We start from the raw sequence: 115343 nt of genomic DNA, 5'->3' as shown, positions 1-115343 counted from the left end.
TTGCGTTACCTATACCGTCACCTCTTAGATAATGGCTTTATTACCAGCATTGAATCCAGCGACATCAATCTGTTTAGCTATTTCTCACGAGAAATCTTAAAGCAGATAGCCAAAGGCTCAGACGAATGGCAGCAAGCCTTGCCTCAGCCTGTTATAGATGAAATCATCAGTAAAAAACTGTTTGGTTATCGTGGTTAATACCACGAATTAACAAAGTAACAAGGTAACAAGAGGGTATAAAAAAACCAGTAGCTTTAGGCTACTGGTTTTTTTTACATCGAATTATTCGCTGCAATTTTTTGCTGCAACTTTTGTTTCAATTATGCCTTAAGGATGACACACATTGTGCAATTCAAGGTTAGTGCCAATATCTTTGCTACGGCCTAACTTGGCATCATCATTACGCAATTGCGTCAGGTGATCCAAATAGCTTTGGTCGACATCGTTGGTAATGTAGTGGCCATCGAATACCGAAGTATCGAACTGCTTAATTTCAGGGTTCTCCATCCGCACTGCTTCGACTAAGTCAGTCAGGTTTTGGAAGATTATCCCATCTGCACCGATAATATTCGCGATTTCATCGGCGTCACGGCCATAAGCTATCAGCTCATTGGAGGTCGGCATATCGATTCCATAGACGTTCGGGAAGCGAACTTCTGGGGCTGCCGAGGCGAAATACACTTTATTGGCACCGGCTTCACGCGCCATTTCGATGATCTGCTCAGAGGTGGTACCGCGTACGATAGAGTCATCCACTAATAATACGTTTTTACCCTTAAACTCAGTGTTTATCGCATTGAGTTTACGGCGCACCGATTTAATCCGCTCTTCTTGCCCCGGCATAATAAAGGTACGGCCAATATAGCGGTTTTTCACAAACCCTTGGCGGTAAGGTAAATTCATGCAGCGGGCAATTTCTAAAGCGATATCGCAAGAGGTTTCAGGAATAGGAATAACCACATCTATGTCATGATCTTCCCACTCTTTCTTGATTTTTTCACCTAGCTTTGCCCCCATGTTCACCCGGCTGGCATACACAGACACTTTATCTATGGTGGAATCTGGGCGCGCAAAATACACGAATTCAAATATGCAAGGCGCATAATTAGGATCTATGGCGCACTGACGGGTAAACAACTGGCCATCTAAGGTGACAAAAATCGCCTCGCCAGGCGCTACATCACGCATCACTTCAAAGCCAACCGCATCCAGTGCCACACTTTCAGAGGCTACCATGTACTCAGTACCGGTGGCACTCTCGTGCTTGCCTAAGATTAACGGACGAATACCGAAAGGATCGCGAAATGCCACTAGGCCTTGGCCTATAATCATCGCCACAACCGCATAAGCGCCGCGAGTTTGCCCATGGACTTTAGCCACAGCATCAAACACCTCATCGGCGCTTAAGGTCAAGCTGCGAGTCTCTTGCAGCTCATCGGCTAATAGGTTGAGCAATACTTCTGAGTCGGACGTGGTATTCACATGACGGCGCTTTTTTACTAAGCCTTCAGCAAGTTCTACTGTGTTAGTGAGATTGCCGTTATGGGCCAATGAAATCCCAAAGGGGGAGTTAACATAAAAAGGTTGGGCTTCAGAGGCACTGGAGCTGCCTGCTGTGGGATAACGTACATGGCCTATGCCAGCATTACCTTGCAGTCGCTGCATATGCTTAGGTTCAAATACGTCCTTCACTAGGCCATTGGCTTTACGTAAACGAAATGCTTGATGATCCACTGTAACTATACCTGCAGCATCTTGACCACGATGTTGAAGTACTGTGAGTGCATCATAAATCGTTTGATTAACCGATGTCTTGCCTACTATTCCGACGATACCACACATGGGTAAGCTTCCTCATTGTAAGATGTTCTATTTTATCATTATATTTTGGGGTACAAAGCTGGAGGTGTTTTCCAAATAGGTAAAAAACCATTGAATAACCACACCAAATTCAGGCACTAACACAGATTGCTTCCACCAATTTGAATTGGGGAAAGCGGTAAAAGCATCCATAAAAAACAGTAACGCACTCACGATAAGCGCGCCGCGAATGGCGCCGAAACACACACCTAATACCCTGTCAGTACCGGAAAGGCCCGTTTTGGCCACCAGTTGACCTAAGAGGTAATTAATTAATGCGCCTAGAATTAGGGTGGTGATAAATAAAATAGCGATAGCAACGCCGTTACGGAACAATTCATCTGACATCTGAGTCAGGTGCACCGCAAGATCGAGATAAAACTGGCTGGCAATAAAGAAGGCTGCAAACCAAACAACAAGAGACATGGCCTCTTTGGCAAATCCACGTATAAGGCTTATCAGGGTTGATAGGCCGATCAGGATGATAATTGCGTAATCAATCCATACCATTGAGCTTGAAATCCACTATCTAGATGAAGACGGCGCGATTCTACCAGAGACAGGAGGGTTTCTCACCCTCTTGTCGAATAAATAAATCACGCTATTTAACAGAGCCAATAAAACACTTATCTTTCAAGGGGATTGTAAGGAACAATCTTTCCCTTAAGCCCGGTTAGCTTTTCTATCTGAACTTGCCTTATTTTCAGCTTAGCTTCAGAAACATCGGGACCAACAAACACTTTGGTCAAACGGCCATCAACAGGATTACGAGGCAAGGTATAGGCTGTAAAGCCAGCTTTACGCAGTTGCGCCACTAAAGCCACCACATTATCGGCACTGTTAAACCCGCCCAGTTGCAGCGTCACACTCGCCTGAGGCTGGCTTGTTGGCTGACTGGCTTCGGGACGACTCACAGTTTTCACTGCTGTTTTTGCTTTTTCAGTCGATTTAACCGCTGCTGGAGCCAATTTTTTGCTGTCGGCGGCACTGACCGTTAAGCTATCGACCATTTTAATGGGCTTGAGGCTAGAGATCGGTGGTGAGGCGCCTTCCAATTGTTGCTGGGCAGGCGTGCTCTCGGCACTCAGAGCTTGAAACTTCTCTTGCTCCGCAGCGACGGTGGAGTGCTCGCCTCGACTCGGCTCAGCTTGCGGGTCTGACTCTGCTTGCGTATTTCTTGCCAGACTTTGGCTACGCAGTGGAATTTCGGTAAACACTTCTTCCACTTTACGTTGCTTTCCGTCGAGTAAATCAGGTAAAAAAATTACCCCTAACGCCACTAAGACTATGGTGCCCACTAATCTATTTTGAAATTGACTGGTCACTTGCTAATTCCTTGCATCTTTAAGAAAAAATGTTTCATTTTCATCACGGTTATCTTATTACTGTATCCCAGCTTTCATCAAAGGGGGTTTACAGGGAATTGACCTAGCTTATGCTAGGGGTTCAAGTAAGGCTTTGATGCCTGCAACTGTATAGAAAGAACCAAAAACGATGATAATATCATCCTCTTGCGCCTCAAGCGTTAGCGCTTTCCACCCTTGACTCAAGGATTCAAACTCCAACACTTGTGTCAAAGCAAGATTGACTTCAAGTGCTTGAGCTTGAGTTTGCTCTAAGGCCGCGGACAATTGGCTGGCACTGGCACCTCGTTCATTCTGTAAACTGGCAAAATACCACGCATCCACCACATCAGTGAGTTCACTCAATACGCCAGCCATGTCTTTGTCTTTTAACATGGCGCACAGGGCCAATATTCGCTTGCCGTTAAATACAGACAGTTGCTTAGCCAAGTAGGCCGCAGCATGGGGATTATGGGCCACATCAACAATCACCAATGGTGAAGTTGATAGGGTTTCAAAACGACCCGCAAGACGCGCTTGGCCTATGCCTAAACTGAGCTGTTCATCACTAATCTCTGGCCAACGCTGAGTCAACAATGCCACCACACTCGCGGCGTTGGCTAAAGGTAACACAGGTAAGGCTAAGGCGGCTATCTGCCGATTTGGACTGTTAAAAGACCAAGTGTTTCCCTGGGCCTCATAGCTAAACTCATGACCGACACGACAGACTGGTGTGCCAATTTGCTCAGCATAGTCAGTGACTGTTATGGGCAGTGCTGGCTCACCTATCACGGCTAAGCGATTAGCCCTAAACACCCCAGCTTTCTCACGACCTACCGCTTCACGAGTATCACCTAAGTATTCTTGATGATCTAACGCAATAGAGGTGAGCAAGCAGATATCGGCATCAATCATATTGGTGGCATCTAACCGACCACCTAAGCCAACTTCAAGAATGATCACATCAAGCTTCGCCGCCTTAAATAGCCAAAGCCCAGCTAAGGTCGCGTACTCGAAAAAGGTTAATGATATCGCTCCCCGCGCCGCTTCAATGGCAGAGAATGCCGCGATCAGAGCCTCATCGCTCGCATCCACACCTTGAATACGTACCCGCTCATTGTAATGAATAAGGTGCGGTGAGCTGTAAACGCCCACCCGCTTGCCCGCAAAGCTCAGCACTGACTCTAACATGGCGCAGCTGGTGCCTTTGCCATTAGTGCCCGCCACAGTAATCACTTGTGCTGGGGCTAAATCCAATAGTTGTAATTGTTTAGCAACCTGGCTCACTCGGCTCAGGCCCATGTCGATTTCTGCTGGGTGAATTGACAATAAATAGTCGAGCCAATCCTGAAGGGTGGCTCCTTGCTTTGGCCTGCCGCCATGGGCGACTGACGCCGCTTTTTTGTTCACATCATCTTGCTGGGTATTTAAAGACATAAATAAAAGCCAACCTAGTCAAATTCACACATTATTGAATATCCGTATTCACACTTATTAACGACCCACTAATCCAACATAAACAAAGGCCCTAGGGCGAGTTTAGGAATAGCGAACTCTTCTGGATAAGTAACATCAACCAAATACAAACCATTGGGTTTAGCCGTTGCTGCCGCTTGCCTTCTGTCTTTAACTGCAATTAACTTAGAGATCCAATTAAGCGGCTGATTACCAAGGCCAATTTCTAGCAAACTACCCACAATATTGCGCACCATATGATGCAAAAAGGCATTAGCCTTAATGTCCACCATAATATACATGCCTTGGCGGGTTACATTCACTTCATGAACGCTGCGAAATGGGCTTTTAGACTGGCACTGCATCGCCCTAAAACTGGTAAAATCATGCTCACCTAGCAGCTGCTGCGCCGCTTGATGCATTAAGGTTTCATCGATATCTCCATGGTAATGACTCAGGCCATGGCGCAACAATCCTGGGCGAAACTTATGGTTATAAATCACATAACGGTAGCGTCTCGCGGTTGCCGAAAAGCGCGCATGAAAGCTGTCATCGACAAGCTTAACCCAGCGAACCGCAATGGTGTCAGGTAAATTAGCATTAACCCCTAGTGTCCATGCTGAGTCTGGTCTGATAACTGTGGTATCAAAATGCACCACTTGACCCGTGCCATGTACACCTGCGTCGGTGCGCCCTGCACACACAACCTCGATAGGCTCATTGGCTATTAAAGAAAGGGCTTTTTCAAGCTGAGCTTGTACCGAATCCACTTCTACTTGGCGCTGCCAACCACAATAACTACTGCCATCATATTCGATACCTAACGCAACCCGCATTGATTCATCCTCACATGTTAAGAGCGCGCATTTTATCACAAAAAAAACGGCGCATGCAGTGCGCCGTTTTAGTTTATCTTGCTGAGATAACAGGCTCAGCGAATGTCGCTAGCCCTGGCTAACATTCAACCTTGGCTACCGCTTAGGTTACCTCAAGCCCTTAATCAAACTGGCAGCCTCAGATTTTTGTCTGTCGTTGCCATCTAACTGCACCTCTTTTAATAGCGCCTTGGCACTATCGGCATCTTCAATTTCGATATAGGCCCTTGCTAAATCAAGTTTAGCATTGACCGAATTCTCTTCATCATCCACATCTATCATTGAAGTGTTACCAATCAAGGAGCTTATTTCATCATCATCCATGCTCACGTCAATATCTTTATATTGATCGCTGCTGTCACCGCCTTCATCGGCATCATTGAGTAACTTATTAATATCAATATAGCCATTTTCCACTTCGAACGTGGCCAATGAATCCTCATTTAATAAGTCTACATGCTCATCCGCATCCAACGCCGCCAATGCTTCTTCGACGGTTAAATTTTCATCTGTGATTTCAAAGTCGTCTTCAACACTGAAGATTTCTTCCTCACCGCTCGATGCCACATTCTCAGCGAAGGCTGCCAGCAGGTTATCATCATTAAAATCTGGGTCGTCAGCTTGATTGTCTTCAACTTCAGGCTTTGATGAACTTGAGTCGGCCGTAGTGCCAAGATCCCACTCTAAAGGGGCCGGTTCAGGTTTCTTATTGGCTTTTAAATCATTAAAAAAGCTATTTTCCTTGGCTTTCTCCGCCGCTGATGCCTGTGGTGAACTCTGCTGTTTTGGCTCAGCACTAACATCAAGATCGGTTGGTTCATCATCTTCAAAGATAAAGTCCTCATCCTGAGTATCATTCATACTGGCCAATAGGGCTGCGAGCTCTGCATCGGCTTTAGCTTCATCAAACACAGCAGCAGGCTTAGCGTCACTTACGTCAAGGTCTTCATCCTCATCATCGAGTAACGAGAAATCTATATCTTCTACTTCATCGTTATTTTCAGTGCTAAAAAGGTCGTCATCATCCAGTGTTAATGACGACTCATCTTCTGTACTGGGGGCTTCTGGTGTTTGCTCTACCTCAGGTTCCAGTTGTAACTCAGGCGCTTCTGTCCTAGGTTCTGGCTCTGACTCAATCTCAGGTTCTGGTTCAATCTCAGGTTCCTGCTCAGGTACCATGGCGAGATCTTCTGCCATAGGTTCAAGCTGTGATTCTGGTTCTAGTTCTAGTTCTAGTTCAGTGGCAGCTTCGGATTCTAGTTCGATTGGCTCAAGTGCATCTTGCTCAAGCTCTGTATCGGCGGTTTCAACCAGTTCTGGCTCAAGCTCGTTTGTTCCAAGTGCAGCGTCACCTTCAGCTTCAACTTCAGTTTCAACCGCGCCGGCATCCGCCAAGGTTTGAGCATGATTTAACTGTCCTAATAGGGCATCAAGCTCGTCGGTATCGATATCAAGACTTTCTTCATCATCGTCTGTATCAAAGTCGCTGTCACTGAGGGTACTCGTTTCTGAAGCTGCTAACGCATCTTCATCAGTCGTTGCTGCGACTTGCTCTGGCTCACTGGATTGAAACTCCTCAAGCGCTAACTCATCGGTTTCAAGCTCTAGGTCGGCTTCTATTTCGGGAGACATCTCTGAATCAAGATCTGCAATAGCTTCCGATTCTATTTCAGCTTCAGTTTCGACGTCTAAGCCAGCTTCAGTGTCAGCTTCAGTGTCAGCTTCAGTCTCGACTTCTGCTTCGGCTTCTGCTTCGGCTTGAGTTTCACCTTCAGGTTCAATCTCTGCTTCAGTTTCTGCTTCTACTTCTGCTTCTACTTCAGCTTCTACTTCAGCTTCTACTTCTACTTCTGCTTCTACTTCTGCTTCTACTTCAGCTTCCACTTCAGTTTCTACTTCAGTTTCTACTTCAGTTTCTACTTCAGCTTCTACTTCTGCTTCTGCTTCGGCTTCTGCTTCGGCTTGAGTTTCACCTTCAGGTTCAATCTCTGCTTCAGTTTCAGTTTCTGCTTCTACTTCTGCTTCTACTTCTGCTTCTACTTCTGCTTCTACTTCAGCTTCTACTTCTGCTTCTACTTCAGCTTCTACTTCAGCTTCTACTTCAGTTTCTACTTCAGCTTCTACTTCTGCTTCGGCTTCAGTTTCGACTTCGGCTTCGCCTTCAGACTCGGGTCCAGCGAATGAGGTATCGAAATCGTCTTCTCTTGCGGCTGGGCTATCAGTCACTTCAGCAGTTTGATCTGTGTCAGGCTCTGCACTGATGGCATCGGTGAGTTCACCCTGCTCATCCTCTGCTAACGCTTGGGTATCGATAGTTGGGGCATCAGATTCAAACTCAGCTAGCAATGAATCCAGATCCCCATCCGCGGGCTCATTTTGCTGCTCTGCACTTGTGTCTGGCGCAGACTCGGGTTCCAAGTTGAGTTCTGGTTCAAGCTCTGGTTCTTGTTCTAATTCTGGTTCAAGTTCTGTGGCTATGGCTTCGGCTGCTATTTCCTCTGGGGTCTTCTCAAGCTCAGATAACAATGAATCGATATTCGTATCCAATATCTCATCGTCCGCATCAGTGTCAGCGCTAAGGGACAGCTCTTCATCCAACTCTGCTGCTATGGCATCGGCTTCCAGCTCTTCTGGGGTCGTTTCAATCTCGGCCAGTAATGAATTTATCTCATCATCCGATGGCTCGCTTTGCGGCTCTGCGCTCGCGTCTTGTACTATTTCTGAGTCAGTGTTTTCATTTGTGTTTAACCCTAAGCTCAGATCTGAGTCAGATTCAAGTTCGGCGGCAAGCTCTGCGGCTACGGCTTCGGCTTCTATTTCCTCAGGGGTCTTCTCGAGCTCAGATAATAATGAATTTATATCATCATCCGATGGCTCGCTTTGCGGCTCTGCGCTCGCGTCTTGTGCTATTTCTGAGTCAGTGTTTTCATTTGTGTTTAACCCTAAGCCCAGATCTGAGTCAGACTCAAGTTCGGCGGCAAGCTCTGCGGCTATGGCTTCGGCTTCGATTTCTTCAGGGGTCTTCTCGAGCTCAGATAACAATGAATCGATATCTGTATCCGATGCCTCAGTGTCCGCTCCAGTGTCAGCGCTAAGAGCCAGCTCTTCATCTAGCTCAGCTGCTATAGCATCGGCTTCCAGTTCTTCTGGGGTCGTTTCAATTTCAGCTAACAATGAATCTATCTCATCGACAGCTTTCTCATTGAGTGGTGCTTCGCTGACAGCGTTCACTTCACTGTCTGTGACTTCTGCATCATCATCTTTTTTTGAATCGAAAGCCACCAACATGGCATCTATGTCATCATCGGCAGGTTCGGCTTGAGGTTCAGCTGCAAGCTCTTCATCAAGCTCAGCTGCTATAGCATCGGCTTCCAATTCTTCTGGGGTCGTTTCAATTTCGGCTAATAATGAATCTATCTCATCGACAGCGAGTTCATTTTCTGGCGCATCGTTAACAGCTTCTAGGTCACTGTCTGTTTCTGCATCCTCTTTTTTCGCATCGAACGCGGCCAACATGGCATCGATGTCATCATCGGCAGGCTCGGCTTGTGGTTCTGCTGCTATATCTTCAGCTGCTGTCTCTTCAGTTGAGATGCTGTCTGCTTTGCCCGTATTAAACTCGGCCAGCATGGCATCAATATCATCATCGGCAGGCTCGGCTTGTGGTTCTGCTGCAGTATCTTCAGCTGCTATATCTTCAGCTGCTATATCTTCAGCTGCTATATCTTCAGCTGCAGTCTCTTCAGTGGAAAGACTGTCTGATTTGCCCGTATTAAACTCGGCCAGCATGGCATCTATGTCATCAACTGACTCAGATTCTTCTTCGACCGCAGTCACTTCAGTAGAGACGCTGTCTTCTTTGCCTATGTTAAACTCGGCAAGCATGGCATCTATATCGTCATCTGCAGCTTCTACCTGAGCATCATCTTGGCTGGAGGGTTTGTCATCTCCAGTGCCAAAGGCTGCCAACATGGCATCTATGTCGTCATCGTCTGACTCCAGTTGAGGTGGTTCTACTTCATCGGCGGCAAATTCAGATAATACGGCATCGATATCATCGAGATCACTTGCACTTTCGGCCACGTCAGCCTCAGCAGGTGTTTCTTCCTCTAAATTAGCAAAGAAGCTATCAAGATCGTCATCATCAGGTTTGAGCGGTTCAAGCTCATCTTCTTGCTCTTCCATTGCTTCAGCCCAAAGATCGTCCAAAGAAGTGCCTTCCTCTTCTTTGGCGCTGTCTTCGGCGATGAACATTTCGGACGCCATATCCATTTCAGCGTCACTGCCCATTTCCACTTCAGGCTGAAGATCGATACTGCTTAGATCCAGTAAGTCATCCAGAGAATCGGCCTCTTCCACATCCAAGTGCACGGCTTGATCTCCTTCGTCCCCTTCAATGTCATGTTCGTCTTCAGCCAGCATATCCGCCATCGCAGCAGCACTGGCTCCTGCGGCAATCGCAGCGGCCGCTGCCACCTCGGTTTGCATTTTCTTCTTGCTGCTGCGACGCATTAGCAAGAACAGAATAAGGAATATCAATAATAATGGCAGCGCAGCCATTAGCACTAGCATTAGGGTGCTGTCTGTTAAATTGCGCCAAAAATCATCCGGTGCTTCTTCCACCACTGGGGCTTCCACTTCAGTAGTGTCTTCAATCAATTGTTGATAACTTGCCTTTAGTGTTTGATTTTTTTCATTAAGCTGATAAAAGTCTTCTTCTAGACTTGACACTTGTAAGGACAACTCTTCAAGTTTTGTTGTCAATGCCTTGCTGTCGCCTGCCTTGACGACAAGCTCATCTTGGGCACGGCCAAGCTCTTCGGTGAGCATCAATATTTTGTGCTCAGCTGCTTCTAGCTTGATTTTAAGTTCATCGGCAATGCGTTTTTCAACCATGTCCACACTTGGCTTGGCAGCAACAACCGCAGGCTTGCTATCTGGGACAATTTGCAATGTTCTAGAAGGGGTGACTGGCGCTCGAACCACAGCTTTGGCAGGAGTCTGAAAACGTTGATCGTCCCGGTCGGCACGTTCTTTCGCTAAACGCTGAGGGATCCCTGCCATCACTTGTTCCGATGGCACTAATAAGATCATTCCACGTTCTAAGGTGTTGTAATTATTGCCGCTAAAGGCATGGGGATTGGCATCATATAGCGCTGCCATCACTTGATAAACGCTGATGTTTTCATTGGGACGCAACTTCTGGGCTATGCTCCAGAAGGTATCGGCGGAAGTTGTTGGGCCATACTGACGCTTAGGTGATTGTTTTACTTCACCATTTGGGCCTGTAATTTTCAATGTCTCAGCGTGAACTGGTACGCTTATGTTGGCCGCAGATAAGGTAACAAGGGCGCAAGCTATGGCGCCCAGCAAATATGAAGTACGAAAAATCATCAATCTTTCCCTTTTAGCGCTATAAGGTTGTCTTCAGACAACTGGCTTTAGGCAATTGTATTTATTAGGTTTGGTTTATACGCGTCGTTAACATGATTGCAACTAGACTATAAACCAGAATCCCTTGCCAAGCTACTGCTGCCAATTGTAAAACAAAAAAAGCCTGCTGACAGCAGGCTTTAGAGCTAAATGGCTAAAATCATTAAAAGATTAATACTGATTTAGTAGTAATCTCTGATTAATATTTCAGCTATTTGTACGCTATTTAATGCCGCACCCTTACGAATGTTATCGGCCGTAACCCATAAATTTATACCATTGCTATGGGAAATATCTTTACGCACTCGGCCAACATAGACAGGATCGTTACCCGCAGCCTCTGTCACAGCCGTTGGATAATCCTCGTCAGTGTCGAATAGTACTACCCCAGGTGCATCACGAAGTACGGCTTTAATCTCTTCAGCATCAACGGCTTGACGAGTTTCAATATTGATGGCTTCTGAATGTCCATAAAAGACTGGCACTCGAACGGCTGTCGCATTAACCAGGATTTCATCATCGCCAAAAATCTTTTGCGTTTCCCACACCATCTTCATTTCTTCTTTGGTGTAGCCGTTTTCCATAAACTTGTCGATTTGTGGTAAGGCATTGAAAGCAATCTGTTTTGGATAAACTTTATTTTCGGCGGGTAAGCCTTGAAGTAATTTAGCGCACTGCTGGGCCAGTTCTTCAATGGCCTGCTTACCTGTGCCAGAAACTGATTGATAGGTCGCCACATTGATACGGCTAATGCCAAAGGCATCATAAATAGGCTTGAGTGCTACCAGCATCTGAATGGTTGAACAATTTGGATTGGCTATGATGTTACGGTTGCGAAAATCTGCAATAGCATGAGGATTCACCTCTGGGATAACTAAGGGCACATCTATGTCATAGCGAAAATGTGAGGTGTTATCGATAACCACACAACCGAACTCTGCGGCAATAGGGGCCCACTTGGCAGACACATCACCACCAGCAGAGAAGAAACCTAGCTGTGCTTGGCTCCAATCGAAGGTCTCAACATCCAGTATGGTCACTTGTTTACCATGAAAACTCACGGTTTCACCGGCACTGCGGCTACTGGCCAAAGGGTACAAATTCGCTATTGGGAAATTACGCTCTTCGAGAATTTCTATCATGGTTTGACCCACTGCGCCCGATGCACCCAACACTACTACATTAAATTCTTGCGCCATAATTAACGTCCAACTCCTGAAAACCCTAGTTTTGTGAGCCAATTTACCTCACAACCGCCGCTAGATGCTAGGGTCAATGCACTAAATTCGCGTCTATGGGTATGATTTTTTCTCAATTGGTCAAAACCATTCGTTTTATCGAACGCTTGTCTGAAATTTTTATCATCATCTCGAAGATCGTACACTAGCCTTGCAAGGCTTAGCAGTTGCCCTTGGGTCAGCTCAGTTTGGCTAGCTAAACCCAATTGGTTCACAAAGTGACTGGGCAATAGTGATTGCAAAGACGCCTTAACAGGCAAATTTAAACTCGTGGCCAACGCCTGATACAGCATAAAAGTGCCTCTGGCCTTACCCTCTAAGCTGTAACCGGCAATGTGCGGGGTAGCAAACTCAGTTAAGGGCACAAGTTCTGCCATAGGATGAGGCTCACCCTGCCACACATCGAGCACCAGCTTTATATCATCACGGCGCCGCTTAAATTCAATTAATGCGCGATTATCTATCACCTCACCACGACAGCAGTTAAACAGCCAGGTATTGGGCGTTAATGACTCGAGGCGGGCTTCATCAAATAAATACCAGGTTTTATAGGGCCCATTGTCACTCAATGGCACATGCAGACTGATGATATCGGCTTGTTGAATGAGCTCATCCAGGCCAACAAGGGGGAAATAGAGCATGTCTTGGGTTTTAAATGGATCGCAAACCAACACCTTATTACCAAAGGCGGCAAAACACTTGGCCGCGGCCATGCCAGTATTCCCCGCGCCGACTATGCCAATGACCTTGTCTTTAAGGTTAACCTGTTCCCGTTGCGCCAACTCCAAGGCGGCAATAAAGGCGTATTCACCCACACCTGTGGCGTTGCAACCTGGGGCATTGGCAAAGGGGATCCCTCGATGCTTAAGGTATGCTTGGTCGATATGATCTGTGCCTATGGTGGCGCTGCCAACAAACTTAAGAGACTGGCAGTCTTGCAACAAGGTTTGATTGACCTTAGTCACAGAGCGGACCAAGAGCACATCGGCATCCTTTAAATCTTTGGCGCTTAAGCTGCGGCCATTGACTCTGACCACGTCCCCAAGCCCGCCAAATAAGGCTTCAACGAAAGGCATATTCTCATCGGCAACTATTTTCATCTGACTTCCCCCATCAATTTGCCAGCATTGTACACCAATAACTTAACCTCAACTCGGGTTAAGAGATGAATAAATGGCATAAAAAAAGCCAAGCACACTAGGCGCTTGGCTTTTTATTACGGCATGTTTCCCAGTGTCAGGGCATACCAGTGGGACTATATATGCTTACTTATATTTACGCATCACTAGTGTGGCGTTAGTGCCACCAAAACCGAAGCTGTTACTCATTACTGTGGTTAATTCCGCGGCGCGCATTTGTTGCACCACAGGAATGCCAGCTGCTTTCTCATCTAAGTTATCAATATTGATACTGGGGGCGATAAAGCTATTTTCCATCATTAACAAGCTGTAAATGGCTTCGTGCACACCGGCTGCGCCTAAGGCGTGGCCAGTCAAAGACTTAGTGGACGCCACTGGCGGTACCTTGTCTTTAAACACTTGAGTCAAGGCTTCAAGTTCGCGCACATCACCCACAGGCGTAGAGGTCCCATGGGTATTGATATAATCAATAGGGGTATCCACATCGGCTAGGGCCATCTGCATACAACGTACAGCACCTTCACCGGATGGGGCAACCATGTCATAGCCGTCTGATGATGCGCCATAACCTATGATTTCTGCATAGATTTTTGCACCGCGAGCTAAGGCATGCTCAAGCTCTTCAACTACCACGATACCGCCGCCGCCAGAAATGACGAAACCATCACGGTCTGAATCATAGGTGCGTGACGCTTTCTCTGGGGTGTCATTGTATTTGGTCGACAAGGCGCCCATGGCATCAAAACCCATGGTCAATGTCCAATCCACTTCTTCAGCGCCACCGGCAAACACCATGTCTTGCTTACCCATCTGGATAAGTTCAGCCGCATGGCCGATACAGTGAGCAGAGGTTGCACAAGCTGAACTGATTGAGTAGTTCACGCCTTTGATTTTAAATGGGGTCGCAAGACATGCGCTAGCCGTGCTAGACATAATGCGCGGCACAATATAAGGCCCGACGCGTTTTACGCCCTTTTCGCGAAGTGTATCGGCAGACTCCACCTGATTCTTCGATGAAGCGCCGCCAGAACCTACCACTAAACCCACTCTGAAATCTGAATACTGTTCTTCAGTTAAGTTGGCATCTTCGATGGCTTCTTTCATGGCGATGTAGGCATAAGCCGCTGCATCACCCATGAAGCGTAAGGCTTTTCTATCGATATGTTCAGCTGGGTTTAATTTGATATCACCCCAGACATGACTGCGTAATTTCATTTCTTCAAATTGAGCAGAATGAGTAATACCACTGCGGCCAGCTTTGAGCGACTCAGTCACTTCTTGCTTGTTATTACCTATGCTTGAAACTACACCCATTCCGGTGATCACGACTCTTTTCATTGTTTGCTATCCATTCCGTACATGTCAGTACCTAATTTTGCTGCGGCAATCATATCCGCTTTGGCGCAATTAAGTGGTCAGCTTTCCATAAACACAGGTAAAATAGTGCCAATATATGGACTTTGAGTAAACTATTTTGCCTTCTTGTTATGAACATTCAGCCCAATCGCCCCGTCCGCTGTCGGTATTGGCCGAGTACTTCCCTAAGGGTTACTCTGTTTTTTATAAAGCCAATACAGAGACTTGCCCTGAGGCTAACCAGTATAGCAAGGCTTTAGTGGATTTTTATACTCAAGAATTAAATCAAGCTGAAGACACTAACCTCACCTTAGGTCAAATGGGTCTAGGGGATGGCGTATCCCTGCTCTTGTTATGGCAAAGTTTGCTCCAATGCCGTAAAAATAACCCTGAACTATCTAGATTAAAGGTTCATCTATTGATATTCGAGCCACATGCCATTAGCGCCTTGGAGCTTAAGCAATTATGGCAAGCCTTAGGTTTATTTGACGCAAACTCCCCTGTTGCCCCTCAAGCCGAGCAATTTATTGCGGGGAAAATGGCACAGATCAATGGCGCTCAGCGGTTCATCTTAGAGCAAGGTCAGCTGCGCATCGATGTGCATTTTGGCGATCTGCATTCAAACTTAACGGAACTCATGACCCCAGAGCACAGAGTGACTCACTGGCACTGCCTGCCCCATATTGCCCATACTCAAACCGAGTTTGCCGAGACGCAAGCTAGTCAGCTTCAATTTAACCAAGTGCAGTCTAATGCTAATCAATTAAATCAAGCCATTTTGTGGCAGATGGGCCGCTTAAGCCAAGATAACGCCAGCTTGTATCTTGATGGCGAAAATTTTAAGCCATCGGCTAGTGATAATAACGCCTTAACTGACTGCACGCTTATCAAGATGGCGACACAGGCAGGTTTTTCACGTTATTCACCCAATCTCTTTCAGGCATCATCAGATAGCTGTAATGCCATCCCCCTTGGGGAGCGCCGCGCCCTGCGTCAACAACAAGAAAATCGGCAGGCTCACTGCCCTGTGCCCAATTCCCTGGGGGAGCGCCGCCAAGCGGTTAACAACTCAGACAGTATCGCCATTATTGGTGGCGGTATTGCCGGGGCATGCCTCGCCCTGTCCCTTGCCGAGCGCGGTAAAGCCGTGACTCTCTATTGCAAAGACGACAAGCTTGGCGATGGCGCCACTGGTAACCGTCAAGGGGCGATTTATCCGCTACTGACCCCAGAAAATAGCCATTTAAGTCAATTTTTTCAACAAGCGTTTCTGTTTAGTCGCCGCCGCTTATTAGCCCTGTTACATGAAGTCTACCCTATTGGCCATCAGCTCTGCGGTGTGTTGCAAACGGGTTTTGATGAGCGCAGTGAAGCTCGGCTTGAAAAAATCATTCAAGGTCAACACTGGCCTGAGGAAATTGCTTATGCCGTCAGCCCAGAACAAGCCAGTGCACTGGCAGGTGTCAGCATAGATAAACCAGGATTCTACTACCCTAACGGCGGCTGGATCTGCCCGTTCGAGTTCGCCCGTGCTTGCCTTGAAAAGGCCAAATCCTTAGCCAATGTCGAGGTGAAGTTAAACAGCACTATCAGTTGCATCAAGCCGCTAGCCGCAAACGTTGACTCAAAGGACGCGAGTGGATGCACTTCACAAGCCTCTGGCACGCTATGGGGCTTATATCATCAAGGTGAGATTGTGGGTTCGCATCAACAAGTCGTGCTGGCAAGTGGCGCCAGCATTACCGCCTTTGAGCAGACCCAAGCATTACAAATGAGCGGTTTTCGCGGCCAGGTGAGTCATGTCCCCAGCAAAGGCGAACTGGCTAAGCTCAATACCGTTATTTGCGCCAATGGCTACTTAACCCCTGCATTTAACTCAACTCACTGCGTCGGCGCCAGTTATGTTAAAGATCCTGAGCATCTGGACTTCTGCTCCGATGAACAGGCAGAAAACGGCCAAAAAATGCAGCAAAGTTTTCCAAACCTTGAGTGGCCACAGGATATCGATGTCTCTGACAGGAATGCCAGAGTGGGCGTACGCATGGTCACTCGCGATCATTTTCCCATGATGGGCTGCGCCCCGGATATTGAAGAAATCATCAGTCGCTATCAAACCCTGAATGCTAGCCCACAGGCGAGCCAAAACAATTACGCTAAGCAATGTCAGCAGTACTGGCAACAGACTCCCGCACCGGTACACCACAACTTATTTGTCTTGGGAGGCTTGGGCTCACGGGGCTTAAGTTCAGCCCCCCTTGCGGCCGAGTGTTTAGCGGCGCAATTATGTGGTGAGATTGCCCCTATTAGTGCTACCACCTTAGCGCTGCTCAACCCTAATCGTATGTGGATGAGAAAGCTGCTAAAAGGTAAGGCATTGTGTTAGGTGAGGCACTGTGATAGGTAAGGCATTGTGATAGGTGAGGCACTGAAATCGATAAGGCTCTGAGATCGGTGAGGCACTGTGAGTTAAAAACCTTGGCAGGCATTTTCAAAAAACGGCAACAATCAAGACTGGCGATAGGCAAGCCTAGTGTCATATTGACCCTAGGCTTTTGTTGACACAAATCGAAGGTAAAGTAGGCCAAGAATAGCAGTCAAGACTGAGGCTAGCAGAATCGAGGTTTTAGCAACATGCAATGCGGTATCTTGATCGCCAAACCCTAACGTGGCGATGAAGGTCGACATGGTAAAACCAATTCCCGCGATGAGTGATGCGCCAATCACATGATTCAAATCAACTTTATCGGGTAAGCAGCCAATATTAAATTTAAGTGCAAACCAGCAAGCGCCTGATATCCCGATTAATTTCCCCAAGATGAGGCCTGAAATAATCCCTAAGCCCACGGGATGCTGCACGCTCTCGATAAATGAGCTTAAATTGATGACGACACCCGCATTGGCAAGCGCAAATAAAGGTAAGATAAACAGCACCACAGGCAAGTCCAGTGCATCTTCCCAACGGCGCAAAGGCGTGCTGGCTCGCTCTGCAAAGTCCCGCACCTTCAGCACTTGTTCATGATGGCCCTTGTTGCCGAGTACATCCATGTTTTTTGATTTATTCTGAATTGCACTGATTATTGATTTAGCTTTTTCTAACCATTTGCCTGACGCCAACTTAGGTTGTGCTGGGATAGTCAAGGCTATGGTAACTCCAGCAACTGTGGGATGAACCCCAGATTTGAGCATGGCCCACCAAGCTGCGACGCCAATGATAAAATAGAACAGTGGTTGGCGAACCCCTGCATAATTAGCCACGCCTAAAAAGCCAATGAGCGCGCATGCACTTAATAGGTGCATGAGAGAGATTTCCTGAGTGTAAAATATCGCGATAACCAATATAGCGCCAACATCGTCAACGATGGCGAGGCCGACAATAAACGCCACTAGGCTCGAAGGAATGTGTTTTCTCACCATGGTAAGGACACCCAATGCAAATGCTGTGTCTGTGGCCATGGGAATGCCCCAACCAATCTGCGAATCGAGTGACCAATTAAACCCAGAGTAAATCAGCGCTGGGCACACCATTCCACCCATAGCGCAAATAATTAGCATACGCCGATTTTTCGCTTGAGCTAGCTCACCGGCAATCACTTCTCGTTTTATTTCAAGCCCGAGCAAGAAGAAAAATATCACCATTAACCCATCATTGATGATGTGCTTAAGGGAGGCCTTCAACTCAAAATCGCCTATAAAGAATCCCAGCTGAGTGTGGATTAATGCTTGATAGCTTTGCGCATAATCAGAGTTGGCCCACCAGAGGGCGATAATGGTCGCAAACAGCAGAAACAAACTCGACGTTGTTTGGGCACGTATAAAATTAGAAACAGGGTGATGGATATTCTCCAGCCCTCGCTGCAACACATTTTTAGTCTCTTTAGTCATCTTATTGCTCTGCATAAGCCATTAAGATACTGCTACCAGGGCAATCATTCCAAGGGATAACAAACATTTCTCCTATCAAGTGTGGCGTGTCATTTCTGCTAGTCATTCGCTGATAAGCCTTGGCATTATTATAAGATGTGTCGTAACAATTGTTCATTACATCGCCTTATACACGGGTTTTACTTTACTAAGCAGGTGCCCAACTTAGCGAGTGCCGATACCAGTGACAAAGCGTCACTACAGGGCGTAAGTAGAGGGCAAGGATCTCGATTGAGCAAACAAGTCAGCTAGAAGGCTACTGACCCTAGTCGTTAGTTAGGACTATCATTAGGACTATATAGTATAAGCTTGGCAGCATTACTATTTTTGTGCCTGAATAATTACCACAGATTGCCGCTAGCCTTCGTCATTGTCCTTGTTGAGCATTCGCCTACAGTAAAAAAATGCGGCCTAGACTCTGAGTTTTGCCACCTTAGCGCCGACGCTCACCTTGCCCGGCTGGACGACTTTTGCATTTACCCCACGCAGATTAAGGGATTTGCCTATTCCAGAGTTAACGAACATGGCAGCTTCTTTACCAAAACGTTCAATAAATTTTTTACAGCCTAAGTGAGGTTCTGCGGTGATCTCAATGACCGCAGTGCCAATGGACAGCTGAGTGCCTGGGGGAAGATTTTCTGGGCTCAAATCTAAATCTACAAAAAATTGATCTCCCGCTAATTGCCAGCGTGACTTTGTCTTAGCAATTAACCCAATCACGCGAGCGTTCATTAAATTAAGCTGCATGTCTGGATGGGCTAAACCTTCAGGGGTTTTCCTGTTGCCTCTGGCTTGCCAATTATCTCCCACTAAACCCAGCTCGAGATCCAGTGTGGCTTCAGTTAACACTTGTCTCTTTCCAATATCGGGGCGACAAACTATGTGTTCCACCTGGCCAACCTCTGTTGGCGAGGCTTTAATCAAATCGAGTCCATTGTGTAATGCTGCTTTTGATACAAACATAGACATTTAGCTCCTATTTCGACTCGCTATCTGCAGTATGATTAACACCGTCATAGGTCGGTACATTGGGTATTTTTAATGGATTAATACCTGCCAAACAAGCCACATTTATGCCGTATTGACTGGGATTGGAGCGGCGTTGATGGTGAGTGTAAATGCCGCAATGACGGCAGAAGTAATGCTTGGCGGTGCGGGTATTAAACTGATACAAGCTCAATTCTTGTTCACCTTGGATAAATGTAATGTCATTCAATGACACAGATGCAGCAATAGCGCCGCGCCTTCGGCACAAGGAACAATCGCAGCGACGTACATCCATCAGCCCCTTAGGCAGAGAAATCGTCATAACAACGGCGCCGCAATGGCAATTTGAGCGGTGCTCAGCTTGAATCGCCACCCCATCCACTTGGGTTAGATTTATCGACATATTTACTCCACGTCTTGTGACCAAAAGCTCGCTACAGACGAAACATAGCTCAGGTAGTCCCTTAAGCTGGACTTGTTAGTAGGTAGCAATTATGATTTTTCAAATCACTAACTAAGAAGCTAATTATATAAGCTGAACTTCTTAGTGAATTCACTTAACACACTTGTGTCACCGAACACACAGATCCCCAAATAGGTTAACTCTGCTTCAGGTGTTGCGGCTGTCGTTTCTAGCTGAATACTAGAGCCACCCTCGATCATGGTATGAGTGAAATCGGTGAACTTGATGCCCCTAGACACAGCGTCTTCTCTCACTTTTCTAATTTTGTTCGAGTTATCAGCCTTTAATACAATGAAGGGATAATGAGATAAATTAGGATGTAACTCACCATCCATATCGAGGTAATCCACATAATGGGCTTCCCCCGCGGGCAACAAATCTGCTAAGCCAACACTTATATGCCCAAGGACATTTAAGGTGCGACCGCTGTCCATTTTTTTATTCAAAATAGCAATGAAGCGTTTTTCAGTTTCATCCGGTAAATCTTTCATCAGGCTTCCTTGTTGATGATGCCGTTTAAGACATAAATTAGGTCATCCGTTATTAAACAATAACATAAGGCAATTTTAGTTTGTGTGCAAGCAAGGTTAAGTGACTTGTGCGCTGCTGGGCGCCCCCTGTGTCAGGATAGTTGTCACCCCTTAAAAATCACTATTGTATAAAGACAGGGGGCGGTAACAGAGAACGATATGGCTCGGTATTCACAAGAACGTAAGGACTCGATCCTTAAAAAGTTATTACCCCCGCACAATTTAACCGTTGCAGAGGTTGCACGAGAAGAAGGCATGGCAGTGCAAACCTTGTATCATTGGCGAGATAATGCCAGAAAAGAAGGTCGTCCAGTGCCAGGTAAAACATTAACAACCGATGATTGGTCAGCAGAAGCCAAGCTTGCCGTCATTATCGAAACTGCACCGATGTCAGAAGCTGAAGTGAGTCAATACTGCCGAGAAAAAGGCTTGTTCCGCGAACAAGTTCAGCAGTGGAAACTCGATTGTTTGGCTGGTTTTCAAACCAGTGAAGTGCAAGCTAAAACGATTAAACAACAGGCTAAAGCCGACAAAGCAGAAATCAAATCCCTGAAGCATGAATTACGCTACAAGGAGAAGGCGCTAGCTGAAGCTGCTGCTTTACTGGTGCTCATAAAAAAGCTCAATGCGCTCTGGGAGGGCGACAACGAGGAGAGTTAACGTCCTTACCTGAGCGCACAAAATTAATGATATTAATACAAGAAGCTTATGCCAATGGTGCGCGCCTTTACAAGGCTTGTATTGAAGCTGAGCTCAGTAAGCGTACCTATCGACGTTGGTATCGAGCGGGTGTGGTGCAGGCTGATTTAAGGCCAACAGCGTTTCGGCCAGAGCCCGCCAACAAGCTAAAAGAGCATGAACGAGAGCAGATATTAGCGGTATGCAATGAGCCTGAATATGCCAGCTTACCTCCCTCACAAATAGTGCCAACACTATTGGATAAGGGGATTTATATTGCATCAGAGGCCAGTTTCTACAGGGTATTAGATGCCAATGACCAGCTTAACCATAGAGGTCGCAGCCAAGTTGCAGTTAACCGCAGTAAGCCACTTAGTTACACGGCCGATGGCCCAAACCAAGTGTGGTCCTGGGACATCACGTATCTGGCCTCAGTAGTTAAAGGTCAGTTTTACTACCTGTACATGTTTGAGGATATTTACAGCCGAAAAATCGTCGGTTATGAAGTCCATGAACAAGAATGTGGCGAGCGTGCCGCTGAGCTAATCCAACGCAGCATGCTACGGGAACAATGCTTTAAAAAGCCACTGGTGTTGCACTCTGACAATGGTGCGCCAATGAAGTCTCTGACGATGAAGGCCAAGCTTGAAGAGCTGGGTGTTACCGCTTCACTGAGCCGGCCTAGAGTGAGTAACGACAACCCCTATTCAGAGTCATTATTTAAGACCTTAAAATACCGTCCGCAATGGCCAAAATCAGGTTTTAGCAGTTTAGCCGCAGCAAGGGAATGGGTTGAGAAGTTTGTGAAGTGGTACAACGATGAGCATAAACATAGCAAGCTTAACTTTGTCTCACCAGGGCAACGTCATGCGTTGCAAGATAGCGCTATCTTAGACAAGCGAAAGAAAGTTCTCGAAGCGGCTAAGGCAAGAAACCCCAAGCGTTGGTCCAAGGACGTTAGAAATTGTGAGGCGGTTGGCCCAGTAATGCTAAACCCAGATAAGGCACCCGCAGACGATGTAATAAATGCAGCTTAATATTTAAGCAAAGAGTGACAACTACCTTGAAAAACACCGGGCGGATGAAACTGACGGGTTAGGCAGGCGTTAACTGCACACGCTTGATGCAAACCACTCATTGTTAACCTGATATTTAGTGAATTGTTTAGCCCAATAGGGTTTGTTAGGCTCAAAATCAGTTAAATCGATTGAGCAACCAGCAAAGACAAAACCACTTGCGAAGATCACAAACGAAACTTCCATTTTATGGTTTTCTTGTCTTAGCATAGAGACACGTTTTGAGGGAATACTCTTTAACAATCTAAAGTAAGTTCGTTCTTGTGAAATAAGGTTAATATCTCGGCTTTAGTCGGCGGTGGCGTTTCAGGCTCTGGCGAACAAGCGGCTAAAAACAACAGCCACAGCATAATCATCATTTTTATCAACTGCATGCCTAACTTCCTAGAATTCGCGCCGCTTCTGGGCGCTACTCTTGCAGGGATTGCTGTTTAAATCATTACCTCGGCCTAAGGTCTTCGATAATCTGCGCATCCACCCACATTATATCGATATCAGCTAGGGATCATCCAAAGTTGAGGCAACAACTCTAACAAAATAAAACTCACTCATATTGGGGAATGTAAGTAACCATCAATATCGAGGTGAACGACATATTTTGCTTCACCCGCGAGTAATACATAATTCCCATCAAATTCACAGTAAGACACTGACTTTAAGCTCTGATTCTTGAGTTCAAATGTAAGATACGTAGGAGTCAACCATCCCCAAATAAGTTAACTTGGATGTTGAGTCATGTTTAGACTCATAAAGCAGCTATTGGGATCTGGCTGGTAATCAGCAAAAGGGCCGCAATCAATAAACCCCTGCTTTTGATACAATCGCCTCGCTGGCGCAAAGAAATCCATTGAACCTGTTTCTAAGTACAGGGTGTCGTATTGTCTCGATTGTGCCACTTCAAGCACATGAGCTAATAATTTAGAGGCGACCCCACGGTTTCTCACCTCTGCTGCGGTGCGCATGGATTTAATTTCCCCACTTCTTTCATCCAATTCTTTAAGCGCCACGCAGCCAAGCACTTTATCGCCTTCTCTTGCACACCAAAAGGTTATCGAGTCATGTTTTAATGCGCCAATATCGAGTGCATGTACACTGTCAGCGGGGGATGTCGCGTACATATCAGCTAGATGTTCAGTTAATAACTGTATTACGGCATCATCTTTCAATTTATCGAGTGTTATTTCCATCTTGTGTCATATTCTTATGCTTTATTATTGCTCAGCGTATTGACGAGCAAGTTAACAATAAGGACTTGATGTACAAGCCCATGGAGTTAGCGACTTAATCTCTTTTCTATTAATCTAGATAAGAGCAGCAATAGTCGACAACAGTACTGGCTTTCACTCGAAACCTAGCATTTGCGGGGACTTCAAAGCCTGGCGGATCCCCTCATAATTTAGGTCTGCCAGCGGTATGAACCAGTTTGATATATTCGTTTAATGCCCAGTAAATTATCGATGCTTTTAGTGTGTATTTTGGCCTTCGCCGCACTTCTTTTCCTAATCTTACAACGGATAATACAGCGCGATATTTGATGCTGTTAGCTTGGAAATCCTTCTGCCAGCCAAGATGCCTCGCGGCTATGCCTATACACCACAACAGTATTTCTGCCAGCATAGCGATAAGCAACAATACATCATATCGCTTTGGACACCGACTGCGACTTTGCCTCAATCCCATGCCATATTGTGGGCTTTTTAAATCCCGAAAGGTTTCTTCAATTTGCATGCGTTTAGCATATAGCTCAACCACTTTTGCTGGATTGAAGTATTCAGGCGGTAAGTTGGTCGCCAGCAGCCACGGCTCCTTACTGCCTAAGCGATAACTCTTTTGTGCGGTGTGGTTTCGGCCCGTTTTTGAAGAGCGCTTATCTTTACGTAATTTGGACTTAGCCTTAAATAGATGTAAATGGCAGCTTAGCGGTGATTTACGTGCAAGCTGAACATTACCTATGTATTTAGCGGTTGAGTTTGCTTTTGAGTAGAGTGATTTATTTGAATGCCAAGTGGTTTGCCCGTGGTGCATAAAGCTTACATCGCCTCGCACTCTGCCAAGCCAGAACCAGCCATAGCGCTCAACTTCCCTAAACCAGGTATTGCGATAGCCTGCATCGGTGACAATCAGAGGACAACAACCTTGAGGTAAAACGTTGGCAAGTTCAGCGAGAAAAGCATTATGGCTGCGAGGTGCGTTGTAGTCCTCAAACAAGAAAGTCCGTTCATACAGAGTCACAGAGCGACCTTGAACGCTGATGGATGCGCGTAGCGTCATTATTCGAAGCTGTTCACGGACATCAGACCAATCGACGAGAATAATAGGCATAGGGTTTGCGCCACAAAGATAGCGAGCATGCCACTGATATATTGTTATTTTATCTTGAGCTAAGTGATAATTACCTAAGAGTCGGTCAATACGTTTAATGTTGTGTTTAGCTGCCACGGAGCCCGTAATATTACGACCAAGCTGAGTAAGTGATAGTTGATTACCATCGAGGAGTGACTCAGTGGCAACCATCAGAGAATTAAGTCGTTTTTGGTGTATTTGAGGGCATTGTTTTTTGATTAAATCGTGTAAGATATGGATATCACGCATGGTGTTAGATCTAGTAGGTTTTTGGCGAAATTGATTAGATCAGATAGCACCATGCGTGTCTACTAAATTGAAAATAAAAGCAATTATCAGGGGATTCCCTAGCTTCAAAGCTTTGTGGTCCCACTATGCTTTGCCAAGTGTGACTTTCCGGCAGCATAATTTGCAACTCACCTGACATTATTTCCATTAACTCCTTGGCCTGAGTTCCAAATTCATATTCACCCGGTAACATTAATCCTAAGGTTTTGTGACTTCCATCATTAAACTGCACAGTGCGGCTACTCACCTTGCCATCGAAATACACATTGGCGGCCTTTACCAAGGTAACATTATTAAATTGCGACATTTTCTCTCCTATCACTTTATATTAGTTATATTATTTTATTGAGATTACAGGGATTAAATTGGATTAACAATCCATTGGTTTGACCATCTGCCAAGTTCGAATGAGTTTATCGAAAACAAGCGGGTATATGGAGAGATTGCTAAACATCAAATAAAAATGCATCAGTATCTAGCTTTAAATTAAAAAGCGGAAAACCGTTTTTAAAGCTACACTCGAAATCATTTCACTGAAGCAAGATAGCGATAAGCTTGACTCCTCAACACGATGACCACAGCTTGTAGTTACCCATCTTAACCCTAGGAGTCATCAAATGAAAAAATTAGCACCACTGTTCATATCAGCCACGATATTATTTATGTCAGGCTGCGCCGTCTATCCACAAGCCCATTCCCAAAAAACCTACGGCCCACCTGCACATGCACCGGCCCATGGCTACAAACATAAGCATCATGGGCATCAACTCGTCTATGACACGAGTTTGGGTGTCTATCTTGTGTTGGGGCAGCCAAATATCTACTTCTACAACAATCATTATTACAAACACAGCAATGATCGCTGGTATTACAGCATTGAGCCCAATAATTGGCAGCACTATCAAGACAATAAATTACCCCCAGGACTTTCGAAGAAATATCACCATGGGAAAAAAGATCATCACAAAGGAAAAAACAAAGGCAAGAATAAGCACAAAAACAAAAACAAACACGATCACTAAAACTTGGGTTGGCACGCCTCCATTTAACATCCACTGTTATTAAGCCGAGTCAAATTTGAACAAACTGACTCTTGCGCACTCGAGAGACCCCGTGGCAATAACACCAGTTATTGCCACGAAGAATTGCCAGGGACTATTGCCACGGGCTATAGCTTCAAAACATGGGGCTAGCTGCCCTGAAAAAGTGAAGTCTAAAGGATTAACTTTCTAACTGGTATTGGCGACGCACTTCATTAATTAAACGCTGGCGAGAACTTTTTAACCTTTCATGGGGGGCAAACAATGAACTTGCCGAGTCCAACAGGTTTACCGCTAACCTCAGCTGACTAATTTGAGCCTGAGTTAGCTGCCCTTCCCCTAGCAATTCATTAATTTCTAGGATGGCCAACTCTTTCGCGGCGATATCCTCTGGTAATCCAGATTGAGTACACAAACCGTATATCCCCGCTAAAAAATGGCCCCATTCTTGTTTGATGTGCTCATCAAGTTCAGAGTTCACCTTTGGATTGCTGGTCCTGTGCCCTAGCTCTTTTAAGTGTTCAAGGGCCATTTTGTAACGTGTAGCAAACACCTCAAAAACCGTGTCTGCAGAGTCGGATGATTGAATAACCCCAAGCCAAGAGGCGTAACCTTTAGCATAATATTCAATGATTTGTTCTTCATGATGTGGGCCGAAGAAAGAGTGGCTTTGCAGTTGCAGGCTTAATTGATAAGCGCATTTAGGCATCAAGCCCTGCTGTTGATAACTCAGTAAATCTTGCTGACTGACCTTTGAAATATCAAGCAGCTGCTCTTGAGTAAAAAAATGCTCATTTAAATAGTTAATTAATTCCATTGATATAACACTCCCTATAAAAAACTTAATTCGACTCCAAAGTGAGACACGCCCAGTGAAGCAGTTAACTTGTCCTTAGTGAAAAGCAAGTTCCAGCCTAGCTCATCACTCGGGTTTTAACAGGTATGGTGATAAAAATGCACTGGCTTGTGCCTCACATATCCCAAGTTCGACATTAATGCCCGCATGTTGAAGCATGGCTAAACCCTTACCATTATTTCTTGAGTCTGGATCAAGCATGGCAAGCACCAGATGTTTGAGACCCGAATGAGCAAGTCTAGCCGCACAAGCTGGCGTTCTCCCAACAAAGGAGCAAGGCTCCAAAGTCACGTATGCGGTCACACCGGCCAGATCACCCGTATATGAGTTTAACGCTTCAACTTCAGCATGATTTCCGCCAATGACTTGGGTAAATCCTTGGCCGACAACCTGACCATCCTTCACCAATACGCATCCCACCGGTGGATTTGGCAAGCAATGTGGCAGCGCCTTTTTAGACAACTCAAGCGCTATTAACATGTATTCTTCAGCCATAGTTAATCCAATCGATTCTCCCCCAATTCACAGTCTATATTCAGCAAGCTGAGTCATCTAAACAAGCTTAGCTTGGCATAGCACAAGCGAACTTGAAGGCGGCGTCACACTGAATGGCCATGGGGTCGACAATCTCGAGTTGAGTTATTGTTGGGGTAATGACTAAAGGGAGTTCAGTACAGGCAGTGATCACGGCATCACAATCTAGGTAATTCGCTAATATCTTCTCGAACGCTGCAGTAAATTGTTCTGTGGCATGCCCCTTAGCGATACTCTGCTGCATAGATTGGATGTGTATACGCTCCTCGAGCGCGGGCACTATTACCTCTATGCCATGAGCGGCAATTTTATTGCTGTAATAACCACTTTCCATAGTGTATTGAGTGCCTGTTAATAACACTTTTTTATGGCCTTTTTGGTACACATGCTGCGCCGTTAAATCCGCCATATGGAACACAGGTACAGATAAATTCAGTTTATCTTTAATGGCATCAAACGCTTGATGCAAAGTATTATTACAGATCAAAATGCAGCTTGGGCATAAATCATTGAGATACTGCAACTCTCTTTGTAAAATGGGATATATTTTATCCCACCCATTTGGGTAGTGCTGACGAATGTCAAAATAATCCATGCTGGATAATAATAATCGCGCCGAATGTCCCTCGCCTAAATGTGCCTGAGCCTTCTCATTGAGCAAACGATAATACTCTATCGTCGATGGCCAACTCATTCCGCCTAATAATCCAATTCTTTCCATGATGGGTATACCTAAGTCCGAGCGTTTCGAGAAAGGCAATAAGTTGACCTTTTCGACTTCTAAAGTCAATATCAAACAGATAATCTTGCCTGAGTCGATTCAAAGCCCTTGTGGCGTAATAGTGCCCTGAGTTATAAGAGATTAAATGTTCAATTAAAAAAGCATTCATAAATTATTGGTTAGCATAATTTACGCATTCTAGCTTTTGTTGCTAAGACTATGGCGTGATACACTCAGTTCATCGTTCATTCAGCACTTTAGATTATGAAACAACTGCTCGATTTTCTGCCATTAATCATCTTTTTCACTGTATATAAATTAGTCGATATTTACACTGCTACTGGCGCTTTGATTGCCGCCACTGCAGTGCAAATTGCCATCCTTTACTTTGTCTATAAGAAAGTCGAAAAAATGCACTTAGTCACCTTTGCTATGGTGACAGTCTTTGGCACACTGACGTTAGCGTTTCATGATGATGCCTTTATCAAATGGAAAGTCACCATCATCTATAGCTTGTTTGCTATTGCATTAGCCGTCAGTCAAATAATGAATAAATCCATTATTAAAGCTATGCTGGGCAAAGAGTTAAAGGCCGATGACAACATCTGGGCCAGAGTCACTTGGTATTGGGCGCTGTTCTTTATTGGTTGTGGTGTGCTCAATGTGTATGTTGCCTTTAGCTTACCCTTAGAGACTTGGGTTAATTTTAAAGTCTTTGGCTTAACCGCACTGACCTTACTCAATACGGTTATCAGCGTTTTCTATATATACAAGCATGCCCAGCCTGAACAGGATGATACGGCGAACTAAATAAGATGCCACTCTAGTGGCCATTCAAGGAGCATTAAACATGTGGTATATGATTTCTTCGCAAGATGTTGAAAATAGTTTAGAAAAGCGCTTATCAGTCCGCTCGTTTCACTTAGCCAGACTGCAAGAATTATCTGATGAAGGCCGCCTATTAGTCGCAGGTCCTCATCCGGCAATTGATAATGAAAATCCAGGGGATGCAGGCTTTACCGGCTCCTTGGTTATCGCAGACTTTGCCAGCCTTGAGATAGCTCAAGCTTGGGCCGATGCTGACCCCTATATTGAGGCTGGCGTTTATGCCAGCGTGATAGTGAAACCCTTTAAGCGAGTATTGCCTTAATGAAAATTATCTCTTTTAATATTAATGGCCTGCGAGCGAGGCTGCATCAATTACAAGCCCTTATCGACAGTCATCAGCCCGATATTATTGGTCTGCAAGAAACTAAGGTTCATGATGAGGCGTTTCCAGTTGCTGACGTAGAAGCCATGGGCTACAAGGTGCACTACCATGGCGGCAAGGCCCATTATGGCGTGGCTATGCTATCAAAGCTTGAACCGATTGAAGTGCAAAAAGGCTTTAGTACCGATGAAGAGGATGCCCAGCGCCGTCTTATCATAGGCAAATTTAATCAAGCCAATGGCCGCGTACTGACGGTTATTAATGGCTATTTCCCTCAGGGTGACAGCATACATCACGAGACTAAATACCCAGCCAAGCGCAAGTTCTACCAAGACTTAATGGCTCACTTAGATGCAAACCACAGTCCAGATGAAGACATTGCCATCATAGGTGATATTAATATTTCCCCGCAGGATTTAGACATAGGCATAGGCGAGGTTAACGCTAAACGCTGGCTTAAGACAGGTAAATGCAGCTTTCAACCTGAAGAGCGTGAATGGTTAGCCTGTTTACTGGATTGGGGTTTTATCGACAGTTTCCGCCTGCTGCACCCGACTCGTGAGCAGCGTTATTCTTGGTTTGATTATCGCAGCAAAGGCTTTGATGATAACCGAGGCCTGCGCATAGACGTGATTTTAATCACTGCTTCCATGACGGCAAATCTTGTGGAGTCTGATGTGGATTATGATCTCAGAGGCATAGAAAAACCCTCAGATCATGCGCCTATCTGGAGCACATTTTCCGTATAAGCCTACTTGGCTCTCAACAGAATAAACATTAGCTTCAACACTAAAAAGCACAGTTACTTGATGTTAACTGTGCTTTTTTTATCCCGCTAATTCGCTGTGTAATGCGCTATTAGCGGCTGTCACCATAGGATCCGAAAGCCTATTTAAGGCCTGCGTAGTAGGCAGAGATATTAGTGATATCTTCATCGCTTAATGGCATTGCCATCGCACCCATTACAGGATCTTTACGGGTACCGCTTTTAAAGTCTTTAAGTTGCTTCTCAAGGTAAGCCGCCTTTTGTCCTTTAAGATTCGGATACATAGGCGCGAAGGAAACACCATCTGCGCCATGGCAGGCAGCGCACATACCAGACTTGGCTTTACCCGCATCCACGTCGGCGGCCATAGCTGACATGGACAATAAGCTGGATAATACTAATATGGCTAAGTTTCTCATCTTCAATCCTTAATTTTGGTTTCACGACACGGGTTTCACAACACGGTTTTATCGGCTCAATTTATTATTTAATGACTTAACTTAATTGAGTTAAATCCCCACCTAAGTGTAATTACTGAGCGCAGTGGAATTCTTATTCATTCCATTAACTAGCATCGTAAATGCATCTTCATCGATAAGGAAACACCATAGCGTCAGTTTGTGATCCCATCGACACTTTCTGTTTATTATTTTAATCAAGGTCAAATCTAAGCCAAAAAAACCGCCTAAACAGGCGGTTACTTTTTATCTAGCACAGACAGTTGTCTTTGGAAAATTAGCCTTCGCTGACCATATTGATGGTGTACTTAGGAATATCCACCACCATATCACCATTAACCACCTTGGCCTGACAAGAAAGACGGCTTTCAGGCTCTAATCCCCAGGCTTTATCTAGCATGTCGTCTTCTAATTCATCACTGGGTTCTAAATCATTAAACCCTTCACGCACCACCACATGGCAAGTAGTACAAGCACATGATTTTTCACATGCATGCTCTATGTGAATGCCATTTCTTAGGGCAACATTTAAAATGGTCTCACCCACTTGGGCTTCAACAACAGCGCCATCTGGGCACAGCTCTGCGTGTGGCAAAAATACTAATTGTGGCATCATATCACCTATATATTATCGATAGACTGACCCTTTAGGGCCGCCTTAATAGAGTTGTCCATCCGCAGTGACGCGAAATCTTGAGTCTTATCATCCAGTGCCTTAATAGCCTGCTCGATTGCGTCTCTATCATTACCTTTGGCTATTTCGCCAAGGTTTGCTAAAGCCGCTTGCAGGGATTCACGCTCGCTAAGCTCAAGTAAATCACCGTCATTATTGAGCGCGGCTTGCAGGGATTCAATCACCCGCATGGCTTCGACTTTCTGCTCGGTAAGCATACGCAGGCTGATATCATCTTTAGCATGCTTCATGGAATCTTTAAGCATGGTCGCAATCTCAAGATCTGATAAACCAAAGGAAGGCTTCACCTGAATACTGGTATTAACCCCAGTTGATTTCTCCATGGCAGTAACGCTTAATAAGCCATCGGCATCCACTTGGAAGGTCACCCGAATGTGAGCAGCCCCTGCCGCAAGTGCAGGGATATCCGTTAAGGTAAAGCGCGCTAGTGAACGGCAATCATCCACCAGCTCACGCTCACCTTGCACCACATGGAAGGCCATGGCAGTTTGACCATCTTTAAAGGTGGTAAATTCCTGAGCGCGGGCAACCGGAATAGTGGTATTGCGGGGAATAACTTTCTCCACTAAACCGCCCATGGTTTCTATGCCAAGGGAAAGTGGAATAACGTCAAGTAGCAGCAGATCTGAATCTGGCTTATTGCCCACTAAAATATCCGCTTGAATAGCAGCCCCTATGGCAACCACGCGATCGGGATCGATGGAAGTTAACGGCGTCTTGTTAAAAAACTGCTCAACTTGCTGACGCACTAACGGTACTCGAGTCGAACCGCCGACCATTACCGTTTCAATGACTTCATCTGTGCTTATGCCAGCATCACGAAGAGTACGGCGACAACTGCTGATGGTTTTCTTCACTAACGTCGCAATCAAGGCTTCAAAATCCGCTTTGCTTATCTCAAGACTTAAGTCTGAGCCATCAAGGCTGACATGGGCAGTGACTGTGTCGTTATCGGTCAAGGCTTCTTTAACACGGCGGGCTTCGATAAGCAGTTGGCGGGATAACTGCGCCGACGCTGAGGTTAACCCCCAAGCCGCTTGCAGATGTTGCTGTAATAAATGGTCAAAATCATCGCCACCTAGGGCTGAGTTGCCACCTGTGGCCAAGACTTCGAATACGCCGCCACTTAAACGTAGCACTGAAATATCAAAGGTGCCGCCACCTAAATCATAAACAGCGATAACGCCTTCTTGTTTGCTATCAAGTCCGTAAGCAATGGCCGCCGCCGTTGGCTCGTTAAGTAAACGCAGTACTTTGACACCCAGTAACTCGGCCGCATCTTTAGTGCCTTGGCGCTGGGCATCATCGAAATAGGCTGGCACAGTAATTACCACACCCTGCAATTGACCACCTAAGGTCTTTTCAGCGCGTTCAATTAATGGACGCAATATGTCAGCCGAGGCTTGAATAGGGTTAACTGCGCCTTGGGGCATCACAAATAATGGCAGCCCTTGCTCACTAACGGAAAATTCATAGGGAAATTCTTGCATGCCCGCTTGAATGTCACTGAGGCTCTTACCCATAAAGCGCTTCACTGACACTAATGTTTGAGCAGGGAAAAGTGCCGACAAGGCTTCGGCATCGTGGCCGACTAAGGTTGAGTCAACGCCGTAATGCACCACAGATGGCAGAGAATGACGCCCTTCACTATCGGCTAAGGTCAGTGCTTCACCGCTTCGTACCGCGGCGACTAATGAATTTGTGGTGCCAAGGTCTATGCCGACGGCGAGTCTATGTTCGTGGGGAGCGGCACTTTGGCCAGGCTCAGCAATCTGCAACAGTGCCATAATTTACCATTTTGTTATTGGTCAAATTAACTTTAACCATGGGTGATCCAATAAGAGTTTACCCGATGCGGTTAGTCAAGCAAGGCATCTTCTATGTTGGTTAACTCTTGCTGTAATTTTGCCATAAATTTAAGCTTACGCACTTGATCTGCCGCCTTTAGGTAGGCGACCTCATCTTGGGTTTGCAATAGATGGCTTAACTGAGAGAACAACAGTTTTTCATGAGCTGAGAATGAATCGTAGAGTTCATCAATTTGCTCTTGGGGCTGCTTACTGTGTTTAATGTCTTCCAAGGCTTCACGCCAATCCATCTGCTGCATTAAAAACACAGTATCTTTGATCGTGGTAGTTTCATGACTTAAATCGACGCCACCTAGGCTAAGTAAGTGCTCAGCGCGGCGCAGTGGCTGTTTTAGGGTATGGTAACCGTCATTAACTTGAGCTGTGCGCTGTACGGCGAGTAGCTTTTGCTGCTCGCTGTCGTTGGCAAACTTATCGGGATGTACCGCCTTTTGCAGCTCGCGGTAGCGTTCTGCAAGTAAGCCAGTATCGATATCGAAGGAAGGTGTAAAATTAAACAGGTTAAAATAGTTCATCGGCAAACATCATGCTTTCTTGTATTTGATAAGCAAAAGCTGAGAGCTTATACAGTAAAGCTCTCACCACAACCGCACTCACCTTTTGCATTCGGGTTATTAAACTGGAAACCTTCATTGAGGCCTTCTTTCACGAAATCCAATTCAATCCCTTGCAGATAGATGAAACTCTTAGCATCGATGATGATGTTAACATCGTCTATGGTGTAGATTTCATCATCATCATTGAGTGTGTCAACAAACTCAATCACGTATGCCATGCCTGAGCAACCAGAAGTACGTAACCCAAGACGAAGACCTAATCCTTTGCCGCGATTGACGAGAAATGATTTTACTCTGTCAGCCGCCGCTGGGGTCATTGTAATTGCCATGTTAACTCCAGGTATTACTTAACTTGTCTAGACTTATACTCATCAAGCGCGGCTTTAATCGCGTCTTCAGCTAAAATCGAGCAATGGATTTTCACTGGAGGTAACGCCAGCTCTTGCGCGATATCGGCATTCTTGATGCTGCCTGCTTGTTCAACACTCTTGCCTTTTACCCATTCAGTCACTAATGAGCTAGATGCAATGGCGCTGCCACAACCATAAGTCTTGAATTTTGCATCTTCGATAATGCCATCGGCACTGATCTTAAGTTGCAACTTCATTACGTCACCACATGCGGGTGCGCCAACCATGCCAGTGACAACACTGGGATCATTTTTATCGAATGAACCAACGTTACGTGGGTTTTCGTAGTGATCTATTACTTTTTCGCTATACGCCATGATACTGCTCCAAATACCCTAAGGTATTATCAAAAATTAGTGATGTGCCCATTGGACTTGATCCAAATCGATACCGTCTTTAAACATTTCCCATAGCGGCGACATTTCACGCAGCTTATCTATTGATTGGGTAATGACTTTGATCGCATGATCTATATCTTCATCTGTGGTGAAACGGCCAATTGAGAAGCGGATTGAGCTGTGAGCCATTTCATCATTTAAGCCTAAAGCACGTAACACATAGCTTGGCTCTAAACTCGCTGAGGTACAGGCTGAACCCGAAGATACCGCTAAGTCTTTCAATGCCATCATCAAGGACTCACCTTCAACAAAGTTGAAGCTGACATTTAAGCTGCCGCAAAAGCGCTGCTCCATGTCGCCATTGATATAAGTTTCTTCGATGTGCTTAACGCCATTCCATAACTTGTCACGTAGGGTGCGGATACGGGCATTGTCACTTTCCATATCTTGTTTGGCAATCGCTGCGGCTTCACCTAAACCCACCAACTGGTGAGTCGCAAGGGTACCACTGCGCATACCACGCTCATGACCACCACCGTGCATTTGTGATTCTAAACGAATGCGTGGCTTACGACGAACATAAAGGGCACCAACCCCTTTAGGGCCGTACATTTTATGGCCTGAGATAGAAATCAAATCGACTTTTAGTTGCTGGACGTCGATTGGCAGTTTACCTGCGCTTTGAGCAGCATCCATATGGAAGATAATGCCTTTTGAGCGACATAACTCACCGATAGCCATCACATCTTGAATAACACCGATTTCGTTATTCACATGCATTATGCTCACTAACAATGTGTCATCACGCATGGCGTCTTCGATACGCGCCAAAGGAATTAAGCCATTTGCTTCTGGCTCAAGGTAAGTCACCTCATAACCTTCACGCTCTAATTGGCGACAGGTATCTAGCACAGCTTTATGTTCTGTCTTACTGGTGATGATGTGCTTGCCTTTCTTGTGATAGAAATGCGCAATGCCTTTGATCGCCAAGTTGATTGATTCAGTCGCGCCAGAAGTAAACACGATTTCTCTGTGGTCGGCGTTAATCAAATCAGCCACTTGATTGCGGGCAATATCCACCGCTTCTTCGGCTTGCCAACCATACTTGTGTGAACGGGATGCTGGATTTCCAAACACACCATCCATCGTCATGTGTTGCATCATTTTTTCAGCAACGCGAGGATCCACTGGGGTTGTTGCGGCATAATCTAAATAGATAGGAAGCTTCATAACACACTCCGTACTCAGCTATTGAATCCAAACACAGTTCAAATCAACACTAAGTACTATAATAATTGTATTTAAATCAACACAGTAGAGTTAAAGACTCAATCTATGCTCGTTCTGAATTTTGTCTTGCTTTAACGAAATAAATTGCACATCTCGCTTTTGCATCAAGCCAGCAAGCGAAATACCATCCAAAAAATCGGCAATTTGCTTACTGAGATCTCCCCATAAAGAATGGGTTAAGCAACGTGTGCCACTCTGGCAATTTCCTTTGCCTTGACAGCGAGTCACATCCACAGATTCATCTACTGCATGCACGACCATGCTAATAGAGATATCTTTTGCTTCTAGGCCTAAATGATAACCGCCACCTGGTCCACGGACACTGGCGACTAGACCTTCTTTACGTAACTTAGCAAAAAGTTGTTCTAGATAAGAAAGCGATATTCCCTGTCTTTCGGAGATATCGGCTAAGGGAACCGGCCCTGTTGTTGAATGAATCGCTACATCCAACATGGCTGTTACTGCGTAGCGACCTTTTGATGTAAGTTTCATAATGACTACGACTCCCAAAAGTATGCTGTAATTTCATCATACCCGAGTAATTTAGTCAAGTATTAAACCTAGTGTTTTACTCAAGTATTATCTAACAAAAATGCATTTTCAGGAGAAAAACAGCCGCGGTATTTAACCTTTTTATGGCTCAAAATTCAATCTTAAAGGCTGAAATTACTTAAATCTGTCAAGTTTTACCCATGAGTTAGCTTTTTATCACCACAACAGTTACATAAGGTTAACAATTAAGCCTTGATGAAGGAGTCGATGAACAAGTAAAGGCCGCACTTAATGTGACGGCCTAATACATTTAACTCGATGTGCTACAGAGCAGCTGTGCTAAATAATCGGGTCGAACTCATCCAAATCAAACTTACGTTTCTTTGCTGCAGCTTTTTCGGCTTCATCAAATTCGCCCACATTCAGTTCGGGCAGTTTATCGGTACAGACATTGCCGCCCATGCTCTGAATGGCTTGACACAAATCTTGCACCTTGGAGTCCATCAAATGCATATGATCTAACATCTGCCCAATGGCATTGGCAACAGGATCAGGATTGTCTGGAGAAACGGCGTAAGCATCAAATCCGTATTTTTCTGCCATCGCGCTACGACGCTGGGTTTTCTCACTAGACTGCCCAGTTTGCGTGGCGACGACTCTCCCGGGGATCCCAACTACAGTGGTGTCCTTGGGAACATCTTTGACCACCACAGAATTGGAGCCCACACGGGCACCATCATGCATAGTGATAGGCCCCAAAATTTTAGCCCCCGCACCCACAACCACATTATTTGCTAATGTGGGGTGACGCTTGCCTGCGCGCCAAGTGGTGCCGCCTAACGTGACCCCATGATACAAGGTGCAGTCATCGCCAATTTCAGCGGTTTCGCCAATGACAATACCCATGCCATGGTCAATAAAAAATCGTCTACCTATGGTGGCACCAGGGTGAATTTCGACCCCGGTGAGCCAGCGTGAAAAAGTCGACAAACATCGGGCGCTTAGCTTCCAATTTGCGTGCCACAATTTATGGCTCGCTCTATGGATCCAGATGGCCTGCATACCTGGATAATTGAATAGTATTTCAAAGGCATTGCGCGCCGCTGGATCGCGATGATAAATGGAGGCTATGTCTTCTTTTATTCTGGCTATCATGCCCATAGATTTTCCTTGGCCCTTTACTCTTTTGGCGGTATTTTTTTATCAATAGAAGTTAAGATCCCGCGAAGGATATTCATCTCTTGCTCTTCAACCCGAGCTCGACTAAACAGACGTCTCAATTTCATCATGATTTGGCCTGGGTGGTTTTTAATCACAAAACCTGTGGCTAACAACGTCGACTCTAGATGTGTGTAGAAGCGCTCAAGATCTGCCGATAATGGATAAGCTTGTGGCTCTTCAGGGGCAGTTTCTGCTTCTACGATTGCAGCCGCTTGTGGCGCAGCTTCAGAGTCATCCATTTTCGCTAATTGAGCCAAGTGCGCGACACGGGCTTCATAACAGATAATCTGCACCGCTTGAGCTAAATTCAATGAACTGTATTCTGGATTGGCAGGGATCGCCACATGAAATTGACAGCTTTGTAACTCTTCATTGCTCAAGCCATTATTTTCACGGCCAAACACGATAGCAACAGGGCCATTTAGTGCTTCGGCAGTTAATTTAATGCCCGCTTCTCTTGGATCAAGCATAGGCCAATCTAAGGTGCGACTGCGCGCGCTAGTGGCAATCACTAAGCTACAATCTGCAATGGCTTCGGCTAGGGAGTCTACCCGAGTTAAATGTTTTAAAATGTCGCTCGCACCCGCCGATAACGCAATGGATTGACCATCGGGTTCAACCTTAGGCTCAGCAAGGTATAAGTTTGATAACCCCATTGTTTTCATCGCTCTGGCAGTAGAGCCTATGTTTCCAGGGTGAGATGTTCCAACTAAAACGACACGTATATTACTGAGCATGATGGTTTACTAAGCTAATCGACAAATGAAGGCTGGCATACTATCACATGCTGCTGCTTGTGGTAATAAACTGCTTATATGAAAATCTTCATTTGATATAATCGATTATTTACGTATAATACGGCCGCTATTTATCGTTCTTTAACATCCAGGGGATTGCTATGCATCCGATGCTGACTATCGCTACGCGCGCTGCACGCGCCGCGGGCCAAACTATTATGCGCGCCTATACTGAACTCGACCGTGTCGAAGTTTCTGCCAAAGGACTAAACGACTTTGTGACCAGTGTAGACAAGGAAGCTGAAGCCACTATTCTGTATCAGATCCGTAAATCTTACCCAGACCACACTGTGGTGGGCGAAGAAAGCGGTGAACATCGCGGTGACAATAAAGACTACGTCTGGATAGTCGATCCTCTTGATGGCACGAACAACTTCGTTCGTGGTATTCCTCATTTTGCCGTCTCCATTGCCCTTCAATATAAAGGCAAGGTTGAAGTGGCTGTGATTTATGATCCTGTCCGTGAAGAACTCTTCTCAGCCGTACGTGGTAAAGGCGCAAAGCTTAACGATTTCCGCTTACGCGTGACCAACGTGACTGAGTTAAACAATACCTTAATTGGTACTGGTTTCCCTTTCAAAGCACGTCAACACACTGAAAGTTACATGAAAATTCTGACCACACTGTTCCCTGTGTGTGCAGACCTTCGTCGTGCGGGTTCAGCGGCGTTAGATTTAGCTTATGTTGCTGCTGGTCGTTTAGACGGTTTCTTTGAAATCGGTCTTAAGCCATGGGATATCGCAGCGGGCGATCTTATCTGCCGCGAAGCTGGCGGTACTGTGACTGACTTTACAGGTAATCATAATTATATGGCTTCTGGCAATATTGTTGCTGGTTCTCCTAAAGTGACCACTGAACTTGTTAAATTAATGCGCCCATTATTAAATGATGGCTTAAAACGTTAATTATCAAACAATAGCTCAATCCGCTATTGGTATAAAAACAACCGCCGAGTACCATACTTAGGCGGTTTTTTTATGATTATATTTTATGCCGTTCACTCATCAGGATAAACACCATGTCGTTAACCCGTAGAGTAAGCCTGTCCTTACTGAAGAAAGTTGAATACTTAGTATTATTTATCATCGCAATAGCAACCTTGGTCTCTATTGGCGAAGAGATTTACAACATGATAAATTTACGCACCGTTGCTTTGGCAGATTTATTACTGTTATTTATCTATCTCGAAGTGCTCGCCATGGTGGTCAATTATATAGAATCGGGCAAACTGCCGATCCGCATGCCACTTTATATCGCCATTGTCGCGCTGGCTCGCTATTTAATTCTGGACATGAAAGCCATGGATGATTGGCGTATTCTGGCCATTTCACTCTCAACCATATTACTTGCAGTGACAGTCATAGTCATCCGTTGGGGCCAACTTACGATGCCCTACCCAAAGAATCAGGACTATGATAACTAGCCGATTAAGCTTGTCATCAGGTGCATAAAAGATTCGAGCAGATGTTTTTTAGTGGCTTGATTGGTATAAATGAAAAAAGTGATTATGCTATTTCAATAGCATCACATTCCTTCATGGAGCCAATATGAGTACAGATCCTAATGAAATGGCAGAAAAGCGCGACTCCATTCGCTTAGATTTAGAAGCGGAGCGTGTGCTTATCCATTGGAAAGATAGCACTGGTGCCGAGCAGCAAGACTATGCCATCTGTATGGACCTTGCTCGTAACGGACTGCTATTCGATTACAGTTTACCCTTCGATATCGGCGAGTTGATTGCAGTAACCTTTAATCCTAATACCGATAAACAGCATCAAGTCTTCGGCCAAGTATGTAGATGTAATACTCGCTCCGCAGACAGTTTCTATGTCGCCTTACAGCTATTGAAATAATCATTGTATTAAATGCAATTGCTGCAGTTTAGCTAAGCTGTCCTATACTGAATAAAAAAGTGCTCAACTGGGTATATTATATGGGACTGATATTGTTAGTAGGTGGTGAGAAAGGCGGTAGCGGCAAGAGCTGTATGGCACAGAATCTCGCCGTCCACATCACACAAAAATACCAAGCCAACGTACTAATGGTGGATTGCGATCCCCAGCGCACCACTTCAGATTGGATCCAAGCCAGAAACAATGACCCCAACCTGCCCTTGATCAATTGCATCCAACTCTACGGCAAAATTCGTAACGATCTATTAAGTCTGTCCGAACGCTTTGACTATGTCATCGTCGATTGTGGCGGCCAGGATAACCTTGCCATGCGTGCCGCCATGTCAGTCGCCACTTATGTGGTGCTACCTTTGCGTCCCAAACGCCGTGATTTAAAAACCTTGCCCCATATGGAAGATATGCTCAGTACCTGTAAAATGGTCAATCCTAAAATGGTAGCCACCATAGTGCTCACTCAATGCCCCGCGCTACCGACTCAATATAAGCGCATCCTTGAAGCCAAGGAAGTGATCGAGTCCTTTGGATTACGGGTATTAAACGCTATCACTTTCTGTCGTAATATTTATGATGACAGTGAGGAAAGTGGTTCATCTGTACTTGAAATTGAACCTGATGGTAAGGCCGCGGATGAAATTCGTGCCATAGCCGATGAATTATTCGCAATCCCTCCAGAAAATAGCTATGAGCTTAACTGATCTTAAACGCAAGAAACTCAAATCTAAACCTAAGTCGATTTCGGCAGATGAGTTTATTTCTGATGCCGACAACTATGCGGCAGGCAGAAATGAGCAACTTGCTCAACAACGAGCAAAAGCTGGGCTAAATAAGAAAACCAGTTCTCTATATCGTCATGCCACTTTTACCCTGACTGAGCGCAGCATCAGTCAACTGGACAAATTGGCTCAGAACAACCAGCTGGCAAAATCCAAAATTCTGCGCCTACTTATTGACGAGTTCTACCATAGGCAATTACTCGACCCTAGCACCAGCCTAATCGATGATAATACTGACTAAGCCAATGCAGTTTTCTGCCCATTCAGATGGTACAATGACCAAAATCAGTCAATTTAAAGCATCCTATGAACCAGCAAAATAATCCTTTACATGGCCTAAAACTGGAGGCCATCTTAATATTTTTGGTGGATAAATACGGTTGGGAAGAGTTAGGTCTTAGGATTAACATTCGCTGCTTCACGCACGATCCTAGCATCAAATCCAGCTTGGCCTTTTTACGAAAAACCCAATGGGCCAGAGATAAGGTTGAATACCTATATTTAAAAGCCAATAAACTGCCATTGCCTACCCCTAAGGTTGACTCTGGCGGAACCAACAAATTTGACGACAAGCCTAAAAAAGCCCAGCACTCCTCGGGTTCTCTAGCGGGGCAAGCTAAGCCACAAACCAAGCAGACAGCAAATCATACTGACGCCTTGCCTCAGGCAAATAAAGCCATATGGGGTAATGCCAGCCCTAAGGGTGATTAAGATAAAAACGGCTTTTATGTGTCCTAGAAGGCCTGTGCTGACAGGTAAGCTTTAAGGTGCTATAAAGGGAAATCGAGATGAAACTTGATGACCCTTAAGCCTTCACCGACCTGATAACTGAGGCCAGCTCTTTTGATGTTCAGGTATTCCCAGCCTACAGGCTGAGTAAACAACAAGCTAAAACCTAGCTCTACACTGTAATTGGTAAAGGTATCGGCTTTAGTCACTGAACTGAATTTAAGTTTGTCAAAATACCAATTAGCCCCCAGAAACAATCTAGGTTCAAACGCGACATCTCCCCACAGCCATTGCTGATTAAGCCCTGATTCGATACCACTGCTTAAAGCGGAAAAACTCTCAGTATTGTGATCGAGTTTATTGCGATACCCAGCATAATAAAGCCGGTTAACCCAAGTGGGTGAATAATCTGGCCAATCCATATCGTAGAGCGCGGAGATCCCCATTGAAAAAATAGCCACTTGGTTTTCATTGCTAAAGTTGTAACCAAAACCTAAATCAACATAAGATTCATAACGCCAACGATTTTGACCTTTCCAGTGATATTCAACCCCAGGTGTCATTACCATGGTACCCACACCCGTGGGAATATCGCCGCTGGGAAAATCTTTAAAATCATAATTAAAGAAACCGAGTGAAATGGGTAAACGCAGCATAAGTTTGCTGTCTGACCAGTCAGCTAATTCATGCTTAAGGGGAATGTTGAGAACCGCAGCACTCTGCTCTGAGGTGCGATAAACGCCACTGCCTAAATAATTAGCAAAGGCGTAATGGGAGGCATCTTTAGTGGTGACTTCTGTGGCAGCCTCCGCAGTCCAAGCCCAGCCAGTAATGAATGCTAAAAAACTGATCTTATTGGTATTTGACTGAATGAAGGCTAACAATGAGGTCATTCACTTAACTCTAGAGCCAACACAATTAGTTGCCTTTATCATCATTAAAGTGATGTTCAGACATCATATGTCCAAGCTCAGTGGATTTGGTCTTTAGGTAAGCTTCATTGTAGCGGTTTTTACCCACCTGCAAAGGCACCCTTTCAGCAACGACAATACCTAAGTCTTGCATCGCTTTGACTTTACGGGGGTTATTCGTCATTAGCTTAACTTGAGTCACGGCAATTTTTTCAAGCATTGGCGCTATCATGTCGTACTTACGCATATCGGCATCAAAACCTAAACGTTCATTGGCTTCAACCGTGTTCGCCCCCGCATCTTGCAACTCATAGGCGCGAATTTTATTGAGTAAGCCAATACCGCGGCCTTCTTGGCGTAAGTAAAGAATAAATCCTTGCCCCGCTTCGGCAATGTTCTGCATCGCCGTCTGTAATTGAAAACCACAGTCGCAGCGTAAGCTAAATAAGGCATCACCGGTTAAACATTCAGAATGAATACGACCTAAGATAGCGTGGCTTGGCTGCCACTCACCAAAGGTCAGTGCAACATGCTCTTTACCCGTTTGAGTATCTTCAAAACCGTGCATGGAAAACACGCCCCAAGGCGTAGGTAATTTAGAAGTAGCGATATAGTTTATCGACATGGGCCAACCTTACAACTGCACTCAATCCGTGAGATTTAAATCTTCCTAATCAAACACATGACTGCCTTAGCAGTCATCATTAGCGGCAAACTAAAACGCTTGAGGAGCAAAACCTGTAACGTCTTTGATGCCCATTTCCCGACCAAGAGCCGTCATCGGATGCACCACAACTAAGCCTTTAACTGACTTTTTAAGCTTGCCCATATCCGCCTGTTCGGCTTTGGTCAAAGTACGCTTAAATGGCAAGGTTTTTACGTCTGTGCCTTCTTTTTTAAGCTCACGGGTCTGCTGACCTTTAACACTGCTAATACGCTTAGACACTGTGGTTATTTCTTTCTTAAACTGCAGAATAATAGTGGCATCACCACGCTGCTCTGCGGCTGCAAGCTTACGGCGAAACTTTTCTAATTTATCATTCAAATCTTGCAGTTCTTGCTTTAAATTCATTATTTTACCTTAATATCTTAATCATGCTTTCAGCATTTCTCAGGTCATCAATACTGGTATAAATTGACTACAGCACAGTGACTTGGGCGAAGTATAACAGCAAGTTTACTGAAACACATTAACAAGCTAGCACCTAAGATGGACAATCTTGACTAAGCAATAGTGATACCTCTGGCTGATTTATCAAGTTATTGATGAATTTAGCCAGTTTATACAATTATACTTGCAACAACTATGATAATCATTATCATTCGCGACTTCATTTATAAAGGTATCAGTTATGAAGTCGTTACGTTTATCTCTACTTGCTCTTGCTTGCCATAGCGCACTGTTTGCCGTTACTGCCAGTGCTCACACTACTATCCTCGCCTCACAAACGTCAGCCACGTCTGAGGCACAGACTAATAAGGCCCGTGATAACAAGGATGTTGAGCGTATAACCGTCTATGGAAGACAAAACCAAGTGGTGATGAATTCAGGCCTTGCCACCAAGTCTGATATGTCATTGATGGAAACCCCAGCGGCAGTTGTGATTGTCGATGAGGCGCTTTTCGATGCACAAGGCTTAAGCAATATGCAAGACTTGGTACGTAATATCAGCGGCGTAACTCAAGCTGGCAACAACTATGGCATAGGCGATAACCTAGTGGTACGCGGCCTAGGCGCTAACTATACCTATGACGGCATGTATGGCGGCGCAGGCTTAGGCAACACCTTTAACCCGACACGCTCACTGGCAAACGTGAGCTCGGTTGAAGTGTTAAAAGGCCCAGCAACCGGCCTTTATGGCATGGGTAGCGCCGGTGGCGTTATTAACCTCATTGAGAAAAAACCAGAATTTACTAGCCAACATGAGTTTGAGCTGGAGCTAGGTCAGTGGGACAGCTATTCAATGCTTGCCGACAGTACTGGCGCTATTAGCGATGATTTAGCCTATCGTGTTGTCGCTAAAAGCGCCCGCAGTGACGGTTACCGTGACATGGGCACCGACAGAGATGAAGTTTACGGCTCATTAAAGTTTTTGATTAATGATGACCAAAACATCATGTTATCAGCCGCCTACATTAAAGATGCTATCCCAGTAGACTCTATCGGCCACCCCATCCGTATTTATAATGCTGAGTCAGTCAATGGCAAAACTGCGGGAGAAGCCACCTGGCAAGACCTAGTCAATGACCCCGGTAGCAAAGGCATACAGCTTACAGATCTTCAGCGTCAAGAATTGGCAAACTCCTTAAGTTCAAGCGATGGCCTAACTCCTTATACTTTCGGACACAAGGGCTTAATCTCCCCAATGGCCAAAGCCAACGAAGGCGAGGAGCTGCGTCTTAAGCTGACTCACAATATCTACTTAAGCGACAATCTGCATTTAAATCAGCAGCTGCAATACCGTAACTATGACACCGGCTTTGCTCGCCAAACGGGTGCCTATAACTATGTGTACTGGGAACAAAGCGAGGGTATCAATGTTGCTCCTCGTGCGCCGCTGCTAGAAGATGGCAAGTTATACCCCTTTGCCGCTCGCCGTCAGGAATACCGTAAAGCCAGCGCAGATGAAAAATCATGGCAGTACTTTGCTGATTTACGCTACGACTTCGAACTTGCAGGCATAGACAATGAACTGTTAATGAATGCAAATTTTGAAGACAGAAGCATACGCTCACAGCAATATTCAATCTGGGATAAAGACTACATAATCAAAGATAAAAAAGGCCAGCTGCTGTATCAAGGCAGCCTACCCTACATCTATGATATCCGTAACCCTAACTGGGGCACGGGACAATTTGAGGATTACGATCCGCTGCGTACTAGTAACTACGACAAAGCCATCAGTGCTTGGGGCTTAGGCGTTCAACACGTAGGTTACTTAGGCAATGGTTTTACCAGCCGTATCGGAGTCGCGTTTAATGAAATCAAGCAAGCTTACGAGCATTTAGGTGTCGATGCCCGCTACAGCGCAAGTCGCGCAGAGCCAACGCAACTGGCTGATACCACAGATAACGGCATGACCTATAACTTAGGCTTAACCTATATGCCAACCGATGATTTATCTTTCTTCATCAACCATGCAAAAGGCCGTACGGCCTACAGTGTGCTTGGTGATATTAAGGGCGATCAAAGCGACAGAGAAGATTCTGAGTCAGTCAGCAAAGATTTTGGCATAAGAGCCAAAGGGTTTGACGATCAATTACTGGCCTCATTAATTTTCTTTAAAACGTCACGTACTAACTTGCAATACGGCAATCCACTCTATAATTCTGACGTGTCTGGCCCTGAAGTACCACAGTATTTCAATAACGGCAGTGAAGACACTGAAGGTGTAGAGCTTGATATCAACGCCACTCTTAACCAGCAATGGACAATCAATGTCAATGCTGTCTACCAAGACGCCAGAGATAACCAAGACCCAAGCCGAAGTGATGCAAATCAACGTCAAAAAGGCGTGCCATACGTCACCGCTGGCATGTGGGCAAGCTACGCCGCTGACTTTGGCTTACGTGAGCCTATTTCCCTTAGTTTAGGCGGAAAGTACGTCGGCGAGCGCAGCACACACTCAAGCCGATTCGGTATTCCAGACGGCCATGTGCCAAGTTATGCCGTTATGGACTCAGCCATCAGCTATGATGCCCAAGACTATAAGATCCAGTTAAACATTAACAACTTGTTTAATAAGGTCTATTATGAGAAAGCTATGTTCCTGGGCGGCATGCCAGGGGAAGAGCGTAACGCTAAGCTAACCTTAACTTACCGTCTGTAAAGACTGAATAATGAAAAGCACAGCCCTAGGGCTGTGCTTTTTTATCGCTCCCCCCCTGGGGTTTGAGGCAGTTGGTTTCATTTTACCATCGGCTTTATCGCTGTATTTTCAGTCAGAGGCAATACTTCTGGGCCAACCGCCTAAGCCAAGCCATGGGAACGATATGAAAACGGAGAAAAATTGATCAACAGAGTTGATTCTGGGCCGGATTTTCTATTTCTCAGCTTCATACTTAAGATACCTGTTTAACCGACTGATAAGAGCAGGAATTGCCTTAGGATGCGACAAATATTCTTGAATTGGCATTAGCTTCCAATATTGCCCTCATCACTAAATCAGATATTACTAATTTCTGCATCTTTTCCCTAAGCCACAAAAAGAATGTGCACCCATTACCGCTCTGATTGATAATTTTTTCTTATACAAAAATCTAGTCGCAGGGAATGAAGTTGAAAATGCTTCCTTGAGCTCTCGAAGCACACTCTTCTGGAGAATTATGGCCTTCTCTACCCCCTTCAGGAAAATCCCACAGTACAGGAAATGGTAGGTCTGGGATTTCGTCTCGCTTATAAACCAGCAGCGAATCATTTAAAATGTAGGCGAGCTTGCATCCTGTAAAATTTTCACTCATTGGGATTATTTAAGTTAAGATCGATTATTAGCGATCATGTGGCTCACAGGGATTAGATTTGTGCACTTAATCGTTGCGATAAGTGGCCATATTCGTAGCTGGTAATTTCAAATGGATTACCATCTGGATCACAAAAGTAAATAGACCAAGATAAATCGTGGTCGACGAGTTCAAAATCGACAGATTTACTGTTCAAATGTCTTATCCAATGGATAAAATTATTACAATTTACCCCAAAAGCGACTGTGGTTTTTTGAGGCTGAGTAGACTCAAATAATGCAAGATGAACCTTGCCACTGGCAATCGTTAATGGTCCATGTTCAACCCACGGCTCGAATTGTTGCATCCGGTTAAACCCCATAAACTCAGAGTACCATTTCTCAGCTGCCGCTCTGTCGCTGACGTATAAATGAACGTGATCTATGACTTCGAGTTCAGGAACCATATTTGTCCTTTAAATATTCATTAGCTGTACAAAAATCAGCTATCTTTGACTGATTTTTTTCTCTTAAAAAGGCATCATCACAGGCACAATACAGCATGCCTAAGTAGCCCAAACCTAAATATTCAAAGGTACAGCGAAATACCTGTTCGAAACAATCTTTAGGCATAATGTCACTGCCCGTAGATAACACCCCGGCAACTTTCCCACGCAACTGCCTTCCAAGTGGCTTATTAATTTCAATAAGTCTGACAAGCGATCCATAAAAACTTTCATCTGTGCACTAGGTGAGTACCAGTAAATGGGTGAGGCAAAAATGATGATATCGTGTTTAATCACTTGATTAATTAACAGTAGAAAATCATCTGATGTATTTTTAAACTCATAATCGAACGGTAAAATTGAGAAATCCGATAATGGAAAGACATTCGCCCCCGTTGCCTGTGCAAATTCGTTTGCTAATGCCGACGTATTCCCATCACTACGACTTGTCCCTAACACTATCGCTATGCTCATATTGCTCCTTGAGGTTAATTTTAGTTTACAGGTAGACCCGATAAACGCCTTAAGCCAATCCCTTGGCGAGGACAGTGACTTGAATTGTCATTTATTTTAGTAACTTATCATCTGGTATAGGCTTTATCAATCTTTGATACTGAACAAAAGGATGCGTATTTAGCTAAGACCATTGCTATAAATAAAGCCAAATATATGCTCGAGTATTTGTTGCTGTATTGCCTTGCGATCGACACCTTGTCGATCCTTACACAAAGCGACGCCTTTTACTTGCCTGTCTGAGTCGCATTTATCAATGTAAATAAAGTGACCCGCACCTTGTTCAATACCGACTAATTTCGCAGCTTGAATATGGTCTGCATAATAGTTGGCGTGTGCGCTAAATGGCAGGAAATCATTGTCTACCGAGCCCAGAATTAGCGCTGGGATTTTTATGTTTTCTAAGCTCTGCTCACTAACCGCATATCCCAAGGCCGGATCTAGCGCAATAACCACGGCAACTCGCTCGTCTCGCATTTGCGCTTGCAGTAAGCCCATTTTCTGCAACGTGTCTTCACTCATTGGCTCACGCGTACTTTGCTTGCCATAATCGCAGCCTTTATCATTTGTTGCCTTTGCTGACGCGCAATAGGTCTGCGACTTACCCGCAGCTAAACTCGCGCCCGCCATGGCTAAAGAGGTAAATCCACCAGAAGAATGACCAAGCATAATTACCTTGTCCGTGTTAAGTGAGATATTAAATAACCCCGCTTTGGATAAACTATCGATAGCAAAGCTGACATCTTGTGGGCGCTGCCAGAAGCGCATGGCGGTAGTCGGATCTATAGTTTCAGGCCCATAAACCCAGGACTCACCAAAATGAGCGCCCCCAGCAACAAGCCAGCCCTGGGAGGCCAATGCATAGCCAAGCCAGTTCATTTCACGGGGTGAGCCAAAGGCCCCATGAGAGATAATCGCAACACGGTGACGACTTTGCTTAGGGGATAAACACATCGTCGCATCACAAGGCACTGCATCCGCTTGATACCAAAACTTGATTTTAGCTGGTCGATTCATTTGCTGATTTAATAAGTCGACTTCCGTTGTCTTCAATGCCACTGCAGCGCTAGAAAAGGCTTCTGCACTGCAAAAAACGGCTTTCAGTTTGCTCTATCGACCAGGGGTTATCAACAGAAACACCAATAGGCTGCAACTCAGCGTAACGTAACGGCTCAGCCATAGCGGCTAGACGGCCGTATAATTCACCTGCCACTTGGGAGAAAGATTGCTCATTAAAACCTTTGCCATACAAGCCGTACACTTGTCGCTCAGGCAAGGTTTTCCAAACAGGTTGCAATTTCTGCTCAGTTAATCGTTTTCTAGGTGTTAAGCTGCCAACCCGCACATTGTTCGGCAAATTACCTTGAACTACTTCGCTTGGGGTAACAGAGAAGTTCTTTTTAAACGCCCTAGAAAAAGAGGAAGGGGAATCATAGCCGACGCTAATAGCAACATCGATAATATTGTGGTTTCCCTGTTTGATTAACTGCAGTGCCTTATCCAATTTATGCCGCTGAATAAACTCACCTAATTGGTACCCCGTCGCCGCAAAAAATATGCGATTAAAGTGGTACTTAGAAAAGCCGCTATAACTTGCCAGGGCATCTAAGCTGATAGTTTGATCGCTATGGTCATAAATATACTGCCCGACTTGGCTAATAATTTTAGCCTTCCTGCTGTTTAAGCTATCTACCATGGTTGGTTAACCTACGTCGACAATGTCTTTTTTCTCCAGTCATATTACTTAGCGGTAAATTGTAATGCGTGAGCCTCTATATTTATGATTCTACTAAAATTACAGCCAATTTCCTTACGCCTAGTAGCACTCCACCGAATGAAACAGGAAAGAAAATCAATACACCTATCAGCGTGTATGAATCTGATATATCTATACTCGGACTTCCGATTACAGCAAGCGTATTGATTAACAGTAAAACTAAGGCCGATTGAATAAAGCCCTTATAACCCATGAACCCCGCGAACAATAGCATTATAAAAGAGATACCTACAGCAGGAGTAAATGGCGCAGCAGCTAACATCATACAAAGTAAAGAAATCATTACCGAAGATCCGATCACCAATTTTGACACTGAAATCTCCTTGAAACGTACGCCTAAACAGCGAGTAACTTGTAACGACTGCGGCGGACACAGCCCCGTTGTTTAAGGCGATTGTTAGCATATTACTCGGCACTGGAGAATGTAGAACGATACTTAACAAAACCCCGCTTGAGTGCCCCTTTAAAACCCTGTTTTTCAAAAAATGCATGGGAATCAGTCCGCTGGCTAGCACTAAGAAGCATGATCTTAGAGCAGTTAGTATTCACGCAAAAAATGTCAATTTCCTTAAACAAGGCCGAACCCACACCCAGCCCCCGAGCAGCAACATCAACAATTACGTTTTCTACGATAGCAAACGGCTGTTTACGAAACATAACATCAGAACACAATGAAACTAGCGCACTCCCGACAACATCACCTTGGTAATCACAGACAAATAGCATTGAGCGCTCATCGTCATACACAGCTTGTATTTGTTCTGGTTCCACCTTTACCCCAGGGTTATTAACCAACTGGTGATACAATTCAAACAATCTTAAAGCATCTTCGGGCTTTGCTTCACGCACTCTCAAATGAACACCTACCTTCCTGTAATGCTAACGTCTTAGTATTTATGCCTTGTGCTATTGCAAGGCATAAATCTCGGGGGAGACTTGGCCACTGCCAAGGTAAATGGGTAACTCTTTACTTATGTAAGATGCTATAGGAATTTGCTTTTGCGGGGTAGTCGCTTTTTATACTATCTACAGCTAATAACTTGATATCGCTTTAACTTTATATGAAAACTGTTTAGCTAACATCGATAGACATCACTAAGAAGCAGTAATTGTGTGCCACTCTCCCCCCCCCCATTGATTGATTGATTAGGAATATGGAAAAATGGAAAATTAACGGTGGCACCCACTGCTAAATTTTGAGGAACCAATCGATTGCAAAGATAGCTTGTAATCTTTACGGCTAACAGATACAAAAAAGCCCCAACTTTCGTTGAGGCTTAAATGTACCATTCTCTATTGCTAGAGTTAATAATGGTACCCGAGGCCAGACTTGCACTGACACGCCTTACTTTCAACAAAGAGCGCGAGGGATTTTTGCTTTTATCGCTGAATTACAGATACAAAAAAGCCCCAACTTTCGTTGAGGCTTAAATGTACCATTCTCTATTGCTAGAGTTAATAATGGTACCCGAGGCCAGACTTGAACTGGCACGCTTATTCAGCGAGGGATTTTAAATCCCTTGTGTCTACCGATTCCACCACTCGGGCAAAAGTGTCGTTAATTAGCTAATACATCTAACAAATCAACAAAATTGTGGAGGCGCGACCCGGAGTCGAACCGAGATCGACGGATTTGCAATCCGCAGCATAGCCATTCTGCCATCGCGCCATTGTGTAAACGGCGATTTGGAGCGACATATCGGGTTCGAACCGATGACCTATACCTTGGCAAGGTATCGCTCTACCAACTGAGCTAATGTCGCAAAATCATTCGATGTTTTGCTAACTAATTAGTGTTTATACCAAACATGCTAACCAAGTTATTGTGCGCTGCATCTCGTGTCTACGGGGGTGCATTCTACCGATTTACGCCTTAGTGTCAATTACTGTTTTTAGTAAATATGACTGTTTGGATACTAAATAAACTTATTGCGCTTTTCTTAGGCGCCAGTGTGCAAGTATTGGCCTATTCTGCGACCAAATCTTTCCAAGCTGCTGATATGTAACTTATCATAGACCAGAATGTCAGCACGGCCGCCACGTAGAAGCAGACATAAGCCAGATCGGTCAACAATGGAGTAGGTTTCCAAATTAGCCCCACTATGGCCACCATTTGTGCCGCTGTCTTGTATTTACCTATCCAAGACACAGCCACCACCCCCCGTTTGCCAATTTCCGCCATCCACTCTCTCAGGGCTGAAATGACGATCTCACGGCCGATCATAAACAAGGCCGCCAAAGTGAGATAAATATTATCATTTTGCTGCACCAGCAAGACTAAGGCTGTAGTCACCATCACTTTGTCGGCAACTGGATCTAAAAATGCGCCAAAGCGAGTTGACTGCTTAAGTTTGCGAGCCGCATAACCATCCAGTGCATCTGTGACGGCGGCGAGCCAAAATATAAAGGCTGAGGCAAAAGGTGCCCAAGAATGGGGTAAGTAAAAGAAGAAAATGAACACGGGCAACAAGGCAATACGAAATAATGTCAGTGCTATGGGTATATTAAACGGCATGAATGAAACCAAATAGTCAGAAGCAGCGCCAATCTTGCCTTAAATTTATCCGCCTCGCAATGCGTCATGTATTGTTTGTGCCATTTCTAAGCTAATTCCCGGCACTTTTGTTAATTCAGCGACGCTGGCTCCCTTAACTTCCTGCAAGCCGCCTAAATGCTGCAGTAAGGCTTTACGTCTTTTAGGGCCAACACCAGCAATAGACTCAAGACTTGATGTGTTGCGCGTCTTTTGCCTTTTATTACGATGACCTGTAATCGCAAATCGATGTGACTCATCACGAATGTGTAAAATAAGGTGGAATGCCCCGCTATCACTTGGCAAATTAAACTGCTGCTCAGAGCCGCCAAAGACAAAGGTCTCTAAACCTGCTTTTCGACCTTCCCCTTTGGTCACCCCAATAAGTAGCGGCGGCCTGTCTAAGTGAGCACATTTTTCATCTACTATGCCTTGGGCTATGCGTAACTGGCCTAGGCCACCGTCAATAAACACAATGTCCGGCACCTTACCGTTAGTGTCTATCTTGTCGAAGCGGCGATTAATCGCCTGCTCCATGGCGGCATAATCATCCCCGCCGGTAATGCCAGAGATGTTGTAACGCCGATAATCTGCCTTATGGGGGCCTTCTCGATTAAACACCACGCAAGAGGCAACCGTGCTCTCCCCCATGGTATGACTGATATCAAAACACTCCATTCGCCCAATACTGTGACCTAGCTCTAACGCTTCTTCCAGTAAACTAAAGCGCTGCTCTTGGGTGTTTTTATCTGCAAGGCGAGTCGTCACAGCGTTGGTAGCATTAGTCAGTGCTAAACGCAAAAAACTTGCCCTTTCGCCGCGCACTTGAGTCTTGATAATGAACTTTTTCTCTAGTGCCTCGGCGATGGCACTTTCGAGTTCCGCTTTATCACTAAAAGACTGACTTAAGATGACTTCATTAGGTAAGGTTCGCTGCACATCGGCATTAAGATAGAATTGACTAATAAAGGCACTGAGCACTTCATCTATGTCAGTCTGCGCCGGCACGCTGGGGTAATAACTGCGACTACCAAATATTTTTCCCGAACGAATAAACAGCATATGAAAGCAGGCGATGGCTTTTTCATAGTGCACACCGATGACATCCATATCCCCTTTATCTAACGAGACTTCTTGCTGCTCGGCAACCTTACGTAAGGCAGTAATTTGATCACGATACGCCGCGGCCTGTTCATAATGAAATTCTTCGGCGGCTTGTTCCATCTTAGTCACCAAGTTGGTGACCACTTGCTGATCTTTACCTTGTAAAAATAAGCTCGCCAGCTGAACTTGCTCGGCATAATCTTCATCGGTGACTTTATTCACGCATGGGGCGCTGCAGCGGCCCAATTGGTATTGCAAACAAGGTCGCGTGCGCGCCTTGTAATAGAGATCATCACACTGGCGTATGGGAAATAACTTTTGTAATAGATTTAAGCTTTCACGCACCGCGCCGCCATTGGGATAGGGGCCAAAATAGCGGCCTTTTTCCCGTTGCGGTCCTCTGTGATAGGCAAGCCTTGGATGTTTGTGACCACTTAAAAATAAATAGGGGTAAGATTTATCATCGCGAAGCAATACATTGTATTTAGGCATGTATTGCTTGATGTAATCATTTTCAAGTAGCAGAGCATCGGTTTCGCTATGGGTTAATGTCACATCAATATTGGTAATGTGAGACACCAAAGCCTGAGTTTTGATATTGCCAAGGTTAGCGCGAAAATAAGAGGACAAACGCTTTTTTAGATCTTTTGCCTTACCCACATAAATCACCTCCCCTTTGGCGTCATACATACGGTAGACGCCGGCAGAGGAGGACAAGTTTTTTAGGAATTCTGTGGCGTTAAAACTAGCCATACACGTCTCGGGCAAGGAAATACTGAAGCTTAGCAGCGCTTAAAAAGTGCCGGTATCTAGCATCTTGTAACGTATTGCTAAACGGGTAAGCTCAACATCACCACCAATACCCAGTTTGGCAAACAGACGATAGCGATAGCTGTTGACGGTTTTCGGACTCAGATTAAGTTTCTCTGAAATATCGTTCACCTTCTCACCGCTGGTGATCATCATCATGATCTGCAATTCACGCTCAGACAGATTAACAAAGGGGTTATCGTCCGTGTGACTGAATTGGCTGAGAGCCATCTGCTGGGCAATTTCTGGGGATAAATAGCGCTGGCCTCGTGCGACCTGTTGAATGGCGCGCAATACTTCTGGGGAGGTCGAACCTTTGGTTAAATAGCCTGAGGCACCGGCTTGCATCACTTTGGTTGGGAAAGGATCTTCAGTTTGAACGGTCAGCACAATAATTTTCGCATCTGGTTGATAACGAAGGATTTTTCTTGTAGCTTCTAACCCCCCCATGCCGGGCATGTTCATGTCCATCAAGATGACATCGGCTTCATTATGACGCGACCACTGCACCGCAGTTTCACCATCGGGGGCTTCGCCTACGACTTTAATACCACGCTCATCTTCTAAGATGCGCCTAATGCCGGTTCTAACCAGCTCATGGTCGTCGACTAAATATACAGAAATCAAGGGTCACCTACCTCTTTACACTTGTGCCGATTTCACTGGCAATACTAGTTACCAATCTAGCCCAAAAACCGCCAATATAAAAGCACAATCTTTAATTTATCCAGCGGACTGATTAGGATTAACTCAATAAAAATAAACAATAAATCCGCATAATACTACCTCTGTAAAGAGGCTAAGTCATGGTTCTCTCGCAATAATTCTTCAGGCTGATTAAATTACCCGCGCCCCAGTAATCTAAAATTTGTGGTAATGTCATGCACATTGAGCAAAATAGAGCAAAGCACTTGAGCTAACAAGCCAAGGAGGTTATCTTTAAATAACAATAATAATAAGGCGTTATATTTTTGACTTTTCCAATGCCGCAAGCTTTCACCAATGAGTTCAATTATCGCCACTTAGGCTTTGCCGTATTTATGGGTGTTATTGGCTTACTCATTAACCTTTTTCCAATTCCCTTATTTGCCAATGTTGCACTAGTGCTAGGTAATACCTTTACTGTGATTGTGGCTATTTTACTCGGCCCTTGGCATGCATTACTCACTGCCATTATCGCTGTGACGGGATTAATGTTGGTATGGGACAGCCCCCATGTGTATTTAATTTTTACCCTTGAAGCGGTATTTTTAGGCTTAGCCAGACGCCGTGATATTTATGCACTCTACGCCAGTGGCGCTTATTGGTTGCTATTAGGGGGGCCCCTGCTTTATCTTTATTTGCACGCTTTTGTCGAAAGCCCTAATGGCCATATGCCGTTTGCCATCATGAAGCAAGTGATCAATGGTCTTATTTGTTCAAGTTTAGCTTCCATCTGCATCATATTAATCCCAGCGTTGTGGAATTTTGACGGTAAGATAAAAGACAAACATAGGCGCCATTTTAGCTCACAATTAACCTACAGCGTGACTTTGCTAATCACCCTAAGTTTACTTTTTTCATCTCTGGTGTATAACTACTTCTCCCTTGATAAACAGCAAACTCTCATCAGTGAAAACCTTGAAGAAACCGCTGAACACATAGCCAAGGCCACTGAAAAATATCTGAATAACCACATTAACGTCGTTAAGAATGCCGCCTATCTCATTAGTGTGTCAGAAACAAATGCAAGTGAATGGCAAACATGGCTTAGCAGTATCCACAATAATTACCCAAGCTTCTCCACCATGTTGATTGCCGATCCGAAGGCAATAGTGGTCGCTGCCACCCCAAAGGCATTATTCACTGAACTCAACAAGAATAAGCAACTGGCCTCCATCGAGGACAGGGAATACTTCATTCAAGCTTTTCACCATCAACAAACTTACTTGTCAGCAGCCTTCATGGGACGAGGTTTTGGTAATGATCCCATAGTTGCCATCAGTGCGCCCTTTTACGCCAAGGAATATTCAGATAAAAGCGAACAGACGCCAATAGGCATCATCGAAGGTTCATTAGATCTCCGAAATTTCGATTCCATAGACAGCCACAATCGATTCAGAGAAAAACAGGGACTTATCATCATTGATAGCAACAACAAACTGGTCTATTCATCTAGCAGTTTAAAGCTTAAGCTCATGAGTGATTTTCGCTATTCCGATGATCATCAGCGCTTCAATACTCAGCTTAATTTAATCAATATTAATGAGCTTAACGCCTTTACCCCTGAATACATCTTTGCTCAAAGACGCCTGCCCAATGGCTGGCAAGTCTTTGTTGTCGACCCTTTCTCCCCTTTGATGGAAGTCGCCCAAGAGCAGTTATTTAATAGCTTCTTATTACTGTTAATATCCGTATTCTTTAGTTTTATCATTTCGAAAAAAATAAGCCAACTACTGACTGAGCCCCTTAAGCTGATTGCCCACAGATTTAGCCAGCTTAACGATAAAGAGCTCAAAGAGCAGTTGCTCGATGAAGGGACCCCTATAGAAATAAATAGCCTGTATCATCAGTTAACTATGAGTAAAAATCAGCTGATCACTCATCAGCTTGAACTCGAAGAAGTGGTAGCCCAGCGCACTCAAGAGCTAGAAGAGGCCAATAAAAAACTGCTTATATTAGTGGATAGAGATCCCTTAACCGACCTTTATAATCGCCGTTATGCTGAGAATAAATTTGCCGAGTTGAGGGATTATTGCCATCGTAGCGGTCAAGCCATCACCATAGCAATTCTAGACTTAGATCACTTTAAACAAGTCAATGATACCTATGGTCATCAGGCCGGAGATGAGTGTCTTCAGATGGTGGCTAACTGCTTACAAGAGTACTTTACTCGTGACACTGACATTATTGCCCGCTTCGGTGGGGAAGAGTTTATTTTAATTTTACCTATGAGTAATGCCTTACACATTCAGCAGCACCTCAATGGATTTAGAGAAGCTTTAGCAGCTATGGTGATCTGTTCACCACAAGATGAAATCACCTTTACTGTGAGTGCCAGTATTGGTGCTATCACTGCCAATGCTGATTTTGACAAGTCTTTGGATAAATGGCTTAAAATTGCCGATGACAATCTATACCTCGCCAAAGATCAAGGTCGAAATCGAGTGATCGTCAGTGTGATCGCTGAAGACCCACTAGAATAGGCGTGGTAATAGATAATAATGTTAGTATCTAAGGCGCACTTGAGTCATTGCAAGCTCAGTGCGCCCTCAACAAGCGAATCCTTCCCACTGAGATTTACCAAGCCAATTAAGGTTATTGTGCAACCAGCTCATCAATACGACTTAACATATAGTCGTAAAATGGGTTCCATTTTTGCCTCAACATATCTTCTGCTGGAATACTGAAAATACCCCTTTCTCCCAAATGAATGTGGCCGCCTATGTTAATTTCAGCGCTATCAATGAGATCTTCATCGCTAAATTTTTTGACACCATAAACAGCGTCATCGGCAGGATAAGGCAGCGACACATGAGACAAGGAGTGCACACCTCTTGGCCAAGATAAGTCAAGCGTTTGCACCTTATCGACCTTAGGGTTTAGGGTGCTAACTTGCCTTGCCTGCACTTTACTGTAAAACACCCTAGGATTTTCAAGGTTACGGGTATTCTCAACTATGGTTAACTGGAAATTTAACGGTGCTTGCAGCGCGACATTTAATCCTTCGACTTGGCCATACATCAAGGAATTAAGAGTGGTGAGTGGATCGTACAGTAACCATTGCTGATATCCCCGAGCCCGATTAACATCAAATAACACTAATTCATGCTGAATTTGGGTTGCCCCTTCCCCCTGAATATTATTGTTAGCGTTACTTAATTCCAGGTACAAATGCTCAATCACAGCTTGGGTTGATACTGTATCATCCACCACAGACTGAAAGGCCAATGTCTGAGGTAGCGCCGCTTTTTGATCTGCAGAAAACCCCTTAAGTAACTGTTGATTTCGCAATGAAAGTTGATATACCACATCGCCCGCATTAACCGCAAATGACTGATACTTATAAGGATCGTATTCATTCTCTATGCTATTCCACATTAACTTATCTTGGCCTAATACTTGGCCTAAGCTTGCTTGCCATTTAGCAAATGCGGCGATAGGTTTAAGGCCTATGGCAGGGGATAGCATCACCATAGCTTGATAGTCAGTGTCCTTACCTTGATCAATATTCTCAAGTTCATGATTCAGTGCCAGGGCCGCTCCAGTGGAAAAGCCAATCACATACAAAGGTTTTCCGTTAAGTTGCTGTTTCATGTGCTTGGTGGCTAAATTTACTGCACTGGCAAGATCTGGCCAAGTAATGCTAGTTAATCCCGAGGGCAAGGTGCCATGACCGGGTAATCTTAAGCCCAAAACATGAGCCTTAGGCTTAAGGTGCTCGGCAAAGTGAGATAAGGCATAAGGCGAGTCTGACATACCATGCACTAAAATGACCCCAAACTCGGCGTGCTCATTTTTCCATTCATAACTGCGATTCCAGTTAATGCTTGCACGATCTGGGGATGAAAGACTTTGACTGTCGTAACGATTAATGGCGCTGTTAAAATGAGTCTGTTCAAAAGTCCAAGCTTGAGTCAAACTGTTAAGTTCACTAAAAAGGCGTTGTTCTAGATGCAAATACTCATCAAAGCCAATAAAGCCCAGTTGTTGGTGATATTCATTGTTAAGCTTTGTCGTATGCCAAGGCTCAAGCTCCGGTCTGTCATTGAGCGTCCAAACGGCGCCAAACAGAGCCGCAGCCAAAATCCCCAATAAGCCGTAACCTAAGGCAAATAAAAAATGTTTTGTCGAACCTATCACTATTGCACGCATGAGTTGCCTTGAATGTCTTGGATGAGTTTATTGATAAATTTGAACAAACCTATGATTAACTGACATAATCCATCTATTATGAGCAAGTGTTCCTGCTCGATTTCACTAACTCTAGTTAACAATAACACTTGAGCTCACCGCCTTTATGACTGACGTGCCCCCATTAAACTCATTGTACTTTGAAAGCCACCCAGGCCCCGTCGAGGTAGCGTTTTATTTACCCAACCCGCCTATACTGCCTAACGGCGTGTCTAGCCCTTGGCAAGTAAACACAGAGACAGCAATCGATGAATTAATTGCAATTAACGGCAACCATTGGCGCAAAATTTTTACCATCATGGCCAAACTTTGTGCCAGCCACTCGCCCAGCACCCAAGCTTGGCGTGCGCTGAGAGCTAAACTGTTTGTCGATACCACGACAGATGCACTCTCTGTAAGTGAATTCTCTACAAGTGCACTATCTACAAGTGCACTATCTATAAATGCACTCTCAAGACGATTGCACTTTTTATCTGACGCTTATAAGTCTTGTGACCAGTTAGCTCACATCAAGCGCGCGCCTAAACTCGACCCCGAGGCCCATTGGCACATAGTCTGTGGCCTTGAGGCACAAACCCTACTCGGCATAACCCACACAAACCAGAATCGTAACTTGGATGAACAAGGTAAAATTAGGCTGTTGCCAGTCGCAGATAATAAGCGCTGGCAAGACCATGGCGCTCGACTGCTAACGCCCTATCTCGATTATCGGCAATTCCCCAATCATTTGATTGAGCAAGTCCATACTCTGCTACACCTATCTAATGAATAGCGGTATTAGTCATAAATCGTCGCAATAGGCTGGCGCTTATGTTGGGTGCGAAGATAAATCGCCACTAATTTGTCTTCTACGGCTTGGCTCACAGGTTTGCCTTCTAAAAAGTCATCGATTGCATCGTAACTCAGTCCTAAGGCGACTTCATCTTCAAGCTGAGGCTTATTTTCTTCCAGATCCGCCGTCGGTGCTTTAACCACTAACACTTGTGGTGCGCCCAAGAAAGCCGCCAGCTGGCGTACTTGACGCTTATTAAGGCCAAATAACGGCGCTAAATCACAAGCACCATCACCCCATTTAGTATAAAAGCCAGTGATGTTTTCGGCGCTGTGATCTGTGCCCACCACAAGTCCGCCCACCAGACCCGCGATATCATATTGAGCTATCATGCGCATCCTAGCTTTGACATTGCCCTTAATGAAATCCGCCTTAGTGCTATCGTGCGTCAAGCCTGCCGCGTCTAGGCCTGCAAGGGTGGCATTGTGTACCCCTACGACACCATCATGAATATTGACTGTCACCAATTTGCTGGGCTGAATAAATTGACAGGCAAGCTGAGCTTCATGCTCATCTTTTTGCACATGGTAAGGCAGGCGCACCGCGATAAACTGGTAGCTGTCGGTGCTCTTTTCTTGATTAAGGCTGTTCACTGCCAGCTGGCATAAACGCCCAGCTAAAGAGGAGTCCACCCCGCCACTAATACCCAATACTAACGTCTTGCTGTGAGCTTCTATCAATTTGGCTTTAATAAACGCGACTCTGCGCGCTATCTCAAACTCAGGCTCTATGGCCTTAAGTACTTTCATTTCTCGTAAAATTTGCCCTTTCACCCTCAAGCTCCTTATTTAAGTCTCTGACGCTATTCTATAAAAAATTGCTTAAAAAAAAACGATAATGAGCCGTCATTATCGTTTTTATTTCAATCATTCACTAAAGGATTAATTATCTTTCCCAGTATGACTCTTCTAAGCTGTCTTCGCGCTCCGGCAAGCCGCGAGATAAACGAGGGCTGTGCTGGGCTAATACTTCGTAGGCAACGCGATTTGCATACTTACAGACTTGAGAAAATGATGAATAACACAGACCATCACGTTTATGTTTGCTCGAACCTGGCACATTGGCTTTATGGAAAGTATTGGCCGATAAATCATGCAGCAACGCCGATAACGCGCCATCGCCAGCACCATTAGTGTTGCGAATAAGCTCAGGGCCGCCCATGTAAGGTGAAATGTGAGCATAGACCTTGATGGGGGTTTCACAGTCGGCTTTCAATTTCGGCCGCGAGAACTCAAAGCGGTTAAATTCGGGAATAGCACCTGGCAATAAAGTATGGCTGGTCTCACGTTTTTCTTCATCTTCGGTGTAACCCGCAGTATAAAGCCCGATAGCACCTGCTGTCGTGAGCACCATGTCACACCATTCAAGGGCGGCTTCACTGGCAAGCAGTGGATCTTTAAATCCGGTCAACGCTTCGCCTTCATCTTCATTCATGGCCAAAATGGTCACATGCTCTTTGATAAAGTTCTGCCACCATTGTGGATCTTCTTGAATTAAAAAGCGCGTGCCTAAGGTGAGTACCACAGGGACTTCAGCTTCTTTTGCATATTCAATAGCCTGCATTGCGGCCGAAGTAATACCATCGCCATCACTGGCACGCATTAAATACGCGGTAAGCACTAAGGCTGAACTGCCTTGTACCACGTCTTTATCTATGTATTCTGGGGTCAACTTATCCATCGCCCCTTTACTGATAGCAAAGGTGCGCTCGCCGCAATCTGAAATCAAGGTAAAGCAGCGACCTATGGGGCCATCCACAGGTTGCAGGTAGTTAAGGTCAACTTTCGATGAGGTGTTACATAAATAGCGGTAAGCGTAACTGCCCACCATGACGTTACGGCTCATCACCCCAAACAGTACAGAGCGGTCGTCGGCTAAAATGGAATAATTGTGCACCGTATTGCCGATAGTGCCACCAGCAAATTCGTCACTTATCATCTCATTGGACTTAAGCTCATTATATAAATCATGAGCTTGCTCATCATTTATCAAGGTGGAATTACCCTTAGGTAATCCATAACGAGTGAGTAGCTCGTCTTCGACTTTAGCTTCTATGTCCACTAAGGTCTGATCTATGCCACACACATAGGTGGAGAATGGCTGAGGTTGCTGAGTCAGCTGGGCTAATAAAGGATCGCGACTATTTACAGGAAAATAATGCTTAGACTTACGCTGACCGGGAAACTTCATATTGGGCTCTCATAGGTTGGCGTCCATGCAACTTAACTGGCGTGAATAATAATCAAATATAGCAACAAAACTAATAGCGCAAACAGGGCGTCAAAGTTAAACCGATAAAGGTTAAATTGAGCTGTATTGGCCTAGCCTCGCGAATGGCGGCAGATTCTACCACAAAAAATAAAATGAGCCAGTTAACAAAGCCAAAAGTATGCCAATAATACTTGGGCTAATAACAAAAAAGCCTGCAATTGCAGGCTTTTGTTCAATAAGGCATGAGTTTAGCCCATTTTTAACGAATAAATGCGCCAGTACTATTAGCCAATTGCATTAGCCAATTGCATTAGCCAATCACTTTAGCAAGCTGCTCACTGACCGCAGCGACAGACTGAGTACCATCAAACTTGTTGTACTGAGTCTTACCTTGTGCGGCTACGTTACCGTAGTACTCCACTAATGGCTTAGTTTGCTCATGATAAATGTCTAAACGTTTACGCACAGTTGACTCTTCATCATCTGGGCGAATAGACAAGTCTTCACCGGTCACATCGTCTTTGCCTTCCACTTTAGGTGGATTAAACACCACATGGTAAACACGGCCAGAGCCTGAGTGAACCCGGCGACCGCTCATGCGCTTAACGATTTCTTCATCTGGCACATCAATTTCAATCACGTGATCGATTTCAATACCATTAGCCGCCATAGCGTCAGCTTGAGGAATAGTGCGTGGGAAGCCGTCTAATAAGAAGCCTTTAACGCAATCATCTTGGGCGATACGCTCTTTAACTAGGCCTATGATCAGCTCATCAGACACAAGTTGGCCTGCGTCCATGACTTTCTTCGCTTCTAAGCCTAATGGCGTGCCCGCTTTCACGGCAGCACGTAGCATATCGCCAGTTGAAATTTGGGGGATGCCATATTGCTGCATAATAAACTGAGCTTGAGTGCCTTTACCGGCACCAGGGGCGCCCAATAGGATAATGCGCATGTCGAAAGTCCTCTTTGGTATGATGTTCTTTTTAGGGCGGCGATCTTCGCACATCCGCCGACTTTTTAGAAGGGAAAAAAGTACCGAGATTGACGCTAAATCCAATCTCGGCATAATCGAGTGTTTAATACAGTAAGGTATAAAGTTTGCGGCGATACTGATTGGCAATGGCATTGCCTTGGCCTATGGCGGTGAGCATTTCCATAAAGACTTGTTTAACTTGGCCATCTAAGGCGGTTAAGTCTTTTTGAAGAATAACGAATAAGGCATCTAGGGCCTCTTCGTCACGCTTAGTCTTGTGTAATGCTTTAGCCAGTGCTAACACGGCTTGCAAATCATCAGGCGCGGCAGCAACCGTTTCTTGCAGCTGCCTAATTTCTGGGGTGTCGGTGGCATCTAATGCCAAGGCAAGCTTAGCCATCAAGCTGTGATAATAACTGTCTTGATCTGCAAGACCAATCACATCCAAGCTCACTTTAGCCTCGGTTAACTCGCCAAGTTGTAACTGAACATCGGCCATTAACAGTGCTATTTCAGCTTGTTTTCCTGAGTCTTCATAAGCCTGTTTTAATCGCTTTAAGATTGCTGTGAGATCCGCATCCGTTAACTCACCTTGAGCCAAGAGGGTTTTGACTTCATCCACATCGTCCTTCCACTGGGGCGGAAGATGCTTATCTAGCATAGCCATGACTTGCTCTGCGTCTTGTACGCCGGAAAAGCCATCAAGAGGACGACCATTTTCCAGCAGCATGGTGGTTGGCAATGCCTGAATTTGAAAATAGTTGGCAATTTCCATCTCAGTTTCACAATCAACACTGGCGAGAATAAAACGCCCTTGCTGGCTGTTGGCTATCTGCTCTAACGTGTTAAGCATTTGCACGCTTTCAGCTTGCTGCTGAGCCCAAAAAGTAAGCATCACCAGCCTAGTGGCAGATTGGTCCACCACAGCTTGAATGTTTTCTTTAGTGAGACGAATAATAGGTTCCATGATATTTCCTCAGCCTCAATGGGAGACGGGTATAAACGCAAAAGCGGACCTTAGCCTACATGTCTAAGATCCGCTTATCACAGGCGTAATTATTTAGCGTTAGCCAATAACATCTGATTCATCAACTTGATGAAGGCCGATGGGTCGGCGAGGCTGCCCTTTTCAGACAACTGCGCCTGTTGCAGTAACAAACTGGCCCAATCGGCAAATAACTGCTCGTCGGCTTCATCATTTAAGCGTGCCACTAAAGGATGGTTTGGATTAATTTCAAATGTTGGCTTAGATTCAGGCACAGCCTGACCCGCAGCTTGCATCAATTTAATCATTTGCGTCGACATTTCACCTTCACCGGCGACCACACAGGCTGGGGTATCGGTTAAGCGAGTCGTCACTTTAACCTCTGACACTTTAGCGCCAAGGGCCGCTTTCATGCGCTCAACTAAGCCTTTAGCCTCTTCGGTGATTTTATCTTTAGCTTCTTTATCGGCTGCATCTTCAAGTTCACCCAGTTCTAGGTCACCGCGAGTGACTGAATGCAGTTTCTTGCCCTTGAACTCAGTTAAATGATTGATTAACCATTCATCGATGCGCTCAGACATCAATAATACTTCGATGCCTTTCTTGCGCAGTAGCTCAAGGTGCGGGCTATTGGCCGCCGCTTCGTGGCTGTCGGCAACGATATAGTAAATCTTGTCTTGGCCTTCTTTCATGCGGCTGATGTAATCTTCTAACGACACTGTGGTCGCCGCAGAGCCTTCATGGGTCGAAGCAAAACGTAATAAACCAGCAATGCGTTCTTTGTTAGCAAAATCTTCCGCAGGGCCTTCTTTTAACACTTGGCCAAACTCAGCCCAGAATGATTGATACTGCCCAGGCTCATCTTTGGCTAACTTTTCAAGCATGCCCAATACGCGCTTAGTTACGCCGACACGCATTGCGGTAGTGACTTGATTATCTTGTAATATTTCACGAGATACGTTTAACGGTAAATCGTTTGAATCCAGCAATCCACGCACGAAACGCAAGTAGTTTGGCAAAAACTGCTCGGCTTCATCCATGATGAAGACGCGCTGTACAAACAGTTTTAAGCCGTGTTTGTGATCGCGATTCCACATGTCCCATGGGGCTTTGGCTGGGATATACAACAGACTGGTGTATTCTTGCTTGCCTTCAACTCGATTATGCGACCACTTTAATGCATCGGTATAATCGTGAGAGATATGCTTATAAAACTCTTGGTATTCTTCATCGCTAATGTCTGACTTGTTACGCGTCCACAAGGCAGTGGCCTTGTTCATCGGCTTCCATTGGCCTTCAACCGCAGCAATGGTTTCGCCATCTTCGCCTTCTTGTGCGTCTTTGCCCGCTTCAAACATTTCGACAGGTACTGAGATATGATCTGAGTACTTAGTGATGATAGAGCGCAGGCGCCAATCATCGGCAAACTCTTTCTCTTCATCGCGAAGGTGCAATACAATTTCAGTACCGCGAGAGTTCTTAGTGATGGTTTCTACATTGAATGAACCTTCACCTTCTGACTCCCACAGCACGCCTTCATTGGCGGGATGGCCAGCAGCGCGAGTACGCACTGTGACTTTTTTAGCCACGATAAAGGCAGAGTAGAAACCCACACCAAATTGACCAATAAGCTGCGAATCTTTGTTAGCTTCACCGGATAGATTGTTAAAGAATTCTTTTGTGCCCGATTTGGCAATAGTGCCTAAATGCTCAATTACGCTGTCACGGGTCATGCCTATGCCATTATCAGAAATGGTCACAGTGCCCTTTTCTTTATCTGTGCTTACGCGCACACGTAACTCGCCGTCACCTTCATATAAGGCATCGTCAGTTAGGGCTAGATAACGCAATTTATCAGCCGCATCGGCCGCATTAGAGACCAACTCCCGTAAGAAAATTTCTTTGTTCGAATACAGAGAGTGGATCATCAATTGCAGAAGTTGTTTTACTTCAGTTTGAAAGCCATGAGTTTCTTGCTGTGACATGATAGTTCCTCTGATATTAGCTATTTACTATTAACTATTCGGTTTAACCATTAAGCCGCCCGCGGGCAACCTAATAAAATACCTTGATATCCAAGAGATGGGGCTTAGGGGAGTGATTTCAAGGGCCGCGGTGTTTTTATGGTCAAATATTATTCAAACGATAACTAAATTCCCAATTTAAACGAAAAATCCCAGCCTTGGCTGGGATTTTTACACACTAAGCAGCGTTAGACTTATGCTAGATCAGAGGGCAATACGGCCATTAAATGATAAGGCTAAGGTGGTGCTGTCCACATACTCAAGTTCACCGCCCACAGGAACGCCGTGGGCGATACGGCTAATGATCACCTTGTGACGACGGGCCATATCGGCAATAAAATGCGCCGTGGCATCGCCTTCTACCGTAGGGTTAGTGGCTAAAATCAGTTCAGTCACGTCTAGGGTCTGTAAATGCTGCTCCAGTAAACTTAAGCCCAGCTCTTCAGGACCCACACCATCTAACGGTGACAAGTGGCCCAAGAGCACAAAGTAACGGCCATTAAAATGCCCGCCCGCTTCTATTGCCAATACATCGGCAGGGGTTTCTACCACACAAATCACCCCTGAGGCGCCGCGCTTATGGCTAGCACAAATGGGGCATAAGCTTTGCTCGGTAAAGGTGCGGCAAGATTGGCAATGACCCACGTCTGTCATGGCATTCTTTAAGGACTCGGCTAACTTAAGCCCGACTTTTCGGTCCCGCTCTAGTAGATTGAATGCCATACGCTGGGCAGATTTGGGGCCAACACCAGGTAAACCCTTCAGGGCTTGGATTAACTCATCGACGAGGGGACTGAATTTCATAACACTCTCTAACGCTTAACGTATGGATTGAAGCCTAAGATCAATACCTAGACACTTTTGTGTACTAGACACAATGAGCGGCAACACAAATTGGGTTAATTATGTGTGCTAATAAAAGTTTGGCTCAAATTGAGCTGGGATTATTATCTGTCACAGCTAAGATTGTAAAGGATTGTGTTAACTTATCAGCTTAACGCCTTTAACTCGGGCCCATGCAAACTTAAGAGGCGAGCATAAGGGATTAACACAAATGACAATAATGAAGCTTATCCGCTGCAAGGTGGCAACCGACAAACGCGCCGCCTTTTGTGCCGCTCAACAAGCCTGGCAGCCCATGGCGGACTGCGACGGTTTTATCGCGCAACTTGGCGGCTGGGTAATAGCCGCGGATAACCCTAACGCTGACAATATTGATTCAGCGGCCCCGAGCTTAGAGGCACCAGACATAAATGAAGAGAGTCCAGCCCTAGACGCCATCATAGTGGGGATATGGCAGTCAGAGGCAGACTTACGCCAATTTATGGCCCGTGAACATGACCGCATTCTGGAGCAGAGCCAACAGCAAGCAAGCTACATAAGCTGCAAGGTCAAGCGTTTCAACATCATCGACATTGACACAAGCAATGGCACTCAACCAAATAGCAGTGGTCCCCTGCTAAGTGATAGTGACAGTCAATTATTACAGATCATCCAATTCGATGGAGTGACTGAGATTGATATGTTTATCAACAAGTTGGCTGCAATCAAGCACACCGCTTTGCAACAAGAAATGCTGCCAACGGAGAATCTTCAACAGGGAAAGCCTACTTCACGCTCGCCTGCGGCACTGAGTCATCCCCCTTTAAGCGTCAATCTTTGGCAAGGCGTCGATGATGACGGGTGTTTGTTGCTCAGCACCCTGTGGAGTTCGCCACTGGATTATCAGCAATACTGCCACAGTGCGGCCTATGAACGGCTGCAATCTCAGCTGAGTGCACGTTGTGACTCGATGCAAGTGTCAGCCATTAAGGTAGAAGCCCTATGGGATATTTAGTCCTCTGCGACATATTGAAACACTTGTTCTAAGGGTAAATGAAAAACAGCGGCAATCTTAAAGGCGACTTCTAAGGAGGGCGAGTACTTGCTCGCCTCTATCGCCATCACAGTTTGCCGAGTGACCCCTATGACATCGGCTAATTGCTTCTGAGTCATCTCCCCCTGCAAAAAACGTAAGGTGCGGACATTGTTGGTTATGGGCATAGAGTTCACTGCTTCAGGTTAAGGGGCGTGACGAACAAAGCGTGGTTTATCATTACGCTCATTAAGTTATTAATGTAGTTATTCATTTAGTTATCCAAGAGGTTACTCATAGATCTCTCCTGAGCGGCCTTTGACTATTTGTGCGCCATAATTGGCAAGCTCGGCCAATAAAAAAGCCACCACCATCACATGTAACGGCAGATGAGGCATTAAGTCCCTCACCCCTTCAATGCTTTGAGCCGCCATATTGTATTGAAAAATGGCCATCACCACCCCAACTTGCAAGATAATCGCGCTGTACTTATAGCCCACCAAACTGATTTGTTTCTCACGCACATCCAAAGGTTTTGATAACTCATCATCACTGATAAAAGTGAGTGATAAATAACTCACAATTGAGAGTACGATGGAGTAAATAATCACTTCCAATAGCAGGCCTGACAGCCAAGTGGCCGACTCAAGTTGCTCCGCAGTCCCATAATATAAGCTCTTCACGTAGAAGTATAAAATGCACCCGCTAATGAAAAAATCGACCGCTAAAGTGAATTCTCGAAAACTCACTCCGCGCAAAAACTCGAACAATTTATCTTTATTACTCATGTTAACTACCCTTTTCTTGATGTTAAGTATTTTTAACTTCACTTGAGTGTAATCTTTATTCGAGCAATGTCAAACACAGTTAACACCAAGTATAAATAACCTAACTCAACCATGGCCATTATGCTGAGCAAACAAATCAGCAACCCATGCCCGCCATGTCATTTTTTACAAAGATGTATGGTTTTACATAGTCCATCAGACTTATCTATCCTAGGCGGAAAATAATTAAGGAAGATTCAACCAAATGATCAGATTAGGGATAATTGGCCTTGGCACCATGGGCAAACATATTCTTGCGGGCGCCCTAGCCCACCCAAGCTTTGACGTATTGAGTATCTTTGATACACGAATTCAACATCTCACTGCAGCCCACTTAAGCGGTGAGCAATATCAGGCTATCCAGCTGGCAGCTAGCCAGTGGTTAGATTCCCCCGAGCAAGGGGGATTCCTGCGAGAAGTGTTCTCCCACTTTGTGTTTATCCATCAACGTATGTTTGGCCCGCAATCTTTGCTCAGCAGTGAAGTCGATTACAGCAAGCCACTAAAAAGTGAGACCTCAGTAAAAGCCCATTACGTCAGTGCAGCCCCCACGAAACTACCGATGAGCCTAACTGGTCGAGTCGACTCAAGCCTTGAAGAAGGCGTGCAATGGACACTTTATCTTAAGCCAGAGTCGAATAAGCCAGAGCAGCAGCATTCCGATAGCCAGCGCAATCTGCGCGCCATTCGGTTTCAGAATTGGGACAGTTTATTAATCGGTGATGACAATGGCCAGTGGCAGTCTATATCAGTTCACAACCAAGGCTCAGTAGAGACCCAGCTTAATGAAGTAGAAAAAATGTTCCGTGGGGAGTCCCACAGACTAGCAAGCTTTGCAGAGGCACTCGCGGTGCAGCAAGTGGTGGAAGCTACCCTAGGTCACAAGATTAATTAAAGTTCGAGAAGATTACTATTTTCTATAACGGTCTATCGGTATTATATTTGAAGATTTAGGGGGCTCAGCTTCAGATTCGTAGAGTTTTTGTGCTTTAGCGTTGACGCCACTCTCCTTAATAATTTCATTCCTCAGATCTTTTTTGAACTCTTCATAGCCATTTTTTGCTAGCTTGTATGCTGCAAAAAAAGCTGCTGTTGTGGTAACCCCTACCGTTGCTATTTTACCAGCAGCAATCCATGTTGATGGTTCAAGAACAACATAACCTAAGTAAATCAATAAACTTCCACGTTTCCAGCTAATATTGACATCAAAATATTTAGACAACCCATGTTTTTTCATAAGTCGCTCTACAGTCACTGCATACGCAATGGCTATTTTCTCAAGATCCTTATCGGGAAGCTCTTTACCAAATAGATGTGTATGTAGGGTCAGTGTAAAAGCATGCATTTTCTTCCCTTCCATGTTAATGACTTTTATGCTTCCTTCAGTGCACACCGCCTAGTGTGATCTTGTAATAATGCGCATGTGCAGCCAACTGTTCCTATCAACAAGATAATACAACTAAGCAAATAATTTTTAGGAAGTGTAGTTTAAGCATACGGTATCTCACAAGGTGCTCGATACTCTTTTTATCTAGCAAACTTTTTAACGATATGGGCAACACGTTGCCCCAAGTAATGTGCAGTGTTCAAATCTATCTCATTTAAAATTCCATCCTTTGAATGGGCAATTAAACCAGATTGAGCACCGAGTCTGTTGCGCTTCTGTGGATCGCAATTGCCAGGAATATCTAAACTTGCCCACAACATGCCATGCTGATTGGCAAAAATCTGTAGGTACTGAAGGGTATGCAACTGATCGCCACTCAAATTCGAGCCAATAGTAAAACCTGCTGCGACTTTATCGGACCAGGCTTTTTCAGCCCATAACTCACCGGTTGCATCAGCAAACGCTTTAAACTGTGCCGATACACTGCCCATAAAAGTCGGTGAACCAAAAATCATCGCATCGACGTCTTTGAGTTGTTCAAGTAATGCTAAATTTTTAAAGCGGCCTTCAATAATATCAGCCCCCAAAATTTCAACCTCTATGACCTCTATACCTTCAACTGAAGAAGCCCCTGCCGTCACTGAGTTTGCTAGTTGTTTAGTCGTCCCTGTTACCGAATGATAAATTACCGCAATTTTTACCACTTAACTGTCCTTAAAAAACATCTAAAAATTAGTCTATCTATTATAAAACAATAACATAATGCACTTTAAGTTTGTGTTCAAGCATTAACAATTTAACGTGACACATACTATTAAACACATTTCCATAACTGAAACCATTCACTCCTTTTTTAATCTTGATGGGAAAATCTGTGCACAATTTGATTGCTGCTGCCGCGCCAAATAAGTGATGGGTCTGCCAAGGCTTGAACAAACTTTCCGTCCACCAGCACATCGATAAAGTGAAGTAATGCCTGCTGGGACTCATTGAGCTCAGCAAGGCGATAACCTGTCCACAGCCAGATATTTTTAGTGGGACACTCAGCTTTCACTCGTTTAACTAACTTAAGCACCGCCGATAAGTTTTGCGGATGCAATGGGTCGCCACCGCTTAAACTCAACCCTTGTCTGATAATACGTTCATCCTGCAAATCACTGATGATGTTATCTTCCAAGCCTTGGCTATAGGAGTGACCGGCATCCAGTCGCCAAGTGGCTTGGTTATAACAGCCCTTGCAGGCATGTTCGCAGCCACTAACAAATAGCGTGCAACGGGTCCCTTCCCCATTGACCACATCGACACTGTGGTAGGCGCTGTAATGCATATCCCCTCCTTTTTTGTCACAGGCTCAATCACAAATGCTTGACGCGGCGCTTCACTTCTTCTTGCTTACCCGCATTAAAGGGCCGGGCATCAGGGCTGCCTAAATAACCACAGACCCTTCGAGTCACACTCACGCGGCTAGGCTCATGATTGCCGCATTTTGGGCAGACAAAGCCCTTGCTGGTACAGTTAAATTCACCTAAAAAGCCGCAGTCATAACACTCATCAATTGGGGTATTGGTGCCGTAATAGGGCACCCGACTAAAACTGTAATCCCACACTTGCTCCAGTGCCGATAAGTTATGCTGCATATTGGGGTATTCACCGTAACAAATAAAGCCGCCATTGGTGATAGCGGGATAGGCCATTTCAAAATCCAGTTTATCGAAGGGGTTAACTTTCTTCTCAACGTCTAAATGAAAACTATTGGTGTAATAGCCTTTGTCTGTCACGCCTTTAATGAGTCCAAACTCACTGCTATCGAGCTCGCAAAAGCGGCTGCAGAGGTTCTCACTTGGGGTGCTGTATAAACTAAAGCCGTAACCCGTTTCTGCCTTCCATGCATCTGTTGTTTGTTTTAGATAGCGAATAATTTCAAGGGCTTTTTCTCGCAAAATAGCACTATCAAAGACATGTTCTTGGCCAAAAAGTGCCTGAATGGTTTCATGTAAGCCAATAAAGCCTAATGAAATGGATGCGCGACCATGTTTAAAGATACTGCTTATCTCATCATCAGCCTTTAAGCGCACGCCACAAGCCCCTTCCATATAGAGGATCGGCGCAACCCGAGCTTTTACACCATCGAGACGGCTGATGCGGCTATCTAAGGCTTTTTTAGCGACAAGTAAACGAGCATCTAGCAATTGATAAAAGGCAGCTTCATCACCTTTAGCCTCAATAGCTATTCGCGGTAAGTTCAAACTCACCACCCCCAAGTTATTGCGACCTTCATGGATAAGCTCGCCATTTGCTTCATAGGCGCCAAGGAACGAGCGGCAACCCATGGGGGTTTTAAAGGAACCTGTGACCTTAACCACTTGATCAAAATTAAGAATATCGGGATACATTCTCAGGCTTGCACACTTAAGCGCCAGCTGTTTGATGTCATAGTGGTTGTCACCCAGCTTATGATTCAGTCCCGCTTTAATGGCAAACACAAGCTTTGGGAATACCGGTGTCTTGCGGTTTTTACCTAGGCCTTCGAGGCGCACATTGAGCATGGAGCGTTGGATGAGTTTTGACTCCCAAGAGGTGCCTAAACCAAAACCAAAGGTCACAAACGGGGTTTGCCCGTTAGCCGTGTGCAAGGTATTTACTTCATATTCAAGGGATTGAAAAGCATCGTGACACTCTTTTTCTGTTAGGGATAGCGCGTACTTTGCTGCGTCTGCCACTTGCCACTCTATGCCTGTCGCTAAATGTTTTTGGTAGCTCTTAGTGACAAATTCTGCCAATACTTCATCGATACGGTTAATGGTGGTGCCGCCATAAATGTGGCTGGCAACCTGAGCGATAATTTGCGCTGTAACGGCTGTCGCCGTAGCTATGGATTTAGGCGGCTCAATTTCGGCATTACCCATCTTAAAGCCCTTGGTGAGCATGCCGCCTAAGTCGATAAGCATGCAGTTAAACATGGGGAAAAACGGCGCATAATCTAAGTCGTGATAATGCAGCTCACCGCGCTCATGAGCTTGAACCACGTCTTTTGGCAATAAATGGCTTTTGGCATAATGCTTGGCGACAATGCCCGCTAACAAATCACGTTGAGTTGGGATGACTTTGGCATCTTTATTGGCATTTTCATTCAAAAGTGCTGCATCACTTTGCTCTACTAAGCCTAAAATCTGCTGGTTGAGCTTGCTCTTGGCTTCACGGCATAAGTCTCTGTCATGGCGATATTCAATATAATGGCGGGCCACGGCTTTATAAGGGCCCGCCATGAGTAAGTTTTCAACGGCATCTTGCAGCTCGTGTATGTCGACTTCTCGCTTGCCTTGCATTTGTTGCCTAACCTGCTCTGCCAAGGTGCAGGCATAATCCACATCTTGTTTGTTCGCCGATGCCATGGCCGCGATAACGGCCTCTTGAATACGCTCGGCATTAAATACTGTACGACATCCATCTCTTTTTATGACTACAAGCATGACTCACTCCAGTAATTATCTCGGATTCCTGTCCTTATCTAGGATTACAGCGACGTCAATGAGGCTTAGTACGTCAAAATCTACATATAGACTTAAAATCGATTTAAAACACAATATGCTGTGCATTAAGCGCCAGATAATCCAGTAATGCTTTGATCTAGATCATGATATTGAACACTGAAGAAAGGATGGATCATTCGAGCGAAGGCTGGAGGTAAGTAGCGGACAATAAACAGCGCAGCGAACCTATCTCTTTAATAGGAAATCTAAAAAAATGTAAATTGGGCCCTGAAATTGGCCCATGAATGTCGAGGATAAGTCAGCGATGGGTTAATTATCTTTGCGGCGCCGAATCAAAATCACCTATGCTCGCCTTGAGTAAATGGCTGATGTTCTCAACCGCTTGCTCTCCTGCCGCTATGGCTTCTGCTGCACGGTGAAACTCCATAGTGCCGATATCGAACACTTGGGGAACGATGCAAATGTCCGGCGGATCGCCCATTAAGCGCGCCCGTTTGTGGCGCTGCTCTAATATGTCCATGGATTGAGACATCACTGCCAACATGCCAGGATGGGAATTAACCCCTAGAGAAAACTTTTCAGTCAGGCCGCTTAAGTATTCTTTACTCTTGCCCCAAAGATCCATGAAGCCGGACTCTAGCTGAGGCTTTTCAGTCACAGTTTGAGACTTTTCAGCTTGGTGGCTGACCACTTGTTCTGGCAACATCATCATCTGACCACGGCGGTGACCATTAAGATCAACGGCTATCACTAAGTCCACTCCCATGGCCCGGCACAAGGACACAGGTACCGGGTTCACCACAGCGCCGTCCACCAGCCAGCGATCATCTTGTTGCACTGGAGGTAAAAAGCCTGGCATAGAACAAGACGCCCTTACCGCATGGCGCAAGTCCCCTTCTCGAAACCAAATTTCTTGCCCCGAATAGAGATCCGTAGCCACAGCAGCAAATGCACGCTTTAGTTGCTCAATTTTTAAAGCACCAACTCGGCTTGATAGCACTTCAAAGACTTTTTCACCATTGATGATACCGCCCTTACGCCAACGTATATCCATCAAACCCAGCACGTCCCAACTGGAAAACCCGCGCACCCACTTCTCAATTTCATCGAGATTGTCATTGGCATAAGCCGCCCCCACGAGCGCCCCCACAGAGCAACCTGCCACCTTGTCAGGAAAAATACCGAGTTTGGCTAGGCCATTAAGCACACCGATATGTGCCCAGCCTTTAGCCGCCCCACTGCCTAAAGCGAGGCCAATAACAGGTTTTTTAGGCTTAGGGAGATCTGCGGCCTTTTTAGTAATAATCAGTGCCATAGTTAGCTTATACTCCTTAAATAACCTTCAACAGCAGAATTAAAAAGTCAAAGACTCGAGCCTGATGACGCTGTGAAAAATAGTATAAGTAAAGCAGGTGTTGTTGGCTATACCTCAGTGAACCCGCTATAATGCTTGGCTATTATTTTTTAGGGGAACAACCTTTGCAATTTTCCGACTTTTCATTAGATAAGCGCCTGTTAGACAGCTTGAAACATCTAGGCATTACCACGCCAACACCCATCCAAGAACAAGCGCTGCCCATTGCATTAACGGGCAAAGATCTAATGGCGTCTTCAAAAACGGGCTCAGGCAAGACGTTAGCTTTCTTGCTACCCGCTATGCAAAGGATTATCTCCACTAAAGCCTTATCTAAGCGTGACCCTAGGGTATTGATCTTGCTGCCCACTCGCGAGCTTGCTCAGCAAGTTTACGGCCAACTCAGGTTGCTTGTGGCTAACACTCAATACAAGGCAGTGAGCATACTGGGTGGTGAGAATTTTAACGACCAAGCCAAAGCCTTAAGCCGTGAGCCCCACTTTATTGTGGCAACCCCTGGGCGCATTGCCGATCACTTGCAGCAGCGTCACTTGCACTTAAATGGCCTTGAATTACTGATTTTAGATGAAGCTGACCGCATGTTGGACTTGGGCTTTGCCCCTCAACTTGCCGCCATTAATGCCGCCGCCGATCATAAGCGTCGTCAGACATTGATGTTCTCAGCCACTTTAGAGCATGATGAAATTAACGAAATTGCGGCCACCTTACTTAAGAGCCCCAACCACATTGCCATTGGTGCGGCTTACACTGAGCACGCCGATATTACACAGCGCATTATCTTGGTCGATCACTTAGATCATAAACAAGCCTTGCTTGAGCATGTGTTAACTAATGAAACCAACAAACAGATCATCATCTTTACCGCCACCCGTGTCGATACTGAGCGCTTAGCAAGTTTGTTGGCGGATAAAGGCTTTGCCACTGCGGCATTAAGTGGCAATCTCAATCAAGGCGCGCGCAATCAGATCATGGATCAATTTGCTCGCGGTCAAAAACAAATTCTGGTCACTACTGATGTCGCCTCTCGCGGCCTTGATCTTATCAATGTGTCATTAGTGATTAACTTTGATATGCCAAAATTTGCCGAAGAATACGTTCACCGTATTGGCCGTACTGGTCGTGCTGGCGCTAAAGGAGATGCGGTCTCCTTAGTGGGCCCAAAAGATTGGGATAGCTTTATCAAGGTGCAAGCCTTCTTACGCAAGACCTTTGAGTTCACTGTCATCGACGGCCTAAAAGCCAAGTTCAGCGGCCTAAAAGCGAAAGCCAAAACAGATAAGGTCAATTCCACTAAACGTGTGGCAAAGGCGGCATCTAAAGCAAAATCACCCCATGCCAAGCCGGCGCCAAAGCGTGATAAGCGCTTTAGCACAGGTGTCGATGTGGGAGATGCGCCGATGCGCCGTAAAGTTAAGCCAAGCCTGATTATCGAAACGGATGCTAGCATTCAGTCCGATATCGATAATGATGACGAATAAATAGTAAAGGTCATGCTAAGCGTGGCCGTTCAACAGTTAAATGAGTAGGAATATCATGAAAATTTGTGGTGTAGAGTTAAAAGGTGGCGAAGCCATCATCAGTTTATTGACCTATGAAGGTGAAACCTTCAACGTCCCAGCCTGCCGTAAGGTGTCATTCAGTATTTCTCAGTCTGCCAGCACTGAGTCCATACGTGAGTTTCACTTTACCTTTCATAAGTTAATGGAAGATTACAAGGTTGATGAAATCGCCATTATAGAGCGTGAGCAGAAAGGCAAGTTGGCCGGTAGCGCCACTAGCTTCAAATTAGAAGCGGCAATTCAGTTAACTGAACTGCCTGTGCATTTGATTTCACCTGTGACCATTAAAGAGCAGCTAAAACGCAATCCACCTTTGGTTGATTTTGAATCGTTAGATCTTAAACGCGTCCAACAAAGTGCGTTTGATGTCGCCTATGTGCAGCACAATCGTCACATCTTCGGCAAAATCTAACTTTCACTGATAAGCACTTTAGTGCTTTATCAGGTGTAAAAAGAAGGACTACTGTGATGCACTGTGGTCCTTTTTGTATCTCAATGGCTGATAAAACAGTTCAGCTAGCTCAGTTAATAAAATAAAAACCAAAAAACTAAAGACCAAGACCAAGACTATGACTATGACCAAGAAACCCACAGCGCCGCCCGTCATGCCCAAAAAAGCCTCGAGCCAAGGGTTAAAACCAGCGACAGATATCGCCAGTCTAATGACCAGCGAGCAAGTCACAGCGGTTAAATCACAACAAGGTGTGATGCGCTTACTCAATGGCTATAGCGCCAGCGTTATCGAGCAAGTTCAACGGCATATCGAAGACAACAGCTTGGCTAGTTTGTTGTTGTCACGTCACCCCGTCATTCACGACGTTCGCACCGACAAGGCCCTGTATGACTATACACTCGGCTTTAAAAATCAGTTTATGCGCCAGTCAGATCCTTTGGCCAAGGTGATATATGATGAAAAAATCACCTTAACTCACCAAGCCTTAGGTCTACATTCTTTTGTTAACCGTGTACAAGGCAATAAGGTCAAAGCCAAGAATGAAATTCGTATTTCATCAAGGCTTAAACGCATTCCAGAACCATTATTGCGTATGGTCGTCATTCACGAATTGGCGCATTTGCGAGAAAAAGAGCACAACAAAGCCTTCTACAAGCTGTGCGAGTTTATGCTCAGTGATTACCATCAATTGGAATTTGATCTTAGGCTACTGCTTATCTGTGAACAACTCGGGCAATCGCCTTATGAAGCTTGAGTGATGATTTATAGCTGAACCTGCATTTGAAATCTGTGATTGTTAGGAATAATTACCCAACAAAACTAGACTCCATTATAGCCATTGCTGATTTTTCGCTCACCGAGTTTCTTTGTTTGTAGACACGAGTGCCATAGTGGATGTATCTGAGGATTAAATTGATGTTTTATGGTGCGGAGGTCAAATTTTGCAGGCTAGAAAGCTGAATTAAAGCCATTTTCTCATTTCAAAATAGGAATGCGTATTTAAATGTAAATATTCTCCCCCAAGCTCTGATATTTAACGCTTGCCATATCATTTTCACCCATGCTCACTACCCAAGATTAACACATTGTTATATATCACATTTACATCATAAAGCTATTAGTAACTCCTGAATATAGAACAAAGATACCCCACAATTAACTTAATAATAACAAATAGATGCAACTGGTCGGAGTTGTTAGCCTATGCTCTCATCCTTAAGATGCCCTCGAACAAATTAGTGTTAGCGCTCTAAGGCTATGCCGCAAAAGCAGTCTTCAGCCAAAGAGGTCGTCACTCACACAATAGAGATAAGTATAATAATGAATAAATTTAACAAGACACTCCTCGCTACTGCCATCACATTAGCCAGCACTCAAGCAATGTCAGCCGGCTTTCAGTTAAACAGTCAATCTGCCACCGGTATCGGCCGTGCTATGGCCGGTGACGCTATCATTGCTGACAACGCTTCAGTACTTTCACGTAACCCTGCTGCTATGGCATTGTTTGACAAAAAAGCACTATCTGTAGGGTTAACCTTTGCTGATATCGACGTTAATGTCGATGATGTTACCAAGACAGTTCCCGGCCTTGGGACAGTAAACTTTGGTGATGTGCACGGCGCCGCTGACAGCAAGATCATTCCAAACTTTTACTACATCAATCCTATCGACGACAAGTTTGCCATTGGCTTCGCCGCTTTTAGTAATTATGGCACTGGCACTGACTTAACCCCGTTAGCCAATGCTGGCGTCAACACGCCTGTAGGTTTTATGCCTGCTCCTGTGGATCTACTGGGTAACACTGAAGTGCTTACTGTTAATTTCAACACCAGTATGAGCTATCGTGTTAATGAAGAATTCAGCTTTGGCTTTGGCATAGATGCCATTTACGCCGAAGGCACCTTAACCCGTAAAGGCAGCGTACCTGTGGCTAATGTGGGTGTAGTGCCTGTGACCCTTGTGGATGTTGATGCCGATGGTTGGGCCTTTGGTGCTATTTTAGGTATGAGCTATGAAGTTAATGCGGATCACAGATTTGGTTTAAGCTATCGCTTTAGCCCAACCTTAAGCGCAAAAGGTGATATCAGTTTTAATCGTCAAGACTACGCTAAGATTGATATCCCTATGGCTGATATTGCTCAGTTCGCCGGTTTCCATCAGTTGACCGACACCTTCGCGGTGCACTACACGGCTCAGTGGACTAGCTGGAGCGACTTTGACCATATCACAGTCAAAAATAACCCCGTTCAGCAACACCTAAAAACATACCACTGGCAGGATTCTTGGTTCTTGAGCTTAGGGGCAACTTATAATATCAGCCAAGACTTAACGGCTCGTGTGGGTGTGGCTAGCGATCAAGGCGTCGTTGATCAATTGTCTTCATTGTCTATTCCTGATTCTGACCGTCACTGGTACACCACTGGACTGAGCTATCAGTTAAATGAACAATCGAGTGTCGACTTGGGCGTGGCTTATGTACGCGGCGAGAATGTCACTGTGAAAGAAAACAGTGCGATCTTAGGCGAGATTACAGCGCACACCCGCTCTAACGGTACTTACTACTCAGTGCAGTACAACTACAGTTTCTAAGCTGTTCTTGGGGTGAGTGTAAATAACTATCGTTAACCCATACAGTAAATAGAGTCTCATCATTAAAAACCGCAGCCTTTTGGTTGCGGTTTTTTTATGGCCCCGTCCTTGTGATTAGCAGCAATCACTTCTAGGATTTGTTACCCACACTCCACTTCATGAAGTTTTTCTAATATAATGATTGCAGTCGTCCAGCTATTCCATTAGAATTTTCTTATGGAAGATTGTTTTGTCACTATCAACACAGACTCGAACTGATTTAGGAACCTGTTCCTACAAAATAAAAAGCCAGTAAATCGAACCCAAAAAGAGAATACTTGCCCATGCAAACGCAAACAAGCTCAACACTTAAGGTCACATTGTCACGAACAAAGACTATGAGTGCCCTGTCACTGCTTGGCATTGCAATGCTAGCCCTATTAATATTCAGCATACCGCTCACTGTGCTGGCACAATCCCCTGAGACAAAACTTGCCAGTGTCGAGGTTAAGACCAGCCGCATTCCACAATACATAGAGCTCGATGCCAGAGTTGAAGCCGGCCAGGCTGCCACAGTCGCAGCCCAGACCTCAGGTCGGATTTTAACCTTATATTATGATGTGAATGATTTAGTTTCAGTAGGGTCACCTTTGCTGGAAATCACCAGTAAAGCCCAAAGCGCAGAGCTTGCAGGCGCCGAGGCCGAACTTGCCAAGGCCATGGCCATTAATCAGCAAGCCCAAGCCCAATATCAGCGGGTAAGTACGCTTTTCCCTCAAGGGGCGATTGCTCAAGGGGCGATGGATGAAGCCCGCGCCACGGCCAAAACCAGTGAACAAGCCATTAGCGCAGCCAAGGCAAATCTCATCAAAGCCAAGCAAACCTTAGATTACACCGTAGTCAGCGCCCCCTTCAGTGGCCGCGTCAGTGAGAGGCATGTGCAGCAAGGGGAAACTGTCTCCTTGGGACAAGCCTTATTTTCAGGCTACGATCCAACGTCGCTGCGACTGGTAACCCATTTATCCCAGCGCCTGTATTCAAGGCTCATTCCCGATGCCAAGGGCCAGTTCAGCACATATTTCAATCAAACCAACTTTACATTTGAGCAAGTCACAGTGATGGCATTTTCCGAGCCATCCAGTCACAGTCACCAAGTCAGAATAAGCTTAGAGAACCAGCCTCAATTGATGGAGCAACTCGTTCCAGGTCAATGGCTTAAAGTACGTTTCATGGACGAGTACACTGAAGGCTTGTTGATCCCTAAGAGCGCTTTAGTCAAGCAAGGTGAGTTTACTGGCGTCTACCGGCTCCAAGGCGCAGATATTCACTTGACTCAAGTGCGTGTCACTAAGGAATACGGTGAGCAATTGCAGGTTGTTTCGGGTCTAATTTCAGGCGATACCATAGCGCTAGATGCTCAATTGGCCCATGCCGCTTTGATTAAACCGAACCATGGGGCAAGTCAGTCTTCAGTGGAGGGCAACTAATGCAGCCCAATTCCTCATTAGGGATCTCAGGTCGACTCGCGAATGCCTTTCAGCATAATGCCATCACCCCCCTATTAGCGGCGCTCGGCCTCTTGATGGGATTGTTTGCCATTATAGTGACGCCAAAGGAAGAGGAGCCACAAATCGATGTGACCTTTGCCGATGTGTTTATCCCCTACCCCGGTGCTACCCCTGTGCAAGTCGAGCAACAAGTGACGCGCATCGCTGAGCAACTCATCAGTGAAATCAAAGGTATAGATACACTTTACTCATTCTCACAACAAGATGGCGCGCTTATTATCGTCATTTTCGAAGTCGGTGTACCAAGGGATGAGGCTATTATCAATCTGTACAATCAGTTTTACGCTAATAAAGACAAGTTCAATAGCGCTGCAGGCATTGGCGAACCGCTGATAAAACCTAGGGGTATTGAAGATGTGCCAGTGATGAGCCTAACATTATGGTCAGCTCCGGATGCCAATCAACCCAGTACCAGTGCCGCTGAGCTTACTCTGGTGGCGAGTCGTTTAGAGACTGAATTGCAACGCATTCCAGGCACCCGTGAGATTTACACTCAAGGCCGGCAAGATGCCGAGCTAAATATTCGTATAGACCCTATGAAGATGAACAGTTTTGGCGTAGGGCTGGATGATTTACTGGGGTTACTTGCTAATACCAATCAACTAATAAGCCCTGGCAACATCAGCCAAAATAATCAAGTTATCAAAATTCAATCGAATGATTTTATTCAAAGTGTTAGCGATCTCGAGCAGCTTATCATTAAGGTATTGCCAACCAAGGATAGCCAAGTACCTCAAGGGATTTATTTAGCCGATATTGCCGACATCAGCCTAGGGAAGGATAATCCCAAGGCGAATGTGTGGCATCACACCAAACAAGGCAGTTATCCCGCGGTTACCATCGCCATAGGCAAGCAAGTGGGACACAATGCCGTGGTGCTCACAGAGGCAATCAATGCGCGCCTTGCTAGCCTTAAAAATCAGCTTATTCCCGCTAATATCAATGTCACTGTTTCAAGGGATTATGGCAAAACAGCTGGAGATAAAGCCAATACCTTGATTTTAAAACTGCTGTTTGCCACCGCAGCGGTAATTCTATTGGTGTTAATTACCATGGGCGTGAAAGAAGCCTTAGTGGTAGGCATTGCCATCATCATTACTTTAGGCATAACCCTGTTCGCCTCTTGGGCCTGGGGTTTCACCTTAAATCGTATCTCATTGTTTGCACTTATTTTCTCAATCGGGATCTTGGTTGATGATGCCATAGTGGTGGTGGAAAATATTCACCGTCACAGGGCCATTAGTGATGCACCTTTAACCACTCTTATCCCCAAAGCCGTTGATGAAGTGGGTGGCCCCACAATTTTAGCCACTTTTACCGTAATAGCAGCATTGCTTCCCATGGCCTTTGTTTCGGGTCTTATGGGGCCATACATGAGCCCAATCCCCATCAATGCCAGCATGGGCATGTTAATTTCTTTATTAGTGGCTTTTATTATTACCCCTTGGTTGAGTGCTAAATTCTTATCCGCAAGTCACAGCTCAAAAACGTCATCAAAAGATCAAAACAAACCCACTTCAGGCTCTCGTCTAAACAGATTATTCACGCGCTTGATGGGGCCGTTTATTTTTGGCAAAAGTGCGAGCAAAAACCGTAAAGCATTAACCCTTGGGGTGGTGGCGCTCATTAGCGTCGCCATCGCCTTACCTATGATGCAAGCCGTGGTGCTCAAAATGTTGCCTTTTGATAACAAATCTGAGTTTCAAGTCATGGTTGATATGCCAGAAGGTACCCCTGTCGCCATGACTCACAGGGTATTAGCCGAGTTGAGCCAATACCTGATTGAGCAAGATGAAGTGCTCAACGTACAGGGGTATGCAGGCACCCATGCACCGATGAACTTTAATGGCTTAGTGCGGCATTATTATTTAAGAAACAGCCAAGAACTTGGGGACATCCAAGTTAATTTACTGGATAAATCCCAGCGTGAGCGAAATAGCCATGACATAGCTTTATCAGTGCGTGAACCGCTGCAACAGATAGCATCCCGTTATCATGCCAATGTCAAAATCGTCGAAGTACCGCCAGGTCCCCCTGTATGGGCGCCGTTGGTGGCAGAGGTTTACGGGCCCACCGCAGTCCAAAGGGAACACGCTGCACAGGCACTATTGAGCCGTTTTAACAACACCTCCGGCGTGGTGGATGCGGATATTTTTCTGCCAGCACCTCAGCAGCAATGGCAAATAACCATAGATAAAAATAAAGCCAGCCTACTTGGGGTGCCCTATCAGAGCATACTCACCGCCATAAAGGCTGCTGTGGATGGCATTAATATCGGCTATTTGCATCAAACTGACAGCAAGCTCATGCCAAGTATTCGGCTGCAATTTGATGACAGAAGCAAACAAGATTTGCAGCAACTTCTGGCCTTAAGACTCGCCAGCCTGCACACCAGCGATGGACAAAACACGACCACAGTGCCTATGTCTGAACTTATCAGCATAGAAAAAAGCACCATAGACACGAATATAGTACGTAAGAATATGCAGCCGATGATCATGGTGACTGCCGATATGGCGGGAGAGACTGGCAGCCCCCTCTACGGCATGTTCGATATGGTGTCTCAGATAAATAATCAGCAAAATGAGGCCCCTGAGCAAGCACTCAAGCAGCACTTTATTAGCGAACCCGATGGTTTACTGCACAGCAGTATTTTATGGGATGGTGAATGGAAAATTACCTATGAGACATTTCGTGACATGGGGCTTGCTTATGCCATAGGCATGATTGCCATCTATTTATTGGTGGTTGCCCATGTAAAGTCTTATAAAGTACCACTTATCATCATGGCGCCTATCCCGTTAACTATCATAGGTGTCATGCCAGGTCATGCCTTGCTTGGTGCACAATTTAGTGCTCCTTCCATGATAGGTATGATAGCGCTCGCTGGGATTATTGTACGTAACTCAATATTATTAGTGGATTTTATTCAACAACAAGTGGCTCAAGGTGAAAGCTTAGCGAACGCTGTCATTAATGCCAGTGCCGTAAGGAGTAAACCTATATTACTCACTGCTTTGGCTGCTATGTCGGGAGCATTATTTATTATCGATGATCCCATTTTTAATGGGTTGGCCATCAGCTTAATTTTTGGGATCTTAATATCGAGCCTGCTGACCTTAGTGCTGATCCCTGTGATGTATTTTGCTTTTATGGCGAACCCCAATGAACAAGATTAACCAAACATACCTTAGACACACAAAATTGATACTGCGTAAACTTCTGGAGTCGACATGTCTTTTACTATCCACACCAAGCTGTCATTAGAGCGGGCTATCATGGCATTTGCAGGCTTTATGATGCTGTTGTCATTAGGATTAACCGTCTGGTTAAGCTCACATTTTATCTGGCTAAGCGTCTTCGTTGGCGCTAATCTATTCCAAAGTGCATTTACTGGCCTTTGTCCTGCGGCTAAAGTGATGTCAAAACTTGGCATTAAAACTCAGGCCCAATTGACCCAAGATAAGCTTAACCCTAATTCTCATCATTCAACAAAATAAGGATATAAAGTGAACATACATTCAACTATTTCAGTTCAGATAACCCGTGCCATACAAGTGCTGTTAACCACATTATTACTGTTAACCAGTCCGCTCAGCTTGGCTCATGATAAAGGCCATGATGTAAGCACTAATGCCGCTTGGGAGTATATCGAACAAGGCGCCACCGTTATCGATGTACGCACAGCAGAGGAATTTGCCGCTGGGCATTTAGCGGGCGCAACAAACATTCCTTTCGAAGACATAGTTGCAGGTGTCAGTAAACTTGAGCTGGCCAAAGACAGCAAAATATTACTCTATTGTCGCAGCGGTCGTAGAAGCGGTATAGCCCATGAAAGCTTAGTTGCAGCAGGCTACAGCGACACTTTAAATGGTGGCGGCTATGATGCATTAGCGGCAAAGCCTGTCACAGCAAACTAATCTTATTTTTCCAATGAGTTAAATGACTTTCATCCAAGCCAATAAAACTCTTTGAATTCAATAAAGCCGTTGAGGTGTGCTATTTAGCTCAGTCAGCGGCTTTCTCTTATTTGACGCATCTCTCGGTGCTACGACTTTATAATCATAAACTTAAATCAGCCAGCTACGACTCTCATCATAATCAGATTGGTCTTGATACTTTCCTTTATTCATTGATCCGTCTGTCCCCTTTTTTTACCTCTTCAGTGTTGTGTGCATCTGTCATTAGTCATTAGTCATTAGTCAGCCTATAAAACAGTAAAACCTAAGGTTAGGTTAGCAATCATTCCATTCATGCTTAAAATCAAAGCTAAAACATATTGTTATAAAAAAATCAAGCGGGGTGACTTATATTTATAACGACTTACGCAGTTCAACCTAAAGGCTGAATGATTGATCGATTTAACAACAAATGTGTCAAAAAAATAAAATTAGATGAATTTTTTTAAAATTTTTTAAAACAAAAAACATTGTCTCCAACAGCAAACAAACTTGTATCCAGCGCTGTTATCGCCGAGCAAAAAAAACACGTATCACACTGATAGAAAAAGACTTTAAAATAAAGCATTCATTTGTCCAATAGAGAATAACAAGATGAAACGCATAGGATGAAAGTGTTAGAAACCACAAAAACACAGCAACCAGCAGTTAACAAGCTGTTTACACGGCGTATATAAATGGTTACATTTCTCGGCGCATAAAATGCAATCTGGCTTAGTTCCCCAGGTATAACAAAAAAATTTACTCTGAAGTTAACAATACGGAAGACAACATGAAAAAAAATACGTTACCGAAAGTAGCACTAGGGTTATCGACTCTAGCACTGGCAATTTCTGCCAGCGTGAATGCTGCACCAAACCTTGTAGGGATCAGCGCCTCAAACATGAATGCTGCCCAAGAAGCGCCATTACCTAAGCGTTATATCGTTAAATTTAAAAACGAAAATGCAGCCCAAAACCTATCAAGCGCAATGGCGGCTGATTTGGCATCTGACAGCATGAGCTATCAGCCACGCTCTAATGAAGTTTTCTCTCAGCTACGTGCACTTAATAGCACTCAAGCTAAAGAAATGAAGCGTATTGGCCGCAGCAACAGCTATTCTGTAAAGCTAGATAATAAAGCACTGAAAGCATTAAGACTTCGTGCCGACGTTCAATACGTTGAAGAAGACGTTCCACGCCGTTTATTGGCTGAAACCACCCCTTGGGGACAAACTTTCATCGGTACTACTAGCTTGAGTGATAGCCAAAGTGGTAACCGCACCATTTGTATTATCGACTCAGGTTATGATCGTAGCCATAACGATTTAAGTGGCAACAAGGTCACTGGTACCAATAACTCAGGTACAGGTAACTGGTATCAGCCTGGCGCTAATAACGCCCACGGTACTCACGTAGCAGGTACTATTGCCGCTATCGCCAACAACGAAGGTGTTGTGGGTGTGTTAGCAAACCAAAATGCTAACATCCATGTGATTAAAGTCTTTAACGAAGCGGGTTGGGGTTATTCATCGTCGCTTGTTTCAGCCATAGATACTTGTGTGAGCAAAGGCTCTAACGTCGTTACTATGAGTTTGGGTGGTTCACAATCAAGCACTACTGAAAGCAACGCCATGGCAGCCCACCATAACAATGGTGTATTGTTGATTGCTGCCGCGGGTAACGCGGGTAACAGCACTCACAGCTATCCTGCATCTTATGACAGCGTGATGTCAGTTGCGGCAGTCGATAACAATAAAGACCATGCGGCATTCTCTCAGTACACTAACCAAGTTGAAATTTCAGGACCTGGTGAAGCGATTCTATCGACTGTGACAGTCGGTGAAGGTCGTTTAGCGGATATCACAGCTGGTAGCACGTCATACTTTGCCAGTGGTGTCGTGCCACATAATCGTCTAGTCCCCAATGGCACTAGCTATGCACCAGCACCAGTAAACGCCAGTGCAACAGCAGTATTGGCTGAGTGTACCGTCAGTGGCACCACATTTAATTGTGGCAACATGAGCAACAAAATCTGTTTAGTTGAACGTGTGGGCAACCAAGGTTCAAGCTATCCTGAAATCAACTCAGTTAAGGCATGTAAAACTGCGGGCGCAAGCGGCGTGATCGTTTATTCGAACACTGCACTTCCTGGTTTGCAAAACCCCTTCTTAGTTGATGCAAATAGCGAAATCACAGTGCCTTCTGTGTCAGTTTCACGTGCTACAGGTCTTGCACTTAAAAGCAAAATCGGTACGACTGTGACTGTTGAAAACCAAGGTAGCAAAGATTACGAATATTACAACGGTACTTCAATGGCAACCCCACATGTATCTGGCGTTGCAACCCTAGTTTGGAGTTATCATCCACAATGTACTGCTAAGCAAATTCGTGCCGCGTTAAACGCGACAGCCGATGACTTAGGTGTTGCCGGTCGTGATGATAAGACAGGTAATGGTATGGTTAACGGCGCTGCCGCTAAAGCCTACTTAGATGCTTCTTGTAACGGTCCTGTAACTGTGGGTAGTGTGCTTAAAAATGGCGTAGCTAAAACAAACCTTAGCGGTGCTAAAAATGCTGAATTATATTACACCTTAGAAGTACCAGCGGGTGCAAAAAACCTAAGCTTTACCATGAGTGGTGGCACAGGTGATGCTGATCTTTATGTTCAGTATGGCGCAGCCCCAGGCACAGCAACAGGGACTTATGATTGCCGTCCATACAAAACCGGTAACAACGAGTCTTGCCCAATTACAACTGCGCAAGCGGGTACTTACTACGTGATGGTTAAAGGTTTCTCAGCCTTTAGCGGTGTAAGTCTAGTGGCTAACTACACAGCATCAACACCTGCTACTGGTGGCCCGGCCACTTATACTAACGGTACTGACTATGCGATTCCTGATAACAATGCAACTGGGATCACAAGTTCAATCACCGCAACTCGCACTGGTGATTCAGGTACTGTGACTGTCGATGTTAATATTGTTCACACTTACATAGGTGATTTGACTGTTAGCCTTATTAGCCCAACGGGTCAAACTGTTGTGTTACACAACAAGACGGGTGGCAGTGCAGACAACATCATTCAGAGTTATACAGCTAATATGACAGGTGTTGAATCAAGTGGTGTATGGAAACTTAAAGCCGTTGATAGCGCAAGCCAAGACACAGGTTATATCAACTCTTGGACACTAACATTTAAATAAACTTAAATGGTAAAACCAAAAAAGGAGCCAAACGGCTCCTTTTTTCTTTCACAAAGATGATTTTATACCCATCACATTAATTATTTGAGTTCCCACTGAATGACCAGATAATTAATACGATTGGTATTAAGCCTTAAGTATTTCGGGTTCTATCAGTAGGCTATGTTCACTATTTGACAGCCACACTTGTCCCTCACTGATACTCACTTGTAAGTTCATATTGCGATCGACAAACACCTCCATTCCCTTGGCCGACTCTTCGGCAATATTCATTACCGAAAGATTTTTGTAGCGTTCAAGGGCTGGGCCATTTTGCTGCCACCAAATAGGCACACTGCGGCCACCATAAGTGTATAACTGCACTTGCTTAGCGCGACCACAAGCCTTTCTAAGCCATTTCTCATCTGCTTGGCCGAATTCTACCCACAATAATATTTCATCGCTAAGGCTCTTCTCCCACAGCTCAGGCTCATCATCGACACATAAGCCTTTGCTAAAACTTAAGCTTTCAGATGCATTTAAGATAAAGGCTAATAAACGCACCATCATGCGGCTGTTAGTCTCTGATGGATGCTGTGCCAAGGTTAATTGATGATCGGCATAATAATGCCTGTCCATATCCGCAATTTGTATGGCTGCTTTAAATACTGTGGCCTTAGGCGCCATGCTCTTACTCCAATTCAATAAAAAATAAACCGAGGCACGCTGGCCTCGGTTTTAAACACGTCTTTAATGGGCTCATTGTAAACCTTTAACCTAAAACTCTATATGAAAACCGTACAGGTAGGTTAATTGAGTGTCGAGGTTATCTATAATGAACCCGGCTTAATAGATTGAGCTTGAGGAAATTGGTCTTGTAAGGCTGCAATCTCAACGGGATTGGCAAAAATTAGCATGCGTTCACCTTGAGCTAAGCGCCCTGTTAACTGGGTAAAGTGAGGAATCCCCGCTCGATTGGCATCACGCCTTAGCAGTTCATTAATTTTAAAGGGTATGGATAAGTCGGAATAGATACAATCAAGCTGAGAAAACAGCGGCATCACAGCCAATGGTAGCCATTGCGCCTCTATGCAACTATCGAGTAACAATAGTCGTCCCTGTCGCTGGCTGTTGTCTTGGGCTAACGTCATCGCTTGCTGGAAATGCGTTGGGGTATCGTTATCCCACTTGTCGCCATTAAGGTCAAAAAAGTGCTCCCACAACAAACGTCTCGACTTAGGAGCCGCAACATTTTGCTGCACTTCATCACGGCGCTGAGCCACAAAATCAAATAATGGAGATAAAGATTGCGGTAGCCAAGATTCAAGCCGTGCTCGTAAACTTCTAGCGAATACGGGCGCTGCGCCTGCGGTGCTAATAGCCACCACCAAGCGGCCCCTGTCTATGATGGAGGGGGTGATAAAGCGGCAATATTTAGGATTATCCACCACATTGCACCAAATACCGGCTTGTGTGGCTGCCTCTGCAAGGTCAATATTAAGCTGTTCGTTCGCGGTAGCAAGATAGATAAGATCGAATCCCTGCATGTCCTCAAGTGTCGCTGGACGGCGCTCCAGTGCGATCCGCCCTTCAGCCTCAAATTCATCCACTTCGGCCGTGGTTGCTGGCGCCAAAACCTGAATACGCGCGTCGGTTCTGGCAAGTAAAGCCAGTTTTCTACTAGCGACCTCTCCCGCACCAACAATCAGCACAGACAGTGCCTGGGTATCGACAAATAGCGGAAAATACTGCATTAACTTTACTGCCTTTAACTAATCTGGAGCTGGATTTAAATATCAAACATTAACCTTGAACAAAAGGTTCGCATTAATGATTAAGCTTAATCTTGGACTATGGGAAGCTGTTGTTGCACCCAAGCACTATAACCGCCAGTTAATGACCCCACATTGGTGTAACCCATTAATTGCAAATTATAAGCCGCTAATGACGAGCGGTAGCCTCCACCGCAATAGAGTAACAAGGCTTGTTCTTTATCGGGGAAACGTTTTTCTATGTCACGCTCGATAATGCCGCGACCTAAATGCTTAGCCTGAGGCAAGTGACCTAACAGCCATTCATGATCTTCACGCACATCGAGAAGCTGCCATGCATCATTCTCTTGATATTGCGCAATACTCACGTGTGTCACTCTGTCTAGTACGGTTTCGACTATGGCAACAAAACCTGGACTGTGCTGCATGATAAATTCCTTGTAAAGATAAAATATTGGGACTAGTTGCGGGGCTCACTTTTTTCAGCACTGCAATGCCAACATAAATCGAAATTGGCCTCGTTCATTTCATGGCATTGCACGCACTGCCACTGAGGCCCCTCCACTTCCATTGAACCAAGCACTGCTTGCGCCTGAGCAAGTTCAAGCTCAGCGACCCAAAGTTCCACATTTTGCACATCAACAGGCAGCTCTCCGACACCGCCAAGCAGCATCTCTCCCTTTAGCTCAACACAAATACCACAGGTCTCTAATAAGCCTTTCCATGTATGGGCTTGTAGTAGGTTACCTTCGGTCAGTAATGTCTTTCGTTCATCCATTTTATCGTCCTACTGCATTGCTCTTGTGGCAAATTTAATCATTATCCTACTGTGAACAACCTAAAGTGTCGAGGGACTATTGTTTGAATAAGTTGAATAAATGCGGCTTTTAATTGTTAATTCAATAAAAAACCACCCGTAGGTGGTTTTAATAACTTTCTATGCAAAAATCAATTATGGCATCATTGAAGGCTGATCGGCGCCTTCTTTCTCGATTTCCACTGGTAACATGTGCTCGCGGCAAATTCCGAGTTTAATGGCCAAATAACTAGCAACGTAAATCGATGAGTAAGTACCCACGAAGATCCCCAGTAGCAATGCTGTCGCAAAACCGTGGATCATGCTGCCGCCCTTAATAAATAAAGCAGCAACCACGACTAACGTAGTGCCTGTGGTGATCACTGTACGGCTCATGGTCTGCGTAATTGAAGTATTCACCACTTCAATTGGCCCGCCTTTACGCATCTTAAGGAAATTCTCACGGATGCGGTCATACACTACGATAGTATCGTTAAGTGAATAACCGATAACCGTGAGTAGGCCAGCAAGTACGGTCAAGTCGAATTCAAGCTGCAACACAGAAAACACGCCTAAGGTCACGATAACATCGTGCGCCAAAGCCGCGACTGAGCCCATGGCTAAGCGCCACTCGAAACGAAATGACACGTAAATAAGAATACAAATAAGCGCCACAATCACGGCTAAGCCGCCTTGCTCCGCTAATTGCTTACCCACTTGCGGACCAACAAACTCTACGCGTTTTTGGATAACATCAGCATCTAAACTCAAAGCGCCATCCATGATGGCTTTGACTTGTAGGTCACTTTTTATATCAAGCTTTACTGGCAAACGCACTAATACGTCGTGACTCGAACCGAAGTTTTGCACCACAGCGCCTTGAGCCTCAACTGACGTCAAAGTGCCACGTAATTGGCTAAGGTCTGCAGGCTTTGAGAACTCAAGTTCTACCACAGTGCCGCCGGTGAAATCTAACCCCCAATTGATACCCTGGGTGCCTAAGGACACAAAAGAGGCAATCACTAAAATCATCGACATTATGCTAATAGGCTTAGCATGGCGCAGGAAGTCGACCGCATCCTTTACTGCAAATAACTGAAACATAATCAACTTCTCCTAGATAGATAGCTTCTTAACACGTTTACCACCCCAAACGGCGTTCACGATTGAACGTGTTCCGACGATAGCGGTAAACATTGAGGTCGCGATACCTATCATCAGGGTCACGGCGAAACCTTTAACGGCGCCGGTGCCCACAGCAAACATAATAAGTGCAGTCATAAATGTTGTGATGTTGGCATCGGCAATAGTCGATAACGCATTCGCATAGCCTTCATGAATCGCTTGTTGCACACTGCGTCCCGCTAAGATTTCTTCACGAATACGCTCATAAATCAAAACGTTACCATCAACGGCCATACCGACTGTCAATACCATACCGGCAATACCGGGTAAGGTTAATACCGCACCTGGGATCATAGACATGACGCCCACAACCATGATGATGTTGGCTAGCAATGCAATGTTCGCAATGATGCCAAATGCACGGTAGTAGATCATCATAAATATCAGAACGATCGCAAGACCCCAAATCATGGCTTGCATGCCGTTTTGGATGTTCTCAGCGCCAAGGCTTGGGCCTATGGTGCGTTCTTCAACGATAGTCACAGGGGCAATCAAAGCACCTGCACGTAATAACAAGGCTAAATTTTGCGATTCAGCATGTTCAAGGCCGTTAATCACAAAGTTACGACCAAGGCGCGCCTGAATGGTGGCCACAGAAATAACCTCTTCAATCTTGGTCATTTTCACTGTGCCATTGGGGTTTCGCAGACCACTGTCTTTGTATTCGATAAACAGCGTTGCCATTGGTTTACCGATATTGTCCTTAGTCACGTTAGAGAAGATATTTCCTCCCTGCGCATCTAAGTTAATCGACACCTGTGGACGACTGTATTCATCAAAAGAAGGCTGAGCACCGGTAATATGATTACCCGTAAGCATGATTTCTTTCTTAAGCACAGCAATACCGCCTTCGCGGCGAGGATAGACTTGAGAACCCGCTGGCACCCGGCCACTGGCCGCTGCACTTGGATCGGCTTTATCATCGAGCATATGGAATTCAATCGATGCGGTTGCACCTAAGATTTCCTTGGCGCGAGCCGTATCCTGTACACCTGGCAACTCAACAATAATGCGCTCGGCGCCCTGACGCTGCACCACAGGTTCAGCAACACCCAATTCGTTGACACGATTACGAATGGTGATGATGTTTTGCTGCAGCGCTTCTTCTTTAATTTGCTTGACGTAAACTTCGCTCATGTTGGCACGGAGCACGAAGTTGTCGCCTTCACTGGCATCGGCAAATGTCATGTCATTGCCGCGAGTCTTCAAATAAGCTTCGGCTTTCGCCACAGTGTCGGCATCACGGAACTTAATTTCTATGCCTTTAGGTGTCTTACGCACACCGGCATAGCGAATTTTTTCTTCACGTAATTGACTACGGAAATCGGCAATCTTTGCCTCTTCCATTTTACGAACAGCTTCGCTCATATCCACTTCCATCAGGAAATGCACGCCGCCACGTAAATCTAGCCCTAGCTTCATTGGGCTACCACCAAGGGCTTCTAGCCACTCAGGGGTTGCTGGCGCTAGGTTTAATGCGACAGTGAACTTATTGCCTAGACTGTCTGCAATGGCCTCTTTAGCCGTTAGTTGCTGCTCGCCATTCTGCACACGAACCAGCAACTGACCATTTGTGAGCTCAGCGCGCTTTACCGCAATGCCTTTGCTCTCGAGTAATTCGATGACACTCGTTTGGGTCGAAGTCGTGACTTCTGCGCCGCGAGTGGCAACAACTTGAACTGCATGATCTTCACCGAATAGGTTTGGGATCGCATAAAAAGCACCAACAGCGATGACAAGCATCACCATGATGTTCTTCCACATTGGGTATTTATTTAACACAACTGAGCCCTCTTGGCTTACAACGACTGAATAGAGCCTTTAGGCAATACAGCAGTGATATAGTCCTTCTTAATAGTGATTTGCGCGGTTTCATTGATGCTCAGTAACACGTAATCACTGTCATCGTTGATTTTAGCAATCTTACCTAATATGCCGCCGCTTGTTAGCACTTCATCGCCTTTGCCTAGTGAAGACATTAGGTTTTTATGCTCTTTAACGCGCTTGGACTGAGGACGAAAAATCATGAAATAGAAAATCAAACCGAAAATTGCCAGCATGAAAATCATTTCCATGGTGCCGCCACCGGTTGGTAGGCCAGCATCGTTTGCGTATGCATTTGATATAAACATAGTTCTCTCTTCTTATTAATTAATCAACTAACTCTGGTACTTCAGGTACTTCGCGCCCTAAGCCGGTATAGAAGTCACTTACAAAGGCGTCTAATGTACCCGTCTCAATAGCGCCGCGCAAACCTTCCATCAACATTTGGTAATAACGTAGATTGTGGATGGTGTTTAAACGCGCACCTAAAATTTCATTACAACGATCTAAGTGATACAAGTACGCCCGTGAGTAGTTCTTACAGGTGTAACAATCACACTTTTCATCCAATGGCGCCGTGTCATCCCTGTGGCGAGCATTACGGATTTTAATCACCCCTTCGCTGGTAAACAGATGACCATTGCGGGCATTACGGGTAGGCATCACGCAGTCAAACATATCGACGCCGCGGCGCACACCTTCCACCAAATCTTCAGGTTTACCCACGCCCATTAAATAACGTGGCTTATCTGCTGGAATTTGCGGACACACATGTTCAAGAATACGGTGCATGTCAGGCTTAGGCTCGCCTACGGCTAAGCCGCCGATAGCATAACCGTCAAAGCCAATGTTAACTAAGCCAGTTAGACTTTCGTCACGTAAGTCTTCATAAACGCCGCCTTGAATAATGCCAAACAATGCATTTGGATTTTCTAAACGGTCAAACTCATCACGAGAACGTTGCGCCCAACGCAATGACATTTGCATTGACTTACGTGCTTCATCTTCTGTGGCTGGGTATGGGGTGCATTCATCAAAAATCATCACCACATCTGAGCCAAGTGAATCCTGAATTTGCATTGACTTTTCTGGGTCTAGGAAAATCTTCTCACCATTGATAGGTGAGCGAAAGTGCACGCCTTCTTCGGTGATCTTACGTATGTCCCCAAGGCTAAACACTTGAAAACCGCCAGAGTCTGTCAATATGGGGCGCTGCCAGTTCATAAAGTCGTGCAAGTCACCGTGCTTACGCATGATTTCTTCGCCTGGGCGCAGCCATAAATGGAAAGTGTTGCCCAATAAAATGTCTGCACCTGTGGCGCGTACTTCTTCTGGGGTCATGCCTTTCACTGTGCCGTAAGTGCCCACTGGCATAAATGCCGGGGTTTCAACTGTGCCACGGTCAAAAATCAGGCGACCACGACGGGCACGGCCTTGGGTTGTATCTAATTCAAATTTCATAAATCACCTTGTCAGATAAACAGTCTGACACTTCAATGTTCAATAGACATGAGGGCAAAAATTCGCGCTTCAAGGACTTAAGATAAATAAAGCCAAACGAGGCGAAAAAAAGCCCACTCAATGTGGGCGCTATTTTAAAGCAAATTGGTGTCTTACTGGGCTTTTTTCGTTAAAAACATCGCATCGCCATAGCTAAAAAAGCGGTATTTTTGCGCAATTGCGTGTTGATAAGCGTATCGAACCTCATCAACCCCAGTAAATGCACTGATTAACATGATGAGTGTCGACTCAGGCAAATGGAAATTAGTCACCATGGCATCCACCACTTTGAACTCATAGCCTGGGTAAATAAAGATGTCGGTATCGCCGCTAAAGGTAGCGAGTGGTTTATCACCACAGGCCTTGGCCGCGCTTTCAAGGGAGCGTACTGAGGTGGTGCCCACAGCAATAACGCGATTACCCGCAGCTTTGGTTTGCGCAATAAGGTCAACCACGTCTTGGGGGACATCGGCCCACTCTGAATGCATCTTATGCTCAAGGACATTATCAACACGTACAGGTTGAAAAGTTCCAGCCCCCACATGCAAGGTCACAAAAGCAATGTTCACGCCTTTGTGTTTGAGCGCACTTAACATGGCATCATCGAAGTGCAAGCCCGCCGTTGGCGCTGCAACTGCGCCAGGCGTCTTGTTATACACAGTTTGATAACGCTCTTTATCGGCATCCTCATCAGGACGGTCAATATAAGGCGGCAAAGGCATGTGGCCCACTTGCTCTAATACTTCTAAAATGGTGAGTTCAGATAATAGCTCAAGCTCAAATAGCGCATCGTGGCGGGCTATCATCTTCATCTGATGTTCACCATCAAGATTGATAAGGGTATCGACCTTAGGGGATTTTGAACTGCGAACATGGGCCAATATGCGCTTATCATCCAACATACGCTCAACCAAGATTTCAAGCTTACCCCCGGTGGCTTTTTGACCAAACAAACGCGCAGGGATCACTCTAGTATTATTAAATACCATTAAATCACCAGGATTTATCATTTCAAACAAGTCGGTGAATTGTTTATCCGCTAATGCGCCTGTGGGACCATCTAAGGTCAACAAGCGCGACGCATTGCGCTGCGCAGTAGGATAGCGAGCAATTAACTCATCGGGTAGGTCAAAAGAAAAATCGGCAACGCGCATGAATAGGCACTCTTAATAAACAAATGGGTAATGAACAAAACGGCCGCTAGTCTAGGATGAGCCGAGTTGAAGATCAAGCTTTGTTACGTAAGCTCACCCTTCATTCTGTATGCATTGTCAGCGACTTTAGCCATAAAACATTACCCTAACAGAAGCCATGGAATATCAAACTAAATATCATAAAGTCGAAGACTTTTGTCATTAACTCTATATGATAGATAAACGCTTGTTGTATAACACTTGTTAATTAATCCAAGCTTTAATCAAAGTAACGAGTAGCAACATAATAGATTTAAAAATTTCAACTATAAGTACTGATTATGAACTATCTTGCACACTTACATCTTGCCGATATCAGCGGAACACACTTGGCAGCGAATTTAGCCGGCGACTTTGCTAAAGGCAACATAGAGCATCACCCTCAACATTTACAGCAAGGGATCTGGCTGCATCGTCAAATCGATATAGTGACAGACAGTAACGAAATCGTCACAGACTTACTCAAGATGTTTCCTCAATCTTTGAGACGTGTTGCGCCCATCTTAATGGATTTAAGCTTCGACCATTTTTTAGCTTACTACTGGGATGAGTATCACCATCAAAGCCTAAGTGACTTTAGTCAAAAAGCATACCAAAGCTTGGCAACGACGGAGCAATTGCCTGAGAAACTTAATCTTATCGCCCCTAAGATTATTGAGCAGGACTGGTTAGGCAGTTATCAAACCAAAGCAGGGTTGTTTCAAGCGGTAAAGGGTGTCAGTCAACGTTTATCTAAGCCTGAGCTATTTAACGGTGCACAGGAACACATAGATAAGTTGTATATCGAAATAGAAATTGCCTTTCGCACCTTCTACCCTCAGTTGATGGCTTACAGCCGCATCTATAGTCGCAAAACCCCAGAACAATATTTACCTATACCTTAAGTCAATAAATGATTAATTTACCATCAAGCCTAGCAGACTCGATAGTTTTAACAAATAATATACATCATCAAAATTGATTATCCGAATAGTTATGCAAGCACAATGACTACACACCCAGAGATAGCCATAATACAAGGGGGTCGGATGATTTAAACACTAATCGAGTCATGCGCAAGCATTAGTTTTACTAATCGAAGGCTGTATTTTTTCTCGTTTGCTCGCGGCTTCGGATTGGCCTATCATAGCCTTGTTTTCAGAGACTAGTGCATTGAATGAGTGTTCATCGAGTCAATTGACTCAGTTAAGTAGATACGAACTAATTTACTTAATTAGGATGGAACCAGTGCTTTAGTGAAAACCAAGAACTTTAAACTGATGCCTCCCAATACTTCAGTTTCACCTTGTTCTTATGTTTGACTTCCTTCCTTCAATTTGTTTTTACAAATTATTTGCCCACTTATATTTGAGTGGGCTTTTTTTTACCTATTTTTCTCCTTTTGATTCGCCTTCACTATTCAAAACAAACTTGGTCAAACCTAGCTTAAAAACACAAAAAAGCCCAATCAATAGGATTGGGCTTTTCATAATTTCGATTTTTATCAATAGATTAATTATAACGCTTTAGACAATTGAATAACCACTCTACGGTTGCGCTCACGTTCTTGGACAAGCTCATTAGAAGCCACATGACGCTTTTCACCGTGGCCATTAGAGATTATCTTATCTTTAGGAATACCGCTGGCAATTAACAACTGCTTTATCGAATCCGCACGATTATTCGACACCGTTTGGTTAATACTCTTAGGGCCATAGCTATCGGTAAAGCCATCGATGAGCACCAGTTCAACCTCGGGATCATAAGATAAGTACTCTTGCACTTTCTTCAATTGATACTTAGAAAAATGAGTCAGCTCTGTATCACCTTCTTCATAAGTCAGTACAGTGAACGCTATGTCATCAAAACTGTATGGCAGCAATTGAGCTAGACAAGATCTGAACTCACGATATTTACCACCAAAGTTTGCCGATGATATCCCCACGGCGACGTTATCAGATTGACTATACCAGTCAGAATAATAAAAAGTAGGTTCCATGCCTCTACTCAGTTCATTTAACATAGACCAGGCGGCTTTTTTAGGCAGCTCACCATTAAACTGTTTGTGATAGCTAAGCTGAGTTAATGCTTTAGAGTTAATACCAGGACGCCAACTGGGAGCACGGCTAAATAGTTTAGCCTGAGTGATTTCGTCAGGTTTAATCCACATGTCTAATGTGAATAGCATATTTAAATTCTTACCCGCTTTACTGGAAAAAATGGCTTTACCGTAATCGGGGATATCATGCTCTAGTCGGCATTCTATACGCGTGTTTTCGCTAACTCGCCAAAAAGAGTTATCCAAGGAGGCGACATAATGCTTCATGTCCGCCATGACTGACGTACATATAACTAAGCTAGACATTAACACCAGTTTTCGCCACATAAAAATACCCTTAGATCCGTTGCAACCATTTTATCGGCGGACTAATGACTTTCTTTAACAAAAAATATCAACAACAAGCATGACACTCTAGCTGAGTTTTTGCATAATGGCCGCCTGATTTTAAATGGGTAGCTAAATGGGGAACCTTAATGCCTGATATTTGCGACAGTAATAAACTAAACCACCGTTTCCGCGGTTACTACCCTGTGGTTATCGATGTTGAAACCGCAGGATTCAATGCAAATACAGATGCCTTACTTGAGATAGCTGTTACCTTATTAAAAATGAACGATGACGGGATCTTAGTGTTAGACAAAACCGTTCATTTTCATATAGAACCCTTTGAAGGCGCGAACTTAGAGCCTGAAGCGTTAGCCTTTAATGGTATCGACCCTACTAATCCCCTTAGGGGAGCAGTATCTGAAAAAGAAGCTTTTCTTGAAATTTTTAAAACAGTGAAAAAAGGACAGAAAGCCTCAGATTGTCATCGAAGCATCATAGTCGCACACAACGCCGCATTTGATTTAAGTTTTGTGAATAAAGCTATAGAGAGAAATGATCTCAAACGCTCTCCTTTCCACCCCTTTGCAAGCTTTGATACCGCTACCCTAGCCGGATTATCCATAGGCCATACCGTACTGGCTAAAGCGTGTAAAATGGCGGGTATAGACTTTGATAATAAAGAAGCCCACTCAGCGTTATATGATACAGAAAGAACCGCAGAACTGTTCTGCCACATAGTCAATCGCTGGAAAGCACTTGGTGGTTGGCCATTGGCCACTCCAGAGCAAAGCGCCATTGAAAATACAGATGAGAAAATAGAGAGTTAACTCAACAAAGGTTAACGATACATTAGCGGTCACTACGACCGCTTTTTTTGTCTGTTTTCCAGCAAGTAAAGCCGAGGCTATCGGCTCACGGGTCATTTTCCTCAACAAGTAACACAGAGAAAAGAAAATTGTTAGACGGAGAAACTGAACTATCAACTTTTACTATTGAGAATAACTTACAGGGAAGTAAAAGAAGTGGTGGGTCGTGAAGGATCTGAATCATCGAACCTCTGAAACTGTAGCTCTCGATTTAAACAAGAGTGACTGAGCTAACGACTCATGGATTTTTACTGCTGGGAATGGTTTTACTGGAATTTAAATAAGTGGTGAGTCACTAAGAATTCGAATCATCGAACTTTTGGTTAAAAGCCAACTGCAGCTCTTGATTTAACAAAGAGTGACTGAGCTAACGACCCATAGGTTTTTACTATTTAAGATGACTTACCGGGAAATAAGAGAAGTGGTGGGTCGTGAAGGATTCGAACCTTCGACCAATTGGTTAAAAGCCAACTGCTCTACCGACTGAGCTAACGACCCATCTGGTATTACTTTAACGCTGTAAATTCTTTAACCACTATCCAAAAAAGTGGTGAGTCACTAAGAATTCGAACCATCGAACCTTTGGTTAAAAGCCAACTGCAATTCTTGATTTAACAAAAATGACTGAGCTAACGACCCATGGCTTCTGTTTAGCCACTGAAGAAGTGGTGGGTCGTGAAGGATTCGAACCTTCGACCAATTGGTTAAAAGCCAACTGCTCTACCGACTGAGCTAACGACCCATCTGGTGTTTGTAAGTTCTTATGTTCTTACTGGACTGAAAGCCAACTGCAGCTCTTGATTTAACAAGAAGTGACTGAGCTAATCTAACGACCCAACTCTTCAATTTAACCACCGAAGAAAGTGGTGGGTCGTGAAGGATTCGAACCTTCGACCAATTGGTTAAAAGCCAACTGCTCTACCGACTGAGCTAACGACCCATCTGGTGTTTGTAATTTCTTATGCTCTTACTGGACTGAAAGCCAACTGCAGTTCTTGATTTAACAAGAAGTGACTGAGCTAACTAACGACCCATTTCTTCAATTTAACCACCGAAAAAGTGGTGGTTCGTGAAAGATTCGAATCATCGAACCTTTGGTTAAAAGCCAACTGCAACTCTTGATTTACCTAAGAGTGACTGAGCTAACGACCCATCTGTTTTTTGTAAGCTTTTGCGTTCTTACTGGGCTGAAACTCAACTCTCTATACCTATAAGCAGACTGAGCTAATGACCCATTGCTTCTGTTTAACCACTGAAGAAGTGGTGGGTCGTGAAGGATTCGAACCTTCGACCAATTGGTTAAAAGCCAACTGCTCTACCGACTGAGCTAACGACCCATCTTGTTTTTGTAAGTTTTTAAATTCTTACTGGACTGCATCACCCTACTGTAATTCTTGATTTAACAAAAATGACTGAGCAAGCATTCCATCTCTTTAACCACCGAAGAAAGTGGTGGGTCGTGAAGGATTCGAACCTTCGACCAATTGGTTAAAAGCCAACTGCTCTACCGACTGAGCTAACGACCCATCTGGTTTTGCTACTATGAATTCTTTAGCCACTATTCAAAGAAGTGGTGGGTCACTAAGAATTCGAATCATCGAACCTTTGGTTAAAAGCCAACTGCAGCTCTCGATTTAATAAAGAGTGACTGAGCTAACGACCCATTTCTTCAATTTAACCACCGAAGAAAGTGGTGGGTCGTGAAGGATTCGAACCTTCGACCAATTGGTTAAAAGCCAACTGCTCTACCGACTGAGCTAACGACCCTTTTTACTGTCAAAAACTAAGGTAAAACCTCTGCTTTGACACCCCAGATTGTGTAGCCGTTGTGAGGGCGCCTATAATACCTTTTTCAATTTCTCATGCAAGCGCAAATTTGTTATTTTTTGCTGTTTGCCTGAAAAACAGACTAAGAGACTGTTTTTTGACTAAATTAGCCTTTTAAGGCTGATAACTGCTGCTGTGCAAGCCTAGCAGATGCGCTATTTGCGTATTCTTTTAGCACTTTATTATACAGTGCTCTAGCACCATTATTGTCATTAGATTTCTCGGCAATCATACCCAGTTTAACTAAACTATCAGCACGTTTACTCGAATCTGCGTACTTACTCACCACTGTGCTAAACGCTTGCTTAGCGCTTTCATAATCACTTTTATTGTAGAGCAATTGGCCTAACCAATAATTGGCATTAGGCGCATAGGCAGAATCTGGATATTGCTTGATAAATTCGCGAAATGCGGGGATCGCAGCATCGTATTGACGCTCTTTTAATACTAAGTTTACCGCTCGCTCGTAACTGCCAGTCTCATCTAAGCTAGAGGTCATAGATTCAGCTACTACTGGTACATTTGAAGCGGTATTTGATGCAACACTTGTACTTGTCGTGACACTCGTGCCTGATGGGGCGCTAACTGGCGTGGTCGATTTGACCGACACAGCGGCGATTTCTTCATAAAGCTGACGCTGGCGTTGTAGCATCTGATTTATCTGATAATTTTGTTGTTCTGTTATACCACGCAATTCTAACACTTCATTTTGAAGTGTGTCTAAGCGGCGCTGCATATCAAAATCATTTTGTTGTCTTGCTTTCAGGATGCGTTCTAATTTCGCTAAACGCTCATCGCTCGAGCCACCATACAAATCATCAACTGGTGCTGGTGCAGCCATAGCCGTGCCGATACCACAGATTATCGCCGCAACGATTAAGGCATATCTCATTTACTTTTCTCCTAAAAAAATAGGCCAGCGTTTAAAGGCTGGCCGTCTTACAACTATCGCTTAGTACACTAAAACACCGCGACGGTTTTTGGCAAAACCGCTGTCATCACGAGAAAAATCTAATGGTTTCTCTTCGCCATAACTAACAATACTCATCTGGCTGGCTTGAACACCCATGCCTTGAAGATATTTAGCAATCGCTTTAGCACGACGTTCGCCTAGGGCGATGTTGTACTCAGGAGTACCACGCTCATCCGCATGTCCTTCGATCAATACGCGAACACTTGGGTTTTCAACCAAATAGTTACCATGAGCATTCAAAATATCAGCATTATCACTTTGTAAGTCACTGCGATCGAAATCGAAGTAGATAATATTTTGACGACGCAACTCTTGTTCTTTCAAACGTTGCTGTTCTGCTGGGCTAAGTACAGCACCTGCCCCACCCGTTTGAACGCCATCTATGCCATATTCGCTACCAGAACCATTCATAGAACCATTAGCGTCAGTGTCAGAGTCTGAAGTTGAGCTACAGGCACCCAGTGCCAACATAGGAACTGCAACCAACATAGCTTTGAACAACTTATTCAGATCCATTTTAAATCCTTATCAATATATATTTAGAGAAACGGAGACCATGCGGGTGACTTCACCTCGCCTTGGCCGACAGGTAATCTTGCTTTAAATCTGCCATCCATAGAGACAGCAGCTAAAACTTGCTTACCTTGGTGAGTCGTACCATAGATAACCATAGTGCCATTTGGAGCAACACTTGGTGATTCATCGAGTTGCGTCGACGATAACACCTGCAAAAAGCGTGTGGCTAAATCCATTCTAGCAATGTGGAATTTTCCATTAGTACGGTTCACAAAAATCATACTGCGACCATCTGGTGTGATAGAACCACCTAAGTTCCATTCACCTTCAAATGTCACTCGAGACACTTTTCCTGTGTCCAAATGTACGCTATAAATCTGTGGTTTGCCACCTCGTTCAGAGGTGAATAACAATGACTTACCATCTGGATACCAAGAAGGCTCAGTATCAATCGAATAGTGATCTGTGATTCGTTTAGCCGCCTTAGTGGCGATGTCGATAACATAGACTTCTGGCTGACCATCTTTAGACAAGGTCACAGCCAATTTTTTACCATCTGGTGAAAAACTGGGCGCGCCGTTAATTCCAGGATAGCTACTCACTAAAGTGCGAGTCTGGCTATAAATGTCTTGAACAAAGATTTCCGCTTTGCGGTTTTCAAAGCTCACATAGGCCAAACGGCGCCCATCAGGAGACCAAGTTGGCGACATTAAAGGCTCTGGCGATCGCAACAACATCTGCTCGTTATAGCCATCGTAATCGGCAATCATCAAGTGATACGGGGCTTTTTGACCTTGCTTAACCACGACGTAAGCGGTACGGGTCAAGAATGCGCCACGAATGCCGGTCAACTTTTCATACACTATGTCACTTATTCTGTGACCATATTGCCTAAACTGATTCGCGCTAATGACTGTTTGACGACTTTCTAGCACAAGCTCTGTGTTATTCTGCGGTCCTTTTAAAGCTTGGCTTTGGGCTCTGACTAAATCGATCAGCTCAAAATTCACTAAAAACTGATCGACGCCATAAGGTTTAATAGACCCCATGACTACGGCTTCTGCCCCCACTTTACCCCAACTAGCGGCGGCGAATTGCGCCACTGAACTAATACCGTGTTGTGGTAATGCACGAATGTCTAGCGGTTTAAAGGTACCGCTACGGCTTAAGTCGCCCATAACGATATCAGAAATTTGCTGCGGTGCAGCACCTGGACCTTCCCACACAAATGGCACGACTGCGATTGGGCGCGCAGCATCTACACCTTCAGTGATGACGATATCGAGTGCTGCATTTACTTGTGCCGTTAACATTAGCGTCGCTAAGGTTAACCATTTAGCCAAAATCTTCATGTGACTCCTTTAATTAAATTCCGGTGATACTGTCAAATTAATTTCTCGCATTTGATTGTATACATCGGCTTCGGGTGAAACGGGTAAACGACCAGCTTTATTAATGGCATTCTTTGCCGCTCGGCAAATAACAGGATCTCCGTCAAGGGTTTGCACTGCGGTGACAAAACCATCATTAGCTAACCGAATAAATACCTTACAGCTTTTACCGCGCATTGACTCATCAACCACAAGATTACGCTGAATTGTGGCTGCTATCATAGAACGGTATTTATCAACTTCTGACATTACCTGCTTATTGCGAGTCTGAGATAACGCAGAATGCTCAGCCGCCATGGCATCGGCCATTTCCTGCTCTTGCCTTGCCCTAGCATCTGCATCAGCCTTACGTTTACGTTCAGCCTCTTCTTTCTGTTTACGCTCAGCCTCTTCTTTACGCTTGCGCTCGTCTTCACGTTGCTTGCGTTCGAGCTCGGCTTTTTTCGCAGCTGCAGCTTCTTCTTGCTTACGTTTTTCAGCGGCTTGTTTAGCCGCTTCTTCCGACGCTTTACGCTTCTGCTCAATCTGCTTACGTTCAGTCTCGGCTTTCTGTGCTTTTTCTTGCTCAAGCTGCAACTTTAACTTCGCAGCTTTCGCGGCTTCATTGGCTTTTTGAGTTTCAAGCACTTTTTGCTCACGCTCAACTTCCAGTTGTTTTAGCTTGAGTTGCTCTTGCTCTCTCGCTTGGCGGGCCTCTTTGGCTTTACGTTCAAGCTCTGCCAACCTTTGCTGCTCTTTACGCTCTGCGTCTCGCTTTTGTTGCTTTAACTCTTCGGCTCTATCGTTCACTTGTTGCTGATCGATCATCACAGCTTGAATCGCAGGCGCACTGGGTGCCTGCGGCATAAACGTAGGTTTGTCTTCGAAACTTATCCCTAACGCCAAAATCACTATCGCACCAATATGAATACCAGCGGAAATCCACAGCGCTTTAGCAAGTTTACTTTGTTCAGGCACCTAGTTCTCCTCAAATGAATCAGTCATCAAGCCCACCGATGGTACCCCTGCTTTTTGCAAACTGACCATGAGTTGGATTACTTTTTCGTAGGGAATACTTCTATCACCTTTTACGACGACTGGCCTTTCTGGCGCAATGAGCAATGCTGCAGCAACCTCTTGGGTTACCTCTGTCAAATCCATTATTTGGCTGTTAGAGCCTTCACCAATATTAACAAAATAATCTCCCGCGGCATCGATAGATGCCACAATCGGAGGCTTACTGTCTTGTGGTAAAGGCTCAGCCGAACCTTGAGGTAAATCAACTTTAACGCCTTGAGACACAATAGGTGCTGTCACCATAAAGATGATTAATAGCACCAACATCACGTCGATATAAGGAACAACGTTAATTTCAGCAACCGGACGGCGACGTTTACGCTGATACATTAAACCGCTTCCTTCTCGCTATACGCTTGGCGATGTAATATGTTGGAAAACTCTTCCATAAAGTTCACATAGGCCGTTTCTAGCTTATCCACTTGAGTGGTAAATCTGTTGTAACCAATCACGGCTGGAATGGCTGCAAATAAACCCATGGCTGTCGCGATCAAGGCTTCAGCAATACCAGGGGCCACCATAGCTAATGTGGCGTTTTGCACTGTACCTATGGCGATAAATGAGTTCATGATCCCCCAAACAGTACCAAATAGACCGATATAAGGACTAGTAGAACCAATTGTGGCAAGCAGTGGCAAGTTATTTTCAAGTTTTTCGATTTCTCTGGATAAACTCACCCGCATGGCACGAGACGTTCCGTCCATGACCGCATCAGGTTGCTTGCCACTGGATTTACTTAATCGAGAATACTCTTTGAAACCTGCGACAAACAAACACTCTAAGCCGGCAATTGAATCACCACGAGCCACCAGCTCCTTGTAGAGTCGGTTCAAATCAACACCAGACCAGAAGGTGTCTTCAAAACGTGCAGACTTAGCCTTGGCAGTATTCAATAACTTTCGGCGCTGAATGATCACAGCCCAAGACATAATAGAGAGACCTAATAAGGTGAGCATCACTAGCTTCACCAACAGACTCGCCTCTAAAAACAGACCTATAAAGGATATTTCAGCGTGCACGGTTAAACTCCTGGACTATATTTTCTGGAATAGCAATGGGGCGCATCTGCAATAGTGAAACACAAGCGACTTTAATCTTGCCCTCACAATAGCAGTTGCCTTGATCATCTAGCAAACTTTGATGAAACACCAAAGACGCCTTTTTAAGTTCTATGACCGTAGACTCAACCATGAAGTTCTGTTCAAATTTTGCCGCGCGGCGAAAATCAACTTCGGCGCGTTTCACCACAAAGGCAATATCCTGTTTCAATAACGCAGTTTGACTTATTCCCATGGCTTTTAGCCACTCAGTGCGAGCCCGCTCAAAAAAATTTAAATAATTTGAGTGATACACCACACCACCAGCATCAGTGTCTTCGTAATAAACAGAAATTGGCCATTTAAACATGAATAATAGGTCAAATCTTGGGTTGTTAAATTTCGCCTACTATACCGAGTAGCAAGTCACTTGTGAATAATCCACAGGGGCTAAAACAGACTTTATTTTGCACAAAATGACACTTAAATGAGAAATAAACTCATTAAGCGTAAAAAAGGGATAAATTTAAGTAGTTAAAGCCAAATAATTAACAAATATACATACAATTCGTTAAGTTGAAACCTTGGCTATTACCGTATTTTAATGGGAGGTGAATTTTCCAAAAAATCGTCCAATTCATGACTGGGTTTTGGGTGACTAAAGTAATAACCTTGCGCTTGCTCACAATCGTTCAGCCGCAAAAACTCAGCCTGTTCTTTGGTTTCCACCCCTTCTGCCACGATTTGTAAATTAAGTGCATGGCCCAAGGCAATCACCGCCTTTGCAATGGCAGCATTATTGGCATCTTGGACAATGTTTTTAATGAAGGAGCGATCAATTTTTAATTTATCTAAGGGCAACTTTTTAAGATAGCTCAAAGAGGAATAGCCAGTACCAAAATCATCCATGGCTAAGGTTATGCCCATTTCACGTAATCGCTTCAATTCAATGATCGCTTCGGCGGGATTTTGCAGCATACAAGACTCAGTCACTTCGAGCTCAAGATGCTGAGCAGGTAAGCCCGTATCTAGTAGCACTTGCTGCACATCATCGACAAAGCTATTACGTTGAAGCTGAAGACTTGCAACATTAACCGCAATACGGTTGAACAATTTACCTTGTGAAAGCCATCTCACTCCTTGCTCACAAGCCGTTTTCAGCACCCACATACCTATTTCATTAATTAACCCGGTTTTCTCGGCGATAGGAATAAACACAGCTGGCGATACACTCCCCAGAATTGGGTCATTCCAACGCAATAGCGCTTCGAAACCCATGGTTTCTAAGCTGTGTAAGTCCACCTTTGGCTGATAGACCAGGGAGAAACGCTGCATCTTTAGCCCTTCGTGAAGCGCACTCTGTAATTGCAGTAAGCGCACTGACTCCTGTGTCATGGCCTCAGTATAAAATGCATAGTTATTACGACCATCTTGTTTAGCCCTATGCATAGCAGCATCAGCATTGCGTAATAGACCATCATTATCCTTACCATCGCTTGGGTATAACGCGAGGCCCATACTCGCCGTCAAGCGAATGCTTTGACCATTGCTGCAACTAAAAGGGGCTTCGAATACAGAAAAGATACGATTCACAATCGCGATTAAATTATCAGTGCTGGCCATGTTGGTAAGCAATGAAAATTCATCGCCTCCAAGCCGAGATAGCACGGCCCCGGGATGTAAAATACTGCTAAGTCGATTGGCAAGCTCAACGAGAATGGTGTCGCCTGCAACGTGACCTAAGCTGTCATTAATATGTTTAAAAAAGTCCACATCTATAAACACCACGGCCAACTGAGTGCCTTCCTGTTTGGCATAATAAATTGCATTGTCTATACGAGACATAAACTGTGCACGATTGGGCAGTTGAGTTAACGGATCATGTAAGCTCAGTTTATCCAGCTTAGCTTGAGTGTTACGTTGCTCTGAGACATCGGTAAACACAGCCACAAAATAGGCTATGGTGTCATTATCATCATAAACGGCGCTAATCGTAATTTCTTGGGGGTAGACCTCACCATTCTTACGACGGTTCCAAATTTCTCCCTGCCATCGTCCTTGGATAAGTAAAGTATTCCACAGTTTTTCAAAAAATAATTGGTCATGGTGACCTGAACTTAACACATTCGGATTTTTGCCTTTCACTTCATCCAGTTCATAGCCAGTGATCTTCGTAAATGCGCTATTGACCTCGGTGATAAAGCCTTTTCTATCTGTTATCACAACGCCTTCGACGGTATTGCTGAACACTGTTGCGGCAAGATTTAGTTGCTCTTCTGCGGCTTTGTGCTTGGCAATATTACGAGTGACACCAATAACACCAACCAGTTCTCCCTCTGCGGTAACTGCAGGGGTTTTAAAGGTTTCAAGCCAAGTGGATTGCGATAGCTGATCTCTGTCTTTACATTCTGCCACAATTACGGGTCCACCTTGAGCGATGGCAAGCTTATCACCTTCAATAAAACGTTGAGCCAGCGCTTCATCGAAAAGCTCTAAATCTGTCTTACCCAAGATATCTTGTTTGCTTCTTCCCCAAGCCTGTTCGACTCGGCGATTACAAAACACATAGACCCCTTGGGGGTTCTTTATCCACACGTGCTCTTCAAAGCTATCAATAAAAACTTGTAAATCCATTCCTTTAGGCGCACTTCTATCTATGCTCACTTGTGCATTTTCATTACCGTCTTCTGATGATAGAGAAGGCAATATGAATGGGATAGCAGGGGATTCTTGGTTCAGCTTTAGCTGCAGGTGTTCACATAACAAATTGGCAAGCTGTAACATAGTGTTATTTAACATCAAAGGCGGTTTTCTCAGGGCACATAAAGTAGCAAAATGCACACCAGAAGGCCAAGTCAAAGGTTTAGCAAACGCTGAAATATGCTGATTTACTTCCACTATGCCAGGTTTTGTGGCCTCGACATCGATTATGGAAAGTTTTTTATGCTTTAAGGCCTTAGCTGTTGGGCCAGTGTCAGCCCCAAACTCATAGTAGCCAACAACGCCTTGTGGGGATGCCTTTGCTTTAGTATCTAATTGGGCTAAATCGTCCATTTTCCAACTATCAAGGGTATTATTGGCATCCACGGCGAAGGAAATCACAACTGCACTCTCATTAGAATCATCATGAGACGGTTCTTGAATCGCGCCTTGCTCACTGCTAAGCAATACAATTGCCCCCTCGGTCAAGGATGCGACCAAGTCGATATCGTGTTGCCATTGACGCTTTTGCAGTTCTGAAAAGTCGTGCCAATTCATATTTTTAATTTTTCCACTGACAGGGCTATTTATAACAATAGCAGGCTTTTTTATACTCGTTTATAAATCCCCAAGTCAAGATTAACGCCAGGTTATTTTAGTCATGCTTAATATACATAATCTTCCCTCCTGCCTACGCTTTGTATTGCCATCACTTTGCTTAGCATGCTTGCCTACCACTGATAAACAGCAGACACCAAAGATTTCATTAAGATTAAAAATCACTAGACGACCGGTCTAATTGATCGTATTCTAGCCTGATGAAAACCAGTACCCAAGATACACGCCAACACATTTTAGACACAGGCTATCAATTGATAGCCTGTCGTGGTTTTGTGAGTGTCGGCCTGTCCGAATTACTTAACCATGCCCAAGTACCTAAGGGATCTTTTTACCACTATTTCAAATCTAAAGAGCAGTTCGGTGAAGCCCTTATTGAGTATTACTTCGATAATTACCAACAACAACTCCACAGCCAATTTGCTAATCTAGAAGGTTCAGCCTACGACAGATTGATGAACTATTGGCAGTGCTGGATGACTTCCCAAGCTGACAACTATTCATCTCAGAAATGCCTAGTGGTAAAACTGAGCGCCGAAGTGGCCGATTTATCAGAACCTATGCGCATCGCCCTATTAAAAGGCACGCAAATCGTTCAGCTGGCTATCAGCGACTGCATTAAAGCGGGCATTACAGATGGAAGCATTAAAGAGACGAATTCTGATGACACAGCTAAACTGCTTTATCATTTGTGGATTGGCGCAAGTTTAATGGCAAAACTCAGTAAAACAGATTCAGGATTACAACAAGCAATGGCCACCACTGAATTACTATTGAAACCTGGCGGCTAAGCTTCACAACCGTTAGCGCTAAGCTTCAACAAAGTTAGCTGCGTCAAATGAGCTTAGCAAATAAACTCAGATAACTTAATTTGCTCACAAGGTTAAGCCTGTGGCCACCGATTCACCACCTTAGGGTGGTTATTTTTCAGCACTAAACTAGACGACCGGTCTATTAAGGATGAATTAAATGAGTAATAACCAGACAAATCAACGCATAGTATTGGCATCGCGTCCTTTTGGCTCCCCAAAGGCTGATAACTTCCGCCTTGAAGAGGCTGCAATTCCAACCCCAGCTGCGGGTGAAGTATTACTGCGCACTGTGTATTTATCCCTTGACCCTTATATGCGTGGCCGCATGAGTGAGGCTAAATCCTACGCAGATCCTGTGGCAATCGATGCCGTCATGGTCGGCGCGACGGTGTGCCAAGTGGTCAGCTCAAAAAACCCAAAATTTAGTGAAGGCCAATGGGTACTTGCTTATACGGGTTGGCAAACTTACGGGATATCCGATGGCAGTGATTTAATGCCTCTTGGCGATAACCCAACCAACCCATCCTTTGCCTTAGGCATAATGGGCATGCCAGGCTTTACCGCCTACATGGGTTTATTGGATATCGGTCAGCCAAAAAATGGTGACACTTTAGTGGTTGCTGCAGCAACCGGTCCCGTGGGCGCCACTGTGGGTCAAATCGGCAAACTTAAAGGCTGTTATGTGGTTGGCGTTGCTGGCGGCGCTGAAAAATGCCGCTACGCTGTAGAAGTATTAGGCTTTGATGCCTGTATTGACCACCATAGCGATAATTTTGCAGAGCAACTGGCCAAGGCTTGTCCACAAGGCATAGATATCTACTTTGAAAATGTGGGCGGCAAGGTATTTGACGCTGTACTACCTATACTCAACACAGGCGCTCGCATCCCGGTATGTGGCCTTATATCCCAATATAACGCCACAGAATTGCCACCAGAGCCAGATCGCTTGTCTTTGCTGATGGGCACCTTGTTGGTGAAGCGCATCAAGATGCAAGGCTTTATCATTTTTGATGATTACGGTCATAGATACCATGAATTTGCCAGCGACATGAGCCAATGGCTCGCTGAGGGGAAAATACATTACCGCGAACATCTCGTTGAAGGATTAGATAAAGCCCCAGACGCTTTTATCGGCCTACTCGAAGGCAAAAATTTTGGCAAGTTAACAATAAAGATAAGCTAATAGATAAGCGTGACTCATCTTAGCTAATTTAGATATTAAGCAGTGACTCCTGTTATAAACAGGCAATATGATTAAGGAATACAGATGAAAATTTTGATGGTATTAACCTCACACGACAAACTCGGTGACACAGGTAACAAGACTGGCTTTTGGTTGGAAGAGTTCACCTCGCCTTATTATACATTTGCCGACCAAGGCGCAGAGATAGTATTAGCCTCGCCCCTTGGTGGCCAGCCGCCACTGGATCCAAGCAGTGATGAACCCGGCTTTCAAACTGCAACCACAGAGCGTTTCAAAGGCGATTCTGCAGCGCAAACCCTGCTTGCCAACACTGTGCGTCTTGATGGCATAAATCTGGACGATTTTGATGCCGTGTTCTATCCAGGTGGCCACGGTCCATTATGGGATTTAACTGAAGACAAGCACTCTATTGCCTTGATTGAAAACGCGTATCAGCAAGGCAAGCCGCTAGGTCTCGTATGTCATGCATCAGGCGCCCTGCGCCACGCTAAAAATATTGACGGCAGCTTTTTAGTAAAAGGTAAAAAAGTCACTGGCTTTACCAATAGTGAAGAAGATGCAGTGCAACTGACTGCCATCGTGCCTTACTTGGTTGAAGATGTGTTAAAACAAAATGGCGGCATCTACACCAAAGGTGAAGATTGGGCCAGCCATATAGCCATCGATGGCAACTTAGTGACAGGGCAAAACCCAGCATCATCGCAAGCCGTAGCCGAAGCTATGCTGACCTTGTTAAAGGGCTAGTCGTTGTCACCATGCTTGTAGCCGATTGAGCGAACTCACTCGCTGCTATCAAAGCCATCTCATTAGTTAGTAAAGCCAGTCAAGCTTAACCTTTGACTGGCTTTGATTAACTAAGCCTTAACGGCAACCGAGACAATATAGGAATAACTATGATCACCTTACATCACCTCAATCAGTCCCGCTCCAAACGTATCCTATGGCTGTTAGAGGAATTAGGCCAAACTTACCAAGTCAAAGCCTACCAGAGAGACAAGATCACCTTTCTCGCACCGCCAGAATTAACCGCTATACATCCGCTAGGAAAATCACCGGTTATCGAACACGACGGCATAGTGATTGCAGAATCTGGCGCCATTACTGAATATCTCATCAATCAGTTTGCCAATCATTTAGCGCCAGAAGCAAACAGTGCAGAGTATATAAGCTATATCCAATGGCTGCATTTTGCCGAAAGTTCAGCCATGTTGCCTTTACTACTCAGGTTATTTGTTGAAAAGGATGGCTGCAAAACCAACTTCATGGCGGGTTATGCCGACATAGAAGTGGCCAAAGTCATCGGCTATTTAGATACCTCGTTAGCTGGTAAGCGCTATTTAGTGGCAGATAAACTCACAGGCGCCGACATCATGATGTCATTTGTAATTGAACTATTGGCCGCCAGAGGCGAGCTCACAAAATATTCAAACCTTGAACGCTACTATCAACAGCTCAAAAGCCATGATGGATTTATTCGCGCAGGCAAGATTGAAGCCCAGCAAAACCAGTAAAATTCGGCCTAGTGTATAGCAGCTAACGGGTTTCGAATAAGAATTAACATCCCCCCCGCATTACTCTGTAGGGGGGATGAGATAAGCCTTAACTCACATCAAAACGATCGGCATTCATCATTTTAGTCCAGGCCGAAATAAAATCATTAACGAATTTTTGCTTGTTATCATCTTGCGCATACACTTCGGCATAGGATCTAAGCACTGAATTAGAACCAAAAATCAGATCCACCCGAGACGCTGTCCACTTACGTTTACCCGTTTCACGCTCACAAATTTCATACTCGTTTTGACCAATGGGCTTCCAGATGTAATTCATGTCGGTTAGATTGACAAAGAAGTCATTGGTAAGCGCCCCCTTGCGTTCAGTGAACACACCATGACCAGTCTCAGCATAATTAGTACCAATAACTCGCATACCGCCCACGAGGACTGTCATTTCATGAGCCGTAAGCCCCATGAGTTGAGTACGATCTAACATCAGCTCTTCTGCGCTAACTGCAAAATCTTGCTTTAACCAATTACGATAACCATCATGAAGCGGCTCTAACACAGCAAATGATTCATTATCTGTCATCTCATCAGTGGCATCACCACGGCCCGATATAAAAGGCACTGTCACGTCAAAACCTGCCTTTTTAGCCGCAAGCTCAATACCAAGGTTACCTGCTAACACAATGACATCGGCAACACTGACGCCATGACTTGCGGCAATAGGTTCAAGCACAGAAAGGACGCTAGCAAGGCGCTTAGGTTCATTTCCAGCCCACTGTTTTTGCAAAGCCAAACGAATGCGAGCCCCATTGGCACCGCCGCGTTTATCAGACCCCCTAAAGGTTCTGGCACTGTCCCAGGCCGTTGTCACCATGTCACTGATACTCAAACCCGTTTCCTTTATTGCTTTTTTCACCACCGCAACATTAAAGTCTTTAGGTCCTGTAGGAACCGGATCTTGCCAAAGTAAATCTTCTACTGGTACATCTGGGCCTAAGTAACGCACCTTTGGCCCCATATCCCTGTGGGTCAGTTTGAACCAAGCGCGGGAGAAAACTTTTGAAAAATACTCAGGATCTCGATGAAAGTGCTCAGATATCTTGCGATACTCAGGGTCCATCTTCATGGCCATGTCCGCATCTGTCATCATGGGCATTGTACTGATGGAAGGGTCTTCAACATCGCGAGGTTTATCTTCTTCTTTGATATTAATCGGTTGCCACTGCCAAGCGCCTGCGGGGCTCTTACAAAGCTCCCACTCGTGGTTAAGTAACATGGTAAAGTAACCGTTGTCCCACTGGGTTGGATGTGTGGTCCAAGCACCTTCGATACCACTAGTGACTGTGTCACGACCTATGCCACGTTTCGCTTTATTTAACCAACCAAAGCCTTGGTCATGAATATCAGCATCTTCGGGTTCAGGGCCCAATAAATCGGCATTGCCATTGCCATGAGCTTTACCAACTGTATGTCCGCCGGCAGTTAAGGCCACTGTCTCTTCATCATTCATGGCCATACGCGCAAAGGTCTCACGTATATCTTGAGCCGTCTTTAATGGATCTGGTTTGCCATCCACGCCTTCAGGGTTGACATAAATAAGCCCCATCATTACCGCTGCTAGAGGATTTTCCAGGTTTCTCTCTCCAGAGTAGCGGCTGTTGTCATTGTCTGTGGGGAGCAACCAGTCTTTTTCAGCCCCCCAGTAAATGTCCTTTTCGGGATGCCAAATATCTTCCCGCCCGAAAGCAAAGCCAAAGGTTTTTAGGCCCATGGACTCATAGGCAATTGTCCCCGCATAGGCGATTAAATCGGCCCAGCTAAGCTTATT

110 protein-coding genes, 9 tRNA genes and 1 pseudogene (2 of these 120 running past the window's edge) are annotated in these 115343 nt (G+C 44.9%); 33 read left to right on the top strand and 87 right to left on the bottom strand.

Annotated elements, in window-relative coordinates:
• On the top strand, positions 1-198 hold the end of the coding sequence (locus SDEN_RS07805) for a hypothetical protein (protein ID WP_011495934.1). Its footprint begins 1215 nt before the window's first position; 198 of the gene's 1413 nt are visible here — the last part of the coding sequence; its start codon lies beyond the left edge, outside the window; the stop codon is at positions 196-198.
• Positions 199-327: 129 nt separating this feature from the next.
• On the opposite strand, the gene purF is transcribed toward SDEN_RS07805, so the two are convergent.
• From purF to fabB, 9 genes are all read right to left on the bottom strand, one after another.
• Positions 328-1842, bottom strand: coding sequence for an amidophosphoribosyltransferase (purF, locus tag SDEN_RS07800; RefSeq protein ID WP_011495933.1), 1515 nt, complete (start codon positions 1840-1842; stop codon positions 328-330).
• Between the two features lie 27 nt (positions 1843-1869).
• Positions 1870-2370 carry a CvpA family protein gene (locus SDEN_RS07795; RefSeq protein ID WP_011495932.1) on the bottom strand — a complete coding sequence of 167 codons (501 nt, stop codon included), beginning with the start codon at positions 2368-2370 and terminating at the stop codon, positions 1870-1872.
• Between the two features lie 116 nt (positions 2371-2486).
• The gene (gene dedD, locus SDEN_RS07790; protein ID WP_011495931.1) at positions 2487-3185 is read right to left on the bottom strand and encodes a cell division protein DedD; all 699 of its coding nucleotides are present in this window, start codon (positions 3183-3185) and stop codon (positions 2487-2489) included.
• A gap of 108 nt (positions 3186-3293) precedes the next feature.
• A complete protein-coding gene (gene folC / locus SDEN_RS07785) occupies positions 3294-4640 on the bottom strand; it encodes a bifunctional tetrahydrofolate synthase/dihydrofolate synthase (RefSeq protein WP_011495930.1) in 1347 nt (448 codons plus the stop codon).
• A gap of 68 nt (positions 4641-4708) precedes the next feature.
• Positions 4709-5494: a tRNA pseudouridine(38-40) synthase TruA gene (truA, locus tag SDEN_RS07780; RefSeq protein WP_011495929.1), complete on the bottom strand. Its 786-nt coding sequence runs from the start codon at positions 5492-5494 to the stop codon at positions 4709-4711.
• Positions 5495-5641: 147 nt separating this feature from the next.
• Positions 5642-10927, bottom strand: coding sequence for a FimV/HubP family polar landmark protein (locus tag SDEN_RS07775; protein WP_011495928.1), 5286 nt, complete (start codon positions 10925-10927; stop codon positions 5642-5644).
• Positions 10928-11148: 221 nt separating this feature from the next.
• Positions 11149-12165: an aspartate-semialdehyde dehydrogenase gene (locus SDEN_RS07770; RefSeq protein ID WP_011495927.1), complete on the bottom strand. Its 1017-nt coding sequence runs from the start codon at positions 12163-12165 to the stop codon at positions 11149-11151.
• A gap of 2 nt (positions 12166-12167) precedes the next feature.
• Positions 12168-13304: a 4-phosphoerythronate dehydrogenase gene (locus tag SDEN_RS07765; RefSeq protein WP_011495926.1), complete on the bottom strand. Its 1137-nt coding sequence runs from the start codon at positions 13302-13304 to the stop codon at positions 12168-12170.
• A 165-nt stretch (positions 13305-13469) separates the two neighbouring features.
• Positions 13470-14681, bottom strand: a complete 1212-nt coding sequence (gene fabB, locus SDEN_RS07760; protein WP_011495925.1) for a beta-ketoacyl-ACP synthase I — start codon at positions 14679-14681, stop codon at positions 13470-13472.
• Between the two features lie 136 nt (positions 14682-14817).
• Here fabB and mnmC point away from each other — a divergent pair, with 136 nt between their 5' ends.
• Complete coding sequence (mnmC, locus tag SDEN_RS07755; RefSeq protein ID WP_011495924.1) at positions 14818-17082, top strand: FAD-dependent 5-carboxymethylaminomethyl-2-thiouridine(34) oxidoreductase MnmC; 2265 nt, start codon at positions 14818-14820, stop codon at positions 17080-17082.
• A gap of 161 nt (positions 17083-17243) precedes the next feature.
• On the opposite strand, the gene nhaA is transcribed toward mnmC, so the two are convergent.
• The 5 genes from nhaA to SDEN_RS07735 all read right to left on the bottom strand — a co-directional run bounded on the left by nhaA (position 17244) and on the right by SDEN_RS07735 (position 20561).
• Positions 17244-18581, bottom strand: coding sequence for a Na+/H+ antiporter NhaA (gene nhaA, locus SDEN_RS07750; protein WP_041406146.1), 1338 nt, complete (start codon positions 18579-18581; stop codon positions 17244-17246).
• 1 nt (position 18582) lies between these two features.
• Complete coding sequence (locus SDEN_RS20520; protein ID WP_157599844.1) at positions 18583-18738, bottom strand: hypothetical protein; 156 nt, start codon at positions 18736-18738, stop codon at positions 18583-18585.
• Between the two features lie 293 nt (positions 18739-19031).
• Complete coding sequence (locus SDEN_RS07745) at positions 19032-19583, bottom strand: hypothetical protein (RefSeq protein WP_041406145.1); 552 nt, start codon at positions 19581-19583, stop codon at positions 19032-19034.
• 13 nt (positions 19584-19596) lie between these two features.
• Entirely contained in the window at positions 19597-20010 is a 414-nt protein-coding gene (locus tag SDEN_RS07740) for a GFA family protein (RefSeq protein WP_011495921.1), read from the bottom strand.
• A gap of 119 nt (positions 20011-20129) precedes the next feature.
• Complete coding sequence (locus SDEN_RS07735) at positions 20130-20561, bottom strand: DUF2000 domain-containing protein (protein WP_011495920.1); 432 nt, start codon at positions 20559-20561, stop codon at positions 20130-20132.
• A gap of 198 nt (positions 20562-20759) precedes the next feature.
• Here SDEN_RS07735 and SDEN_RS07725 point away from each other — a divergent pair.
• Positions 20760-22315 (top strand): IS3-like element ISSde10 family transposase gene (locus tag SDEN_RS07725; protein ID WP_086022102.1). Its coding sequence is split into 2 segments (ribosomal slippage): positions 20760-21213 and positions 21213-22315, totalling 1557 coding nucleotides; the frame shifts between segments, so codons are not numbered across the junction.
• A gap of 275 nt (positions 22316-22590) precedes the next feature.
• On the opposite strand, the gene SDEN_RS20515 is transcribed toward SDEN_RS07725, so the two are convergent.
• From SDEN_RS20515 to SDEN_RS07705, 5 genes and pseudogenes are all read right to left on the bottom strand, one after another.
• Complete coding sequence (locus SDEN_RS20515) at positions 22591-22728, bottom strand: hypothetical protein (RefSeq protein WP_157599843.1); 138 nt, start codon at positions 22726-22728, stop codon at positions 22591-22593.
• Between the two features lie 342 nt (positions 22729-23070).
• Complete coding sequence (locus tag SDEN_RS07715; RefSeq protein ID WP_011495917.1) at positions 23071-23541, bottom strand: GNAT family N-acetyltransferase; 471 nt, start codon at positions 23539-23541, stop codon at positions 23071-23073.
• A 109-nt stretch (positions 23542-23650) separates the two neighbouring features.
• A pseudogene (locus SDEN_RS21025) lies at positions 23651-23722 on the bottom strand (hypothetical protein); the annotation flags it as partial.
• A 21-nt stretch (positions 23723-23743) separates the two neighbouring features.
• Complete coding sequence (locus tag SDEN_RS07710) at positions 23744-24946, bottom strand: IS4-like element ISSde1 family transposase (RefSeq protein ID WP_011495916.1); 1203 nt, start codon at positions 24944-24946, stop codon at positions 23744-23746.
• Positions 24947-24980: 34 nt separating this feature from the next.
• A complete protein-coding gene (locus tag SDEN_RS07705; RefSeq protein WP_011495915.1) occupies positions 24981-25292 on the bottom strand; it encodes a pyrimidine/purine nucleoside phosphorylase in 312 nt (103 codons plus the stop codon).
• Positions 25293-25602: 310 nt separating this feature from the next.
• On the opposite strand from SDEN_RS07705, the gene SDEN_RS07700 reads away from it, so the two are divergent.
• Entirely contained in the window at positions 25603-26007 is a 405-nt protein-coding gene (locus tag SDEN_RS07700; protein WP_011495914.1) for a hypothetical protein, read from the top strand.
• Positions 26008-26206: 199 nt separating this feature from the next.
• Here the strand turns inward: SDEN_RS07700 and SDEN_RS07695 are convergent, their stop codons facing one another.
• The 3 genes from SDEN_RS07695 to SDEN_RS07685 form a co-directional block, all read right to left on the bottom strand.
• A complete protein-coding gene (locus SDEN_RS07695) occupies positions 26207-26842 on the bottom strand; it encodes a DUF6058 family natural product biosynthesis protein (RefSeq protein ID WP_011495913.1) in 636 nt (211 codons plus the stop codon).
• Positions 26843-26947: 105 nt separating this feature from the next.
• On the bottom strand, positions 26948-27376 hold the full coding sequence (locus SDEN_RS07690) for a bifunctional diaminohydroxyphosphoribosylaminopyrimidine deaminase/5-amino-6-(5-phosphoribosylamino)uracil reductase RibD (protein WP_011495912.1): 429 nt from the start codon (positions 27374-27376) through the stop codon (positions 26948-26950).
• A gap of 67 nt (positions 27377-27443) precedes the next feature.
• On the bottom strand, positions 27444-28136 hold the full coding sequence (locus SDEN_RS07685) for an aspartate/glutamate racemase family protein (RefSeq protein ID WP_011495911.1): 693 nt from the start codon (positions 28134-28136) through the stop codon (positions 27444-27446).
• A 264-nt stretch (positions 28137-28400) separates the two neighbouring features.
• Between SDEN_RS07685 and SDEN_RS07680 the strand changes: the two genes are divergently transcribed.
• Genes SDEN_RS07680 through xthA form a run of 3 tightly spaced genes read left to right on the top strand, consistent with a single transcriptional unit; the run spans position 28401 to position 30095 of the window.
• Positions 28401-28946 (top strand): septation protein A, encoded by a 546-nt coding sequence (locus SDEN_RS07680; protein ID WP_011495910.1) that lies wholly within the window; start codon positions 28401-28403, stop codon positions 28944-28946.
• 40 nt (positions 28947-28986) lie between these two features.
• Entirely contained in the window at positions 28987-29286 is a 300-nt protein-coding gene (locus SDEN_RS07675; protein ID WP_011495909.1) for a YciI family protein, read from the top strand.
• On the top strand, positions 29286-30095 hold the full coding sequence (gene xthA / locus SDEN_RS07670) for an exodeoxyribonuclease III (protein WP_011495908.1): 810 nt from the start codon (positions 29286-29288) through the stop codon (positions 30093-30095). The genes SDEN_RS07675 and xthA overlap by 1 nt, the downstream gene beginning before the upstream one ends.
• A gap of 139 nt (positions 30096-30234) precedes the next feature.
• Here the strand turns inward: xthA and SDEN_RS07665 are convergent, their stop codons facing one another.
• The 10 genes from SDEN_RS07665 to trmJ all read right to left on the bottom strand — a co-directional run bounded on the left by SDEN_RS07665 (position 30235) and on the right by trmJ (position 38177).
• Entirely contained in the window at positions 30235-30531 is a 297-nt protein-coding gene (locus SDEN_RS07665) for a c-type cytochrome (protein WP_011495907.1), read from the bottom strand.
• A 316-nt stretch (positions 30532-30847) separates the two neighbouring features.
• Positions 30848-31183: an ISC system 2Fe-2S type ferredoxin gene (gene fdx / locus SDEN_RS07660; protein ID WP_011495906.1), complete on the bottom strand. Its 336-nt coding sequence runs from the start codon at positions 31181-31183 to the stop codon at positions 30848-30850.
• 8 nt (positions 31184-31191) lie between these two features.
• Positions 31192-33051 (bottom strand): Fe-S protein assembly chaperone HscA, encoded by a 1860-nt coding sequence (gene hscA, locus SDEN_RS07655; protein ID WP_011495905.1) that lies wholly within the window; start codon positions 33049-33051, stop codon positions 31192-31194.
• A 71-nt stretch (positions 33052-33122) separates the two neighbouring features.
• Positions 33123-33647 (bottom strand): co-chaperone HscB, encoded by a 525-nt coding sequence (gene hscB / locus SDEN_RS07650; protein WP_011495904.1) that lies wholly within the window; start codon positions 33645-33647, stop codon positions 33123-33125.
• Between the two features lie 47 nt (positions 33648-33694).
• A complete protein-coding gene (gene iscA / locus SDEN_RS07645) occupies positions 33695-34018 on the bottom strand; it encodes an iron-sulfur cluster assembly protein IscA (protein ID WP_011495903.1) in 324 nt (107 codons plus the stop codon).
• 14 nt (positions 34019-34032) lie between these two features.
• Entirely contained in the window at positions 34033-34416 is a 384-nt protein-coding gene (iscU, locus tag SDEN_RS07640) for a Fe-S cluster assembly scaffold IscU (protein WP_011495902.1), read from the bottom strand.
• Positions 34417-34452: 36 nt separating this feature from the next.
• On the bottom strand, positions 34453-35667 hold the full coding sequence (locus SDEN_RS07635; RefSeq protein WP_011495901.1) for an IscS subfamily cysteine desulfurase: 1215 nt from the start codon (positions 35665-35667) through the stop codon (positions 34453-34455).
• A 90-nt stretch (positions 35668-35757) separates the two neighbouring features.
• A complete protein-coding gene (gene iscR / locus SDEN_RS07630) occupies positions 35758-36219 on the bottom strand; it encodes a Fe-S cluster assembly transcriptional regulator IscR (RefSeq protein ID WP_011495900.1) in 462 nt (153 codons plus the stop codon).
• A 339-nt stretch (positions 36220-36558) separates the two neighbouring features.
• Positions 36559-37380 (bottom strand): serine O-acetyltransferase, encoded by an 822-nt coding sequence (cysE, locus tag SDEN_RS07625; RefSeq protein WP_011495899.1) that lies wholly within the window; start codon positions 37378-37380, stop codon positions 36559-36561.
• Positions 37381-37397: 17 nt separating this feature from the next.
• Entirely contained in the window at positions 37398-38177 is a 780-nt protein-coding gene (trmJ, locus tag SDEN_RS07620) for a tRNA (cytosine(32)/uridine(32)-2'-O)-methyltransferase TrmJ (RefSeq protein ID WP_011495898.1), read from the bottom strand.
• Positions 38178-38338: 161 nt separating this feature from the next.
• Between trmJ and suhB the strand changes: the two genes are divergently transcribed.
• The 6 genes from suhB (at position 38339) to SDEN_RS20200 (ending at position 41634) form a co-directional block, all read left to right on the top strand.
• Complete coding sequence (gene suhB, locus SDEN_RS07615; protein ID WP_011495897.1) at positions 38339-39142, top strand: inositol-1-monophosphatase; 804 nt, start codon at positions 38339-38341, stop codon at positions 39140-39142.
• Between the two features lie 113 nt (positions 39143-39255).
• Positions 39256-39660, top strand: a complete 405-nt coding sequence (locus SDEN_RS07610) for a phosphate-starvation-inducible protein PsiE (RefSeq protein WP_011495896.1) — start codon at positions 39256-39258, stop codon at positions 39658-39660.
• Positions 39661-39784: 124 nt separating this feature from the next.
• Positions 39785-40090 carry a PilZ domain-containing protein gene (locus tag SDEN_RS07605; RefSeq protein WP_011495895.1) on the top strand — a complete coding sequence of 102 codons (306 nt, stop codon included), beginning with the start codon at positions 39785-39787 and terminating at the stop codon, positions 40088-40090.
• Between the two features lie 86 nt (positions 40091-40176).
• Positions 40177-40845: an AAA family ATPase gene (locus tag SDEN_RS07600; protein WP_041406143.1), complete on the top strand. Its 669-nt coding sequence runs from the start codon at positions 40177-40179 to the stop codon at positions 40843-40845.
• Positions 40832-41164: a hypothetical protein gene (locus tag SDEN_RS07595; RefSeq protein WP_011495893.1), complete on the top strand. Its 333-nt coding sequence runs from the start codon at positions 40832-40834 to the stop codon at positions 41162-41164. Before SDEN_RS07600 ends, SDEN_RS07595 begins: the two co-directional genes overlap by 14 nt.
• A gap of 65 nt (positions 41165-41229) precedes the next feature.
• Positions 41230-41634 (top strand): VF530 family DNA-binding protein, encoded by a 405-nt coding sequence (locus SDEN_RS20200; RefSeq protein WP_011495892.1) that lies wholly within the window; start codon positions 41230-41232, stop codon positions 41632-41634.
• Positions 41635-41693: 59 nt separating this feature from the next.
• Here SDEN_RS20200 and SDEN_RS07585 read toward each other — a convergent pair whose 3' ends face one another.
• The 3 genes from SDEN_RS07585 to SDEN_RS07575 all read right to left on the bottom strand — a co-directional run bounded on the left by SDEN_RS07585 (position 41694) and on the right by SDEN_RS07575 (position 43635).
• Positions 41694-42545, bottom strand: a complete 852-nt coding sequence (locus SDEN_RS07585; protein WP_011495891.1) for a hypothetical protein — start codon at positions 42543-42545, stop codon at positions 41694-41696.
• 25 nt (positions 42546-42570) lie between these two features.
• Complete coding sequence (gene ribA, locus SDEN_RS07580) at positions 42571-43188, bottom strand: GTP cyclohydrolase II (protein ID WP_011495890.1); 618 nt, start codon at positions 43186-43188, stop codon at positions 42571-42573.
• Between the two features lie 90 nt (positions 43189-43278).
• The gene (locus SDEN_RS07575; RefSeq protein WP_011495889.1) at positions 43279-43635 is read right to left on the bottom strand and encodes a YibL family ribosome-associated protein; all 357 of its coding nucleotides are present in this window, start codon (positions 43633-43635) and stop codon (positions 43279-43281) included.
• 280 nt (positions 43636-43915) lie between these two features.
• On the opposite strand from SDEN_RS07575, the gene SDEN_RS07570 reads away from it, so the two are divergent.
• Positions 43916-46393, top strand: coding sequence for a TonB-dependent receptor (locus SDEN_RS07570; protein ID WP_011495888.1), 2478 nt, complete (start codon positions 43916-43918; stop codon positions 46391-46393).
• A gap of 683 nt (positions 46394-47076) precedes the next feature.
• Here SDEN_RS07570 and SDEN_RS07565 read toward each other — a convergent pair.
• The 13 genes from SDEN_RS07565 to uvrY form a co-directional block, all read right to left on the bottom strand.
• Positions 47077-47469 carry a VOC family protein gene (locus SDEN_RS07565; RefSeq protein ID WP_011495887.1) on the bottom strand — a complete coding sequence of 131 codons (393 nt, stop codon included), beginning with the start codon at positions 47467-47469 and terminating at the stop codon, positions 47077-47079.
• The gene (locus SDEN_RS20675) at positions 47459-47680 is read right to left on the bottom strand and encodes a hypothetical protein (protein WP_041405728.1); all 222 of its coding nucleotides are present in this window, start codon (positions 47678-47680) and stop codon (positions 47459-47461) included. Before SDEN_RS20675 ends, SDEN_RS07565 begins: the two co-directional genes overlap by 11 nt.
• Complete coding sequence (locus tag SDEN_RS21020; protein ID WP_011495886.1) at positions 47584-47982, bottom strand: flavodoxin family protein; 399 nt, start codon at positions 47980-47982, stop codon at positions 47584-47586. The genes SDEN_RS20675 and SDEN_RS21020 overlap by 97 nt, the downstream gene beginning before the upstream one ends.
• Before the next feature lie 159 nt (positions 47983-48141).
• A complete protein-coding gene (locus tag SDEN_RS07555) occupies positions 48142-49080 on the bottom strand; it encodes an alpha/beta hydrolase family protein (protein ID WP_011495885.1) in 939 nt (312 codons plus the stop codon).
• Positions 49081-49087: 7 nt separating this feature from the next.
• Positions 49088-49717: a helix-turn-helix transcriptional regulator gene (locus tag SDEN_RS19775; protein WP_011495884.1), complete on the bottom strand. Its 630-nt coding sequence runs from the start codon at positions 49715-49717 to the stop codon at positions 49088-49090.
• An 82-nt stretch (positions 49718-49799) separates the two neighbouring features.
• Positions 49800-50111, bottom strand: a complete 312-nt coding sequence (locus SDEN_RS07545; protein WP_041405727.1) for a DUF6419 family natural product biosynthesis protein — start codon at positions 50109-50111, stop codon at positions 49800-49802.
• Positions 50112-50203: 92 nt separating this feature from the next.
• A complete protein-coding gene (locus tag SDEN_RS07540) occupies positions 50204-50647 on the bottom strand; it encodes a GNAT family N-acetyltransferase (RefSeq protein ID WP_232279934.1) in 444 nt (147 codons plus the stop codon).
• Between the two features lie 613 nt (positions 50648-51260).
• Positions 51261-51346: transfer RNA gene (locus SDEN_RS07535), tRNA-Leu, on the bottom strand.
• A 47-nt stretch (positions 51347-51393) separates the two neighbouring features.
• Positions 51394-51467: transfer RNA gene (locus SDEN_RS07530), tRNA-Cys, on the bottom strand.
• 18 nt (positions 51468-51485) lie between these two features.
• A tRNA-Gly gene (locus tag SDEN_RS07525) sits at positions 51486-51561 on the bottom strand.
• Positions 51562-51764: 203 nt separating this feature from the next.
• Positions 51765-52313, bottom strand: coding sequence for a CDP-diacylglycerol--glycerol-3-phosphate 3-phosphatidyltransferase (pgsA, locus tag SDEN_RS07520; protein ID WP_011495882.1), 549 nt, complete (start codon positions 52311-52313; stop codon positions 51765-51767).
• A gap of 45 nt (positions 52314-52358) precedes the next feature.
• Entirely contained in the window at positions 52359-54188 is a 1830-nt protein-coding gene (gene uvrC, locus SDEN_RS07515; RefSeq protein ID WP_011495881.1) for an excinuclease ABC subunit UvrC, read from the bottom strand.
• Between the two features lie 39 nt (positions 54189-54227).
• The gene (gene uvrY, locus SDEN_RS07510; RefSeq protein WP_011495880.1) at positions 54228-54872 is read right to left on the bottom strand and encodes a UvrY/SirA/GacA family response regulator transcription factor; all 645 of its coding nucleotides are present in this window, start codon (positions 54870-54872) and stop codon (positions 54228-54230) included.
• A gap of 356 nt (positions 54873-55228) precedes the next feature.
• Between uvrY and SDEN_RS07505 the strand changes: the two genes are divergently transcribed.
• Positions 55229-57430, top strand: coding sequence for a sensor domain-containing diguanylate cyclase (locus tag SDEN_RS07505; protein WP_011495879.1), 2202 nt, complete (start codon positions 55229-55231; stop codon positions 57428-57430).
• 112 nt (positions 57431-57542) lie between these two features.
• On the opposite strand, the gene SDEN_RS07500 is transcribed toward SDEN_RS07505, so the two are convergent.
• Positions 57543-59099, bottom strand: coding sequence for an alpha/beta hydrolase (locus SDEN_RS07500; protein WP_011495878.1), 1557 nt, complete (start codon positions 59097-59099; stop codon positions 57543-57545).
• Positions 59100-59244: 145 nt separating this feature from the next.
• Here SDEN_RS07500 and SDEN_RS19770 point away from each other — a divergent pair, with 145 nt between their 5' ends.
• Positions 59245-59910, top strand: coding sequence for a DUF6942 family protein (locus tag SDEN_RS19770; RefSeq protein ID WP_011495877.1), 666 nt, complete (start codon positions 59245-59247; stop codon positions 59908-59910).
• Positions 59911-59915: 5 nt separating this feature from the next.
• Here SDEN_RS19770 and nadE read toward each other — a convergent pair whose 3' ends face one another.
• The 6 genes from nadE to recR all read right to left on the bottom strand — a co-directional run bounded on the left by nadE (position 59916) and on the right by recR (position 66970).
• Complete coding sequence (gene nadE, locus SDEN_RS07490; protein ID WP_011495876.1) at positions 59916-60743, bottom strand: ammonia-dependent NAD(+) synthetase; 828 nt, start codon at positions 60741-60743, stop codon at positions 59916-59918.
• 112 nt (positions 60744-60855) lie between these two features.
• Positions 60856-62160, bottom strand: a complete 1305-nt coding sequence (locus tag SDEN_RS07485; RefSeq protein ID WP_011495875.1) for an inosine/guanosine kinase — start codon at positions 62158-62160, stop codon at positions 60856-60858.
• Positions 62161-62491: 331 nt separating this feature from the next.
• On the bottom strand, positions 62492-63136 hold the full coding sequence (adk, locus tag SDEN_RS07480) for an adenylate kinase (RefSeq protein ID WP_011495874.1): 645 nt from the start codon (positions 63134-63136) through the stop codon (positions 62492-62494).
• 124 nt (positions 63137-63260) lie between these two features.
• Positions 63261-64124, bottom strand: a complete 864-nt coding sequence (locus SDEN_RS07475; RefSeq protein ID WP_011495873.1) for a tetratricopeptide repeat protein — start codon at positions 64122-64124, stop codon at positions 63261-63263.
• Between the two features lie 89 nt (positions 64125-64213).
• A complete protein-coding gene (gene htpG, locus SDEN_RS07470) occupies positions 64214-66127 on the bottom strand; it encodes a molecular chaperone HtpG (protein ID WP_011495872.1) in 1914 nt (637 codons plus the stop codon).
• 243 nt (positions 66128-66370) lie between these two features.
• The gene (recR, locus tag SDEN_RS07465; protein ID WP_011495871.1) at positions 66371-66970 is read right to left on the bottom strand and encodes a recombination mediator RecR; all 600 of its coding nucleotides are present in this window, start codon (positions 66968-66970) and stop codon (positions 66371-66373) included.
• Positions 66971-67220: 250 nt separating this feature from the next.
• Between recR and SDEN_RS07460 the strand changes: the two genes are divergently transcribed.
• Positions 67221-68003 (top strand): DUF4937 domain-containing protein, encoded by a 783-nt coding sequence (locus tag SDEN_RS07460; RefSeq protein ID WP_011495870.1) that lies wholly within the window; start codon positions 67221-67223, stop codon positions 68001-68003.
• Here SDEN_RS07460 and SDEN_RS07455 read toward each other — a convergent pair.
• Together SDEN_RS07455 and SDEN_RS07450 are read right to left on the bottom strand one after the other, a co-directional pair.
• A complete protein-coding gene (locus SDEN_RS07455) occupies positions 68000-68209 on the bottom strand; it encodes a helix-turn-helix transcriptional regulator (protein WP_011495869.1) in 210 nt (69 codons plus the stop codon). The genes SDEN_RS07460 and SDEN_RS07455 overlap by 4 nt on opposite strands.
• A 102-nt stretch (positions 68210-68311) precedes the next feature.
• Complete coding sequence (locus SDEN_RS07450) at positions 68312-68809, bottom strand: hypothetical protein (RefSeq protein WP_011495868.1); 498 nt, start codon at positions 68807-68809, stop codon at positions 68312-68314.
• A gap of 244 nt (positions 68810-69053) precedes the next feature.
• Between SDEN_RS07450 and SDEN_RS07445 the strand changes: the two genes are divergently transcribed.
• Complete coding sequence (locus tag SDEN_RS07445; RefSeq protein ID WP_011495867.1) at positions 69054-69743, top strand: hypothetical protein; 690 nt, start codon at positions 69054-69056, stop codon at positions 69741-69743.
• Positions 69744-69758: 15 nt separating this feature from the next.
• Here the strand turns inward: SDEN_RS07445 and SDEN_RS07440 are convergent, their stop codons facing one another.
• From SDEN_RS07440 to rssA, 5 genes are all read right to left on the bottom strand, one after another.
• Positions 69759-70208: a hypothetical protein gene (locus SDEN_RS07440; protein ID WP_041405725.1), complete on the bottom strand. Its 450-nt coding sequence runs from the start codon at positions 70206-70208 to the stop codon at positions 69759-69761.
• Between the two features lie 167 nt (positions 70209-70375).
• Positions 70376-70939, bottom strand: coding sequence for a flavodoxin family protein (locus SDEN_RS07435; RefSeq protein WP_011495865.1), 564 nt, complete (start codon positions 70937-70939; stop codon positions 70376-70378).
• Between the two features lie 149 nt (positions 70940-71088).
• Positions 71089-71562 carry an anaerobic ribonucleoside-triphosphate reductase-activating protein gene (nrdG, locus tag SDEN_RS07430; protein ID WP_011495864.1) on the bottom strand — a complete coding sequence of 158 codons (474 nt, stop codon included), beginning with the start codon at positions 71560-71562 and terminating at the stop codon, positions 71089-71091.
• 28 nt (positions 71563-71590) lie between these two features.
• Positions 71591-73705, bottom strand: a complete 2115-nt coding sequence (gene nrdD, locus SDEN_RS07425; RefSeq protein ID WP_011495863.1) for an anaerobic ribonucleoside-triphosphate reductase — start codon at positions 73703-73705, stop codon at positions 71591-71593.
• Between the two features lie 334 nt (positions 73706-74039).
• Complete coding sequence (gene rssA, locus SDEN_RS07420; protein ID WP_011495862.1) at positions 74040-75041, bottom strand: patatin-like phospholipase RssA; 1002 nt, start codon at positions 75039-75041, stop codon at positions 74040-74042.
• Positions 75042-75205: 164 nt separating this feature from the next.
• On the opposite strand from rssA, the gene SDEN_RS07415 reads away from it, so the two are divergent.
• The 9 genes from SDEN_RS07415 (at position 75206) to SDEN_RS07375 (ending at position 88393) form a co-directional block, all read left to right on the top strand.
• The gene (locus SDEN_RS07415; RefSeq protein WP_041406136.1) at positions 75206-76579 is read left to right on the top strand and encodes a DEAD/DEAH box helicase; all 1374 of its coding nucleotides are present in this window, start codon (positions 75206-75208) and stop codon (positions 76577-76579) included.
• A 55-nt stretch (positions 76580-76634) separates the two neighbouring features.
• Positions 76635-77072: a DUF3010 family protein gene (locus SDEN_RS07410; RefSeq protein ID WP_011495860.1), complete on the top strand. Its 438-nt coding sequence runs from the start codon at positions 76635-76637 to the stop codon at positions 77070-77072.
• Between the two features lie 295 nt (positions 77073-77367).
• Positions 77368-77868, top strand: a complete 501-nt coding sequence (locus SDEN_RS07405; RefSeq protein ID WP_011495859.1) for a M48 metallopeptidase family protein — start codon at positions 77368-77370, stop codon at positions 77866-77868.
• 566 nt (positions 77869-78434) lie between these two features.
• The gene (locus SDEN_RS07400) at positions 78435-79703 is read left to right on the top strand and encodes an OmpP1/FadL family transporter (protein WP_041405724.1); all 1269 of its coding nucleotides are present in this window, start codon (positions 78435-78437) and stop codon (positions 79701-79703) included.
• Positions 79704-80026: 323 nt separating this feature from the next.
• Positions 80027-81169 carry an efflux RND transporter periplasmic adaptor subunit gene (locus tag SDEN_RS07395; RefSeq protein ID WP_011495857.1) on the top strand — a complete coding sequence of 381 codons (1143 nt, stop codon included), beginning with the start codon at positions 80027-80029 and terminating at the stop codon, positions 81167-81169.
• Positions 81169-84429 (top strand): efflux RND transporter permease subunit, encoded by a 3261-nt coding sequence (locus tag SDEN_RS07390; protein ID WP_011495856.1) that lies wholly within the window; start codon positions 81169-81171, stop codon positions 84427-84429. Before SDEN_RS07395 ends, SDEN_RS07390 begins: the two co-directional genes overlap by 1 nt.
• 78 nt (positions 84430-84507) lie before the next feature.
• Positions 84508-84750 carry a YgaP family membrane protein gene (locus tag SDEN_RS07385; RefSeq protein ID WP_041406134.1) on the top strand — a complete coding sequence of 81 codons (243 nt, stop codon included), beginning with the start codon at positions 84508-84510 and terminating at the stop codon, positions 84748-84750.
• Positions 84751-84759: 9 nt separating this feature from the next.
• Complete coding sequence (locus tag SDEN_RS07380) at positions 84760-85170, top strand: rhodanese-like domain-containing protein (RefSeq protein ID WP_011495854.1); 411 nt, start codon at positions 84760-84762, stop codon at positions 85168-85170.
• An 811-nt stretch (positions 85171-85981) separates the two neighbouring features.
• Positions 85982-88393: a S8 family serine peptidase gene (locus SDEN_RS07375; protein ID WP_011495853.1), complete on the top strand. Its 2412-nt coding sequence runs from the start codon at positions 85982-85984 to the stop codon at positions 88391-88393.
• A 126-nt stretch (positions 88394-88519) separates the two neighbouring features.
• On the opposite strand, the gene SDEN_RS07370 is transcribed toward SDEN_RS07375, so the two are convergent.
• The 9 genes from SDEN_RS07370 to queA all read right to left on the bottom strand — a co-directional run bounded on the left by SDEN_RS07370 (position 88520) and on the right by queA (position 96603).
• The gene (locus SDEN_RS07370; RefSeq protein WP_011495852.1) at positions 88520-89059 is read right to left on the bottom strand and encodes a YaeQ family protein; all 540 of its coding nucleotides are present in this window, start codon (positions 89057-89059) and stop codon (positions 88520-88522) included.
• 143 nt (positions 89060-89202) lie between these two features.
• Positions 89203-90126 carry a precorrin-2 dehydrogenase/sirohydrochlorin ferrochelatase family protein gene (locus SDEN_RS07365; protein ID WP_011495851.1) on the bottom strand — a complete coding sequence of 308 codons (924 nt, stop codon included), beginning with the start codon at positions 90124-90126 and terminating at the stop codon, positions 89203-89205.
• Positions 90127-90212: 86 nt separating this feature from the next.
• Positions 90213-90572: a rhodanese-like domain-containing protein gene (locus tag SDEN_RS07360; RefSeq protein WP_011495850.1), complete on the bottom strand. Its 360-nt coding sequence runs from the start codon at positions 90570-90572 to the stop codon at positions 90213-90215.
• Positions 90573-90604: 32 nt separating this feature from the next.
• Positions 90605-90922, bottom strand: a complete 318-nt coding sequence (locus SDEN_RS07355) for a DUF2007 domain-containing protein (RefSeq protein ID WP_011495849.1) — start codon at positions 90920-90922, stop codon at positions 90605-90607.
• A gap of 174 nt (positions 90923-91096) precedes the next feature.
• Positions 91097-92044 carry a protein translocase subunit SecF gene (gene secF / locus SDEN_RS07350; RefSeq protein WP_011495848.1) on the bottom strand — a complete coding sequence of 316 codons (948 nt, stop codon included), beginning with the start codon at positions 92042-92044 and terminating at the stop codon, positions 91097-91099.
• A 12-nt stretch (positions 92045-92056) separates the two neighbouring features.
• The gene (gene secD, locus SDEN_RS07345; RefSeq protein WP_011495847.1) at positions 92057-93907 is read right to left on the bottom strand and encodes a protein translocase subunit SecD; all 1851 of its coding nucleotides are present in this window, start codon (positions 93905-93907) and stop codon (positions 92057-92059) included.
• Positions 93908-93924: 17 nt separating this feature from the next.
• Positions 93925-94257, bottom strand: a complete 333-nt coding sequence (gene yajC / locus SDEN_RS07340) for a preprotein translocase subunit YajC (RefSeq protein WP_041405723.1) — start codon at positions 94255-94257, stop codon at positions 93925-93927.
• Positions 94258-94276: 19 nt separating this feature from the next.
• Positions 94277-95410 (bottom strand): tRNA guanosine(34) transglycosylase Tgt, encoded by a 1134-nt coding sequence (tgt, locus tag SDEN_RS07335; RefSeq protein WP_011495845.1) that lies wholly within the window; start codon positions 95408-95410, stop codon positions 94277-94279.
• A gap of 152 nt (positions 95411-95562) precedes the next feature.
• Positions 95563-96603 carry a tRNA preQ1(34) S-adenosylmethionine ribosyltransferase-isomerase QueA gene (gene queA, locus SDEN_RS07330; RefSeq protein ID WP_011495844.1) on the bottom strand — a complete coding sequence of 347 codons (1041 nt, stop codon included), beginning with the start codon at positions 96601-96603 and terminating at the stop codon, positions 95563-95565.
• Between the two features lie 320 nt (positions 96604-96923).
• Between queA and SDEN_RS07325 the strand changes: the two genes are divergently transcribed.
• Entirely contained in the window at positions 96924-97526 is a 603-nt protein-coding gene (locus tag SDEN_RS07325) for an ACP phosphodiesterase (RefSeq protein ID WP_011495843.1), read from the top strand.
• Between the two features lie 611 nt (positions 97527-98137).
• On the opposite strand, the gene SDEN_RS07320 is transcribed toward SDEN_RS07325, so the two are convergent.
• On the bottom strand, positions 98138-99007 hold the full coding sequence (locus SDEN_RS07320; protein WP_011495842.1) for a flagellar protein MotY: 870 nt from the start codon (positions 99005-99007) through the stop codon (positions 98138-98140).
• Between the two features lie 149 nt (positions 99008-99156).
• On the opposite strand from SDEN_RS07320, the gene rnt reads away from it, so the two are divergent.
• Positions 99157-99837 carry a ribonuclease T gene (rnt, locus tag SDEN_RS07315; protein WP_011495841.1) on the top strand — a complete coding sequence of 227 codons (681 nt, stop codon included), beginning with the start codon at positions 99157-99159 and terminating at the stop codon, positions 99835-99837.
• A 461-nt stretch (positions 99838-100298) separates the two neighbouring features.
• On the opposite strand, the gene SDEN_RS07310 is transcribed toward rnt, so the two are convergent.
• The 14 genes from SDEN_RS07310 to SDEN_RS07245 all read right to left on the bottom strand — a co-directional run bounded on the left by SDEN_RS07310 (position 100299) and on the right by SDEN_RS07245 (position 109934).
• Positions 100299-100374: transfer RNA gene (locus SDEN_RS07310), tRNA-Lys, on the bottom strand.
• 168 nt (positions 100375-100542) lie between these two features.
• Positions 100543-100618 (bottom strand) — tRNA-Lys (locus tag SDEN_RS07305).
• Positions 100619-100740: 122 nt separating this feature from the next.
• A tRNA-Lys gene (locus SDEN_RS07300) sits at positions 100741-100816 on the bottom strand.
• A gap of 321 nt (positions 100817-101137) precedes the next feature.
• Positions 101138-101213, bottom strand: a tRNA-Lys gene (locus SDEN_RS07295).
• A 113-nt stretch (positions 101214-101326) separates the two neighbouring features.
• Positions 101327-101402: transfer RNA gene (locus SDEN_RS07290), tRNA-Lys, on the bottom strand.
• Positions 101403-101567: 165 nt separating this feature from the next.
• Positions 101568-101643, bottom strand: a tRNA-Lys gene (locus SDEN_RS07285).
• A gap of 166 nt (positions 101644-101809) precedes the next feature.
• Positions 101810-102595 (bottom strand): tol-pal system protein YbgF, encoded by a 786-nt coding sequence (gene ybgF, locus SDEN_RS07280; protein WP_011495840.1) that lies wholly within the window; start codon positions 102593-102595, stop codon positions 101810-101812.
• Positions 102596-102655: 60 nt separating this feature from the next.
• Complete coding sequence (gene pal, locus SDEN_RS07275; protein WP_011495839.1) at positions 102656-103192, bottom strand: peptidoglycan-associated lipoprotein Pal; 537 nt, start codon at positions 103190-103192, stop codon at positions 102656-102658.
• A gap of 23 nt (positions 103193-103215) precedes the next feature.
• Complete coding sequence (tolB, locus tag SDEN_RS07270) at positions 103216-104544, bottom strand: Tol-Pal system beta propeller repeat protein TolB (protein ID WP_011495838.1); 1329 nt, start codon at positions 104542-104544, stop codon at positions 103216-103218.
• A 9-nt stretch (positions 104545-104553) separates the two neighbouring features.
• Positions 104554-105540, bottom strand: a complete 987-nt coding sequence (gene tolA, locus SDEN_RS07265) for a cell envelope integrity protein TolA (protein ID WP_011495837.1) — start codon at positions 105538-105540, stop codon at positions 104554-104556.
• Positions 105541-105969, bottom strand: a complete 429-nt coding sequence (gene tolR / locus SDEN_RS07260; protein WP_011495836.1) for a protein TolR — start codon at positions 105967-105969, stop codon at positions 105541-105543.
• Positions 105969-106658: a protein TolQ gene (gene tolQ, locus SDEN_RS07255; protein ID WP_011495835.1), complete on the bottom strand. Its 690-nt coding sequence runs from the start codon at positions 106656-106658 to the stop codon at positions 105969-105971. Before tolQ ends, tolR begins: the two co-directional genes overlap by 1 nt.
• Positions 106648-107046: a tol-pal system-associated acyl-CoA thioesterase gene (ybgC, locus tag SDEN_RS07250; protein WP_011495834.1), complete on the bottom strand. Its 399-nt coding sequence runs from the start codon at positions 107044-107046 to the stop codon at positions 106648-106650. Before ybgC ends, tolQ begins: the two co-directional genes overlap by 11 nt.
• 221 nt (positions 107047-107267) lie before the next feature.
• Positions 107268-109934: a sensor domain-containing protein gene (locus SDEN_RS07245; protein WP_011495833.1), complete on the bottom strand. Its 2667-nt coding sequence runs from the start codon at positions 109932-109934 to the stop codon at positions 107268-107270.
• Positions 109935-110194: 260 nt separating this feature from the next.
• Here SDEN_RS07245 and SDEN_RS07240 point away from each other — a divergent pair, with 260 nt between their 5' ends.
• From SDEN_RS07240 to SDEN_RS07225, 4 genes are all read left to right on the top strand, one after another.
• The gene (locus SDEN_RS07240) at positions 110195-110785 is read left to right on the top strand and encodes a TetR/AcrR family transcriptional regulator (RefSeq protein ID WP_011495832.1); all 591 of its coding nucleotides are present in this window, start codon (positions 110195-110197) and stop codon (positions 110783-110785) included.
• Between the two features lie 178 nt (positions 110786-110963).
• Positions 110964-111989, top strand: a complete 1026-nt coding sequence (locus SDEN_RS07235; protein ID WP_011495831.1) for an NADP-dependent oxidoreductase — start codon at positions 110964-110966, stop codon at positions 111987-111989.
• Positions 111990-112073: 84 nt separating this feature from the next.
• Positions 112074-112754: a type 1 glutamine amidotransferase domain-containing protein gene (locus tag SDEN_RS07230; RefSeq protein ID WP_011495830.1), complete on the top strand. Its 681-nt coding sequence runs from the start codon at positions 112074-112076 to the stop codon at positions 112752-112754.
• A gap of 149 nt (positions 112755-112903) precedes the next feature.
• Positions 112904-113521: a glutathione S-transferase family protein gene (locus tag SDEN_RS07225; RefSeq protein WP_011495829.1), complete on the top strand. Its 618-nt coding sequence runs from the start codon at positions 112904-112906 to the stop codon at positions 113519-113521.
• Between the two features lie 88 nt (positions 113522-113609).
• On the opposite strand, the gene katG is transcribed toward SDEN_RS07225, so the two are convergent.
• On the bottom strand, positions 113610-115343 hold the 3' portion of the coding sequence (gene katG, locus SDEN_RS07220; RefSeq protein ID WP_011495828.1) for a catalase/peroxidase HPI. Its footprint extends 429 nt past the window's final position; 1734 of the gene's 2163 nt are visible here — the last part of the coding sequence; the start codon falls outside the window, past its right edge — the gene reads right to left on this strand; its stop codon occupies positions 113610-113612.

Origin of the sequence: Shewanella denitrificans OS217, assembly GCF_000013765.1 — a bacterium.
In the GTDB taxonomy this organism is placed as follows: Bacteria; Pseudomonadota; Gammaproteobacteria; order Enterobacterales; family Shewanellaceae; genus Shewanella; species Shewanella denitrificans.
Note: the sequence above shows the minus strand (reverse complement) of the source record. Positions and strands in the feature narration are given on the sequence as shown.

What these genes read in the sequence shown, in the direction of transcription:
- purF (WP_011495933.1), bottom strand. Translation starts at nt 1,842, where the DNA reads ATGTGTGGTATCGTCGGAATAGTAGGCAAGACATCGGTTAATCAAACG.
- SDEN_RS07795 (WP_011495932.1), bottom strand. Translation starts at nt 2,370, where the DNA reads ATGGTATGGATTGATTACGCAATTATCATCCTGATCGGCCTATCAACC.
- folC (WP_011495930.1), bottom strand. Translation starts at nt 4,640, where the DNA reads ATGTCTTTAAATACCCAGCAAGATGATGTGAACAAAAAAGCGGCGTCA.
- truA (WP_011495929.1), bottom strand. Translation starts at nt 5,494, where the DNA reads ATGCGGGTTGCGTTAGGTATCGAATATGATGGCAGTAGTTATTGTGGT.
- SDEN_RS07775 (WP_011495928.1), bottom strand. Translation starts at nt 10,927, where the DNA reads ATGATTTTTCGTACTTCATATTTGCTGGGCGCCATAGCTTGCGCCCTT.
- SDEN_RS07770 (WP_011495927.1), bottom strand. Translation starts at nt 12,165, where the DNA reads ATGGCGCAAGAATTTAATGTAGTAGTGTTGGGTGCATCGGGCGCAGTG.
- SDEN_RS07765 (WP_011495926.1), bottom strand. Translation starts at nt 13,304, where the DNA reads ATGAAAATAGTTGCCGATGAGAATATGCCTTTCGTTGAAGCCTTATTT.
- fabB (WP_011495925.1), bottom strand. Translation starts at nt 14,681, where the DNA reads ATGAAAAGAGTCGTGATCACCGGAATGGGTGTAGTTTCAAGCATAGGT.
- nhaA (WP_041406146.1), bottom strand. Translation starts at nt 18,581, where the DNA reads ATGACTAAAGAGACTAAAAATGTGTTGCAGCGAGGGCTGGAGAATATC.
- SDEN_RS20520 (WP_157599844.1), bottom strand. Translation starts at nt 18,738, where the DNA reads ATGAACAATTGTTACGACACATCTTATAATAATGCCAAGGCTTATCAG.
- SDEN_RS07745 (WP_041406145.1), bottom strand. Translation starts at nt 19,583, where the DNA reads ATGTTTGTATCAAAAGCAGCATTACACAATGGACTCGATTTGATTAAA.
- SDEN_RS07740 (WP_011495921.1), bottom strand. Translation starts at nt 20,010, where the DNA reads ATGTCGATAAATCTAACCCAAGTGGATGGGGTGGCGATTCAAGCTGAG.
- SDEN_RS07735 (WP_011495920.1), bottom strand. Translation starts at nt 20,561, where the DNA reads ATGAAAGATTTACCGGATGAAACTGAAAAACGCTTCATTGCTATTTTG.
- SDEN_RS20515 (WP_157599843.1), bottom strand. Translation starts at nt 22,728, where the DNA reads ATGCAGTTGATAAAAATGATGATTATGCTGTGGCTGTTGTTTTTAGCC.
- SDEN_RS07715 (WP_011495917.1), bottom strand. Translation starts at nt 23,541, where the DNA reads ATGGAAATAACACTCGATAAATTGAAAGATGATGCCGTAATACAGTTA.
- SDEN_RS07710 (WP_011495916.1), bottom strand. Translation starts at nt 24,946, where the DNA reads ATGCGTGATATCCATATCTTACACGATTTAATCAAAAAACAATGCCCT.
- SDEN_RS07705 (WP_011495915.1), bottom strand. Translation starts at nt 25,292, where the DNA reads ATGTCGCAATTTAATAATGTTACCTTGGTAAAGGCCGCCAATGTGTAT.
- SDEN_RS07700 (WP_011495914.1), top strand. Translation starts at nt 25,603, where the DNA reads ATGAAAAAATTAGCACCACTGTTCATATCAGCCACGATATTATTTATG.
- SDEN_RS07695 (WP_011495913.1), bottom strand. Translation starts at nt 26,842, where the DNA reads ATGGAATTAATTAACTATTTAAATGAGCATTTTTTTACTCAAGAGCAG.
- SDEN_RS07690 (WP_011495912.1), bottom strand. Translation starts at nt 27,376, where the DNA reads ATGGCTGAAGAATACATGTTAATAGCGCTTGAGTTGTCTAAAAAGGCG.
- SDEN_RS07685 (WP_011495911.1), bottom strand. Translation starts at nt 28,136, where the DNA reads ATGGAAAGAATTGGATTATTAGGCGGAATGAGTTGGCCATCGACGATA.
- SDEN_RS07680 (WP_011495910.1), top strand. Translation starts at nt 28,401, where the DNA reads ATGAAACAACTGCTCGATTTTCTGCCATTAATCATCTTTTTCACTGTA.
- SDEN_RS07675 (WP_011495909.1), top strand. Translation starts at nt 28,987, where the DNA reads ATGTGGTATATGATTTCTTCGCAAGATGTTGAAAATAGTTTAGAAAAG.
- xthA (WP_011495908.1), top strand. Translation starts at nt 29,286, where the DNA reads ATGAAAATTATCTCTTTTAATATTAATGGCCTGCGAGCGAGGCTGCAT.
- SDEN_RS07665 (WP_011495907.1), bottom strand. Translation starts at nt 30,531, where the DNA reads ATGAGAAACTTAGCCATATTAGTATTATCCAGCTTATTGTCCATGTCA.
- fdx (WP_011495906.1), bottom strand. Translation starts at nt 31,183, where the DNA reads ATGCCACAATTAGTATTTTTGCCACACGCAGAGCTGTGCCCAGATGGC.
- hscA (WP_011495905.1), bottom strand. Translation starts at nt 33,051, where the DNA reads ATGGCACTGTTGCAGATTGCTGAGCCTGGCCAAAGTGCCGCTCCCCAC.
- hscB (WP_011495904.1), bottom strand. Translation starts at nt 33,647, where the DNA reads ATGAACTATTTTAACCTGTTTAATTTTACACCTTCCTTCGATATCGAT.
- iscA (WP_011495903.1), bottom strand. Translation starts at nt 34,018, where the DNA reads ATGGCAATTACAATGACCCCAGCGGCGGCTGACAGAGTAAAATCATTT.
- iscU (WP_011495902.1), bottom strand. Translation starts at nt 34,416, where the DNA reads ATGGCGTATAGCGAAAAAGTAATAGATCACTACGAAAACCCACGTAAC.
- SDEN_RS07635 (WP_011495901.1), bottom strand. Translation starts at nt 35,667, where the DNA reads ATGAAGCTTCCTATCTATTTAGATTATGCCGCAACAACCCCAGTGGAT.
- iscR (WP_011495900.1), bottom strand. Translation starts at nt 36,219, where the DNA reads ATGAAACTTACATCAAAAGGTCGCTACGCAGTAACAGCCATGTTGGAT.
- cysE (WP_011495899.1), bottom strand. Translation starts at nt 37,380, where the DNA reads ATGGGCATGATAGCCAGAATAAAAGAAGACATAGCCTCCATTTATCAT.
- trmJ (WP_011495898.1), bottom strand. Translation starts at nt 38,177, where the DNA reads ATGCTCAGTAATATACGTGTCGTTTTAGTTGGAACATCTCACCCTGGA.
- suhB (WP_011495897.1), top strand. Translation starts at nt 38,339, where the DNA reads ATGCATCCGATGCTGACTATCGCTACGCGCGCTGCACGCGCCGCGGGC.
- SDEN_RS07610 (WP_011495896.1), top strand. Translation starts at nt 39,256, where the DNA reads ATGTCGTTAACCCGTAGAGTAAGCCTGTCCTTACTGAAGAAAGTTGAA.
- SDEN_RS07605 (WP_011495895.1), top strand. Translation starts at nt 39,785, where the DNA reads ATGAGTACAGATCCTAATGAAATGGCAGAAAAGCGCGACTCCATTCGC.
- SDEN_RS07595 (WP_011495893.1), top strand. Translation starts at nt 40,832, where the DNA reads ATGAGCTTAACTGATCTTAAACGCAAGAAACTCAAATCTAAACCTAAG.
- SDEN_RS20200 (WP_011495892.1), top strand. Translation starts at nt 41,230, where the DNA reads ATGAACCAGCAAAATAATCCTTTACATGGCCTAAAACTGGAGGCCATC.
- SDEN_RS07585 (WP_011495891.1), bottom strand. Translation starts at nt 42,545, where the DNA reads ATGACCTCATTGTTAGCCTTCATTCAGTCAAATACCAATAAGATCAGT.
- ribA (WP_011495890.1), bottom strand. Translation starts at nt 43,188, where the DNA reads ATGTCGATAAACTATATCGCTACTTCTAAATTACCTACGCCTTGGGGC.
- SDEN_RS07575 (WP_011495889.1), bottom strand. Translation starts at nt 43,635, where the DNA reads ATGAATTTAAAGCAAGAACTGCAAGATTTGAATGATAAATTAGAAAAG.
- SDEN_RS07570 (WP_011495888.1), top strand. Translation starts at nt 43,916, where the DNA reads ATGAAGTCGTTACGTTTATCTCTACTTGCTCTTGCTTGCCATAGCGCA.
- SDEN_RS07565 (WP_011495887.1), bottom strand. Translation starts at nt 47,469, where the DNA reads ATGGTTCCTGAACTCGAAGTCATAGATCACGTTCATTTATACGTCAGC.
- SDEN_RS21020 (WP_011495886.1), bottom strand. Translation starts at nt 47,982, where the DNA reads ATGAGCATAGCGATAGTGTTAGGGACAAGTCGTAGTGATGGGAATACG.
- SDEN_RS19775 (WP_011495884.1), bottom strand. Translation starts at nt 49,717, where the DNA reads ATGGTAGATAGCTTAAACAGCAGGAAGGCTAAAATTATTAGCCAAGTC.
- pgsA (WP_011495882.1), bottom strand. Translation starts at nt 52,313, where the DNA reads ATGCCGTTTAATATACCCATAGCACTGACATTATTTCGTATTGCCTTG.
- uvrC (WP_011495881.1), bottom strand. Translation starts at nt 54,188, where the DNA reads ATGGCTAGTTTTAACGCCACAGAATTCCTAAAAAACTTGTCCTCCTCT.
- SDEN_RS07505 (WP_011495879.1), top strand. Translation starts at nt 55,229, where the DNA reads ATGCCGCAAGCTTTCACCAATGAGTTCAATTATCGCCACTTAGGCTTT.
- SDEN_RS07500 (WP_011495878.1), bottom strand. Translation starts at nt 59,099, where the DNA reads ATGCGTGCAATAGTGATAGGTTCGACAAAACATTTTTTATTTGCCTTA.
- SDEN_RS19770 (WP_011495877.1), top strand. Translation starts at nt 59,245, where the DNA reads ATGACTGACGTGCCCCCATTAAACTCATTGTACTTTGAAAGCCACCCA.
- SDEN_RS07485 (WP_011495875.1), bottom strand. Translation starts at nt 62,160, where the DNA reads ATGAAGTTTCCCGGTCAGCGTAAGTCTAAGCATTATTTTCCTGTAAAT.
- adk (WP_011495874.1), bottom strand. Translation starts at nt 63,136, where the DNA reads ATGCGCATTATCCTATTGGGCGCCCCTGGTGCCGGTAAAGGCACTCAA.
- SDEN_RS07475 (WP_011495873.1), bottom strand. Translation starts at nt 64,124, where the DNA reads ATGGAACCTATTATTCGTCTCACTAAAGAAAACATTCAAGCTGTGGTG.
- htpG (WP_011495872.1), bottom strand. Translation starts at nt 66,127, where the DNA reads ATGTCACAGCAAGAAACTCATGGCTTTCAAACTGAAGTAAAACAACTT.
- recR (WP_011495871.1), bottom strand. Translation starts at nt 66,970, where the DNA reads ATGAAATTCAGTCCCCTCGTCGATGAGTTAATCCAAGCCCTGAAGGGT.
- SDEN_RS07460 (WP_011495870.1), top strand. Translation starts at nt 67,221, where the DNA reads ATGACAATAATGAAGCTTATCCGCTGCAAGGTGGCAACCGACAAACGC.
- SDEN_RS07455 (WP_011495869.1), bottom strand. Translation starts at nt 68,209, where the DNA reads ATGCCCATAACCAACAATGTCCGCACCTTACGTTTTTTGCAGGGGGAG.
- SDEN_RS07450 (WP_011495868.1), bottom strand. Translation starts at nt 68,809, where the DNA reads ATGAGTAATAAAGATAAATTGTTCGAGTTTTTGCGCGGAGTGAGTTTT.
- SDEN_RS07445 (WP_011495867.1), top strand. Translation starts at nt 69,054, where the DNA reads ATGATCAGATTAGGGATAATTGGCCTTGGCACCATGGGCAAACATATT.
- SDEN_RS07440 (WP_041405725.1), bottom strand. Translation starts at nt 70,208, where the DNA reads ATGGAAGGGAAGAAAATGCATGCTTTTACACTGACCCTACATACACAT.
- nrdG (WP_011495864.1), bottom strand. Translation starts at nt 71,562, where the DNA reads ATGCATTACAGCGCCTACCACAGTGTCGATGTGGTCAATGGGGAAGGG.
- nrdD (WP_011495863.1), bottom strand. Translation starts at nt 73,705, where the DNA reads ATGCTTGTAGTCATAAAAAGAGATGGATGTCGTACAGTATTTAATGCC.
- rssA (WP_011495862.1), bottom strand. Translation starts at nt 75,041, where the DNA reads ATGGCACTGATTATTACTAAAAAGGCCGCAGATCTCCCTAAGCCTAAA.
- SDEN_RS07410 (WP_011495860.1), top strand. Translation starts at nt 76,635, where the DNA reads ATGAAAATTTGTGGTGTAGAGTTAAAAGGTGGCGAAGCCATCATCAGT.
- SDEN_RS07405 (WP_011495859.1), top strand. Translation starts at nt 77,368, where the DNA reads ATGCGCTTACTCAATGGCTATAGCGCCAGCGTTATCGAGCAAGTTCAA.
- SDEN_RS07400 (WP_041405724.1), top strand. Translation starts at nt 78,435, where the DNA reads ATGAATAAATTTAACAAGACACTCCTCGCTACTGCCATCACATTAGCC.
- SDEN_RS07395 (WP_011495857.1), top strand. Translation starts at nt 80,027, where the DNA reads ATGCAAACGCAAACAAGCTCAACACTTAAGGTCACATTGTCACGAACA.
- SDEN_RS07390 (WP_011495856.1), top strand. Translation starts at nt 81,169, where the DNA reads ATGCAGCCCAATTCCTCATTAGGGATCTCAGGTCGACTCGCGAATGCC.
- SDEN_RS07375 (WP_011495853.1), top strand. Translation starts at nt 85,982, where the DNA reads ATGAAAAAAAATACGTTACCGAAAGTAGCACTAGGGTTATCGACTCTA.
- SDEN_RS07370 (WP_011495852.1), bottom strand. Translation starts at nt 89,059, where the DNA reads ATGGCGCCTAAGGCCACAGTATTTAAAGCAGCCATACAAATTGCGGAT.
- SDEN_RS07365 (WP_011495851.1), bottom strand. Translation starts at nt 90,126, where the DNA reads ATGCAGTATTTTCCGCTATTTGTCGATACCCAGGCACTGTCTGTGCTG.
- SDEN_RS07360 (WP_011495850.1), bottom strand. Translation starts at nt 90,572, where the DNA reads ATGCAGCACAGTCCAGGTTTTGTTGCCATAGTCGAAACCGTACTAGAC.
- SDEN_RS07355 (WP_011495849.1), bottom strand. Translation starts at nt 90,922, where the DNA reads ATGGATGAACGAAAGACATTACTGACCGAAGGTAACCTACTACAAGCC.
- secF (WP_011495848.1), bottom strand. Translation starts at nt 92,044, where the DNA reads ATGTTTCAGTTATTTGCAGTAAAGGATGCGGTCGACTTCCTGCGCCAT.
- yajC (WP_041405723.1), bottom strand. Translation starts at nt 94,257, where the DNA reads ATGTTTATATCAAATGCATACGCAAACGATGCTGGCCTACCAACCGGT.
- tgt (WP_011495845.1), bottom strand. Translation starts at nt 95,410, where the DNA reads ATGAAATTTGAATTAGATACAACCCAAGGCCGTGCCCGTCGTGGTCGC.
- queA (WP_011495844.1), bottom strand. Translation starts at nt 96,603, where the DNA reads ATGCGCGTTGCCGATTTTTCTTTTGACCTACCCGATGAGTTAATTGCT.
- SDEN_RS07325 (WP_011495843.1), top strand. Translation starts at nt 96,924, where the DNA reads ATGAACTATCTTGCACACTTACATCTTGCCGATATCAGCGGAACACAC.
- SDEN_RS07320 (WP_011495842.1), bottom strand. Translation starts at nt 99,007, where the DNA reads ATGTGGCGAAAACTGGTGTTAATGTCTAGCTTAGTTATATGTACGTCA.
- rnt (WP_011495841.1), top strand. Translation starts at nt 99,157, where the DNA reads ATGCCTGATATTTGCGACAGTAATAAACTAAACCACCGTTTCCGCGGT.
- ybgF (WP_011495840.1), bottom strand. Translation starts at nt 102,595, where the DNA reads ATGAGATATGCCTTAATCGTTGCGGCGATAATCTGTGGTATCGGCACG.
- pal (WP_011495839.1), bottom strand. Translation starts at nt 103,192, where the DNA reads ATGGATCTGAATAAGTTGTTCAAAGCTATGTTGGTTGCAGTTCCTATG.
- tolB (WP_011495838.1), bottom strand. Translation starts at nt 104,544, where the DNA reads ATGAAGATTTTGGCTAAATGGTTAACCTTAGCGACGCTAATGTTAACG.
- tolR (WP_011495836.1), bottom strand. Translation starts at nt 105,969, where the DNA reads ATGTATCAGCGTAAACGTCGCCGTCCGGTTGCTGAAATTAACGTTGTT.
- ybgC (WP_011495834.1), bottom strand. Translation starts at nt 107,046, where the DNA reads ATGTTTAAATGGCCAATTTCTGTTTATTACGAAGACACTGATGCTGGT.
- SDEN_RS07245 (WP_011495833.1), bottom strand. Translation starts at nt 109,934, where the DNA reads ATGAATTGGCACGACTTTTCAGAACTGCAAAAGCGTCAATGGCAACAC.
- SDEN_RS07240 (WP_011495832.1), top strand. Translation starts at nt 110,195, where the DNA reads ATGAAAACCAGTACCCAAGATACACGCCAACACATTTTAGACACAGGC.
- SDEN_RS07235 (WP_011495831.1), top strand. Translation starts at nt 110,964, where the DNA reads ATGAGTAATAACCAGACAAATCAACGCATAGTATTGGCATCGCGTCCT.
- SDEN_RS07230 (WP_011495830.1), top strand. Translation starts at nt 112,074, where the DNA reads ATGAAAATTTTGATGGTATTAACCTCACACGACAAACTCGGTGACACA.
- SDEN_RS07225 (WP_011495829.1), top strand. Translation starts at nt 112,904, where the DNA reads ATGATCACCTTACATCACCTCAATCAGTCCCGCTCCAAACGTATCCTA.